This window comes from Bradyrhizobium rifense, from assembly GCF_008123425.1.
Classification (GTDB): domain Bacteria; phylum Pseudomonadota; class Alphaproteobacteria; order Rhizobiales; family Xanthobacteraceae; genus Bradyrhizobium; species Bradyrhizobium rifense.
The window spans coordinates 1-82,426 of record NZ_VSSS01000084.1 but is presented as its reverse complement, the minus strand read 5'-3'; the positions used below and the strand labels follow the sequence as shown (position 1 = coordinate 82,426).

Annotated in this window: 84 protein-coding genes and 10 pseudogenes; 43 read left to right on the top strand and 51 right to left on the bottom strand. The window is 61.0% G+C overall.

Annotated elements, in window-relative coordinates; all coding sequences use genetic code 11:
* The 3 genes from FXB40_RS48820 to FXB40_RS48500 form a co-directional block, all read left to right on the top strand.
* On the top strand, positions 1-182 hold a 182-nt coding region (locus FXB40_RS48820; RefSeq protein ID WP_210352239.1), incomplete at its 5' end, for a hypothetical protein.
* A 174-nt stretch (positions 183-356) separates the two neighbouring features.
* The gene (locus FXB40_RS43160) at positions 357-536 is read left to right on the top strand and encodes a hypothetical protein (RefSeq protein WP_148778309.1); all 180 of its coding nucleotides are present in this window, start codon (positions 357-359) and stop codon (positions 534-536) included.
* A 235-nt stretch (positions 537-771) separates the two neighbouring features.
* The gene (locus tag FXB40_RS48500; protein WP_187437524.1) at positions 772-924 is read left to right on the top strand and encodes a hypothetical protein; all 153 of its coding nucleotides are present in this window, start codon (positions 772-774) and stop codon (positions 922-924) included.
* A 333-nt stretch (positions 925-1,257) separates the two neighbouring features.
* On the opposite strand, the gene FXB40_RS43155 is transcribed toward FXB40_RS48500, so the two are convergent.
* The 3 genes from FXB40_RS43155 to ku (FXB40_RS43145) all read right to left on the bottom strand — a co-directional run bounded on the left by FXB40_RS43155 (position 1,258) and on the right by ku (FXB40_RS43145) (position 3,418).
* Complete coding sequence (locus FXB40_RS43155; RefSeq protein WP_148778308.1) at positions 1,258-1,452, bottom strand: DUF72 domain-containing protein; 195 nt, start codon at positions 1,450-1,452, stop codon at positions 1,258-1,260.
* Positions 1,453-1,589: 137 nt separating this feature from the next.
* Positions 1,590-2,543: an ATP-dependent DNA ligase gene (locus FXB40_RS43150; protein WP_148778321.1), complete on the bottom strand. Its 954-nt coding sequence runs from the start codon at positions 2,541-2,543 to the stop codon at positions 1,590-1,592.
* A gap of 26 nt (positions 2,544-2,569) precedes the next feature.
* Positions 2,570-3,418: a non-homologous end joining protein Ku gene (ku, locus tag FXB40_RS43145; RefSeq protein ID WP_148778307.1), complete on the bottom strand. Its 849-nt coding sequence runs from the start codon at positions 3,416-3,418 to the stop codon at positions 2,570-2,572.
* Between the two features lie 71 nt (positions 3,419-3,489).
* On the opposite strand from ku (FXB40_RS43145), the gene ligD (FXB40_RS43140) reads away from it, so the two are divergent.
* From ligD (FXB40_RS43140) to FXB40_RS49675, 5 genes are all read left to right on the top strand, one after another.
* Positions 3,490-6,198 (top strand): DNA ligase D, encoded by a 2,709-nt coding sequence (gene ligD, locus FXB40_RS43140; protein ID WP_148778306.1) that lies wholly within the window; start codon positions 3,490-3,492, stop codon positions 6,196-6,198.
* 437 nt (positions 6,199-6,635) lie between these two features.
* Positions 6,636-6,788 carry a twin-arginine translocation signal domain-containing protein gene (locus FXB40_RS49685; RefSeq protein ID WP_148778305.1) on the top strand — a complete coding sequence of 51 codons (153 nt, stop codon included), beginning with the start codon at positions 6,636-6,638 and terminating at the stop codon, positions 6,786-6,788.
* A 55-nt stretch (positions 6,789-6,843) separates the two neighbouring features.
* Complete coding sequence (locus FXB40_RS50035) at positions 6,844-7,116, top strand: Rossmann-fold NAD(P)-binding domain-containing protein (protein ID WP_283813018.1); 273 nt, start codon at positions 6,844-6,846, stop codon at positions 7,114-7,116.
* On the top strand, positions 7,110-7,547 hold the full coding sequence (locus tag FXB40_RS43130) for an SDR family NAD(P)-dependent oxidoreductase (protein ID WP_283813017.1): 438 nt from the start codon (positions 7,110-7,112) through the stop codon (positions 7,545-7,547). Before FXB40_RS50035 ends, FXB40_RS43130 begins: the two co-directional genes overlap by 7 nt.
* 675 nt (positions 7,548-8,222) lie before the next feature.
* The gene (locus FXB40_RS49675) at positions 8,223-8,426 is read left to right on the top strand and encodes a hypothetical protein (RefSeq protein ID WP_148778304.1); all 204 of its coding nucleotides are present in this window, start codon (positions 8,223-8,225) and stop codon (positions 8,424-8,426) included.
* 23 nt (positions 8,427-8,449) lie between these two features.
* Here FXB40_RS49675 and rnhB read toward each other — a convergent pair whose 3' ends face one another.
* Positions 8,450-9,316 (bottom strand): ribonuclease HII, encoded by an 867-nt coding sequence (gene rnhB, locus FXB40_RS43115; RefSeq protein WP_148778303.1) that lies wholly within the window; start codon positions 9,314-9,316, stop codon positions 8,450-8,452.
* 1,070 nt (positions 9,317-10,386) lie between these two features.
* Between rnhB and FXB40_RS43110 the strand changes: the two genes are divergently transcribed.
* The 6 genes from FXB40_RS43110 (at position 10,387) to FXB40_RS43085 (ending at position 15,796) form a co-directional block, all read left to right on the top strand.
* Positions 10,387-11,166: an IclR family transcriptional regulator gene (locus FXB40_RS43110; protein WP_148778302.1), complete on the top strand. Its 780-nt coding sequence runs from the start codon at positions 10,387-10,389 to the stop codon at positions 11,164-11,166.
* A gap of 92 nt (positions 11,167-11,258) precedes the next feature.
* The gene (locus tag FXB40_RS43105; RefSeq protein WP_430648185.1) at positions 11,259-11,894 is read left to right on the top strand and encodes a nuclear transport factor 2 family protein; all 636 of its coding nucleotides are present in this window, start codon (positions 11,259-11,261) and stop codon (positions 11,892-11,894) included.
* 60 nt (positions 11,895-11,954) lie between these two features.
* Entirely contained in the window at positions 11,955-12,680 is a 726-nt protein-coding gene (locus FXB40_RS43100; RefSeq protein ID WP_246208324.1) for a hypothetical protein, read from the top strand.
* Positions 12,680-13,516 carry a shikimate dehydrogenase family protein gene (locus FXB40_RS43095; protein WP_148778301.1) on the top strand — a complete coding sequence of 279 codons (837 nt, stop codon included), beginning with the start codon at positions 12,680-12,682 and terminating at the stop codon, positions 13,514-13,516. Before FXB40_RS43100 ends, FXB40_RS43095 begins: the two co-directional genes overlap by 1 nt.
* 78 nt (positions 13,517-13,594) lie before the next feature.
* On the top strand, positions 13,595-14,959 hold the full coding sequence (locus FXB40_RS43090) for an MFS transporter (protein WP_430648186.1): 1,365 nt from the start codon (positions 13,595-13,597) through the stop codon (positions 14,957-14,959).
* Between the two features lie 3 nt (positions 14,960-14,962).
* Positions 14,963-15,796: a sugar phosphate isomerase/epimerase family protein gene (locus FXB40_RS43085; RefSeq protein ID WP_148778299.1), complete on the top strand. Its 834-nt coding sequence runs from the start codon at positions 14,963-14,965 to the stop codon at positions 15,794-15,796.
* A gap of 477 nt (positions 15,797-16,273) precedes the next feature.
* Here the strand turns inward: FXB40_RS43085 and FXB40_RS43080 are convergent.
* Positions 16,274-16,790, bottom strand: a pseudogene (locus FXB40_RS43080) (NADPH-dependent FMN reductase); the annotation flags it as partial.
* A gap of 144 nt (positions 16,791-16,934) precedes the next feature.
* On the opposite strand from FXB40_RS43080, the gene FXB40_RS43075 reads away from it, so the two are divergent.
* Together FXB40_RS43075 and FXB40_RS43070 are read left to right on the top strand one after the other, a co-directional pair.
* Positions 16,935-17,858, top strand: coding sequence for an NADP-dependent oxidoreductase (locus FXB40_RS43075; protein ID WP_246208322.1), 924 nt, complete (start codon positions 16,935-16,937; stop codon positions 17,856-17,858).
* Between the two features lie 12 nt (positions 17,859-17,870).
* On the top strand, positions 17,871-19,070 hold the full coding sequence (locus FXB40_RS43070; RefSeq protein WP_148778297.1) for an oxalate decarboxylase family bicupin: 1,200 nt from the start codon (positions 17,871-17,873) through the stop codon (positions 19,068-19,070).
* Here the strand turns inward: FXB40_RS43070 and FXB40_RS43065 are convergent.
* A pseudogene (locus FXB40_RS43065) lies at positions 19,071-19,659 on the bottom strand (cysteine hydrolase family protein). It abuts the gene before it with no gap.
* 323 nt (positions 19,660-19,982) lie between these two features.
* Between FXB40_RS43065 and FXB40_RS43060 the strand changes: the two are divergent.
* Complete coding sequence (locus tag FXB40_RS43060; protein WP_148778296.1) at positions 19,983-20,630, top strand: thioredoxin domain-containing protein; 648 nt, start codon at positions 19,983-19,985, stop codon at positions 20,628-20,630.
* Here FXB40_RS43060 and FXB40_RS43055 read toward each other — a convergent pair.
* The 6 genes from FXB40_RS43055 to FXB40_RS43030 all read right to left on the bottom strand — a co-directional run bounded on the left by FXB40_RS43055 (position 20,572) and on the right by FXB40_RS43030 (position 27,633).
* Positions 20,572-21,528 (bottom strand): hypothetical protein, encoded by a 957-nt coding sequence (locus tag FXB40_RS43055; protein WP_148778295.1) that lies wholly within the window; start codon positions 21,526-21,528, stop codon positions 20,572-20,574. The two genes, FXB40_RS43060 and FXB40_RS43055, sit on opposite strands and share 59 nt — an antisense overlap.
* A 149-nt stretch (positions 21,529-21,677) precedes the next feature.
* Entirely contained in the window at positions 21,678-22,208 is a 531-nt protein-coding gene (locus FXB40_RS43050; protein ID WP_148778294.1) for a c-type cytochrome, read from the bottom strand.
* The gene (locus FXB40_RS43045) at positions 22,205-22,735 is read right to left on the bottom strand and encodes a DUF3341 domain-containing protein (RefSeq protein WP_148778293.1); all 531 of its coding nucleotides are present in this window, start codon (positions 22,733-22,735) and stop codon (positions 22,205-22,207) included. The genes FXB40_RS43050 and FXB40_RS43045 overlap by 4 nt, the downstream gene beginning before the upstream one ends.
* Positions 22,728-24,080: an NrfD/PsrC family molybdoenzyme membrane anchor subunit gene (nrfD, locus tag FXB40_RS43040; RefSeq protein WP_187437522.1), complete on the bottom strand. Its 1,353-nt coding sequence runs from the start codon at positions 24,078-24,080 to the stop codon at positions 22,728-22,730. Before nrfD ends, FXB40_RS43045 begins: the two co-directional genes overlap by 8 nt.
* Positions 24,077-26,980: a TAT-variant-translocated molybdopterin oxidoreductase gene (locus tag FXB40_RS43035; RefSeq protein WP_148778292.1), complete on the bottom strand. Its 2,904-nt coding sequence runs from the start codon at positions 26,978-26,980 to the stop codon at positions 24,077-24,079. The genes nrfD and FXB40_RS43035 overlap by 4 nt, the downstream gene beginning before the upstream one ends.
* Positions 26,977-27,633 (bottom strand): cytochrome c3 family protein, encoded by a 657-nt coding sequence (locus tag FXB40_RS43030; RefSeq protein WP_148778291.1) that lies wholly within the window; start codon positions 27,631-27,633, stop codon positions 26,977-26,979. The genes FXB40_RS43035 and FXB40_RS43030 overlap by 4 nt, the downstream gene beginning before the upstream one ends.
* 119 nt (positions 27,634-27,752) lie before the next feature.
* Between FXB40_RS43030 and FXB40_RS43025 the strand changes: the two genes are divergently transcribed.
* The 5 genes from FXB40_RS43025 to FXB40_RS43005 are packed head-to-tail and all read left to right on the top strand — an operon-like array spanning position 27,753 to position 31,596.
* The gene (locus FXB40_RS43025; protein WP_148778290.1) at positions 27,753-28,106 is read left to right on the top strand and encodes a hypothetical protein; all 354 of its coding nucleotides are present in this window, start codon (positions 27,753-27,755) and stop codon (positions 28,104-28,106) included.
* Between the two features lie 35 nt (positions 28,107-28,141).
* Positions 28,142-29,083: a cytochrome c oxidase subunit II gene (gene coxB, locus FXB40_RS43020; RefSeq protein ID WP_148778289.1), complete on the top strand. Its 942-nt coding sequence runs from the start codon at positions 28,142-28,144 to the stop codon at positions 29,081-29,083.
* A complete protein-coding gene (ctaD, locus tag FXB40_RS43015) occupies positions 29,080-30,687 on the top strand; it encodes a cytochrome c oxidase subunit I (RefSeq protein WP_148778288.1) in 1,608 nt (535 codons plus the stop codon). The genes coxB and ctaD overlap by 4 nt, the downstream gene beginning before the upstream one ends.
* On the top strand, positions 30,680-31,324 hold the full coding sequence (locus FXB40_RS43010; protein ID WP_148778287.1) for a cytochrome c oxidase subunit 3: 645 nt from the start codon (positions 30,680-30,682) through the stop codon (positions 31,322-31,324). The genes ctaD and FXB40_RS43010 overlap by 8 nt, the downstream gene beginning before the upstream one ends.
* Positions 31,321-31,596: a cytochrome C oxidase subunit IV family protein gene (locus FXB40_RS43005; protein WP_148778286.1), complete on the top strand. Its 276-nt coding sequence runs from the start codon at positions 31,321-31,323 to the stop codon at positions 31,594-31,596. The genes FXB40_RS43010 and FXB40_RS43005 overlap by 4 nt, the downstream gene beginning before the upstream one ends.
* On the opposite strand, the gene FXB40_RS43000 is transcribed toward FXB40_RS43005, so the two are convergent.
* The 6 genes from FXB40_RS43000 to FXB40_RS42970 form a co-directional block, all read right to left on the bottom strand.
* The gene (locus tag FXB40_RS43000) at positions 31,537-32,709 is read right to left on the bottom strand and encodes a c-type cytochrome (protein ID WP_210352238.1); all 1,173 of its coding nucleotides are present in this window, start codon (positions 32,707-32,709) and stop codon (positions 31,537-31,539) included. The two genes, FXB40_RS43005 and FXB40_RS43000, sit on opposite strands and share 60 nt — an antisense overlap.
* Before the next feature lie 68 nt (positions 32,710-32,777).
* Complete coding sequence (locus FXB40_RS42995) at positions 32,778-34,556, bottom strand: GMC family oxidoreductase (RefSeq protein WP_148778284.1); 1,779 nt, start codon at positions 34,554-34,556, stop codon at positions 32,778-32,780.
* A 128-nt stretch (positions 34,557-34,684) separates the two neighbouring features.
* Complete coding sequence (locus FXB40_RS42990; RefSeq protein ID WP_430648184.1) at positions 34,685-35,293, bottom strand: gluconate 2-dehydrogenase subunit 3 family protein; 609 nt, start codon at positions 35,291-35,293, stop codon at positions 34,685-34,687.
* A gap of 94 nt (positions 35,294-35,387) precedes the next feature.
* A complete protein-coding gene (locus FXB40_RS42985; protein ID WP_148778283.1) occupies positions 35,388-36,101 on the bottom strand; it encodes an MgtC/SapB family protein in 714 nt (237 codons plus the stop codon).
* Between the two features lie 247 nt (positions 36,102-36,348).
* Complete coding sequence (locus FXB40_RS42975; RefSeq protein ID WP_148778282.1) at positions 36,349-36,783, bottom strand: PPC domain-containing DNA-binding protein; 435 nt, start codon at positions 36,781-36,783, stop codon at positions 36,349-36,351.
* A 27-nt stretch (positions 36,784-36,810) separates the two neighbouring features.
* Entirely contained in the window at positions 36,811-39,132 is a 2,322-nt protein-coding gene (locus FXB40_RS42970) for an FdhF/YdeP family oxidoreductase (protein ID WP_148778281.1), read from the bottom strand.
* On the opposite strand from FXB40_RS42970, the gene fdhD reads away from it, so the two are divergent.
* The 4 genes and pseudogenes from fdhD to FXB40_RS42950 all read left to right on the top strand — a co-directional run bounded on the left by fdhD (position 39,117) and on the right by FXB40_RS42950 (position 44,015).
* A complete protein-coding gene (fdhD, locus tag FXB40_RS42965; RefSeq protein ID WP_246208318.1) occupies positions 39,117-40,070 on the top strand; it encodes a formate dehydrogenase accessory sulfurtransferase FdhD in 954 nt (317 codons plus the stop codon). The genes FXB40_RS42970 and fdhD overlap by 16 nt on opposite strands.
* A gap of 156 nt (positions 40,071-40,226) precedes the next feature.
* Positions 40,227-40,735: pseudogene (locus FXB40_RS42960) on the top strand ((2Fe-2S)-binding protein).
* Entirely contained in the window at positions 40,732-41,748 is a 1,017-nt protein-coding gene (locus tag FXB40_RS42955; RefSeq protein WP_148778280.1) for an FAD binding domain-containing protein, read from the top strand. Before FXB40_RS42960 ends, FXB40_RS42955 begins: the two are co-directional and overlap by 4 nt.
* An 11-nt stretch (positions 41,749-41,759) precedes the next feature.
* Positions 41,760-44,015, top strand: coding sequence for a xanthine dehydrogenase family protein molybdopterin-binding subunit (locus tag FXB40_RS42950; RefSeq protein ID WP_148778279.1), 2,256 nt, complete (start codon positions 41,760-41,762; stop codon positions 44,013-44,015).
* 55 nt (positions 44,016-44,070) lie between these two features.
* Here FXB40_RS42950 and FXB40_RS42945 read toward each other — a convergent pair.
* From FXB40_RS42945 to FXB40_RS50250, 4 genes and pseudogenes are all read right to left on the bottom strand, one after another.
* A pseudogene (locus tag FXB40_RS42945) lies at positions 44,071-44,819 on the bottom strand (MauE/DoxX family redox-associated membrane protein).
* A 9-nt stretch (positions 44,820-44,828) separates the two neighbouring features.
* Complete coding sequence (locus FXB40_RS48495) at positions 44,829-44,975, bottom strand: hypothetical protein (protein WP_187437521.1); 147 nt, start codon at positions 44,973-44,975, stop codon at positions 44,829-44,831.
* A 19-nt stretch (positions 44,976-44,994) separates the two neighbouring features.
* Positions 44,995-45,248: pseudogene (locus FXB40_RS49670) on the bottom strand (plasmid stabilization protein).
* Between the two features lie 58 nt (positions 45,249-45,306).
* Positions 45,307-45,708: a hypothetical protein gene (locus FXB40_RS50250; protein ID WP_347339811.1), complete on the bottom strand. Its 402-nt coding sequence runs from the start codon at positions 45,706-45,708 to the stop codon at positions 45,307-45,309.
* A 306-nt stretch (positions 45,709-46,014) separates the two neighbouring features.
* On the opposite strand from FXB40_RS50250, the gene FXB40_RS50030 reads away from it, so the two are divergent.
* Positions 46,015-46,143: a nucleotidyl cyclase domain-containing protein gene (locus FXB40_RS50030; protein WP_283813016.1), complete on the top strand. Its 129-nt coding sequence runs from the start codon at positions 46,015-46,017 to the stop codon at positions 46,141-46,143.
* Between the two features lie 24 nt (positions 46,144-46,167).
* Here the strand turns inward: FXB40_RS50030 and FXB40_RS42930 are convergent, their stop codons facing one another.
* Both FXB40_RS42930 and FXB40_RS49665 read right to left on the bottom strand, forming a co-directional pair.
* Positions 46,168-46,596, bottom strand: a complete 429-nt coding sequence (locus tag FXB40_RS42930) for a hypothetical protein (RefSeq protein WP_148778278.1) — start codon at positions 46,594-46,596, stop codon at positions 46,168-46,170.
* 19 nt (positions 46,597-46,615) lie between these two features.
* Complete coding sequence (locus FXB40_RS49665) at positions 46,616-46,819, bottom strand: hypothetical protein (RefSeq protein WP_148778315.1); 204 nt, start codon at positions 46,817-46,819, stop codon at positions 46,616-46,618.
* Positions 46,820-46,982: 163 nt separating this feature from the next.
* On the opposite strand from FXB40_RS49665, the gene FXB40_RS42920 reads away from it, so the two are divergent.
* Positions 46,983-47,339 carry a PRC-barrel domain-containing protein gene (locus FXB40_RS42920; RefSeq protein WP_148778277.1) on the top strand — a complete coding sequence of 119 codons (357 nt, stop codon included), beginning with the start codon at positions 46,983-46,985 and terminating at the stop codon, positions 47,337-47,339.
* 172 nt (positions 47,340-47,511) lie between these two features.
* Here FXB40_RS42920 and FXB40_RS49660 read toward each other — a convergent pair whose 3' ends face one another.
* The 3 genes and pseudogenes from FXB40_RS49660 to FXB40_RS42900 all read right to left on the bottom strand — a co-directional run.
* Positions 47,512-47,826 (bottom strand): arginase family protein, encoded by a 315-nt coding sequence (locus FXB40_RS49660; RefSeq protein WP_246208316.1) that lies wholly within the window; start codon positions 47,824-47,826, stop codon positions 47,512-47,514.
* Positions 47,827-48,257: 431 nt separating this feature from the next.
* Positions 48,258-48,677: a hypothetical protein gene (locus FXB40_RS50245; RefSeq protein WP_148778276.1), complete on the bottom strand. Its 420-nt coding sequence runs from the start codon at positions 48,675-48,677 to the stop codon at positions 48,258-48,260.
* 158 nt (positions 48,678-48,835) lie between these two features.
* Positions 48,836-49,167: pseudogene (locus tag FXB40_RS42900) on the bottom strand (DUF892 family protein); the annotation flags it as partial.
* On the opposite strand from FXB40_RS42900, the pseudogene FXB40_RS42895 reads away from it, so the two are divergent.
* A pseudogene (locus FXB40_RS42895) lies at positions 49,124-49,784 on the top strand (DUF72 domain-containing protein). The pseudogenes FXB40_RS42900 and FXB40_RS42895 overlap by 44 nt on opposite strands.
* Here FXB40_RS42895 and FXB40_RS48490 read toward each other — a convergent pair.
* Entirely contained in the window at positions 49,718-49,891 is a 174-nt protein-coding gene (locus FXB40_RS48490) for a hypothetical protein (protein WP_187437528.1), read from the bottom strand. The pseudogene FXB40_RS42895 and the gene FXB40_RS48490 overlap by 67 nt on opposite strands.
* 51 nt (positions 49,892-49,942) lie before the next feature.
* Here FXB40_RS48490 and FXB40_RS42890 point away from each other — a divergent pair, with 51 nt between their 5' ends.
* Positions 49,943-50,968 carry an ATP-dependent DNA ligase gene (locus tag FXB40_RS42890; RefSeq protein WP_246208325.1) on the top strand — a complete coding sequence of 342 codons (1,026 nt, stop codon included), beginning with the start codon at positions 49,943-49,945 and terminating at the stop codon, positions 50,966-50,968.
* 52 nt (positions 50,969-51,020) lie between these two features.
* On the opposite strand, the gene FXB40_RS42885 is transcribed toward FXB40_RS42890, so the two are convergent.
* The 3 genes from FXB40_RS42885 to FXB40_RS42875 all read right to left on the bottom strand — a co-directional run bounded on the left by FXB40_RS42885 (position 51,021) and on the right by FXB40_RS42875 (position 53,620).
* Positions 51,021-51,242, bottom strand: a complete 222-nt coding sequence (locus FXB40_RS42885) for a con-10 family general stress protein (protein WP_148778274.1) — start codon at positions 51,240-51,242, stop codon at positions 51,021-51,023.
* 84 nt (positions 51,243-51,326) lie between these two features.
* Complete coding sequence (locus FXB40_RS42880; RefSeq protein WP_148778273.1) at positions 51,327-52,445, bottom strand: DUF305 domain-containing protein; 1,119 nt, start codon at positions 52,443-52,445, stop codon at positions 51,327-51,329.
* Positions 52,445-53,620, bottom strand: coding sequence for a zinc-dependent alcohol dehydrogenase (locus FXB40_RS42875; RefSeq protein ID WP_148778272.1), 1,176 nt, complete (start codon positions 53,618-53,620; stop codon positions 52,445-52,447). Before FXB40_RS42875 ends, FXB40_RS42880 begins: the two co-directional genes overlap by 1 nt.
* A gap of 131 nt (positions 53,621-53,751) precedes the next feature.
* Between FXB40_RS42875 and FXB40_RS42870 the strand changes: the two genes are divergently transcribed.
* Entirely contained in the window at positions 53,752-54,537 is a 786-nt protein-coding gene (locus tag FXB40_RS42870; RefSeq protein WP_148778271.1) for an SDR family NAD(P)-dependent oxidoreductase, read from the top strand.
* Positions 54,538-54,554: 17 nt separating this feature from the next.
* Here FXB40_RS42870 and FXB40_RS42865 read toward each other — a convergent pair whose 3' ends face one another.
* Positions 54,555-55,670 (bottom strand): arginase family protein, encoded by a 1,116-nt coding sequence (locus FXB40_RS42865; protein ID WP_246208313.1) that lies wholly within the window; start codon positions 55,668-55,670, stop codon positions 54,555-54,557.
* Between the two features lie 176 nt (positions 55,671-55,846).
* Here FXB40_RS42865 and FXB40_RS48485 point away from each other — a divergent pair, with 176 nt between their 5' ends.
* Positions 55,847-56,056, top strand: a complete 210-nt coding sequence (locus FXB40_RS48485; RefSeq protein WP_187437527.1) for a hypothetical protein — start codon at positions 55,847-55,849, stop codon at positions 56,054-56,056.
* Here the strand turns inward: FXB40_RS48485 and FXB40_RS42860 are convergent.
* The 3 genes and pseudogenes from FXB40_RS42860 to FXB40_RS42850 form a co-directional block, all read right to left on the bottom strand.
* A pseudogene (locus FXB40_RS42860) lies at positions 55,952-57,227 on the bottom strand (DUF892 family protein). The gene FXB40_RS48485 and the pseudogene FXB40_RS42860 overlap by 105 nt on opposite strands.
* Positions 57,228-57,332: 105 nt before the next feature.
* Positions 57,333-57,815 carry a response regulator gene (locus tag FXB40_RS42855; protein ID WP_245344151.1) on the bottom strand — a complete coding sequence of 161 codons (483 nt, stop codon included), beginning with the start codon at positions 57,813-57,815 and terminating at the stop codon, positions 57,333-57,335.
* Positions 57,812-60,523, bottom strand: a complete 2,712-nt coding sequence (locus tag FXB40_RS42850) for a PAS domain S-box protein (RefSeq protein ID WP_148778270.1) — start codon at positions 60,521-60,523, stop codon at positions 57,812-57,814. The genes FXB40_RS42855 and FXB40_RS42850 overlap by 4 nt, the downstream gene beginning before the upstream one ends.
* Before the next feature lie 369 nt (positions 60,524-60,892).
* Between FXB40_RS42850 and FXB40_RS42845 the strand changes: the two genes are divergently transcribed.
* Positions 60,893-61,075 (top strand): hypothetical protein, encoded by a 183-nt coding sequence (locus FXB40_RS42845; protein ID WP_246208310.1) that lies wholly within the window; start codon positions 60,893-60,895, stop codon positions 61,073-61,075.
* Here the strand turns inward: FXB40_RS42845 and FXB40_RS42840 are convergent.
* Positions 61,072-62,187 (bottom strand): NAD(P)/FAD-dependent oxidoreductase, encoded by a 1,116-nt coding sequence (locus tag FXB40_RS42840; protein WP_187437525.1) that lies wholly within the window; start codon positions 62,185-62,187, stop codon positions 61,072-61,074. The genes FXB40_RS42845 and FXB40_RS42840 overlap by 4 nt on opposite strands.
* Positions 62,188-62,324: 137 nt before the next feature.
* The gene (locus tag FXB40_RS42835) at positions 62,325-63,830 is read right to left on the bottom strand and encodes an FAD-dependent oxidoreductase (protein WP_148778313.1); all 1,506 of its coding nucleotides are present in this window, start codon (positions 63,828-63,830) and stop codon (positions 62,325-62,327) included.
* A gap of 159 nt (positions 63,831-63,989) precedes the next feature.
* Here FXB40_RS42835 and FXB40_RS42830 point away from each other — a divergent pair, with 159 nt between their 5' ends.
* The 3 genes and pseudogenes from FXB40_RS42830 to FXB40_RS42820 form a co-directional block, all read left to right on the top strand.
* Positions 63,990-64,505: a YciE/YciF ferroxidase family protein gene (locus FXB40_RS42830; RefSeq protein WP_148778268.1), complete on the top strand. Its 516-nt coding sequence runs from the start codon at positions 63,990-63,992 to the stop codon at positions 64,503-64,505.
* Positions 64,506-64,575: 70 nt separating this feature from the next.
* On the top strand, positions 64,576-65,091 hold the full coding sequence (locus tag FXB40_RS42825) for an inorganic diphosphatase (protein ID WP_148778267.1): 516 nt from the start codon (positions 64,576-64,578) through the stop codon (positions 65,089-65,091).
* 415 nt (positions 65,092-65,506) lie between these two features.
* Positions 65,507-65,704, top strand: a pseudogene (locus FXB40_RS42820) (DUF6496 domain-containing protein); the annotation flags it as partial.
* A gap of 98 nt (positions 65,705-65,802) precedes the next feature.
* Here FXB40_RS42820 and FXB40_RS42815 read toward each other — a convergent pair.
* From FXB40_RS42815 to FXB40_RS42785, 7 genes are all read right to left on the bottom strand, one after another.
* On the bottom strand, positions 65,803-67,203 hold the full coding sequence (locus FXB40_RS42815) for a carbohydrate porin (RefSeq protein ID WP_148778265.1): 1,401 nt from the start codon (positions 67,201-67,203) through the stop codon (positions 65,803-65,805).
* Positions 67,204-67,349: 146 nt separating this feature from the next.
* Positions 67,350-67,958: a cysteine hydrolase family protein gene (locus FXB40_RS42810; RefSeq protein ID WP_148778264.1), complete on the bottom strand. Its 609-nt coding sequence runs from the start codon at positions 67,956-67,958 to the stop codon at positions 67,350-67,352.
* Between the two features lie 2 nt (positions 67,959-67,960).
* The gene (locus FXB40_RS49650; RefSeq protein WP_246208308.1) at positions 67,961-68,317 is read right to left on the bottom strand and encodes a phosphatase PAP2 family protein; all 357 of its coding nucleotides are present in this window, start codon (positions 68,315-68,317) and stop codon (positions 67,961-67,963) included.
* Between the two features lie 544 nt (positions 68,318-68,861).
* Positions 68,862-69,350, bottom strand: a complete 489-nt coding sequence (locus FXB40_RS42800) for a hypothetical protein (protein WP_187437519.1) — start codon at positions 69,348-69,350, stop codon at positions 68,862-68,864.
* Positions 69,347-69,694 carry a DUF3147 family protein gene (locus tag FXB40_RS42795; RefSeq protein ID WP_148778263.1) on the bottom strand — a complete coding sequence of 116 codons (348 nt, stop codon included), beginning with the start codon at positions 69,692-69,694 and terminating at the stop codon, positions 69,347-69,349. The genes FXB40_RS42800 and FXB40_RS42795 overlap by 4 nt, the downstream gene beginning before the upstream one ends.
* Complete coding sequence (locus tag FXB40_RS42790) at positions 69,691-70,296, bottom strand: cupin domain-containing protein (protein ID WP_148778262.1); 606 nt, start codon at positions 70,294-70,296, stop codon at positions 69,691-69,693. The genes FXB40_RS42795 and FXB40_RS42790 overlap by 4 nt, the downstream gene beginning before the upstream one ends.
* Positions 70,283-70,858: a phosphatase PAP2 family protein gene (locus FXB40_RS42785; RefSeq protein ID WP_148778311.1), complete on the bottom strand. Its 576-nt coding sequence runs from the start codon at positions 70,856-70,858 to the stop codon at positions 70,283-70,285. Before FXB40_RS42785 ends, FXB40_RS42790 begins: the two co-directional genes overlap by 14 nt.
* A gap of 423 nt (positions 70,859-71,281) precedes the next feature.
* On the opposite strand from FXB40_RS42785, the gene FXB40_RS49645 reads away from it, so the two are divergent.
* The 6 genes from FXB40_RS49645 to FXB40_RS42765 all read left to right on the top strand — a co-directional run bounded on the left by FXB40_RS49645 (position 71,282) and on the right by FXB40_RS42765 (position 73,285).
* Positions 71,282-71,461 (top strand): hypothetical protein, encoded by a 180-nt coding sequence (locus FXB40_RS49645; protein WP_246208307.1) that lies wholly within the window; start codon positions 71,282-71,284, stop codon positions 71,459-71,461.
* 165 nt (positions 71,462-71,626) lie between these two features.
* The gene (locus FXB40_RS50240; protein WP_347339810.1) at positions 71,627-71,773 is read left to right on the top strand and encodes a hypothetical protein; all 147 of its coding nucleotides are present in this window, start codon (positions 71,627-71,629) and stop codon (positions 71,771-71,773) included.
* On the top strand, positions 71,774-72,241 hold the full coding sequence (locus FXB40_RS50235) for a cysteine hydrolase family protein (RefSeq protein ID WP_347339809.1): 468 nt from the start codon (positions 71,774-71,776) through the stop codon (positions 72,239-72,241). It begins immediately after the preceding gene.
* Positions 72,214-72,456 (top strand): hypothetical protein, encoded by a 243-nt coding sequence (locus FXB40_RS42770; protein WP_246208306.1) that lies wholly within the window; start codon positions 72,214-72,216, stop codon positions 72,454-72,456. The genes FXB40_RS50235 and FXB40_RS42770 overlap by 28 nt, the downstream gene beginning before the upstream one ends.
* Before the next feature lie 154 nt (positions 72,457-72,610).
* The gene (locus tag FXB40_RS48480; protein ID WP_187437518.1) at positions 72,611-72,766 is read left to right on the top strand and encodes a hypothetical protein; all 156 of its coding nucleotides are present in this window, start codon (positions 72,611-72,613) and stop codon (positions 72,764-72,766) included.
* Positions 72,767-72,940: 174 nt separating this feature from the next.
* Complete coding sequence (locus FXB40_RS42765) at positions 72,941-73,285, top strand: response regulator (protein ID WP_148778261.1); 345 nt, start codon at positions 72,941-72,943, stop codon at positions 73,283-73,285.
* On the opposite strand, the gene FXB40_RS42760 is transcribed toward FXB40_RS42765, so the two are convergent.
* The 5 genes from FXB40_RS42760 to ku (FXB40_RS42740) form a co-directional block, all read right to left on the bottom strand.
* Positions 73,282-73,626 carry a response regulator gene (locus FXB40_RS42760; protein ID WP_148778260.1) on the bottom strand — a complete coding sequence of 115 codons (345 nt, stop codon included), beginning with the start codon at positions 73,624-73,626 and terminating at the stop codon, positions 73,282-73,284. The genes FXB40_RS42765 and FXB40_RS42760 overlap by 4 nt on opposite strands.
* Before the next feature lie 619 nt (positions 73,627-74,245).
* The gene (locus FXB40_RS42755; protein ID WP_148778259.1) at positions 74,246-74,491 is read right to left on the bottom strand and encodes a hypothetical protein; all 246 of its coding nucleotides are present in this window, start codon (positions 74,489-74,491) and stop codon (positions 74,246-74,248) included.
* A gap of 184 nt (positions 74,492-74,675) precedes the next feature.
* Positions 74,676-75,950 (bottom strand): hypothetical protein, encoded by a 1,275-nt coding sequence (locus FXB40_RS42750; protein ID WP_347339808.1) that lies wholly within the window; start codon positions 75,948-75,950, stop codon positions 74,676-74,678.
* Positions 75,951-76,002: 52 nt separating this feature from the next.
* Positions 76,003-77,016 (bottom strand): ATP-dependent DNA ligase, encoded by a 1,014-nt coding sequence (locus FXB40_RS42745; RefSeq protein ID WP_148778310.1) that lies wholly within the window; start codon positions 77,014-77,016, stop codon positions 76,003-76,005.
* 26 nt (positions 77,017-77,042) lie between these two features.
* Positions 77,043-77,888, bottom strand: coding sequence for a non-homologous end joining protein Ku (gene ku / locus FXB40_RS42740; RefSeq protein WP_148778257.1), 846 nt, complete (start codon positions 77,886-77,888; stop codon positions 77,043-77,045).
* A 71-nt stretch (positions 77,889-77,959) separates the two neighbouring features.
* Here ku (FXB40_RS42740) and ligD (FXB40_RS42735) point away from each other — a divergent pair.
* Positions 77,960-80,656, top strand: a pseudogene (gene ligD / locus FXB40_RS42735) (DNA ligase D).
* Positions 80,657-81,050: 394 nt separating this feature from the next.
* Here ligD (FXB40_RS42735) and FXB40_RS42730 read toward each other — a convergent pair.
* Together FXB40_RS42730 and FXB40_RS42725 are read right to left on the bottom strand one after the other, a co-directional pair.
* Positions 81,051-81,443 (bottom strand): ATP-dependent DNA ligase, encoded by a 393-nt coding sequence (locus FXB40_RS42730; RefSeq protein ID WP_246208305.1) that lies wholly within the window; start codon positions 81,441-81,443, stop codon positions 81,051-81,053.
* Positions 81,444-81,737: 294 nt separating this feature from the next.
* Positions 81,738-81,953: a hypothetical protein gene (locus FXB40_RS42725; protein WP_148778256.1), complete on the bottom strand. Its 216-nt coding sequence runs from the start codon at positions 81,951-81,953 to the stop codon at positions 81,738-81,740.
* Between the last annotated feature and the right edge of the window lie 473 nt (positions 81,954-82,426).

Here is an 82,426-nt window from a genome sequence, read left to right as displayed (position 1 = left end):
CCTGGCCAAAAGCCCATACATACATGATTGGTGGCGTCTGCGGCGATGTCCTCCAGCACAGCACCAAAATTTTAAATCCGATTCACATGTGTTGTGGCCGGAACCGAAAGCATCGGGATAATTCGGCAAACCGGGCTGGTGAAGGCATTTCATTCCGCAGTTATTTAAACCCGGAAGCGTGAGGGGCCGTTGTGTCAGGACAGCGGCCCTTTGCTTTGGCGCTGCTTGGCCACGCAAAACGGGACCCGTGGCCCAACTAGACAAAAGCCCAGCCTGAGCCTAGGAAAAACAGGCAACCGGACGGCTAGCTTCCGTGCATTGGTATAGATTTTTGCGGTGGGAACGGAGTATCTGCAATGAAGGACAGGCAGGTCCAGGTGGAAAAGCTACGCATGGACGCGGCAGAGTGCGCCTTGATCCGGGACCTGGCGACCGATCCGAAGAAGCAACTATTCATCCGGCTCGCAGATCGACTGAGCCTGCTCGCCGCCGAGGCGGAGCGTGCGGTTGCCGAGGTATCGAAGCGCAAGGAATGACCGGTTGCTGTGCGGACTTTCGAACCGCTCGTTTGAGTGCCGGTGCTGGCGGTAGCCTGATTTGAAAAATGGCCCCAGCCCCAGACAGTGGGGGACGATGGAGCTGGGGCCCAATAGGGGTCACCCTTGGGAAGGGCATCAGGAAAACTTGGTGTCCGTCAAAGTGTTCCTGTCATTTGGGGAACGGTACCCTGACTGCCTGAGTTTATAGGCGGGGCGGACATGGAGACCGCCCATGTGGACCCTCCTGATACTTGCCGGAACCGTGTTGATGATGGTCGTCATCACTCTCGGTCTCTTTAAAGCCGCCGGGCTCAAGCGAGTTGAAGATCTCGTCCCCGCACGTGAGAGCGCAGACGAATGGGATCGCATCCGCCGCGAGGAGTAAGGGCGCCTCAAATGATTGGAGGCGACGACATCGCGGAGCCAAAGAGGCGCGGTCAACTCTCGGACTGCCGCGGTCTGCGAGACCCATCCTGATCGCCCTTGGGATGGCCCGCGCGCCTGCAACTGTGGCGGCACCGGCGCGCCCTACCCGGCCTGCAACGTCCCGGCCGAGGGCGGGACGCCCCGGATGCCCGACGGCTACCGGGTCGAGGTGGACAGGACGGCTGGCGACACTGAGGGGTAGTCGCGATTCGCAATTCCGAGCCTCCACGACTATCTTCAAAGGTGTCAGTAAGCGTGGAGTTTTGACTGCCAAGAAACTGAGGAGATAGAACTATGCCCATTCTGCTTGTTTCGATCTTGGCACTTTTACCGAGAAAGGAAAGTCGTTCGGCGTGGCGCTCGCCCAGCGTTCGTAAGTCGTACTATGCGGCCGGTAGAACGAACTATTGATTTCGACAGCGTTTAATATCGAGGCATAGCTCGTCAACCGCCGATCCGCTCGCGGCAAGCTGACGGCACATTCCATCCTGCCGTTCCTAGCCAGAGCCTGTTGCTAGACATACTTCTTTGCTCATTCCGAGCGTCGATCAAGATTGCCGAGACGAGCGTCCGGCGATCCCCAACCGGGCCAGGAGATCGCGATCGATTTTTTGACTGACCTGTTCATTGGGCAGGCTTCTTGTCCGGGCGCCATCGCAAAATGGAAGTCCCGTGACGGAAGCGACCGCCGGTGAAATGATCGTACGACACTTCGACGACGTATTTGGGCTTCACCGCTTGCCATTCGGACGACCGCTTCGTGGACCAACGGCTCGGACCGCCGGGGGCGTTTCCCGTGAAGCTCCGGGCTTGCCTTTCGGTCTCGAGTTTGTCGGTCAGGGCCAACTTGTCCTTGGTTTTGATGCCAGACGAAAATCCGACGTGAAGAAGCAGACCATCATCGTCGTAGAGCCCAAGCAGGACAGATCCGACGACGTTGCGTCCCACCTGGCGCTTCTCTCCGTAACGGAAGCCACCGATGACGCAGTCCGCGCTGCGATATCGCTTGATCTTCTGCATGCCTTCGCGGTTATCGGCCTGATAAGGAAGATTGAGACGCTTTGCGATCACCCCGTCGCTTCCGCCGCCGGCGGATGCCAGCCAGCGCTCGGCGTCCTTTCGCTTCGCACTCGCCGGGGACAGTCGGAAGAGATTTCTCGCGGAAAAGCATCTCGCAGCAAACTTCTCGAGAAGCGGCCGCCGTTCGGCAAGCGGGCGGACTGCGAGGTCGGCCTTGCCCCGCTTCGGCAGGTCGAACGCCAGGAACACGGCGGGCGTCGATTCCGCCAATTTACTTACGCGGCTTGCCGCGGGATGGATGCGCTGCAATAGATCATCGAACGAAAATCGGCCGGCCACCGGAACGACGAGCTCGCCATCGAGGATGAAGTTCTTTTCGCCTAAGGCGAGGGCGCCCGCAACGACTTCCGGAAAATATCGATCCAGCTTGTGTCCGGACTTCGAATATAGGTCAACCGCATCGGCATCGCGGACTAACAGACATCGGAAACCATCCCATTTCGGCTCGTACTGCCATTGCTCGCCGATAGGGATGGTATCGACCGAGCGGGCTTCCATGGCTTCGATGCACTTACGGATCTTCGTCACGCGGCCCTTCGCTTGCGACGGGGATGGGCCGTAGCGCGCTTCCTGCCCTTTGTCGCTTTTCCGACACGCTTGCGACCCAGACTTTGCTTCAGAGCATCCATTAGGTCGATGACGTTGCTTTCCTCTTCCTTTTCTTCGGGCACCTCGATCGTCTTGCCGGCTGCCTTGCGCTTTACGAGCGCCTTCAGAGCGTTCTCGTATTTGTCCTTGAACTTGTGCGGATCGAATTTGGATGCCTTGGTGTCGAGAATGTGCGCTGCCAAGTCGACCATGTCCTTCGAGACCCGAGGGCTCGGTATGTCGTCGAAATAGTCGTCCTCATCGCGAAGTTCATAGGGATATCGCAAGGTCGTCCCAAGCAATCCCTTCCCCAGTGGCTTCAGCGCGATGACATGTTCCCTGTTGGAAAGCACGACGCGGGCCAGAGCGACTTTGTCTTTGCGCTTCATGGCATCGCGGATGACGACGAACGCGTCGGCACCCGCCTTGCCGTTCGGCACGACGTAGTACGGCTTGTCGAGATATCGCTCATCGATATCCTCGGCCGGGACGAAATCGTCGATCTCGATGGTGTGGGTGCTCTCGAGTTTTACGGCATCGAGTTCGTTCTCGTCGATTTCGACGTAGCGGCCTTTCGAGAGTTCGTAGCCCCTGCCCTTGCGCCCTTTGTCGACAACGCGACCCGACTGCTCATCGACCATCTGCTGTTTCAGGCGGTGGCCAGTCTTGGTGTTGATCTGATGGAAATGGGTTTTTTCGGCTTGGGTGGAAGCCGGATAGAGGGCGATTGGGCAGGTCACGAGCGATAGTTTGAGCGAGCCCTTCCAATAGGCGCGAGGCGCCATTCCGATCCTCCACGGTTTGAGGAACTTTAACCGGCGCGGGAACTTTCTGTTCCAACAATCGAGGTAAGGCGATGGCGAAGAAGCTGCTCGCGAGGTACCGCGCGAAACGCGATTTTTCCAAAACGGATGAGCCCAGCGGGCAGGCGAAAGTCGGTACGTCGAAGGCCCTGCGGTTCGTGATCCAGAAGCACGCGGCTTCACACCTACATTATGATTTGAGGCTTGAACTCGACGGTGTCTTCAAGTCCTGGGCCGTGACCAAGGGCCCTTCCCTAGACCCCCATGACAAGAGGTTGGCCGTCGAGGTCGAGGACCATCCTCTGGACTATGGCGACTTCGAGGGGACAATTCCCAAGGGGCAATATGGCGGGGGCACCGTCATGGTCTGGGACCGCGGTTTCTGGGACTGCGAAGACCCTGCGCATGCCTACTCCAAGGGAAAACTGGACTTCAATCTTGAGGGAGAAAAACTTCATGGTGGCTGGATTTTGACCCGTATGCGGCCGCGGGAGGGAGAGAAGCGGACGAACTGGCTTCTAATCAAGCACCGCGATGCATTCGCCCAAGAGGGAAAGAAAAACCGCATCCTGGAGGAGGACCTGTCGGTGGCCTCGGGCCGATCGATGGACGAGATCACGGCGGGCAAAGGCCGAAAGCCCAAGCTCTTCGTCACGGCGAAAAAGTCGCGCGCAAAGATCGACGCAGATCGGAAGTTGCGTCGGGCCGCCGCAAGCAAAGCCTCAGTGAAAAAACGATCTTTCGCTCCCGGGCAGCGAGCGAAGAAATCTCGAACGAGAAAGTCTCTTAGGCCGGAGAATGAAGAGAGCGAGCAGCATCGCGATCGAGGCCTGCCTGCGTTCATTGCGCCCCAGCTGTGCAACTCCGTCGAGCGCCCCCCCAGCAATGGTGAGTGGGTGCACGAAATTAAGTTTGATGGTTACCGCATTCAGATGCGGGTCGAGGACGGGCACGTCACATTGAAGACCCGAAAGGGTCTGGATTGGACGGGGAAGTTCGATGCAATCGCAAGGGCGGCCAAGGCGCTCCCAGATTGCATCTTGGATGGCGAAATCGTTGCCCTAGACCACCACGGGTCGCCTGACTTTGCCGGATTGCAGGCCGCACTGTCGGAGAAGAAGACCGAAGATCTGATCTTCTATGCGTTCGACCTTCTATTTCTCGGGACTCAAGATCTGCGCCGGCAGCCTCTCCTCGACCGCAAGCAGTCGTTGAAGCGGTTGATCGAAAAGGTCTACAGCAAAAGCCATGTCGAAATCCGCTTCGTCGAACATTTCGAAAGCGGGGGCGATGCTGTCCTCAAATCCGCTTGCCGGATGTCCCTCGAGGGTATTGTCTCGAAGCAAGCCGACGCGCCGTATGTTTCGGGACGCACCGAATCCTGGGCCAAAGCAAAGTGCCGCGCCGGGCACGAGGTCGTCATCGGCGGCTGGAACAGCAACGGCGGCCAATTCAGGTCGCTGATGGCCGGTGTGTATCGTGGAGACCATCTGGTCTATGTCGGCAACGTAGGAACGGGCTTTGCCGCCGACAAGGTTTCGCGGCTGATGCCAAGGCTCAAGGCCGCTGCGTCTGAGACAAATCCGTTCGGAGGCGCCAATGCGCCTCGCAAGAAGGCCGGAATGCATTGGCTCAAGCCGGAGCTGGTCGCTGAGATCGAGTTCGCGGGCTTCACGGGTGCTGGCATGATCCGGCAGGCCGCTTTCAAGGGACTGCGACAGGACAAGCCGGCCAAAGAGGTCGAGGCCGAAACGCCTGTGCGGGCGGACAAGGCTCAGATTGCGGATCCAGCTTCTTCACCCGGCGCCAAGCGGCCTGGCGGATCCGTTGGCGTTTCCGACGGGGTCGTGATGGGGGTACCTTTGAGCCGTCCCGACAAGGTTCTTTGGCCCGACGATGGCGAGGGAGCGATTAGCAAACTCGATCTCGCCAAGTATTTCGAGAGCGTGGGAGCCTGGATGATCGGGCACCTCAAGGGGCGACCTTGTTCGATTATAAGGGCACCGGACGGCATCGAGGGACAGCGCTTCTTCCAAAGACATTCGATGAAAGGTGGCTCCAATCTCCTTGAAGAAGTCTGGGTCTCGGGCGACCGCAAGCCATACGTCCAGATCGACCGCATCGAGGGATTGGCCGCCGTCGCGCAAAGCGCCGGCGTCGAGCTTCACCCGTGGAACAACCAGCCTGGCGAGCCCGCCCTGCCCGGCCGTCTGGTCTTCGACCTCGATCCGGCGCCGGATGTTGAATTTGACGCCGTGATCGAAGCAGCCAGGGAAATGCGGGATCGACTTGCCGCGCTCGGACTCGTGTCATTTTGCAAGACTACCGGCGGCAAGGGGCTGCATGTCGTGACCCCGCTCGCGCGCCCGAAAAAAGGCCAGAAGCTCGACTGGCCTACAGCAAAGCAGTTCGCACGCGACGTCTGCAGCCAGATGGCAAGCGACAGCCCCGATCGATACCTGATCAACATGAGTAAGGCGAAACGAACCGGCAAGATATTCCTCGACTATCTTCGAAACGATCAATTTTCGACGGCCGTAGCGCCACTCTCTCCGCGCGGTCGGCCACATGGGCCAGTCTCAATGCCGATCACTTGGTCGCAGGTCAAAAACGGTTTGGATCCGCTGCAGTTCACAATCCATGCGGTCCCCCGATTGCTCCGGAGGTCAAAAGCCTGGTCCGATTATTGTCAGGCCGAGCGTCCGCCATTGGAAGCGATTGCAAGGCTGCGGAAGCAACGGCAGCCCGTACGGGCGGCTTGACGCATATCCGAGTTATGGCGGCTCCCGAAGCCTTCGCGCCAGGGGAAGGGCTATTGCGCAAGAAGCCGCCATGGCCCAGAAGGCCTGCGCGTTGAAGATGCCGTACAAATATCCCGACGCTTGGTCATGATCGCCGACACGATGCCGAGCGCGCCGGTTCCATTAGAGCACACGCTAATCAAGGTAGCTTGGCATGCTTGTCATGACCTCCAATGCAAGGCGCCGACACCTGCAGAGAGCGTAGCAGGGCCCGCTAGAATGGATCGCGCAATTGGCCATGGGCCAAGCAGAAGGTTTTCGATGACCCGTTGTCGCCTCCCACCACCTCAAGCTGACAGAGAGCCTGCTAGAGCCGGCTTCTGGATACGCACCTAGCCCGACTCTAGGAACGGTCCTGCGGTCGGCCCGTTGCCAGCCTGTGGCAAAGGGAGCAACAAATGGCGGATCAGGCACGGCGTGGAGTGCTGAAAGGCGCAGCCGCGGTAGGCGCATTGGCCGCCGTCGGATCGGCGGCGGCACAGGTACGTTCGAACAGCGGACCAAAGGAGCTCGAGGGCAAACCGGTGCCCGAGGCGCCGGCGGGAGCGTAGCGCCGGCCCGATCCGGCCTGGTCGCGGCTCCATGCTCCGAGACAAGATCGTCGTCGTGACCGGCGCCGCGCGCGGCATAGGCCGAGCGATTGCTGTCGAAATGGCGGCCAATGGCGCCGACATCGTGGCCATCGATATTGCGGGCGAGGTTTCTCCTACATCAAATGCCGTGCCGGCCTCCCAAGAAGAGCTCGACGAGACGGTCCGCATGATCAAGTCGTTCGGCAGCAAGGGCGAGAGTATCAAGGCCGACATTCGCGACATCGCGGCCTGGCGTCACAAGCTGATCGCATGGAGCGAGATTACGGCAGGATCGACGTCGTGGTAGCCAACGCGGCCATTCAGCGCTGGATGCCGCTCCTCGATATGGAGGACACGGACTGGCGGGACGTCATCGACAACAATCTCAACGGCACCGCCAACACCGTCCGCGCGTTCGCGCCCAAGATGGTCGCACGTAAGAAGGGCCGTTTCATCCTCCTCTCTTCCATGCAGGGCAAGCACGGCACCAAGGACGCCTCGAGCTATTCCGCATCCAAATGGGGTATTCTCGGCCTGACGAAGTCCGCGGCGATGGAGCTCGGCGAATACAACATCACCGTGAACGCGCTCATCCCCGGCCTCGTCGACACCGCCCTCACCCGATACGAGAAGCGTGTCAGCGAGTCCTTCGGCGAACAAGGCAAGGTCGGCTGGCTCCAGCCGGACGACATCTCGCCGGCTGCGGTCTTCCTCGCATCCGACTCCGCCAAATGGTGACGGGCGCCGAGTACGAGGTCACAGGCGGCGACAGCGCCAAAGACATCTGACGAAAGGCAATGCAATGAGGAGGAAACACTCCAGCGCTGGGACGGCCAAACGTTTAGTTGGCGAGGTGGCCGGAGATGGCAGACTGGCCGACGAAGGATCGCGCCAGGCCGCCATGGGCACTTCGGCAAAGATCGACGAGCCGCCCCTACAGGATACGGTAATGGAGAGAGGTCGCTCTGCCCAAGGTGATGAACAAAGGTTCGGTGCGCTGCTCGGGAGAGCAGCATTGAAGACGTGGGCCGATCTCCCGCGCGACGCGCAAGGAGCGTCTGTTCGCCGCCGCCATAGACGACGGCGTCATTGCCAACGACCTCGCCGAGTTTCTGCACGATCGCCACCCCAAGACGGCCCACCCCCCGAGACCGACACGCTTCGCTTGAGCAAACGAAGAGCCGCGCGGCATACGGCGGGGCGCGACGCTCAGAAAGAAAGCAAAGCACGAGTGCTTTAAAACGTTGAGTTCAGCACCGGAGCGAAGCGGCGAGAGGATTTCTTGGGGGCCTGACGAGAGCGTTCGGCGACCCCAATTAAAGGCAAAACCGAGGGATTATAGAAGAGCTTTCCCCCATCCAAACAACACCAGCCTACCAAAACTGCCCACGACGCCAGCTAGGAAGACAAATCATGGGAATCGCGAAATATGAGATAATTGGAAGAGACGGCGCGTGGCGCATACGCCACGACGGCAAGGCGGAGAATGAATACGCCACGAAGGAAGCTGCGTTCGAGGCCGCAGTTGCGGCCGCTTCAATCGCGCTACGTGAGGGCCATGACGTCACGGTGACCGCTCCCTCTAGCGAGACAGCGACCGGAGCGCCCCCGAAGTAGGGATTCGTCGAGGTCCGAGCGGGTTAAGTGCTCGCAGCGCGCAACAGCGATGCCTCAGGCCCCGACGGGGCGTCGGCACGCTCCGTTGGCAAAGGCCAAGGTGGCAACGGCGGCAAGCCAAGGACTTCACGCACAGGGCCGAACGAACGTCTATGGGCAGCGCATGCGCCTAGCCTGGACAGAGCGGCATAGTGGGCGCGTACGGGATAGCCCTTGTGGTCGGCGAAGCCGTAGCCGGGATGACGCATGTCAAGCGTTCGCATCAGCGCATCGCGCGAAACCTTCGCCAAAATAGAGGCGGCAGCGATGCTTGCGGATTTGGTGTCGCCCTTGATTATCGCCTGCTGCGGGATCGCGATGTCTTTCAAGCGTTTCGCGTCGATCAAAAGATGCTGCGGAGTGACTTCCAGCCCTTCAACAGCCCGCCGCATGGCAAGGATGCCCGCCCAGTAGATGTTGATGGTGTCGATCTCCTCTACCTCAACAAACGCGACAGACCATGAGGCCGCCTTTTCCTTGATCTCTTTCGCGAGAGACTCGCGCGAATTTGCGTCCAGCTTTTTTGAATCGTCGATTCCAAATATGCGCGTGCCGGGCTTCAATATCACTGCGGCAGCCGCGACTGGCCCCGCGAGCGGACTCATGCCAGCCTCATCGACGCCCGCGATAGCTTCCTGGCCTTCTTGCCAGAGACGTGTTTCAAAGCGGAGCATCTTGCGAAGCCGCTGACCTTCGGACCGATTTTCAAAGCGCCGCTTTTCGATCATCGCCAAGATACCCCGTGCTCCCGCGCGGCTGTCAGCGCGCAGGATTTCTTCGAGGCTTGCCTCAAGGGGCCTGCCCTCTATGACATAGCGTTGACGTAGTTCTTCCAGTGAATATCGGGTCACGGCAGCCTCGATGCGGGGACTGGCGGATGTGTCGCCAAGCTTTGTGGCGAATGTCTGAACTCACTGTCAAAAAATGGAACCAGGCGCCCGCCTCTCGACGGAAATAAAAAACGCCCCGCACGCGGGGCGTTTTCTAACTCACACGAAAGGGTCAGGCTGCTTCAGCCTCCTGATTGATCGCCGTCTTTGCGATTTCGGTCAGAGCCTCGTCGGTCGCCTCTTCCTCTTCCTCTTCGAGGGTTCTACGAGCGATCTACCGTTTCGAAGAACCCTGCTCATGCTGGCTGTCGCGATATCTTTTTTGATCTCCCGGCGCGCACACGTTGTGCACTCGCCGCCTCCTAACCAATTGAAAGACTTGAAGTCTCGCTCCCATCCATGATGGGACTGACTCATACACCCGACATGCAGTCCTCCGAGCGGTCGGAGCTAGTCGTGTGAAACGGCTCCGCCCCAAGGTTCGCTAACCGCAACAGTTTCGCGCCAGAAACAATCTCGACAAAGCAGAACGAACGTAATCGACGGTATCAATAGATGATCATCTGAGCGGTAGAATCCGCGATATCAGCGTCCCGAGCCGCAGGTTACGCGGCGCGGCTCTTCGCGAGAAAGCTGTCGGCAGCGCTGCGCAGCGCGGCCGACTTGCCAGCTGGGCCCCTCTAGGGTGACCAGCACCTGACGCCGGTCTGGCTCGCTACCTGATCGACGCGACGATGCCTGCGCCCATTCGATCATGAGGCCTTCTTCCGGCTAGATTCGCTATGATCGAAGTCATGCCGCGCAATACGAACACGCAGACGCCAAAGCCCGACTTGACGGGCAAATTCATTACCTCGCGCCAATGGATCGTCCACCCGCGAGACTGAAGGCGCGCTCGCGTCGCTACACAATTGGACTTCACGAAGCCTAAGGTGCCAGAGGCCGCGCGCCGAGAGGTGAAAGTCCAACTCGGCCGGGTTGCTTGGTGTCGAGATCAGAGCGCAACACCAACATCAGCCGGCAGCGGACTACTTCCCTTGACCATCCAGCCAGCCCGCAGTATGCGTTCACACTTATGAACGAGATGATTGATGTCGGATAGCACACAAGGCGCGGTGAAGTCCGCCGACCGAGTCCTCGATCTTCTCGAACTGTTGGCTCGTGCCGGCCGAGAAATGGCGCACAACGAAATCGGGGAGGCCCTTCAGATTCCGAAGAGCAGCCTGACCCAGCTGCTGCGCAACCTGATTGCGCGGGGTTACGTCGAAGTCACGCCAAGCGGTCGGGGTTACAGGCTGGGCCCCACCTTGCTGAGCCTGTCTCAGAGCGCGGGTCAGGCGCGGGACCTCATGGCCCAAGCAGAGGCATTCCTGGCAGATATCACGCGGGAGGCCGGCGAGAGCAGCGCCCTCAATCAGCTGAAGGGCGACGAGGCCGAAGTCGTGGCGACGGTCCTCGGACCGGCCAGACTGGTCACCCATATGCGCCTTGGCGATCTCGCACCGCTTTATGCCACGTCCGGCGGAAAGGCGATCCTTGCCTATATGCCGTCCGATTTCCAAAAAGAGTATTTCGGGCGGGTGCGATTCAACGCTGCCACGCCGGCAACGCTCAGATCGGTATCGGCGCTGCGCAAGCAGCTCAGCGCTATCAGGGAAACCGGGTTCGCCTATTCGCACGAGGAATGGACGCCCGGAATCATTGGCATCGCCGTGCCGGTTCTGGATGCCGGCAACGCTCCGGTAGGCGCCATCAACGTCGCGGTTCCGGCAGCGCGGTTCAGCCCTGGCGTAAAGGCCAAGGCAGAAGCGGCTCTCAAACGCGTGACGGACGACCTGCGTCGTCATCTCCTGCCGAAGCGGACTGCCTAGACCGTTCGACCTCCCAAAGCAGTTGACGCAGGCCGCCCCAGCGTGCGTATTTGTGAACGCGTTTTTATATAGGAACACGCGGGAGCCAAACGATGGGCGGCATGCACGACAGAACAGACCTTTTGCCGGAAGAGAACGCTGTCAGGGATGAGCGGCTGATCCGCGAGCTGCTACAGAACTGGGTCGTCTGGCGCGATGCCGGTGACTGGGAACGGTTCCGCACGGTCTGGCACAAGGACGGTCGGATGATGGCCACCTGGACGCAAGGCACGGGGGACGAATTCATCGCGATCAGTAAGGAGGGCTGGGTCAAGGGTGTCAGCATCCTGCATTTCCTTGGCGGTATCGCGGTCGATCTCGCAGGCGAACGGGCCATATCCCAAACCAAGATGACGATCTCCCAGCGTGCCGAGGTCGAAGGCGTGCTGGCCGACGTTCTCTGCACCGGACGGTTCTATGACTTCCTCGAGAAGCGCGAAGGGAAGTGGGGCATCGTTCTGCGCCAGCCGATCTACGAGAAAGATCGCATGGACCCGGTCACCCCCGGTGCAGTGCCTCAGCTCGACCGTGCGCTGCTGGAGCAGTTCCCAGCAGGCTATCGGCACCTCGCCTATTTGCAGACGCGTATTGGCTACACGGTGAAGAAGGACATGCCTGGCCTCAAGGGGCCGGAGGTCGAAGCTCTGTACGCCAGGGGTGCGGCGTGGCTGCGCGGCGCAGCCGCGTAGCAGGTGATCGATCCATTGGCCCTCTGGCCAGTTGACTCCCGCTAGTTCATGTCTATAAACATGTTCATATCAGAGAACAAAATAAACGGGAGGGAGCTGATGGCTCTCAAAGGCAGAGCGTTCATGGCGGTGTGGCATGACATCGCCGAAGCGGGCGAAGCCGAATACAACAATTGGCATACGCGCCAGCACATGCCGGAGCGCCTCGGGGTGCCGGGGTTCCTGGCCGGGCGCCGTGCGGTGGATTGGAATCTCAAGCACCAGCGCTGGTTCACGCTTTATGAGACCAAGACGCTCGAGGTCCTAAGCTCCGACGACTACCGGGCACGCCTGAACAATCCGACCAAGTGGACGACCCGCAACCAGCCGAACTTCCTCAACTTTGCGCGTTCGGCCTGCATTACGTCGGCCAGCACAGGCCGCGGCATCGGCGGTGCGCTCGCGACGATCCGTCTTGATTTGGAGCCCGGAGGCTTGACCGATTTCGAGGCGCAGGCCGGGAAGCTCGCCCACCGCATTGCTGCGCTCGATGGCGTGGTTGGCGCGCACCTCGGCGTCGCTGCACCGGATACGACGCGGGTGAAGACACGAGAAACGGAGCTGCGTGCCGACACCGGCGAGGACATCTTCGATGCGGTCGTGCTCGTCGACGGCGTTGGCCGGCGCGAGTTGGAAGCCGCGATGCCGGCGATCAAGGCGGCGTTGCAGGACACGCTCAAGATTGCCTCGGAGCAGTCCGCCGTCTACGACCTCGCCTACCTCCTCGCTGCCGAGGACGTGACCTAATGGGCAAGATCATCGATGGATCGACCCAGCTGCTGGGCATCGTCGGCGATCCGATCCGCCAGGTTCGCGCGCCGGAAGTCTGGAGTGCACTGTTCAAGGCCAATGGTTTCAACGCGGCCTGCATCCCTCTGCACGTCAAGCCCGCTGACCTCCAGGCGTTCGTAGCCGGCTTGAAGACGATTCAGAATATCGTCGGCCTCATCGTGACGATTCCGCACAAGCCGGCCGCAGTTCACCTTTGCGACGCCCTGACCACCAGGGCGGAGCTGGTCCGATCAGTGAACGTGATGCGCCGCGAGCCCGATGGTCGCTGGACCGGCGACATCCTCGATGGTTTCGGATTCGTACAAGGCCTGGTCGGCTCCGGTCAGCGTGTCGCCGGTCGACGCGCCTTGGTCGTGGGCTCGGGCGGTGTCGGCACCGCGATCGCCTTTGCCATTGCCGAGGCCAAGGCTGCCTCTGTTCACGTGGCCGATATCGCCAAGGACCGGGCTGCGGATCTCGCATCGCGCCTCGAGGCCGCCGGCACGCCATCGGGCACGTCAGAAGCCGTGGCGCAGGGGTTTGATCTCGTGGTCAACGCCAGCCCGATTGGCATGAAGAACGAAGATCCGATCGCCATCGATCCCGCCGGACTCGAACGTGGGGCCTTGGCCGGCGACGTGGTGGTTCATCCGCCGCTGACGCCCTGGCTCTCCGCTGCCAAGCAGCGCGGCTGTCACGTGCAGCCGGGAACCGTGATGATGGACAATCAGCTGATGGCGATGCGGGATTTTTTCCGCTTTCCCGAAGGGGACTACACCCCCGCCAATGTCGCCCGCGTCACCGCGGGCTGAGCCCTGAAGGTCGCAAGCCGCACCAAGACGGCCAGCGACTGTGACCATTGATGAGCGGCCAATCCAGGCACGCCGATAATCGAAGAGGGAGCGAAAAATGGCAGCCATCGGAACACTCGCGTCGGTCCGGAAGGGGCCGACTATAGCCCGGTCGTTGAAAGCGCGATCCGCAAGGGGCGCAGGCGCCTGATACCATTTCTGCTGCTGATGTATGTGGCCGCGTTCCTCGACCGGGTGAATGTCGGCTTTGCCAAGCAGCATCTGCAAGATGCGACAGGCATGTCCGACGCGGCCTTCGCCTTCGGCGCCAGCCTCTTCTTCGTCACCTACCTGATCTTCGAAATCCCGAGCAATTTCGGGCTCGCCCGCTTCGGGGCCAAGATATGGATGTGCCGAATCATGGTGCTGTGGGGCCTGGTATCGGCGGCCATGATGTTCGTGCAGGGCAACACCATGTTTTATGTCATCCGCCTGCTCCTGGGCGCCGCCGAGGCTGGATTCTTTCCCGGTGTGATCCTGTTCCTGACCTACTGGTTCCCGGCCCGAAAGCGCGTGAGCATGCTTGGGCTGTTTTATTTCGGTGCGCCTCTCTCCTTCGTGCTTGGCGGTCCGGTATCGGGCTTGTTGTTGCAGATGGACGGCGTCGCCGGTCTCGCGGGCTGGCAATGGATGTTCCTGCTCGAAGGCCTGTTTGCATCCGCCATTGGCGTCTGGGCTTACTTCTATCTCGACAACGGTCCGGCCGACGCCGCGTGGCTGACGCCGGAGGAGAAAACGGAACTGTCAGCGGTCCTTGCGGCGGAGGACGCTGACAAGCTGGTCCATGGCTCGGGCAGCTTTCTCGCATCGCTGAAGGACAGCACCGTGCTGCGCTTCATCGTGATCTACGCGCTGATGCAGATGAGTATCGCGATCGTCGTGTTCTATCTGCCGTCCCAGCTGGGACGTTTGATTGGCCAGACCTCTGGACTCGGCTTCGGCCTCATGGTCGCGATTCCCTGGGCCTGTGCCCTTGTGGCCGTCGCCACGGTGCCCGCATGGTCCAGCAAATTGGGCGGCAGTCGCTTCTGGGGCGCGGCGAGCTTCGTTGTCGCAGCGATAGGCATGGCGGGCTCCGCGTCGGCAAATCCCATCATTGCGGTCGCGTCGCTTTGCATCGCGGTTGCCGGACTCTGGGCGGTGCAGCCGATTTTCTGGCAGACTCTGACGGGTTACCTGGGCGGGGTCGTCGCCGTGGCGGGCATCGCCCTCGTCAACTCGCTTGGAAACATCGGTGGATTTATCTCGCCAAACGTTCGTATCTGGGCGAACGATACTTTCGGCTCGACCAGCGCCGGACTTTACTTGTTGGCGGGAACCACGGTGCTGGCGGCGATTCTGATGCTCACCATCCGGCGGGAAGAGGCCCCCGTCGCTGATCCACTGCGGCGCTTGGCGGTTTGATCGATGCCGTTGCTTTCACTCGCTCACTTCACGATCATTGACGCCGGCCCTCTCGAACTGATCGAGGCGGGTGCGGCGGCGGGGTTTGATACCGTCGGGTTGCGGATTGTGCCGCCGCCCGGCGCTGCTCCCATCGTGCCGGTGGTCGGCGACGTCGCCATGCAGCGAGCCATCAAGGCGCGGCTGGCTGCGACGGGCATGCGAATTCTGGATATGGAAGCCGTCTGGCTGCTCCCGGAAACAGATGTTGCTTCGCTCGGGCCGATGCTTGACGTGTCCGCTGAACTCGGTGCCCAACACCTTCTCGCTTGCGGGAACGACCCGGATCACGCCCGCTCGGTCGATAATCTTGCGCGGCTGTGCGAGGCGGCGGACCTGCGGGGGCTGCGCGTCATGCTGGAGTTCCTTCCCTATACGCATCTGCGCAATCTCGTGGAAACCCACGCACTGCTTCAGGCGGCCGGGCCTGCGAATGCAGGCATCCTTGTTGACGCCGTACACCTCAGCCGCTCCGGAGGTCACCCTACCGATCTCGCATCCTACGATCCGGCATTGTTCAGCTTCATGCATCTCTGCGATGTCCCGGCCACGCCGCCCGCCTTCGAGAACCTTCGGGCCGAAGCGCGTGGCGGCAGGCTCTACCCGGGCGAGGGTGGACTATGGCTCGATGATTTCGTGCGGGCCTTCCCGGCCGAGACCGCGGTTGCCATAGAGGCCCCCTCAACGCGAAACGCGGCTTTGCCTGCGGTTCAACGCGCAAAGCTGGCAGCAGATGCCTGCCGCAAATTGCTGGCGCGCGTCGGCCGGCCGGTTCTGGCGAACCGATTCCTCAAGTGAGATCATCGAACAGAGAGAAAGGCCTCGCGGACCGACTGACAGGCTCACTAAATCCGGGACTCGCAACCATCCCAAATTGCTATTGAGGCGGCCGCCTGAGCGGGTGGATCGGTCCGCCGATTCGGGGGCCACGGCGATTGAGCTTCTCCATCAGCACTTCGCGCGAGCTGCCGACCGCGGCGGCGACATGTCTGAGATTCAACATTGAAACGATTGTGCCCCTGACGCCGCTGCGGAAGAGGACGAGACCAACCTTGAGGAACTGAAGAGACTCTTTCTCGGTTGCCCGTTACGGGCTGAAGTCCTAGGCCTTTCTGCAAAGGATCAGGTGGTTATCTCGAAAGCAGATTTCTATCCCGTCATTCGTAGCGGTGGCATTGATGACGAAGAGAGACGTCCTTCACTACGCTCAGCAGTGGCGGCAAGAAGACATTGTTCAAATGTTGCTTTGCAATAGCGCTTCATAGGCTCACGATATGGCCAGTGACAGAGCCGGCATGGCGGTGGAAACGCAGGATTTGCAGGGATGGATGTTCTTGCCGAACTCGGCGGTGAGGCGCGAGAGATCGAGGATGTCGACGGCAAAGCCCATCTCAGAGAAGACGGGCTCGGCGAGCTTGACCATACGCCAGGTTTTCGACATCTCGCCGGGACAAGTGTGCTCGCTGCGGGCCGAGCCGTCGATGATGAGGATGCGCGGATTTTCCCGGGCATCGTCGTGCCGCCGCTGAGCCTCAAGAATGGCGGCGCGTGCCGCCAGCCAGTCAACAGAGAGTTCATAGTCGGGGTCGGCAAACCCCGCGCCCGCCTTCCGTGTCACTGGCGATTTGCGCGAATGGCTGTAGGCATCCCAGGCAGCACTGACAATAGCATCGAGTTCGCACTGGAGGGGGACGAAAGCGGGATCCGCGAACTGGCTCCTGTAGCGGCGCTCGAACTCTTCACGCGCTATTTTGACGGGCGGCATGCCTCTGCGAACGTCCAGTTCCTTCATGGTATCTCCTCGACAAATCAGTCCAGTAACAGAGGTTTTCGTCGCCAGTTCCTGCTCTGGAGTGCCATTTGGCGAGACTGACGCTTTAATCGATCAGATAGGAACGGAAGCTGGGCTCAGACGTCAGCCGGCATGACACAGATTATGAAAGTCCGGTTTCACCAGTTCGGCGGCAATGACGTCCTGCGCGTCGAAAGGCTTGAGCAATCGGGTCCCGATGCACGCCAGATTTTGGTCCGCGTACGTGCGGCGAGCGTCAATCCGGTCGACTTCAAGATCAGGTCCGGCAAATATCCATCCGTAAAGGGCGATCGCCTTCCCTACACGCCTGGCCGTGACGTCTCAGGCATTGTGGAGACATGCGGCGCCCAGGCGACCCGCTTCAGACCGGGCGACGCCGTCTTCGGCATGGTTCCCGCCTTCGGTGGCGGTTACGCCGAGCGGGCTGTCCTGGACGAACGCGCGGTTGCGGACATGCCGGTGGGGCTCGATCATGTCCAAGCGGCAGCCATCCCGCTCGCGGGGCAGACGGCGTATCAAGGCCTGTTCCGCCGCGGCAAGCTCAAGGCGGGTGAGACGGTCCTGATCCACGGCGGCTCCGGAGGAGTCGGCCATTTCGCGATTCAACTGGCCAAGGCCATGGGTTGCCGCGTGCTGACCACAGTGTCGACCGAGCACGTCGATTTCGCGCGATCGCTCGGGGCAGACCTAGTGATCGACTACAAGTCCCAGCGATTTGAAGAGGTCGCCAAGGACCTCGACATGGTGTTCGATCTGATCGACGGAGAAACCCGTGAGCGCTCGTGGGAGCTGCTGAAGAAAGGCGGGCGTCTGATCTCGACACTGACGGAGCCGTCGCAAGACCGCGCAAAGGCACTCGGTGTCACCGCGATGCGTTACACTGTCGAGCCCGACGGCGAAGAGCTGGCTGAGATCGGAAGGCTCGCTAATGCGGGCAAGTTGAAGCCCCACGTTCAGGCAACCTTCCCGCTCGAGCAGGCAGCCGAAGCGCTTGCGAGCGTCGAGCGCGGCCATACGGCCGGCAAGGTTGTCCTGACTTGTGCCTAAACGGAGCAAGCGATGAATTTACCTGATCGACGCTCCGTGCTCGCCGCCGCAGCCGCGTTCGGTGCGACCGCGGGGGCCTCAGTCCAAGGCAGCGAGCCTATCATCGGCAACAAGGGCACGACCATTATCGGTCCCCGCAACGCGCAGCGCGAAGACCAGAACCCAAACATCCTGCGGCCGCCGTCCACCGACCACGGCTCGATGCCGAATCTGCGGTTCTCGTTCGCCGACGCCCATATGAAGGTCCGCGAGGGCGGCTGGTCGCGCGAGGTCACGCAGCGAGAGCTGGCGATTTCCACCACCATGGCTGGTGTCAACATGCGTCTGACGCCCGGTGGCGTCCGCGAGATGCACTGGCACAAGCAGGCCGAATGGTCGTTCATGCTGGCCGGCAAGGCACGCATCACGGCCGTCGACAACGACGGCCACAATTTCATTGCCGACGTGGGTGCCGGCGACCTCTGGTACTTCCCTTCCGGCATCCCCCATTCGATTCAGGGATTGCCGGATGAAGGCTGTGAGTTCCTGCTGGCCTTTCCGGACGGCAAGTTTTCCGAGGACAGCACGTTTGCGATCACCGATTTGTTCGCCCACAACGATCCCGGCGTGCTGGCGAAAACCTTGGGCGTTCAGCGGGACGCCCTCGACCGTATCCCCAAGGAAGAGCGCTTCATCTTTCAGGCAGAGCCACCTCCGGCGTTGCCGTCGGACGAGGTTCACGATCCCCTTGGCGCAGTTCCGCTCGACATGGTGTTCCGGCTGACCCAGCAGCCGCCGACCCAATCGGCGGGCGGCAATGTCCGGATTGCCGATATGCGCAACTTCCCGATTTCAAGCGACGTGGCCGCGGCGCTGGTCGAGGTCAATCCCGGTCACATGCGCGAGCTGCACTGGCATCCGAATGCCGATGAATGGCAATATTACATCTCTGGGCAGGCGCGGATGACGGTTTTCGCGGCCGAAGCCAGGGCACGGACATTCGACTACCGCGCCGGCGATGTCGGCTACGTCCCGATGTCGATGAGCCATTTCATCGAAAATACCGGCAATGAACCGCTCCGGTTCCTCGAGCTGTTCAAGGCGCCACGTTTCGTCGATGTATCGCTCACGCAATGGATGGCACTGACTCCGCCCGAACTCGTCGCCGCGCATCTTAACATCGATCGCGCGGTGATCGAGAAACTGCGAAAAGACAAGCAGCCGGTGGTGTAGCTATTCGCGCCAGTGGTCAGGGAGTTCCTCGGAAGTCACCAGATCCACCTGGCCGTGGAAGCGCGTGCGGTACATCGTCATCAGGGCGTCGTGCCCAACATCCGACGAACTGCACAATGCATCCTCGACGATCACCACCCTGAAGCCGAGATCGACGGCGCTCAAACGTCTGTTTCTGCGCCTGAGATGACCCCGTTCCCACGCCAAGCTCAAACAGCAAACTTGCGAGGCCAGGATTGCTGAACGCAGAGTAGGCGGGCTTGTCGACAATGCGCAACGGAGGCACGTAACGCGCAAGGGCCGGCACAAGCTGGAGCGCCGTCGGCGCAAGATGATTGCGGGTCGCTTGGTGCCAGTGGCGGAAGTAATTTTGCCACTGTCCTGGACGTTCTTCCGGATGTCGCGGTGTGATGAAACGCGTGAAGATCGTCCGCGACTGATGCCGCGAGACGATGTCGACGATCGTCGGTAGAACGCGCGCCATCCAGGGCGTCTCCCAGAGCCCGCCCGGAGCGAAGATATTCTGCATGTCGATGCAGAGATGGACCGCGTCCCGAATTTCGGCGACCTCGGATTTGGTGTCTCTCATCGTCCTCCACCGTGAGCGCGTACGGCATTTGAGGGTGTCTGCGTGCCCCGAATTAGGAACCTGCGCGACAAAGAGGCGTTCCAAAGCCGCGCGTTTGGAACCACCGTCACGCGGTAATCCGCAATCCAGGGGGAATTTTGCCGACCGAATGCCCAATCGAGGCTTCTGAAAGGCAGGGCCGCTCCCAGATCTTGACGTGGATCATGATGGTCTGCGGCTGCTTGGCCGTTTCTTTGCCAGCGCAAGCCGGCGTCACCAGCTCCGAGCTCGGCCAGATCGCTCTCGCTCCCCGCGCAAACGCGTTGCTTCCCTTGCTTGTCCCCATGAGCGACGTGAGCGGTCGCACCGCGCCATTGCGTAGCTGGCTCGGAGGCGTCCCGACCGTCTGGATACTGGCCGACTACACTTGCGAAACGCTTTGCGGACCGGCGATATCGATCGTCTCCAATGCGCTGGCCGATACCGGCTTGAGGGCCGGCGAGGACTATCGACTGATCGTCGTCGGCTTCGATCCCAAGGACGGGGTGGCTCAAGCACTGGCGATGAAGAACGAACGGGTGAGCCAAAGGGGTGGGTTGCCCGAGCAGAGCTATTTCCTGCGCCCGACCGGTACGGATATCAGGACGCTGAGCGATGCGTTTGGGGTTCGGACAATCTATGATCGCGAGCATGACCAATTCGCCCATCCCGCGGCGGCATTCGTCGTCACGCCGGAAGGGCGAATCTCTCGGGCCCTCTCCGCCCTGTCGGTCGATGCCGCGAACCTGCGCCTCGCACTGGTCGAGGCGAGCCAGGGGCGCATCGGGCGCTGGACCGATCAAGTCCACCTGCTCTGCTACGGATTCGACCCCGCAGCCGGCGTCTACACGCTGGCAGCGCGTCGGCTGCTGCTCGCCGCCTCCTCGATTAGCGTCATTGTCCTTGCCCTGTTGATCGGACTTCTGTTTCGCCGCGAGTTCGCGGCCAGATAGCCACGATCGGCCCATTCTCTTCCGGAGCTCTCGCAAGGACCGCATCGAACGCCAGCCAGAACACCAAGCCGAGGAAAACTCCTGCGGCGATCAGCATCACAGCGGTCACAGCAGGTAACAGTCCGTGAATGGCAGGAAGGATGAGGATCGCCGATTCAAGTTCCCGCATCGCCAACGTTAGCGTGCACAGAGCCAGCAGCCAGTGCGGATCGGATCGCACCTTGCTGCTGAGCATCGCGCAGAACGGAAAGACGAATTGACCGAGGGAGAGTACCGCCAGGGCGAACTGCCAACCATGCTCCGACCGCGCCAAATACCAAGTGACTTCCTTGGGAATGTTACCCGACCAGATGACAATGTATTGCATGGCATGGAGGTAGCACCACAGCAGCAGCACCGCGAGCAGCAGGCCGCTATAGCCGCGGCTCGGCCCGATGGGACGCGGCGACAACAAGCCGGCTGCTATGGCGAAAGCGGTTCCGTTCACCAGCGTGAAACTGAGATAGATCAGGCCATAGATCGACGAGTGAAACCCGGGCTCCAAAGATTCCATCCAATCGATGCCGGCGAACGATATGAGCAGAACCCCGACGATCGCGCCGGCCGATGCCGCGCGCACCATGGCTTCGTCGTTGCACCAGGATCGCCGGAGCCATTCGGCGAGCCCGATCCAGCCCGCGAAATAGAGCACGGTTCGCAGCACGAAGAACCATGGCGTGAACCAGTGCGCCTTAAACGGCGGCAAGGAAGCTCCATCGGCGATCGCGGGATAGATATCCTTCATGAAGAGCAAAACCGGAACGAAAGTCAGCGCAACGATCGGCAGAAGGCCGGCTGCCGCGACGAAGACGGGATGCAGCGCCCCGGTCCAGCGACGCCGCACCAGATAGCTGGTCATGAAGAGGATCAGTGCTCCGATCGGAATTGCGCCCCAGGCGATCCAGGCAACGAGATAGGCCGCAATTGTCGATCGGGCATCGACCGCAAAGCCGGCAATCAGGACGAGGCCAGCGACCACGGCTGCAATCGTTGCGACGCCGCGATATTTCACGGCGCGGCCTCCAGCTTGGACCGCTCGTCCGCCGGCACGTCATCGAGAGAGGCATGGCGGCTGAGCTGAAGTGCGCGGATGTAGGCGACGATCGCCCAGCGGTCGGCCGCCGGCACCCGCGCAGCGTAGGAATACATCGCGCCATAGCCGTTGGTGATGACGTCGAAGAAATGCTGGTCGTCAGCTGCAAGCAGCCGGTCGTCATGATAGCTGGTCGGACGCGGCATGCCTCGTTGCACGATGATGCCAGTTCCGTCGCCACCACCGCCGTGGCATGGCGAGCAGAAGATGCCAAAGCGCTCCTTTCCTCTCGCAAGCAGTTCAGGCGTGAGCGCCGGCTTGGTGTGAGCGGCCTTTTCCCGCTCGGGGTCATCGCGGGCGATCGTATTGGCCGGCGACGGACGTAGCACACTGCCGCGGAACAGGGGCGCGCGCGAATAATCACTATAGCGCGGCTGCTCGTCCATGTTCTGGTCACATCCAGCAACCAGTCCGGCCAGCACAACGACGAGCGCAAGCCTGGTCATTTCGGCACAAACTCCACCGAGAGCGCGCCAATCCTCCTAAGAAAGTTCGACGTTTCACCTGCGCTGAATTGGTCATCATCCGCATTCACGCAAAGGAAGAAGCGGTCCCTGCTGGCGCGGTGGAACCGTTGCGCGCCGAACACGGGGTAATTGAGCCTCGGCAGCCCGTTTTGCCAAAGCATCGCGATCAGCATGGACAGTGCCGACAACAGGATCGTGAGCTCGAACGTGACGACCGCAAAGGCCGAGATCGCATAGACGGGCCGACCGCCGACATTGAGCGGGTAATCGTAATTGACGTAGACCTGCATCAGCAGCGCAGTGCTCGCCCCGGCAATTGCCCCCGCCAGGCCTACGAAGGAAATGCCTGGTCGCGGGATGTGCAGAATGTGATCCAGTCCCTCGACCGGAAACGGCGTGAGGGCGTCGAGATGACGATAACCGGCCTCGCGCGCTTCCCGGGCTGCGGCCATCAGCGCTTCGGGCGTGCGAAACTCCGCAAGCAGGCCGTACGCTATATCAGCCATGTTGCTCCTCCTGTTCCTCGTGGAGAAGCTCTTTCGTCTCAAAGATCGAAATCATGGGAATGATCCTGATAGCGATCAGGAATGGCACCAGGAACAGGCCGATCGTGCCGAAATAAGTTGACCAGTCCCAAAACGTCGGCGTGAAATGGCTCCACGAAGAAACCAGAAAGTCGCGATAGAGACTGCTGACGAGAATCATATAGCGCTCGAGCCACATCCCGACCGCAACCGATACCGAGATCGGCAGCAGCACCCATCCCGTCCGCCGTACGGTTTGCCACCACAGGGCCTGGAGCGGAATGAAATTGAAGATGACTGCGCCCCAATAAGTCCAGGCGTAAGCGCCGGTGAAGCGGTCGGCCAAGGTCTGGAGCTCGTGCTCGTTACCGGAATAGAACACATCGAACACTTCGAAGACGTAGCCATAGGCCGTCATCAATCCGGTCGCCAACAGGACTTTTCCGAGCAGATCGAGATGATCGTCGGTCACGAGGTTTTCGAGACCGAACCAGGAGCGTAGCGTCACGGCAATGATGGAAACGACAGCGAATCCGGAAAACGCAGCTCCCAGCACGAAGTACGGCGGAAAGATCGTCGAATGCCAGCCCGGGATCTGCCCGGCCGCAAACAGCAACGAGACTTCGCTATGGACCGACACAACCAGTGGGACAGCGAGCCCCGCCATCAGCCGATACGTTTGCGACCAGCGCGACCAATGCTTGGCAGATCCGCGCCACCCGAGTGCCGTGATGCCGAAGAAGATCTGCCAGCCGCGCCGGGTAGCCCGATCGCGCGCGGCGGCGAGATCGGGGATCAGGCCGGTATACCAAAAGGCGAGCGAGACGATGAGATAGGTCATCACCGCCCAAATGTCCCATTCCAGCGGGCTGCGGAATTGTGGCCACACGCCCATCGTCGCGGGATAGGGAAACATCCAATAGACGTACCAGGGACGACCGAGATGCAGGAGCGGATAAATGCCAGCGCAGACCACGGCGAATAGCGTCATCGTTTCGGCGAAACGATTGAGCGAGTTGCGCCACTCGCTGCCAGTGAGAAGCAGCAGTGCAGAAATCAGCGTGCCGGCATGGCCGATGCCAAGCCACCAGACATAATTGTGGATCGCAAAGGCCCAGTTCACGGGGGTGTTGATGCCCCAGATGCCGACGCCGCGCGTGAACAGCTCGACCGCCGAAACAAGCAACAACAGCAGCAGAGCGCTTGCAAACAGCATGGCGATCAGCCAGCGCCGCTCGGCGGGGAAATGAAGGGGAATGCCGGTGAGCTGGTCAGCAATGCCACCCATGCTCTGACGCGTCGGCAGGATGTCCGATTGCTCGCTCATCTCCGCCTCGATTCCGTCTCGTCCTCGCGCCAGCGCGCCAAATAGGTCGTCCGCGGACGAGTCCCCTGCTCTTCCAACAGGACGTAATGTCGTCCATCGCGCTTCAAACGCGCGACCTCCGAGGTCGGATCGTTGACGTCACCAAACACGATCGCCTTCGTGGGACACGCCTGCTGGCAGGCAGTAACGACCTCGCCGTCACGGATCGGGCGATTCTCCTTGTCCGCGGCGACATGCGCTGCCTCGATGCGTTGGGTACAATAAGTGCATTTCTCCATGACGCCACGCGAGCGCACGGTGACATCGGGATTGTGCGCGGCATGCGTCGGCGAATCCGCCGGCGCGCGATAGTCGTAAAAATTGAAGCGGCGCACCTTGTAAGGGCAGTAGCTGGAGCAGGTCCGCGTCCCGATGCAACGGTTATAGACCATCTGATTCACGCCTTCTGGACTGTGCGTCGTGGCATGGACCGGGCAACCCATCTCGCAAGGCGCATCCTCGCAATGCATGCAGGGCACAGGCTCGAAAAAGCTGCGAGGCTCAGCGATGTCGCCGGTGTAGTAGCGCGCTATCCGCAGCCAGTGCATCTCGCGACCAGCTCTCACCTGGTCCGCCCCGACCACGGGCACGTTGTTCTCCGCAGTGCAGGCTGCCACGCAGGCATTGCAGCCGATGCAGCTGTCGAGGTCGATCACCATGCCCCAGGCGTTCTTCGCCGACGGCCATTTGGCATATAGACTGGCCTGATCGATCGACGGGTGCCCGGACGCTTCCTTTACTTGGGTGGGGCTGACCTCCCGGGCGAAATCAAAGCCCTCCATGCGATGATGCAGCTGCGTGACAGGGAGATCATCCCGCGTATCCAGCTTGCGCAGGCTCCCCTGCGTCAGCCACGGTTCGGCGTCGGGGCGCACTTGGTAGGCATCATAACCCAGGCCGTCACCCACGCGTCCCGCGCGGGTCCTGCCGTACCCCAGATAAAGTGCAACCGTATTGTCGGCCTGCCCTGGCATGACCCAGAGGGGCCCGTTGATGCGACGCTTTCCGATTGCCACCTCGGCATGATCGCCATTGGCCGCCGCAAGGCGCTTTGCGAGCGCCGGGCTCACCGCGATCACATTGCTCCATGTCACCGTCGTCAGCGTCTTGGGAAGCTCCTGAAGCCAACCGACGTTAGCGAACCGGCCGTCCCAGATCGTCGGATCCGGCTGAAATACGATGTCGAGGTCGCCAGCAGTACCGGGCGGGGCGGTCGCGTCAGCCGCAGGCGGTACCGTGACGAACGGTGCTGCGCCTTCCACGAAGCCATCATGCAACGCCTGTCTCCAGCGCACCTCGAATGCGTCGCCAAAGTTTTGCCGCCAGGTCTCGCGGACAGCGGCATCCGAAGACGGATCAGTCTCTCCGAGCAACATTGCGAAGATCTGATGCGCCGTCTTGACGTCGTAGAACGGCGAAATGACCGGCTGAAGGATCGTCGCGGTACCATCGACGGCCTTCGCATCGCTCCAGCTCTCCAACGCATGCGCCAGGGGAAGCTGCCACTCGCACTTTTCTCCGGTCTCGTCCCGCTGCAATCCGATGTGCAGAGACGAGCGGACGCGCGCGATCGCCGCGCCAAGCTCGAGCTCTCCCGGCCCGGTATAAGCCGGATTGCAGTCGAGCACGATGAGAGAGGTGACGTGTCCGGCATTGATGTCCGACACCAGCGCGGCCAAAGTTCCGGTTTCCGAGGGGCCTGCAAGCGACGCGGTCAGCTTCAGGGTTTCACCGCCATTGCCGAGCTGTTGATTGATCCGCGCGACCCAGAGAGCAGTTGCAATACCGCCGCTTAATCCCGAGACAAACAGCGACCGCCCGATCTTTTCCTTGCAGGCATCGGCGGCGCGCTCAATCCAGCCGGCCTCGGCTTCCGCCAATTCAGGCTTGGTTGCGCCGGCAACGCCGAGCGCGCTTGCAAGCGCCTCGACAAGGGCCGGCATTCGCCTCGCGTCGGCAATCAGGCGCTGATGTGCCAATGCACCCGTCGCCGACGGGACACTCTCGGCCATGAACAGCAGATTGCCGGGCCGATCGCCAAACCGTCGTCGCGCTTGCGACCAGCCAAAAGCGTTGCGCACCTGGTCGGGGCCTGGCCCAAGAAAGTCCTCATCAAAGCCAACCACGACATCGCAATTCGCAAGCTCATAATGCAGATCGACGGCTTGCCCATAGACCGCGGTCGTGATCTGCCGCCCGGCTTCAAGTCCTGTGGTCGTATGGAGATGAACGCGCGCCTTTGGAAACTGCTTCCGGAAGGCATCGATCTGCCGCAATAGCGTCGGCGACGTAGTGGGGCCGAGCAACAGGCGGACCCTATCGCCCTGATCAGCGCGCCAGTTCTCCCGCATGGTTCCCATCGCCGATTCCACATCAGACCAGTTCACGGGCTCGCCATGCCGGCTCGGCGCGGCTGCGCGATCGGGGTCATAGAGTTGCAGCACGGCGCTCTGCATGAAGACGTCGCTGCGGCCGCGAGTGACCGGATGATCCGGATTGCCGTCGAGCTTGGTCGGCCGTCCCGCATGGGTCGTTGAGATCACAGGCTGCGCATAGCCATCGAGCAAGACGGCGGTCGCGTAGTAGCGCGGCAGGCCAATGGTTTCGTTCGCAGGCTGATCGACATAAGGCAATGCCGCCACAAACGAGCTCTTCTCGCATCCGGTCAGTCCAGCCAATGCGAAAGAGGCCCCCATCAGTTTCAGGAACTGACGGCGCGCCGTCGTCGGCAACTCCAGAACGGCGGGATATTCCGCTTCAATGAGCGCGCGCAACCGGGGATCATCGGAGAGTTCTTCGATGCCTGCCCAGACCCGCGGTCCGGCCGTCGCCTGGGATTGATGGTCGATGCGGCGTTTCATCGGTGACACACATAGCAATGGGTCAGTTCACCGAACCGAATGCCTTCATGAGCCGCAATCGCTTCCCCTTCCTTGCGCGCGTTTGCGGTTGGGCGCCAGGCCATGTCGGTGATGTGGTCTGGTAGACGTAGACGCGGCGCCGGATCACGATGACAATCGATGCAGAACTCCATCGTGAACGCCTTCGCCCGATAGGTCAGCGCCATCTGGTCGATGCGACCATGACAGCTCTCGCATCCGACGCCCTTGGCGATGTGGATGTCGTGACGAAAGAATACGTAATCGGGGAGCTTAGCGACGCGTGTCCACTGGATCGGAGTGTTGCGAGCGAGGCTTTCCCGCACCGGCTCCAGCATGGCCGCATTGCTCCAGATTTCCGAGTGGCATGTCATGCAGGTCTCGGTCGGTGGGAGGCCGGCTCTTGGACCCATCTCGACATTGCTGTGGCAATAGCGACAATCGATGCCGAGTTCCCCCGCATGATGGCGATGGCTGAACGGCACGGGCTGCTGCGGACGGATGTCGGTCTCCGTCATGTAGGCCGAGCGCGCGAAGCCGACGACGGCAACAACGCTGCCGCCGACCAGCGACAGGCCGCCGATCAGAAAGAGGCGCATCCATGTGTCCGCCACAGGAGAGAATAACTGGACCATTCCCGCTGTGACCCGGTGGCGAGTTGTCGGGGCGGCAATGCTTGCCGCCGCCCATTGGTTCCTAACTAGGAACGCTATTCGACCCCCGGCATTGTCCTGCCGCGATCGAGGGCAGCAACATGGCGGACAGCAAGCGCTTCGACTACGAGCGGTCGGACGTGGGGATACGCCTTGTCGGATGGCTCGCAGGCGGCCTTGCGATCTTCATCGTCGTCATCCCGCTCACGCTGCCTTGGATGTTCCCCCTATCGATGACAACGACCACGCCGGCGGGCCGCCCCGCGCTGAGCTCGAACGCGCCGCCGCTCGAGGTCGATCCCCACGACACGTTCCAGCGATCACGGGACGATGATGCGCATTTCGCGCAGAGCTACGGATGGAGCGATCGCCCGCGCGGAACAGTCCGCATCCCTATCGATCGCGCAGTCGATATCCTGCTACGCAAGGGTTTGCCCGGATGGCCGTCGCCATGATGCAATCCCGGAAGCATCGCCGGAGCTCGCCCTAGATGTGGCGTGACTGGATTCCGTTCTGGCGCCCCGGGCTGTCGCCACAAAGCGGCGACGTCGACCTGCTGTTTGCCGGCCTTCTGATCGCAAGCGCGCTCGTCCTCGGCCTGCTGTTCTTCCTGCTCATATTGTTTTGCGTGCGATATCGCGCCGGCAATGAGATCGACCGTGGGCACCGCACCTCCAAGAGCTGGCACTGGGAAGTCAGCTGGACCGCAGCATCCTTTGTCTGCTTCCTTGGTCTGTTCGTGTGGGGCGCAAGCGTCTATTTCGAGATGTACAAAACACCAACAGACGAGTTGGTGGTCTTCGTTGTCGCCAAGCAGTGGATGTGGAAGACGCAACACGCCGGCGGCCAATCCGAGATCGATGCGCTGCATCTGCCCGTCAAGCGGCCGGTCCGTCTCGTCATGGCGTCGCAGGACGTCATCCACAGCTTCTTCATTCCGGCGCTGCGGCTCAAGCACGACGTCGTCCCTGGCCGCTATCAAGATATTGAGATCGAGATCGACAGACCGGGCCACTACCATCTCTTCTGCGCGGAATATTGCGGCACGGAGCACTCAGGCATGATCGGCGAGATTGTGGCGATGGACCCGGCCGATTATTCCCATTGGTTGACGCAGCAGGCCCCCGCGAGCCCACTCGCCGACGAAGGCGGCGCGCTGTTTCGTCAGCTCGGCTGCAGCGGCTGCCACGGCAATGGCAGTCAGGTGCGAGCCCCGCCACTGGAAGGACTGTACGGCAAGCCCGTTCCCCTTTCCGACGGCAGCACGGTGATCGCGGACGACAAGTACATTCGGGATTCCATCCTGCTGCCGCGCAGCCAGATCGTCGCCAGCTATCAGCCGCTGATGCCCTCATTCGAGGGCAAGGTCACCGAGGACCAGTTGCTGCGGCTTGTCGTCTACATCAAATCGCTCGCGGGGCGCCCATCATGAGCGAAAAGAACTATCTCACGACCGACTACACGCTGAGATCCTGGCTCCTGACCACCGACCACAAGCGCATTGCGATCCTCTATTTCGCGAGCCTGATCTTCTTCTTTTTCATCGGGGGCGCGGCCGCCACCGCCATCCGGATCGAGCTCGCCACTCCACAAGCCGATCTCGTCAGCTCCGACATCTACAATCGCCTTTTCACCATGCATGGCATCATCATGGTGTGGTTCTTCCTGATCCCGTCCATCCCCAACACGCTCGGCAATTTCATGGTCCCCTTGATGATCGGTGCGCGTGATCTCGCCTTCCCTCGCCTCAACCTGATGAGCTGGTACATCTTCATGCTCGGCGGCTGCACGGCCTTGTTCGCGATTCTCGCCGGCGGCATCGACACTGGCTGGACCTTTTACACGCCGTTTTCCAGCCTTTACTCCAACAGCTATGTCATCGTCGCGGCCGCTGGCGTGTTCATCGCCGGCTTTTCATCGATCCTGACCGGGCTTAACTTCATCGTGACCATCCACCGCCTGCGCGCCCCCGGATTGACTTGGTATCGGCTACCACTGTTCCTGTGGTCGCTCTATGCGACGTCCGTCATCCTCGTGCTGGCGACGCCGGTGCTGGCGATCACGCTTCTCCTGATGGCAACCGAACGCTTCTTCGGCGTCGGCATTTTCGACCCCCGGATCGGCGGCGATCCGCTGCTGTTCCAGCATCTCTTCTGGTTCTACTCTCACCCCGCCGTCTACATCATGATCCTGCCCGGCATGGGCGTGATCAACGAGCTGATTTCGTGCTTCTCGCGCAAGCCGGTGTTTGGCTACAAATTCGTGGCATGGGCGAGCCTCGCAATTGCCGGCGTCGGCTTCCTGGTGTGGGGCCACCACATGTTCGTCAGCGGCCAATCGCTGATCGCAAGCCTGGTGTTTTCCTTCACGAGCTTCATCGTCGCGGTGCCTTCGGCCATCAAAGTGTTCAACTGGACCGCAACGCTGCATAAGGGGTCACTGCGTTTCGATGCCCCCATGCTCTATGCACTGGCGTTCATCGGCCTGTTCACGATCGGCGGTCTCACCGGACTGTTCCTGGCTTGCCTTGCCTTCGACGTGCACGCGACCGACACCTATTTCGTCGTGGCGCATTTTCATTACATCATGGTCGGCGGCATGGTGACCGCCTATTTCGGCGGCCTGCATTATTGGTGGCCGAAGATCACGGGCCGCCTCTATTCGGAATATTGGGCGCGCACAGCCGCCATCCTGATCTTCTTCGGCTTCAACCTGACCTTCTTTCCACAGTTCATCCTGGGCGCGGAAGGAATGCCGCGGCGCTATCACGTCTATCCGCCAGAGTTTCAGGTCTGGAATGTGCTCTCATCCGGGGGGGCCGTGATACTCGCAGTGGCCTATCTGATGCCGCTGGTCTATCTTGGTTATTCCGCTTTCTTCGGGGCCCGCGCGCCGGCAAATCCCTGGAACGCACCCGGACTGGAATGGCAGACGTCCTCGCCACCGCCCGAGGAGAATTTCGCGACACAGCCCGTGGTCACGCGCGAACCGTACCAATACAACGAAGCGTTTGAGGCGGAGCCACAAAATGCCTGAACCGCCCGTCTTCGCCTCCCAATATGTCTCCATCCCTCATCGTGACCACAGTGCCGAGCTCGGTATGTGGGTGTTCATCGCGACCGAAATCCTGTTGTTCGGGGGCCTCATCCTTGCCTATTTCGTCTACCGGCACGCGTTTCCCCAAGCCTTCGCAGAGGGCAGCCAACATACGGACATCCTGATCGGAACGATCAACACGGCCGTTCTCCTGACATCCAGCTTCCTGGTGGCATGGGCCGTCGAGATCTTCTCGGCCGCCACCGCCAAGATCGTCACGTGGCTTCTCGTCGGCGCCGCGTGCCTTGGCCTTGCGTTCATCGCGCTCAAGGGGATCGAGTACCGCAAGGAATATCACGAGCATCTGATCCCCGGCATCGATTTCCAGTTGGCGCGCCCTCTCGCCAATGGCGTCCAGCTATTTTTCGTCTTCTACTTAATCGCCACGGCGATCCATGCAGTGCACATGTTGATCGGGATTTGCCTGCTGCTAACGCTTGCGATCATCAGCCGGAGGGCGCCAACGACACGCCATCACACGGCACTGCACAGCGCGGCGCTCTACTGGCACTTCGTCGACGTTGTCTGGATCTTCCTGTTCGCGCTGATCTACCTGCCAGGGCGAGCTGCGTCATGACACAATGGCGACCGCCTCTGGCGCTCGTCGGCGCCTGGCTCGGCCTGCTGGCCTTGTTGGCACTGACGGTCGCACTCGCCTATGTACCACTCGGGGCAGGCAATGCTGTCGTGGCCATGAGTATCGGCACCGTCAAAGCGGCGCTCGTCGCAGCAATTTTCATGGAATTGCGGCACCGGAATGGCCTGACGCTCGTCTTTGCAGGTGCCGGGCTATTTTGGCTTGGCATCCTGCTCTGGCTCGGACTGATGGACTTCGTGACGCGAACGTGAAGCTTCAGTTGGTTCGCGCTGCGCTTTGCCCCAATGATTGCGGACGTAGCTTGCCACGGCAGAAACCTGCTCATCGTTCAGTTGCCAGCCGAAGGCAGGCATGGCGGGGCCAGTCGGCTCCCGGTCGGTCGCGACGCTCTGCGCGCCCTGCAGGATCACGCGCAGCACCGTCGTGGGATCGCCGGTGTTGACCGTAGCGGCGTGGGTCAGATCTGGAATGAGATTGGGGACGCCAGTGCCATCCGACTTGTGGCACGCGGAGCAGAGATCCTGGTAAATCGCGCCGCCCGCAGTCAGCACCTTGGCGTCGGCCGAACTGTCAGCCGTGGGCTTTGGCCCGGACACATCCTTCAAGTACGTCGCCATCGCTTTGACGTCGTCGTCCGTCAGTCTGGACGTCGAGAGCTCGACCACCTCGCCCATAAGGCCCGCCGCGGCGGCAAATTGATTGTGACCGGTTTTGAGATATTGTGCGACAGCGTCACGGGACCATTGCGCGAGCGGTCCTTGTCCGCTGGTGATATCCGGGGCGACCCAGCCCTGAAGCGTATAACCTTGCAGGGGCTTCGAGCTCTCGTCCCCGCCCAGGAAGGTTTTCGGCGTGTGGCAGGCGCCGCAGTGGCCGGGACCCTGGACCAGATAGGCTCCGCGATTCCATTGCTTCGACTTTGACGGCTCGTCTTTGAAGATGCCAGGCGTGAAATAAAGTTCGTCCCAGACAGCCATGGCCATTCGCTGGTTCAGCGGAAACGGCAGGTGGTTCACGGTCACGGGATTGCGCACCGGATCGATCGTCGACAGATAAGCCCGAATGTCCTTCACATCCTCTGATGTCATGCGCGCGAAATAAGGGAAAGGCATCGCCGGGTAGAGCCGCTTGCCGTCACGCCGGCGGCCGCTGCGCACCGCCGCGTCGAACTCCTCGTCACTCCAGGCCCCAATCCCTGTCTCGCGATCCGGTGTGATGTTGGGTGCGACCAGCACGCCAAACGGCGTCTCGATCGGGCGACCGCCGCTGAAGGGATGATCACTGCCGGGAATGGTATGGCAACTTCCGCAGTCGGCCGCGCTGGTGAGATAGCGCCCACGTTCCACGGCGGCGAAGTCCTGCATGCCCGCTCCCATGGCCCCGCAAATGCCCGAAGCGAGCACGAGCGTGGCGAGGGGCGAACTGCGCGGCTCTACGCATTGATCAGTTGCCCGGGGTTCTTGAGGTATTTGGAGCGGATCGCATCGGCGGCCCAATAGGCAAGTGCAGCGACCGTTCCGGTCGGGTTGTAACCGGCGTTCTGCGGAAATGCGCTGGCACCGAGCACGAATAGATTCGGCACATCCCAATTCTGGAGATAGCGATTGAGCGCGCTCGTTCCGGGATCGCTTCCCATGATCGCGCCACCGCACAGATGGGTCGTCTGGTATTTCGTGACGTCATACGGCGCCTTGCGATATTCCTTGACCATCTGCCTTGCGCCCATCGCCTGGAATATCTCGGCGAATTTATCCGTCAGGAATTTGTTCTGCTTGATCTCATTGTCGTGGAAATCCATCGTGATCCGCGCCAGCGGCCGATTGAACCTATCCGTGTAAGTCGGGTCGAGATCCACATAGACGTCCCGGTAGCTGTACATGCTGCCATGGACGCCGGTGCCGGGCTTCATCGCGCTTTGATAGTTCTCCTTCACGGCCTTCTTCCATTGCGCGCCCCACAGCGGCGTTCCCGGCGGCACTGGGGTCGTTTCAATCGGCCTGCCGTTGGTTTGGATCTGTCCCATGTAGCCGCCGCCCACGAAGCCGTGCGGACCATGGTCGAAATTGTCGCCGTTGAACTCGTCGATGCACATCCCGATCGCGGCGGACGCGATGAAAGGGTTGAAGACGAACTTGGTGGGGTCGAAAAAGCTGACGACGTCGGAAATTGTCTGGTGGGTGAAATTGCGGCCGACCACCCCTGTGTTGGTCTCGGGATCATAAGCCTTTCCGATTCCGGACAGCAGAAGAAGCTGGACGTTGAAGATCGCAAATGCGGATAGCACGACGAGATCGGCCGGCTGCTCCCACTCTTCGCCCGCGGCATCCACAAACGTCACGCCGGTGGCGCGCTTGCCGGAGCTATCGAGATTGATCCGCGTCACCTCGCTATTGTCACGCGCGGTGAAGTTTGGCTTGCGGACCAGCGCCGGCAACACCGTCGTCTGCGGCGAGGCCTTCGAGTAGTTACCGCAGCCGAACCACTCGCAGAAGCCGCAATAGGTGCACGGTCCGAGACGGACACCCAATGGGTTCTGATAGGGACGGGACATGTTGCCTGAGGGCTGCGGGAACGGCTTGTAGCCGAGATCGCGGGCCGCCTTGCCGAACAGCGTGTGTCCGAACGGCTGCTCCTGCGGCGGATTTGGATAGGGTCGCGAGCGCGGCCCCTCAAAGGGATTGCCGCCCTCCATGAGGGTGCCCTTGACGTTACCAGCCTGGCCGGACGTGCCGCAGAGATATTCGAACCGGTCGTAGTGCGGTTCGAGCTCGTCATAAGTGACACCCCAATCCTGGATGGTCATGTCCTCAGGCAAGAAGGCCGCACCATAGCGCTCGGTCAGATGGGTCTTCAGGACGAAATCCGACGGCAGGAAGCGCCAGGTTTCCGCATTCCAGTGCACGCCGCCTCCGCCGACGCCGTTCGGCGGCATGAACGCACCCCAACTCCTGATCGGCAGCGCCGTCTGGTCCATCTTGTTGCGGAATGTAAACGTGGTCTGGCTTGGACTGAGGAACAGCTCGTGGCGAATGCGATAGCGCAATTCGTCAGCCGCATAGCCGGGCGGATAATCTGTGGCCGTATTACGCCAGGGCCCGCGCTCGATCGCGATCACATCGAGGCCAGCATCCGCGAGCTCGTAGGCCATGATCGAGCCCGTCCACCCCAGTCCGATGATGACAACGTCTTTGCGCGGAAGCTTGCGGCCCATATGGAGCACTCACGATTTGGCTGGGGTCCAATCGGCTCGCCCAGCGATGCTGACGGGCGGATGCGGGTAGCGCTCGTTGTGACGACCGACCCAGTCGCGATAATCGTAGCGGATGCCGGGAAAGCCGATCATCTTCCAGCCCACCATGTCGCGATTGCCGCCATGGATGGGGTCGGAAAAAAAACCTCCGGAATATCCTTCAGCAATGCGGAGAAGAAGCCCTGGGCGTCGACACCCTCGAACTTGATCTCGCCCGCCTCGATCTTCCGCAACATGTCGTCCTGCGCAGCGGAATCAAGCTCCGCAAAGGTCTTGCCGCTCTGCGTTGACTTGCAGTGCTTGTCGAGGGCCGCCAATCCCTTGCGATAGAGTTCGCCGGGCGTGAGCTCCGATTGCGAGCCTTGTTCTTTGGTGCCCTTCACAAAGGGTCCAAGCGTGTAGAGGCCCTGGCTTGCGCCATAGGGCCCCTTGAGCTGACGATCGATGAAGACGGCGCAGCCTGCATCCTTGCCGCCCGGCGTATCCGGATCGGATGGAATGATCCGATCGGCGATCGCCTCTATCGCGCGAGCCTCGTCCAGGCTAAAGAATTGCCACGGTCCTGGCCGGACCCATTCGGGCGTCGAACTGGGATAAGGCGACCATGGTACGTGACCATAGATCACGCCGGCACGCGTGAGGGATGTTGTGCCGACAAGCCACGCCGCCAGCGAAACCAGAAATGTCCGTCGCTGCATTGGGGGAATCCAGTGAGCTGTTCCGCCAACGAAACTGGGGTGCGACCGTTCCTATGCCATTCCCAGTCTTTAGTCGGACCTGATCAATTTCAGATCAGCGGCCGGTGTCCGTTGCGACCTCAAAGGCCTCGATCTCGAATTGCTTTTCAATTGCCTGCAACATATCCAGCGGCAGCTCTGCCTGTTCCGGCTGCCTCCAGGCAAGTTCAAACGCATATTCCGCGCTTTTGCCGTCGGCCGCCCGTGTCTGCTCCTGAAACCGCGCACGAACGTGCCTTTGTCCGACCAGTTCTCGTACATCGTCGACCACGTGCCACTGTGATGGGCCCTTCACGACCAGGCGGGCACGATGTTCTCGCGGCATCCAGATATCGACCATTTTGAGGGCCCAAAGCGTGAATACGGCCAATACGGTCGCCACAGTCCCAAGCGCGAGCTGTCCTCCGCCGAAACATAGCCCGATCACAGTAACCAGCCACAACGTCGCCGCCGTAGTGACGCCGGTGACGAGGTCCCCCCGTTTCAGGATCGTTCCGCCACCGATGAAGCCAACACCCGTCAGAATTCCGAGCTGGAGACGCATGAGATCCATGACCGAGAAGGACTCGGAAGTCTTGCCTCCGAGAGGCAACAGAATATTGGCCTGGATCATTGCAATCGAGGCCGCTAGACAGACGAGGATCGTCGTCCGAAAACCGGCGGCATGGCCACGGGCGCCGCGATTGAGACCGACAATCCCGCCTGCCAGCATGGTGAGTGCGAGCCGTATCGCAATATCGGTGGCAGTTGGATGGAGGGGCATATTCATCGAAGCTTCCCGATCGGATCTAGGAGCCTCTGTCAGGATTCCGGCTCGCCCCTGCGCCCTCGGGACGCGCCGTTTCACTCACCTGTTGGACGTGATAGCCGGCTGGAAGCAGACGACCACCTTCCTCATCTGCGACAGGAACATCCGTCACGAGGCCTTCGATCAACACCGCCTCCCAGACTTCCTTTTCGGTCGCGAACGGATTGCCGATCTCCTTCAAACAAGGCGTACATGATGCCTCCAATCGCTAGATGCTGATGAGCGCGATCCCGAGGTCGGGGCGCTTCTTGCGACGCAAGTGCACCACCGTCTCCGTGATCGTCACTTCGAGCGTCGGCTGCACCAGGCCGGAGAGCAGATGGCCACCGCGCACCGTGCCGTCCTGTAGCCCCAGCACGGCATGAAGATGCAGGCTGGCCTTGCCGTCATCTCCTTGGGCGACGTCACCAAGCACGCTCAACACCTCGCATTGCTCGCCGACCTCGATCGGCTTGTAGGTTTTTGCAGCAAAGTCAAACCAGCCCACTTTCGCTTGCGAAAAGGCTCCGATCGCGGACACCGACGCGCCCGTGATCTTCTCACGCTCGGCAAACTCCGTGATCGACTTGAAAGCTTCCTCACCTGGATCGAGCACGAGAACAAAGGTTCGCTCGGCGCCGTCATTGAACGAGTTTGATTTCATCGGACATCCAATTTTGGAGGCTGGGATTCAGTCGGTCGCGATAGGAATCTCTCCGCCTTCGATGATCTCCGGAGGAACATCCTTGAAAACCCGTACCGGAACCGATTTGGCCGCGGGCACCTTGCTGCCTTCCGCGTAGTGCCACAACGGGATCAGGCCGTTGCATTCGGGGTAATAGCCGGCAATCGTCCTGCGCGGAATGTCGTAAGGCACGACCTGAAGCTCGCTCAGGCTGCGCTCGACGCCGTCACCAGCCTCAGTCACAAGAGTGACGGTGTCGCCCGACTTCAGGCCATCCGCCTCCATGTCGGCGGAATTCATCAGGATGACGTAGCGGCTGCCCTGGATGCCGCGAAAGCGGTCGTCCTCGTTATAGATCGTCGTGTTGAACTGCCCATCGGCGCGCATGGTCATCAATTCATAGACGCCGTCGTTCTCTTGTGGCGGCGCAAAGGCGTTCTTCGGAACGGTGAAGTTCGCCTTGCCGTTTGGCGTCTTCCACTTGCGCTCTCGAGCTCCCAGCGGTCTCGGGAATCCGCCGGGCTCGAACATGCGTTGATTGAAGTTCCTGAACTGGTCGGGATAGGTCCGCTCTATGGCATCGCGGACTTTCGAATAATCGCCAGTCCAGGCGTCCCAGTCGACCTTGGGATTGGGCTTGAGCGTCGCCTTGGCGAGGCCCGCCACGATAGCCGGCTCGGACAGAGCCTCTTTGGCCACCCGCTCGCGCTGACCACGCGAGCCATGAATACACGCGGTAGAATCCTCCATCGAGACCGCTTGGGCGCCGCTTGCCTGCTCGTCGATCTCGATGCGGCCAAGGCACGGCAGGAGATAGGTGACTTCTCCCGGCACGATATGGCTGCGATTGAGCTTGGTCGCGATCTGCACCGACAGACGCAGGCCGGACCAGGCCGGCTCCATCAGCGACCGTTCCGGAATGGCGCGCACAAAATTACCGCCAAGGCTCAAGAAGCCGCGCACATCTCCCTTCAAAATGCCCTGACAGGCGTCCACAGTCGTCAGGCCATCCCATCGCGGCGGCTCGAAGCCATAGAGTTCGCCGAGCTCGTCGAGCGGCACGAGCTTCGTCTTTTCGGAGATCCCGACGGTGCGCTGACCCTGAACGTTGGAGTGACCGCGGATCGGCGAGATGCCGGCCCCGGGCTTGCCGATATTGCCGCGTAGCAGCAGCAGGTTCACGATCATCTTGGCGGTCTCGACGCCGTGCTTGTGCTGGGTCACCCCCATCGCGTAATTGGCGATCACCGCATTGGCGGCCATGTAGGTGTTCGCGGCATCGCGCATGGCCACCCGGGAGAGTCCCGATGCACGCTCGATCTCGTGCCAATCCTGGGCGCGACAGAAGGCGGCAAACTCCTCAAATCCGGCCGTGTGTTGCTGAATGAAATCGACGTCAACGACGCGCGCGCTTCCGTTCGCCAGAGCCAGATCGTCGGACTCGATCACCCATTTGCAGATGCCGACCATTGCCGCAGCGTCTCCGCCGATCCGAACCTGATGATATTGCGAGCTGATGCGCGTACCGCCCGCGATCATCTGTACGGGGCTTTGTGGATTGACGAAACGCTCCAGCCCACGTTCACGGAGCGGGTTGAAGGTCACGATCGGCACGCCGCGTTGGGCAGCTTCCTGCAACGGATGCAACATGCGGGGCGCGTTCGTGGTGGTGTTGTGGCCGAAGAAGAAGATGCAGTCGGTGTGTTCGAAGTCCTTCAGCAGCACCGTGCCGACCGGTGATCCGATCACCTGCGGAAGAGCCACCGACGTCGTCTCGTGGCACATGTTGGAGCTATCAGGAAAGTTGTTCGTGCCGTACATGCGGCCGAACAGCTGGTACATGTAGCTCGCTTCCAACGAGGCGCGGCCGGACGTGTACATGATGACCGTGCGGGGATCGAGCCTGTTGAGCTCGTTGCCGATCTCGCAAAATGCTTCGGACCAATCAACCGCCACATATCTGTCGCTGTCCGCATCGTAGCGCATCGGGTGGGTCAGCCGTCCCTGCTCCTCCAGTTGGTGATCGGACCAGTTCCTCAACTCGGTGAGCGTATGCTGTGCGAAGAACTCCGGCGTAACGGTTTTGCCTGTTATTTCCCACGCGGTCGCTTTGGCGCCGTTCTCGCAGAACTCGAACGGATGCGGGCTTGCAGGCTTGGCCCAGGAGCAACTCACGCACATGAACCCGCCGGGTTTGTTCTGCTTCAGCAGGATCTCGCTGCCGAGGATCGCGACCTCTTCCTGCGTGAGAATGTGCATTACGGCATTGAGCGAGCCCCAGCCACCAGCCGGCGCATCATAGGTTTCGACTTTTGCTTTTTGCCGCATGGCGAGCCCTCGATTGCCAGTCCCCAACGGGAAACCGGAGGTGGCGTCGCTGGTTCCTCCGCGACAGGAACATTGCATCAGCTTGCGCGTCGATACGTCGTCGCTGGACGGACATCATGCACGGCTCCCACTTCCCGCTGCGCGAGCGCGCGCACGAATCGACAGTCAAACTGCCGCGCCTGACCGCGAACGGGACGCAGGACGAACGGGTGGTGGCCGAGGAATCCCCCGTCGCGCTGGTCTACGACGGAACAACTGTCGCCATCTTGATGGCCACGCCATCCGATTTGACCGACCTCGCGCTCGGGTTCAGTCTGACGGAAGGAATTATCGAAGATGTTGGCGAGATCGAAGAACTGTCGGTCGTTCCCGGTCTGGACGGCATCGAGGTCCGAACCTGGTTGAGCCCGGGTGCGGGGCGTCTCCTGAAGGATCGGCGCCGGCGACTGATTGGCCCGACAGGCTGCGGCTTATGCGGCATCGAAAGCCTCGCTGAGGCCAACCGGACACGCCGCCCCGTTGAGCGACGGATCAGCCTCACGCCGGAACAGATCCGGATGTCGATCGAAAGCCTTGGCGAAGCTCAAGTTTTGAACCGCGCGACCCGCGCTACTCACGCCGCCGGCCTTTTTCGACCCGGCGATCATGACATGATCCTGCGCGAGGACGTCGGGCGCCACAACGCGCTCGACAAGCTAGCTGGCGCGCTGGCATCGGAGGGCATTTCAGGCCGCACCGGCGCCGTCATTCTCACGAGCCGCATATCGGTCGAGATGGTGCAAAAGGCCGCTGCGATCGATGCCGGAATCGTCATCGCAGTCTCCGCGCCAACTGCGCTCGCAATTCGCACCGCTCAAGCTGCCCAGGTGACGTTGATCGGAATCGCACGCGGAAGTGATTTCGAAATATTCAGCCATCCTGCGGGAGTTCTTCGTTGAGGTGCCGATAAGGACGGGCTCGGCGCAAGACACTTGCGCCAAGGCTTTCCCAGCCCGGTTCCCACTCACCTATTCCCCGAACTCCGCGCTCGCCGACGCTAGGAACGAGTGGATACCCAACGGGTTCATTTCAATCCTATTCCATGTGAGGGCGTTGTGCGGGATTCAGCTTCTACACCGACTTTCCGAGTCGCTCTGACGATTAACGGGACGCGCCACGAGCTGTCGTTGCCTCCTTGGGTCGCATTGCTCGATCTGTTACGGGAACAGCTTGGCCTCACCGGCTCGAAGAAGGGTGCGACCATGGTCAGTGCGGCGCATGCACAGTCCTGATCGACGGACAACGTGTCAACTCGTGTCTCATTCTGGCCGTTTCGCGCGACGGAGCCGAGATCACGACGGTTGAGGGATTGGCCGACGGCAACCAGTTGCATCCGTTACAAGCCGCTTTCATCGAACACGACGCCTTCCAGTGCGGCTATTGCACACCGGGCCAGATCTGCTCCGGGGTCGGCTTGATGCGGGAAGGACACATCCGCTCCAGAGCAGACATCCGCGAGCAGATGAGTGGTAATATCTGCCGCTGCGGTGCTTACACCAACATTGCCGATGCCATCGCTGACGTCCTCGGTGAACAATCGACATCCAGGAAAGCAGCAGAATGAACCGTTTCGAATATGTGCGCGCGGATACGATTGCTGACGCCATCGCTGCGCTCGCACAGTCCGCTGAAGCACGAGTTCTGGCAGGCGGCACCAATCTCGTCGACCTCATGAAGTACGATGTCGCGAAGCCGTCGCGCGTCGTCGACATTAACCGTCTTCCGCTCAAAGAGGTCGCGGACACAGAGAACGGCGGCTTGAAGATCGGGGCCTTGGTGTCGAACAGCGACCTCGCCTGGCACCCGCAGATCGTGAAGCGGTTCCCTCTGCTCGCGAGCGCGATTCTGGCGGGCGCCTCGCCACAACTTCGCAACGCTGCGACGACCGGAGGCAATCTGCTCCAGCGGACGCGCTGCTACTATTTCTACGACAGCTCCACCCCCTGCAACAAGCGGACGCCTGGCTCAGGTTGCGGTGCCATCGGTGGCGTCAATCGCATTCACGCCATTTTCGGCGCAAGCGAGAGCTGCATCGCAGTACATCCTTCAGACATGTGCATCGCGCTGGCTGCGCTCGATGCCGAAGTCGAGGTCGAGGGCGTGAAAGGGCGCCGGCTGATACCGTTCGAGCAATTTCATCGGCTGCCGGAGACGACCCCTGAACGCGACAACACGCTGGAACAGGGTGACCTCGTGACTGCGGTCATCCTGCCTGCAACCGATTTCGGCAGCCATCACACTTACCTCAAGATTCGCGATCGACTGTCCTACGCCTTCGCGCTGGTTTCCGTAGCCGTCGGAATGACGATGGAAGATGGCGTGATAGCGGATCTTCGCCTGGCGATGGGCGGAGTCGCGCACAAGCCGTGGCGTAATAAGGTCCTCGAAAAGACCTTGCACGGCGCGGAAGTCAACAAGGCCAGCTTCCGACACTTCGCCGAGGAGGCGCTCCGGGGTGCCAAGGGTCAGGGACAGAACGACTTCAAGATCGCGCTTGCGCGCCGCACGATCGTTCGCGCGTTGACGCAGGCCGCGCGTGGCACGCCGCAAGATCAATCCGATAAGACCTTTCGCTAGGGATCTCTTCAGTGGAATTGCACCGAACCAACTACGATCTGATCGGCAAACCCACACGCCGTGTCGATGGTGAGCTGAAAGTCACGGGGCGCGCGCGCTATGCCGCGGAATATCCAGCCCCGGATCTCCTGTACGGGGTGATCGTTTCGGCAACAGTCCCTGTCGGGCGCATCAAGACGCTGGATACCAAGCGTGCTGCAGCGCTTCCGGGCGTTGTCCGTATCTTCACCCATGAAAACGTGAGGAGCGCAGCATGGCTGGACCGGAAATGGCGCGACGAGGTCGCTCCGCCGGGTCATCCGTTCCGTCCCCTGCACTCCGATCGAATCCTGTTCGACGGGCAACCCATCGCACTCGTCGTTTCGGATAGTTTCGAAGTGGCGCGCGACGCCGCCTCGCTCGTCCGTGCCGAGTACGAACTCGGCGATCATTGTACAGAACTCGAGATGAAGCGTACAGATGCCTACGATCCGCCCGAGAAGCGCAGTGGCATTCCGCCTCCGCCATCGCCCCGCGGCGACGCCGAGGAAGCCTTCGAAAGGTCGCCCTGCCGCATCTCCAGCGAGTACCGGATCAATGCCGAACATCACAATCCGATGGAGCTGTTCGGCACGACCTGCGTGTTCGAAGCACCGGGAAAGCTGACTATCTATGAAAAGACCCAAGGATCTCACAACAGCCAAGGTTACGTCACTTCCGTGTTCGGCCTCAAGTCCAGGAACGTCAAGGTCATCAATCATTATGTCGGCGGTGCATTCGGCTCTGCGCTGCGTCCCCAGCAGCAATTATTCTTCGCCGTCATGGCGAGCCTCGAACTCGAGCGATCTGTGCGCGTCGTCCTCACTCGATCGCAAATGTTCTACATCGGACACCGGCCCGATACCTACCACGCGATTGCTCTGGCTGCCGACGAAACCGGTAGGCTGACGTCGATCATGCACGATGCCGTGGCCGCGACCTCCCATTATGAAGATTACCAAGAAGCGATCGTGAACTGGTCGGGCATGTTGTACCACTGCGACAACGTCAAGCTCAGCTACAGTCTTGCAAAACTCGACACCGCGACACCGTGCGACATGCGGGCACCGGGCGCGGCCGTCGGCGTCAATGCGATCGAGTGCGCCATCGACGAACTTTGTCATGAAGTTGGTATTGATCCCCTCCAATTCAGAGAGATCAATTTCGCGTCCAAGGACGAGAACACCGGGAAGCAGTTCACATCCAAGGCCCTAATGTCGTGCTATCGCGACGGGGCGAGCGCGATCGGCTGGCCAAAGCGCTCCCCCATGCCTCGATCCCAGAAGGACGGCCACGAGCTGATTGGGTTCGGGATGGCGACTGGAACGTGGGAAGCATCTCTGATGAAGGCCACCGCCCAGGCGAAACTGACTTCGGATGGGCGCCTCGAAGTCTCCACTGCGGCCTCCGATATCGGAACCGGCACCTGGACAATTCTGGCTCAGATCGGTGCCGATGCGCTCGGTCTGCCGCTGGAGTCCGTCACGCCAAGAATTGGCGATTCGACGCTGCCAGCCTCTCCCGTCGAAGGCGGCTCGTGGACGGCTGCATCCAACGGATCAGCAGTGCTTGCGGCCTGCGAGGCCGTCAAACAGACACTCTTCAAATACGCGAAGACGATGACCAACTCGCCGCTCGCGGACGCCGACTACGAGCGGACAGTCTTTGCTGGCGGCCGTATCGCGCACGATGGGGACCATGCGCGCAGCCTTTCCATCGATGAGGTCATGCACGCAGCCGACCTTTCGGAGATTGTCGAAAGCGGCAAGGCATCCCCGAGCCTCCTGCAAATGCGGAAATACACCAGCTACACGCACTCCGCCGTGTTCGCCGAGGTAAGGGTCGACGAAGATCTCGGTGTGGTTCGTATTCCGAAGATCGTCTGCGCGGCAGCGGCCGGCCGTATCATCAACCCAAAAACTGCGCGTAGCCAGATTCTCGGCGGCGTCGTCATGGGCATCGGCATGGCGCTGCACGAGGAAGCCATGACGGACCACCGCATGGGCAAGATCATGAACCATAACCTCGCGGAGTATCACGTGCCCGCGCACGCTGATATTTCCGACATTGAGGTCATCTTTGTAGATGAGGCGGATGACAAGGTAAGTCCGCTCGGCGTCAAGGGCTTGGGAGAAATCGGGATCGTGGGCACGGCGGCGGCCGTCGCCAACGCGATCTTTAATGCGACGGGACGCCGCGTCCGCGACTTTCCCATCACGTTGGACAAGCTGATCACCGAGACGGAGTAGACAACCAAGAGACGGCAACGAGGTCTTGATGGCCGTTGCTGGCCGCCTTTGGCGATTACCGAATCGCCATCCATAGGGCCATAGCCACCATCATGAGGTTCTCGGTCAGCGAAATGAAGCCGAGAGGGACCTTGCTGTCGCCACCGACGCAAGCGCATTTGAGCTCGCGCCGATCCACGTAGACCGCCTTGAAAACCGACACTGCCCCGATGCTGCCGATGACAAAGGCCATCGGAATGGCGATCCACTTCAGCGGGGCGCCTGCGATCATCAGGACGCCGGCGATCACCTCGCCAAACGGGTAGATGTACGCATATCGCAATACCGCTGAGCCAAGAGATCGTAACCCAGGAACATGTTCGAGAACGTCTCGAGGTCCCGCAGCTTCAGGATCGCCAGGATGCACATGCTGAAGGCAACGAACCATTCTGCGGTGCGCAGCGTAGCCAAGGTTCCGCTCGCGACCCAAGTCGCTGCCAGAGCCATCGCCAGCGCTGTCGCAAAAACCGCGATGACGGGTTGATAGCTGGTCGCAGCCGGATCTGCGACCGGTTCATGGAAGTAGCGGCGGAGATCGTCGTAGCCACCAACTCGGTTGCCCTCGATGAAGGTCTGGGGCGTTGTGTCGACGCCTTCGTGGGCCATGAATGCATCAGTCTCGGCTCGGCTCTTGAGCTGATGATCCTCAATTTCGAACCCTAGGCGCTCCAGGAGATCGAGCGACTTCAGGCCGAACGGACAGATGTGCTCCGGCGTTACCATTCGGTATAGCGCCGCGGATTTGGTACGCGTCTGGTCCAGCATGTCCGCTCACTACGTCTGATTTCTACGATACCGCTCGCGCGTGATCTCCTCCGCCACGCGGTCCAACGCGCGGTTTCGATAGCGATAGCTCAGGGAGCCGTAGATCAGTGCCGTCAACAGCACGAAGGCTCCGATGAAGTAGACGACTTCGCCCATCTAGATCTCCCTCAATGAATCAAGCGGCACGCGGCTTTCTGGTTTTCGCGGCCTTCTTCGCCGAACGGGAACGCTCCGCCGCCGGCCGTTTGGCCGACGCGGCGCCGCCGAGTCGCCCGCCCTTCCGCGAGGGAGAGTGATCCTCTTCGTCCCGCGGCCGGACCCGCTCTTCTTGCCCCCGTCGCGGTCCTTGCCTTCTGTTTTAGCGGCGTCTTCGATGACGGCCTCCCGCATCTCGCGCTCCCGATCCCTGCGGGGCTCGGAGGGTGGCATCTTCGGCTTTCCAAGTTTCAGCAGCATAGGATGCTCCAGTTTTTGCGAACGCCCCCGTCTAAACGAAGCGCGTCGGTTTGGGCGGGTGCGCGGTCCTGGGATGGCGGTCGTGCAGGAACTCGGCCAGGTCGTTCGCGATGACGCCGTCGTCCACGGCGGCGGCGAATAGCCGTTCCTGTGCATCCCGCGGCAGGTCGGGCCATACCTTCAGAGCGGCAAGGCCGAGTAGAGAAGCGAACCGGCTTTCGTTCATGTGTGCTGGCTCCGATTGAAATGAATTGCCCGGCGGTGGCTTAGACGCTACCTCATCAGGTGGAGAGCCACTTGAGGCGGAATCTATGTCCGGCTTGAGATTCCCCTCGCTGGCTTGGCGCGAACCTTCTTCGGCAAGCCGACCGTCTCCAACGATTTCTGCGACGACCTGCTTGGCCGTTCCGATGAAAGTGTCCTTCGCACTCAAGTCGCCGTCCTCTTTCGTTGTCGGGGAGCAACGGCTAGACCGAATGGCCGTTCCCGTTTGCTTCGGCTCGACTTTCAGGGGGATTGGTCGGCACGACGCGGGCGTCGGCGGCCGCGCGGGCCGCCGGGCCGGTTCTAGCCGGACGACGGAGTTGGCCGGGAGGGTGGGTGAGCGTGATCGCCACAGGCGCCAGTGGTCCGACCATCTCTGCGGCGGTCGTGCCTGACTTCACACAGCCGTTGCGGTCGCGACCGCGCCGCTTCCCGCCAGCGCGCATCGCGCGCCCTGGGCTCGGGAGCGCCACAAATGTTCCCGCCCATGGCGCGAGCGAGTGTGCCTGCGCTGCTCACGGCCGCCGACCGCGCGCTCTATGCGGCCAAGGATAACGGCCGTGATCGGCTGGTCATGGCCGGACAGGTGGTCGCATGGCCGTAGCTCGGAGCGCCTAGACGATCCGGATCAGACATCACGGCCAGCGACCTGGGAAGCGTTCGCCCGCACCCGCTCGCGAGCCTCGCGTCGGCGCTCGCGACGTTCCCGCCGCCGCTTCGCCCGCTCGGCGGGCTGCGGCAGAACGGGCACGGGCGTATCCACCACCTTCTCGGTCGGCCCCCTCTCCATCACCTGGGTAGCGCCAGATCGCGCTTCCATGAAATTCAGGGCGGCACGGCCCTTGGCGGTGATCTTCCAACCGCCGTTTTCGCGCTCGACGAGGTTTTGCGAAAAGATTTCGAGGTCCGGCACGCGCGCAGCCAAGCGCTTGGTGCGATCGCTCCAGTCGGGACCGCTGGTCGCCAGGATCGCCATGTCGCGCTTCAGGTCGGCCATTGCGGCAAATCCATCCGGGTAGCTGACTAGGATCTTCAGAACCGTGACCTGGAAATTCACCCCGTCCCTCCACGCCCGGTCAACGCCACATGGTTGGCGCTTGCGAGAGAGCTTGGCGGCCGACCTGCTTGAGATGGTCCTGAGATGTCTCGCCCCTGGTTGCGGCTTCCAGGATTTTAGAAGCCACGTGGGCACGGGCGCCGGTCTCGGCCCGGGAAACGCTTTCGCAGACCTCGTCGACCCCAGAAGAAAGAACAGTGAGGCAATCGCCGAAGCGTCGAATTCAAGAGTGCTATGAAATTTCGTGGATTCTACGTCCCGGCTTGGACTTGGCAATAGCCAGAAACGCGCGACGGGCCGAAAGCGGTCTCAGCACGCGCGAGCGGAGGAACGAGCACCTGCCGATCGCACTTGTCTTGCATCGATCTTTCAGGAGGAGGATGACGATGGAAACGGAAAGGCGTGAAACAGGAACGCTGATCGGCAGCGACAAGGTCGAAGGCACCGCCGTCTATGGCGCCGACGCTCAAAAGATCGGCTCGATCGAGCGCGTCATGATCGACAAGGTCAGCGGCCAAGTGTCGTACGCGGTTCTTGGCTTCGGCGGCTTCCTGGGCATCGGAGACGATCACTACCCGTTGCCATGGCAGTCGCTGAAGTACGACACGGGCCTCGGCGGGTATCGGACCAATCTCACCGCCGACAGGCTCCAGGGTGCACCGAAATATGGCAATGACAACGATTGGAACTGGAATGACCCGGGACGTGCGAGAGCTGTTAACGACTACTATTCCGGGTTCTGACACCTGCCGGTAAGCCCGACATTCGCTCTGGCTTGCCTGCAATCAGGTCGGCTAGTGGCGGCGAGCTTCGCCGGCGATAACTGGCCGCCGTCCAGTCACTTCGGCGGCGGTTTCGGCATCGCCGACAGCGTGCGGATTTTCCAATGCCCGCCCTCTGTCACGTAGGTCGCGTTCAGGCGCCTACGGCGCGCCGCTCGCCATGTTCCGGACAGAGGCGGCACAACGTCACGCCCCAGGCCCGGGCATCGGAAAGATCATTGGCGCGCGATCCGCCAATGCCCCGTTGCCCGACCTGGATGATGCGTTCAACCCAGGGCATTTCGCTGGCGCGGCGCATAGTGCTCGAGAAGGTATGCTTCAGACCGGCGCGCTCGTCACGCCAGTCAAGATGCGCATCGATCTGCAATAAGGTGATCGGATCAAACCCTTCGAAGCCCGCGAAGAAAGGAATGGGCACGGAATCATCGCCGCCGCGCAGCAAAGGCACGGCAACGCCTGTTCACAATGGAAGATGTCGTGGAGGTGATCAATGATCGGTTCGCCTCCGGCGTTTGCGGATCTGTCGCAAGGTAGCCGAGATCAATGATTTTCAGCTCGCGATCCAGGAGAGGACCGTCCTGAGCAAAATCCCAACACGAAGAATCTTCGGCCTCTTGTCTCGTGCTCTCCCGAAAAGCGGTGGGCGCGCCCCGCGGCATGACTGGCGCGCCCGGGCACATGCGGGGTTGCGTCCGGCGCGCCAAAGATCACGGCCTCCGCGCAGGCAAACGACCCGGGCTTCGCCGCTGACACACCAAGAAATGTAGCGGGAGCGCATTGCTCATCAGCTTCGGCGACCTGACTTCTCGCAGGCGCAACCACGTCACGACTTTCGCGGCGGCAGCTGCCGTCCCCGGCAACGGATCGTGCGGCCCTGTCCTAACGGGGCGATTGTTTGGTAGCGGGACCGCTCTTGCCACCTGGCAGGCCCTTGATGTTCGAGGGATCTTGCTCCTGCACCGAGAGATTTTGCTGGCTTGAGCCCACTGTGCCCTTTTGGCCAGGAGGCCCATTCTTGTTGCCGGCTGATCCGCTGATGCCGGCACCGGAGTTTTGAGCGCTGGGCGCCATTGCTGGACTTGTGCCAACGGTGGCGGCATTCGGCTCGCCAGGCGGATGAGCGGCAGCGCCTGGCTTCTCCTGATTTCCGACATAGCCAGAAGCGCCCGAATTCTGGGTTTTCGCACCCTTGTCGGCTTCGCTTTGAAGGTTCTGCCCGGGATTTTGCTGCTGGGCGGCTGCCGGAAGGCCAATCGCCGTGGCGGCGAAGACGAGCGTGAAGAGTGTGGCTATCCGCATGACTGCCTCCGTCGGTCTGTTGCTCCCCGAAATTGAGGATCAGCAACAACCGAATGGTGCGTGAGGCGTTCCTCCGATGATCGCCACGATTGTGAACCTGCATCATTAGACGAGATGCGGTTCACACACGTGTCGATGCTCTGTCCACGGCCGCCGTTTTATTCTGTCAGTTCGACCGCCGCTGGCATCTTTGCGACCGACATGAGGGAACGAGCAACCTGATTGAGCAACTGATAGGCATTTTCCTCTTCCGCCAGCGATTTCGACAACAAGGCGACGATCGCGCTGTGGCGTAGCTGGGGCGAGATTGCGCGCGGTCGTGTAGCCGGCAATTTCGTAATGCTCGACCCCGCTGCGCCGCACCGATCAAGGCGAGGTCCGCCGCCGCGTCTTCCTTCTCCTTGCCCTCCGTGGTGATTTCCTGACCTTCTTCAACTAGGCCCATCATGCCCTTGCAGGGTTTGCCCCGCGCCGCTTTGCCGAGCAGCTGCCGGGCGTTTGAGACCACCGAACTGAACGGCGTGTTCTACCGTACTCCTACGCTAGAGACAGTGAAGGCATGGCGCGACCAGACCGGGCGCGACTTCGTATTCATATGGAAGGCTACGAATTTGACCACGCACGGGAAGCGTCTGTCCGAACGCTCCGAGAACAGCCTCGACCTGCTTGAAAGTCGCATTTCCTTTTTACGCGGCAAGGTCGGCCCGATCCTGTTTCAGCTTCCGCCGCAGTTTGAAGCGGACCCAGATCGGCTGGGGTCCTTCTTCAAGCTTCTCTCCAGGGAACGCTGTTACAGTTTCGAATTTCGGCGTGCGAGCTGGTATCAGCCGCGCGTTCTCCGGATGCTGGCTAACAAGTGTATCTCACTCTACCTGTCCGACGCATCACGATGCGTCAGCTCGCTGGAAGCCCACGGGACTTCGTGTATGTCCGCGGACACGGTCCAGGCGGCGCTATCCCGGCCATTACTCGCAGACAGCGCTCACCCAGTGGGCAGGGCGCCTCAAATCGTGGAGGCGGCAAGGCTGCGACTCCTTTGTCTATTTCGACAACGACCAGAAGAGTGCGGCGCCGGCCGACGCGCAGGCGTTGAGAGAACTGCTGTAGCGACTGGAGCAGAAGGAGCCGACATCGAAATCAATCGCAGCATAACCGTGACGGAGGAACGTTTTCCAGACGGTTTCGCTTGATGCCGTGAAAAGCCAGGGCTTCACGATCAGTGTCCTGCGCCCCCTCCGGGAGGCTTGAACCGCACAATGCAGCTCATGGAAGCCCAGTCCGTCGCCCAACTGCCACGGGGGGCCCAGTGGCAATACGAGCCGAAATGGGATGGATTCCGTTGTCTTTTGATCCGCGAACGCAGCCGAGTCAGCATGCAATCCAAAAGCGGCCGCGATCTGGTTCGTTACTTCCCGGAAATTGCCGCAGCCGCGGCCGCCTTGTCGCCGAAGACGCTCACCCTGGATGGTGAGTTGATTATCGAGCTTGATGAGGGCTATTCGTTTGATGCGTTGCTTCAACGCATTCATCCGGCCGCCAGCCGGGTCAAGCACCTTGCCAAAGAAACTCCCGCAACCTTCATGGTTTTTGACCTGTTGCGATCGGGCGCGAGAGATCTTTCGGGTCTGCCGCTTTTGAAGCGCCGCGCCGCCCTTGAAACACTTGCGGGAAAGGCCTTCCAGGCGAGCGGGCTTTTCCGGCTGACACCGGCAAGCCGAAACTATGCGGATGCCGAGGCCTGGCTCAACAGCGTAAATGAAGATCATGACGGCGTGGTCGCCAAGCGCCTCGACCTGCCCTATCGAGGCGGCACCCGAGACGGCATGCAGAAGATCAAGCTGCTGCGATCGGCTGATTGCGTTGTCGGCGGATTTCGTTATGCCGAGAAGAAGCAGGGCAATCGAAAAGTCGTTGGCTCATTGTTGCTCGGCCTCTACGACAAGGGTGGACTTCTGCACCATGTCGGATTTACGTCCGGCATCCGATCGTCCGATCGACTGGCTCTCACCGATCGGCTGGAGAAAATCGTCAGGTTGCAGAGCTTCACCAGCAATTCACCGGGCGGTCCAAGCCGCTGGTCGACAAAGCGATCGGCCGAATGGAAAGCCGTGCGTCCAACTTTCGTGGTCGAAGTATCCTATGACCATGTGACGGGCGACCGCTTTCGGCACGGCACGGAAGTCATCCGGTGGCGTCCTGACAAGAAGCCCTCGCAATGTCGCATGGATCAGCTTCGGCAGAGGCGGCCACACAAACCTTCCGAGCAGCGACGTAGCTCGGCGCGCTTTTAACAAAGGCCAGGACATCTCATCGACGTCCTGGCCTTGCTGGGTCAGTGAAGCCTTAGGACTGGCCGCCTTTACGTCCGGCTTCGCTGGCCTTCTCGCGATCGTTGGCGAAATTGCCCGGATTGTCCGTCGAGCCCTGCTGGCCGGGCTTGCTTCCGCCCTGGGTCTGCTGTCCCTGCTGGCCGTGGCTTTGCTCGCCACCCTTCTTGCCGGCCTCAGACGCGCGCTGCGGATCGTTGGCGAAATTTCCGGAGCCACCACGTTGTTCGTCTGCCATCAATCTTCTCCTTGTTTGTTGCCCGGCCCATGAAGGCTAATGGCGAGATCAGAAGCTCGTTCCTGAGAGAAAGATTAAGGTTGGTCAGAGATTGTTGGCCAGCATGTTGCGCGTCGCCTGCCGCACGGCTTCGATGCCCGTGACGTTGTTCATCAAAGCAATCTCGCCTTGCTGCTCATGTCGTATGGCATGCGCCATCAGACGCAGGCGGGGATCGCCGGACGAATGCCATTGGTTATCCGCCATCTGGACGGCGCCGGCATGATGCAGGCTCATCAGACGGATAAACATCGCATCAAACTCACCATCGGCCGCGTTGCGCGCATCCGCCATTTGTGCCGACGTCAGATAGCCAGGCATGGCCACCCGCTCCTCGCTCAAGCAGAGCGCCATCGGCTCGCTGAACCACCCGCGCCACCAACGATCGAAGATGCGGTTCTCGCCCTGCTGGCTGGCGATCATCAAGGCCGCGAGCGCGCGCAGGTGCGGGTCCTGCGCACGCTGCTGGCCGAGCTTAGCAAGCTCAATTCCTTGCTCATGATGCGTGACCATATGGCGGATATAGCGCTGATCACCGGCAACATCGCGGCTGAGGATTGGCAGCGGCCAACCAAACCCATCAATCACGGAAACAAGGCCGAACGTTGCAAGCACGAGAAGTGCTCCCGCTGCCCACCGTTTGGCAAAGCGCACCGCGGATGTTGGCGGCGCGCGCCCCAGCGGCCAACGCAGCCAGGCGAACAGGGGATAGATCAAAGCGGACGAGAGATGAACGAGAAAGCCGATCCAGTAGGGTTGCTGCAAAGTGAAGATCGGCTGGAAGAACGGAAACAGCGGCACCAGTCCAAACCACTCGGTCGCCGAAGTAACCGCGGCCCAGGGTATCGCCAGCCAAAAGAGAGTGCCGGGCACAAGACGGCTCGTCCAGCGCCCAAACAGACCGAAGAAGACCAGCGCCCAGGAAAAGTCCGCCCATTGATGAAAGGCGATGCCAAGGGCAATCGCGTGAACCGAAGGCGACGCGCTCAGCATGGAGTCGCGACCTGGAATGGCAGCGACCGTCATCCAGTCGACCGCCGCGTCCCGTCCCAACTGTGACGCCGCAAGCTGGCTGATGAGCGTCGAAAACGTGCTGCTGACAAGCCCGAGTTGAGCGGCCGCCAGCCAATTCGACTTCGACTCTTTCGCGGCGCCCTCTCCCATCAGCCGAACGGCTTCATCACGACCTTGATGCAGCCATCCTGTTTGGCGCGGAACGTCTTGTAGAGATCGGGCCCTTCCTCAAGCGTCGCTCGATGGGTGATAACGAAGCTTGGATCGATCTCGCCCTTTTCGATGCGTTGCAAAAGCTTGGGCAGGTAATGCTGAACAGGGGTCTGGGCCATGCGGAAGGTTAGTCCGCGATTGATGGCACTGCCCATCGGGATGTTGTCGAGCACGCCGCCATAGACGCCGACAATCGAGACAGTACCGAAGTTGCGGCAGCATTGGATGGCCTGCCGCAAAACATGCGGGCGATCGGTTCCCATGAAGGTCGCGACCTTGATGCGATCGATCACAGAATCCTTGCTTGCCATGGTGTCAGGCTCGGTGCCGACCGCATCGATGCAGGCATCGGCGCCGCGCCCTTGCGTGAGTTGCTGGATGCGCTCGTAGACATCCTCTTTCATAAAATCGAGCGTGATGGCGCCCGATTGCATGGCGAGGGTCAATCGCTCGGGCACCGTGTCGATGGCGATCACCCGTTCGGCGCCCAGCAGAAATGCGCTCTTGATGGCAAACTGGCCGACTGGTCCGCAGCCCCAGACGGCGACTGTCTCGCCGCCTTTGAGGTTGCAAAATTCCGCGGCCATATAGCCGGTCGGGAAAATATCCGAGAGAAACAAGACCTGTTCGTCCGTGAGCCCCTCCGGGACCTTATAAGGCCCGACATCCGCGTACGGTACGCGCATATACTCGGCCTGGCCGCCGGCAAAGCCGCCCAACATGTGCGAATAGCCGAACAGGCCAGCGGGCGAATGCCCCCACATTTTCTCAGCCTCTTTGGCGTTGGGGTTGGAGCGCTCGCAACCGGAGTAGAAGCCGTTCTTGCAGAAAAAGCATTCGCCACAGGCAATGGTGAAGGGCACCACCACGCGGTCGCCGACCTTGAGCTTGCTATTGTCCTTGCCGACCTCGACAACCTCGCCCATTGTCTCGTGGCCGAGCACATCGCCTTTTTCCATGGTGGGCATGATGCCGTCGAACAGATGAAGGTCCGAGCCGCAGATCGCGCAGGCCGTCACCTTGATGATCGCGTCACGTCCGTCCTGGATCTTGGGATCGGGAACGGATTCACAGCGGATGTCGCTCTTGCCGTGCCAGGTGAGGGCTTTCATGCTCCGCTCCAAAGGTTGCGCGACCAGACCAAGCATCAATCTTGCGGCTGGTTCCTAACCGCTTAGGAACGCTCTCGCCTGTGCCCCATTAGGCTCAGAGCCACGTAAAAAAACCGAGAGGGAATGCGCCCATGGCCGGACAGTTTGCAATTGTGACGGGTGCCTCGACCGGCATCGGCTTTGAGCTTGCCCGGCTCTGCGCCTCCAAAGGATATGACCTTCTCGTCGCCGCGGATGAACCCGAGATCGAGGCGGCCGCGGAGGCGCTGCGCAAAGAAGTCAACAGCATCGCCGTTGTGGCGTTGCAAGCCGATCTAGCTACCATTGAAGGCGTCGACAAGCTCTACGAGGTTGCACAAGGTCGCAAGGTCGACGTGCTGATGGCCAATGCCGGCCGCGGCCTGGGCCATGCTTTCCTGGATCAGGAGTGGGCGCGTGTCCGTCAGGTGATCGACACCAACGTCATGGGGACGACCTACCTGCTCCATCGGGTTGGCCAGGACATGCGCCGGCGCAATGAGGGACAGATCCTTATTACTGGTTCGATCGCGGGCTTCACCCCGGGGAGCTTCCAGGCCGTCTACAACGCCTCGAAGTCGTACCTGAACTCCCTCTCTTTTGCGCTGCGCGAGGAACTGCGCGACACGAAAGTGACGGTCACCTGCCTGATGCCGGGCGCCACCGAGACCGAGTTCTTTGCACGCGCAGATATGCTCGACACCAAAGTGGGCTCTGAGGACAAGGACGATGCGGCGATGGTCGCCCGCAAGGGTTTCGAGGCGATGATGAATGGCGAAGGCGATGTCGTGACCGGCCTCAAGAACAAGATCCAGTCGGCGGTTGCCAATGTGACGCCGGCCGAAACACTCGCCAAGCAGCATCGCAAACAGGCGGAGCCCGGCACCGCAAAATCCTGATCAGGCCTCTCGTGCTGTCATTGATCCGCTAGCCTCATAGCGGATCGCTGTCGCGCCACGCATCCGAGGGCAACGCAGAGAATGCGCGAGGCGGCGAGCACGCCTAAGCCTCGTACATCCGCATCCGGCACCAGTTCCACGAGATCAAAACCAACGATCCGCGCCCGTTGCGTAACGCCATGCAACAGCTCGACGATATCGAGATAGCCGAGACCGCCCGGCTGTGGGACCAGCACCGCGGGAATAACAGTCGGGTCGAGGCCGTCGCAATCGAGCGTAACGACGCATTGGCTGCCCGGCGGGATGAGGTCGATGACCGGCTGCACGCCATGTCGGCGCACGGTCGCCGCACTGAACAGTGTCACGCCCCAAGCTTGGGCGTCGGCAAGATCCCGTTCCCGCGAACCACCGATGCTGCGCTGTCCAACCTGAATGATCCGCTCCACCCATGGCATTTCGCTGGCGCGGCGCATGGTGCTGGAGAATGTATGCTTGAGGCCATCCCGCTCGTCACGCCAGTCGAGATGCGCATCGATTTGCAGGATGGTGACGGGGCCAAACCGCTCGAACCCCGCGAAGAATGGAATGGGAACCGAGTCATCCCCGCCGAGCAGCAGAGGCACGACGCCCGCCTTCAGAATGCTCACGGTTGTGGATGTGATCAGCGAGCGGTTCTCCTGCGGTGTTGCCGGATCGGTTGGAAGGTCGCCAAGATCAACCGCCCGCAATCCTTCGGGGATCAACGGGCCGCCCTGATCGAAATCCCACCGCAAGGGATCACGCGCAATTTGCTGGGTACTTTCCCGTAGAGCCGAAGGAGCCCGTGCGGCATGGCTGGTGGCGCCCGGAACATGCGGCGTCGCGTCCGGCGCACCAAAGATCACGACATCCGCGCTTGAGACCATGTCGGGCGCGCCCGCAGGAAGGCTTAGAAAGGTGGCAGGGGTGACAGGTTGTGTCATGGCGTGTGTGGAAGGCCTAATGCCTATTGGTTTTGGCAACGGCAATTGCACGTCCGCGAAGCGTCCTTCATAGCGGTCGGTAAAGGCATGCAGGGCCTCCGGTATATCGCGGAGCTGGAGATCGCAGCGCCGCCGCAATTCGTGAACCACCTCGGCCGACGCATCGCGCACCCAACCTTGAGCGATAGACCGCGACCCGGCGCGGGCATTGATAGTTTCCCTCCAGCAGATCCATCACAACGGCTTCGAAGTCGTTGCCAAGGACGGGCGCCTCGCACCAGACAGGGCCCGAGGCGCCACCATCGTCTTCAACGAGATAGATGTCCTGCTCGTCACGCTGAGGGACGATGGACGACATCGGCAACGCCTCCGACTACAGCAAGGCACGGCGGCTGACGCAGACTCAAAGCTGCGCAGTTACCGTGGCATTGCTCGGGACCGCCCTCATCCGCCTACTGTTCGGTCTGTTCGACGGCGGCCGGCATCTTGGCGACGGACATCAGGGACCGCGCGACCTGGTTGAGCAATTGGTCCGCGTTTTCCTCTTCTGCCAGTGACTTCGATAGGAGGCTGACGACGGCGCTATGGCGTAGCTGCTGGGCAAGGTTGCGCGCTGTCGTCTAGCCGGCAATCTCATAATGCTCGACCCGCTGCGCCGCGCCGATCAGGGCGAGGTCGGCCGCGGCGTCTTCCTTCTCCTCGCCCTCGGTCATGACTTCCTGACCTTCTTCGACAAGACCCATCATGCCCTTGCAGGGCTTGGCGCGCGCGGACTTGCCGAGCAACTCAAAGCATTCATTGATGCGCTCGATCTGGGTTTCGGTCTCGCCGAGATGCAGCTCGAACAGCTCGCGCAACTGGTCGAATCGCGCCGCTTCCGCCATCTTGGGAAGCGCCTTCGTCAACTGCTTCTCGGCGTGAAGGATGTCGCGGAGCTCGTCGATCAGCAGGTCGCCAAGACCGGCCTCGTCGACCGGCGGTGAGCTTTCGGTGACGATAGCCGCCGCGGGTCCTGGTTCCCCGGCCTGAATGGCCGGCGATTCCGTGAAGACCCATTCGCCGCCCTCGTTCCAGGGCCCGCGGGTGTCGATCTCACCATGATCGCCGGTGCCCGTGGAGTCGTTGAAGAACTGGTCGACGAGACCCGGTGTGGGCGCGATGCGGCCAATGCTGAAGGCCGGCTTGCTCATGCTCTCGAGGGCGAGCGAGAATGCCTTCATATGGGTGATTTCGCGGGTCATGAGGAACCTGCAAGGCGTCCTTAGTGCCGGCGTCGTCAGTAAAGTTGATCAGGCGTTCGTAGACGATCTTCGCCCGCGCTTCGGCGGCAATATTGCTGCGCAGGTCCACGTCCAGTTCGCCCGTGATCTTCAGGTAATCGGCGGTCCAGGCATTGCCTTGCGAATTGAAGAGGTTCACGCCGCCCCCACCCGCGATCGCGATCAGCGGATCGGCCTCGGCCGCCTGGCGATCAAACTTCGCCGGCTTGAGATGCATGCGGGCCAGCGTACCGACGACTTCCAGATGGCTCAGCTCTTCGGTTCCGATATCCATCAGGAGGTCCTTGCGATCCGGGTCTTCGCAATTGAGTCCCTGGATCGAATATTGCATTGCTGCTGCAAGTTCGCCATTGGCGCCGCCGAACTGTTCAAGAAGCATGTTGCCAAAACGCGGGTCCGGCTCATCGACGCGGACGGTGAACATCAACTTCTTGACGTGGTGATACATGGAAGAGCCTCGGGCTTGAAGGGAGATGACTCCCGAACAGCCAGGCGCTGCGGTTGTTCCTATCGAGGCGGAAGTGTCGCGGCATCGACGCTGGACGCGGAGAAGCTAGGCTGGCCGCGCCAGCGATGCACGGACCACGCTCGTCAGGGAAGCCATAGTATAAGGCTTCGAGAGCCAGCCCAGCGGCGCGAACGGCTCGGCCCGCGTGCGGGTCAAGAAATCATCATGGGCCGTAGCAAAGACACAGCGCAAGCCAAGTTCGCGAAAGAGATCACCGGCTGCCTCGACGCCGTCGCGTCGGCCGGCCAAACGTATATCCATGATGGCAAGGGCCGGCTTCTGTTCCCTCGCCATCGTCAAGGCTTCCTCGGCGGTGGTTGCAATGCCGGTCACTCGAAAGCCGGCATCGAGCAACGCGGCTTCGGCCTGCATGGCAATCAGAAAATCGTCTTCGACGATCAGAACCGCGCGGGACTGATCAACACGATCGTTCGCTTCGTCGGCGGCGGGCGCCACTTTATCATCAGGCGGACGATCGGTCGGAGCAGCCAGCTCATGACTATCGGACATGCTCGGCTGCGTCATCATGCACCTCGCGATGCGCCGAAGCGAAGGGTAGCGCGCGAAGGCGACCGGCTCACGGTAAGCTCAGCATGGAGCTGGCGGGCAAGGCCAAGTACCAGACGCAGGCCCGACGAAGTTTGCCGCACCGCATTCAAGTCAAATCCGGGCCCGTCATCCTCGACATAAAGCTCGAACTGTCCATCATATTCAACAAGGCTGACGCGAATGCTGTCGGCGGCCGGATCGCTGATCCCGTGCTTGGCTGCGTTAGTCAGCAATTCATTGAGGATCAGGGCGAGCGGCATGGCAATATCATTGGATAGCGCACCGGTTGCCGACGTGCGCGTGATCTTGATTCCCGCTGGCAGCGTCTGCTGGATCGTTTCGACCACGGCGCCGAGAAACTCATCCGCGGCGAAGCTGGTCGCGTCGGTGGTGCCATAGAGAACACGCTGGGCAGCGGCCATAGCGGCGATCCGGCTACAGGCATCGTCGAGCACACGCCGGGCCTCCTCGCTCCGGGCGCTGCGGGCCGCCGTGTATAGGAGCCCCTGGAGCATCTGCATGTTGTTCTTGGTGCGGTGGTTGAGCTCATTGAGCAGCAGGCGCTGCTGCGTTTCGGCCTGCTTTCGCTCGCTCAAATCAACCAGCATATTGATGGCACCGGTGACTCGGCCGGATGCATCGAACAGGGGCGTCGGGAACGGGATGAAGGGAACGCGTGTGCCATCGGGCCGTTCGGCAACCGCTTCGACCCCGCGCACCGGACGGCCTTCTTTGAGGGCAATGGCCATCGGGCATTGATCATGCGGCAACGGCGTGCCGTCGGGAAGATAGAGGTTCCAGGTCACGCACCATTCGTCGCTGCCGAGCGACGGTGTCCGGCCGGCAAATTCGACGGCTGTCTGGTTGAAATAGGTGATCTTGCCGTCGGCATCGGTCGTATAGATGGCGGCCGGTATGGCGTCGAGCAATTCCTGCAACCGTTGTTCGCTCTCCTGCAATCTTCTTTCGGCGAGCTTGCGTTCGGTGATGTCGCGGGCGATCTTTGAGGCTCCAATCACGCGACCCATGCGATCGCGGATCGGCGAGATTGTCAGCGAAATGTCGACCAGACTGCCATCTTTGCGGCGACGCACGGTCTCGAAATGATCCACCCGCTCACCGGCCTTGATCTTGGCCAGAATTCGCGGCTCCTCATCCTCCCGGTCGGGCGGAATGAGCATCGTGATCGATCGGCCCACAACCTCATCCCGGCTGTAGCCAAACAGACGCCGGGCGCCATCATTCCAAGTCTGGATAATGCCGTCGAGATTCTTGCTGACGATGGCATCGACCGACGATTGAACGATGGCCGCGAGTTGCTGGGCATCGCGCTCGGCCAGGCGGCGGGCCTCTTCGCCAGCAAGACGCGCAAGGGCAAAACCGAGCAGCCGTGCCAGCGTGAGCGCCGTGTCGAGCTCGGACGGTGTGAAGTGGTGTGGCTCGCTATGGTAGGCCATGAACTTGCCGGCAAGCCGGCCATCCTGGACAATAGGCGTAAAGGCCGCGGCTTGAACGCCTTCATTGAGGATTGTCTGCTTCAGATCATCAGGCAGTTCGCTGCTGCCGACATCTTCGATGCAGACCGGCGTCGGCCTGATCTCACCGCGATCCCACGGGGAATGTCCTTCCACCCTCCTGCGGTAGGCTTCCGAGAGGTCGCGCCAGGCCACGAACCGCATGATGTCGGCCTGATCATACAGCAGGATCGAGGCGAGCGTGCAACCCAGCGCGCGCGTGATGGCATCAAGCGCGGCTTCGTGGACTTGCTCGGCCGTCTGGCAGTGCTGCAGCCTTTCCGAGAAGGCAAACAACGCGGCCTGCTCTTCCATGCTCCGGGCGAGCGACTGTTCGGCGCGCTTGCGGTCCGTAATGTCGTGCTGCACACGAACGGCGTAGAGAAAATTGCCGGCGACGTCGCGAATGCTCGATGACGTGACGGCCGCCCAGATATGTCCGCCATCCTTATGGTAGATGCGCTTCTCGATGCTGTAGCGATCGAATTCGCCCGCGATCTGGCGGCTGAATTGCGCGCGGTCCTCGGCAATATCTTCGGGCAGCGTCTCCTCGAAGATCGTTCGTCCCAAAAGCTCGGAAGCCGTATATCCGGTCAGCCGGCAAAGCTGCTGGTTGACCCGTAGCATGCGGCCGTCGCGATCGATTTCGACGATGCCGGCGCCGACATGCTCATAGGTGGCGGCAAGTCGTTCATCGCGGGCCTGCATCCAGTCGTCGGAACGGGCGTCGGACATTTCGAGTCGGCCGCCGATGCGCTCGTGAAAGCAGTTGATGGCCCCGGCCAGGACACCGTCCTCATCGAAGACCGGCGCAATATGGATGGTGACCCAGACGTGTGAGCCATCGGGCCTTTCCAGGCGACCTTCGAGGCCACGGACCGGAGCGCCGGTCCGCAGCACTTTGGCCATTGGCGTCTGCTCGCGCGAGATCGGCCGTCCATCAAGGAAGAGCTTGTAGGAGCCGCAGAAGAGTTCGCTATTGTCGCCAACCCGCGGCGCGCGGCCCCACAAATCCGCCGCGCGTGAATTGAACCACAGAATGCGCCCCTCCGCGTCACAGGCGTGGATCGCGATGGGAAGCTGCGCGAGGAAAGCGGGTGACGGGCTTTGTAAACCGAGCGCTGCGAGCGGCTCGAGACTGTCAAGATCGACCGCCGTCTGCTGAATATTCATAAGTCTCATCCCCCGCGCCAGGACCAAGAGGGGTGCGGCACCATTGTTTTTCCTGCCCCTGGGTCGCCTTGGCCGGTTGGTTCCCGACTCCGCGAAACATGGCTAAACGCCCGGCCGAGATCAGAAGTTCCTAAATCGGGTCTTCCGTACGGCACACGCGAGGACAGACCATTACGCCACGATAAGCGGAGTCGCTGGGGCTTGCTCTCCGTCTTTCGTCTTAGGCGCCGAGGCAAGCTTCCGCCGATGGTTCACTTCACAACAACGGCTTCATGGCGAAGGACAGAACGGTGGAGGAACGACTGGGCATCCATGAGCGTGGCTTGTTGGATATGCCGGAGGAGGATCAGATGGACAGCGAAGACGCCTATGGCAAAAGTGAAGGACGTTTCGGAAGGCGTGCGTGAGACCGCCCGCACTGTGCGGCAAAGCCCGGAAGAAGGGCAGCCGCCAGGCCAGGCGCTCGCCTTTCTGCGCGACGTGGTGCGAGAGGCGCCGCTGCCCTCGCTACTCGTCGCCTTCATGCTAGGCAGCCTGATCGCGCGCCGTTAGCCAGGAATATCGCGGTCAATCGCAAGATCATTGAGCAGGGGCGAAGAGCCCCCGGCAAGCAACGCAGCCAGAAGTTCCGCCGCGAGGAAACTAAAGGTAATTCCGTTGCCGCCATAGCCAAAGGCGGCGAAGATATTCTTGCAGCCGGGCACCGCGCCGATTAACGGCAGGCCGTCATGGGTGGTATCGAAAGCGCCCGACCAGGTGAAGTCGACCCGGTCCGAGGCCTGCGGCCAAAGTGCCTTCAGATAATGCTTGAGCGCAGCAATCTTTGCCGGCGTTGCGTCATTGCGAGCATCAGGCTCGATCAGCGCATGATCATCCTCGCCACCAAGGATGATGCGGCCATTAGCGGTAGTCCGCGCATAATGATAGTTCCGGCTCGCTTCCCAGATCAGCACCTGCTCTGGCCACAGATTGCCCGGCTGCCGCCGGGTCGCAATGGCCCAGCTGGAAGCCGGTTGGGCTGTGGGCTTCACGATGTCGGGTATTACATAGCCGGTCGCGAGCACGACACAGCGCGCCTCGATCGAAAGCCCGCTTTCGAGGCCGACGGTTACGCTCCGGCCCGCGCTATCAAAGGCAACCGCATCAGCCTTGAGAAGGCGGGCGCCGCGCCGAAGCGCGATATCAAGCAGGCCATGCGTGAGCAGCACCGGATCGGCGTCAGCCGCGTCCCCTGACAAAAGGGCGTCCGCCCGCGCGATGCCAAAGCGCTTCAGAAGCGCGGCATGATCGAGATAGCGGGATGGCAGATCGGCGCGGTTTCTCAGCGCGTATTCATCCTGAACAAGCTTCGGACTGTCATCGACAGCGAGATAGAGCGAGAGACGCGGACGCATCTGGCACGCAATTCCCTGATGCGCAACCAGGGACAGGAGGCCTTGCGCGGCATGGTGGCTGGCCCGATAGCAGCGCACGGCTTTCTCGAAGCCGTAGAGCTGCGCGAGTTCGAACAGTGGCCGGTCGATTTCCCAGAGCAGCATGGCGGTGCTGGCCACCGTGCTGCCGAGACTGGGAAGCTCGCGATCGATAATGACAACTTGGCGGCCTTGCCGTGTCAGACGCTCGGCCACCAGCGCGCCGGTGATGCCAGCGCCGATGATCAACACCTCGCATCGAAAGCTGTCAGCTATCGGTTCAATCGGCGGCGGCGGCAGGACGGCCCACGGTGCGCGCGGGCTGCGCAGATCGTCCTGCTCGATGTCATCATTTTTGAAGATGGAACGCTCCCAGGTGCCTTGACCCCCTAGACCTTCACCGGGCGCAAGGCCGACACGGCCGGTGCATTGATCGGCTGTCCGTTGGGGGCAAAGATCGAACCGTGGCACGGGCAGTCCCAGCAGCTCTCAAAGCTATTCCAGTGCAGATGACAGCCGATATGGGTGCAACTGGCCGAATGAAGATGCAGTTCGCCGGCCTTGTCCTTGTAGGCGGCGATCTTTTCGAGTCCCCGCCGCAGGATAGCGCCCTCACCCGGCTCAAGCTCTTCGAGGGAAGCGATTTCACCCGGTGCCACGTATTCCGCAAGATTTTGCAGGATCGTCATGTTCTCGCGTAGGAAGTTCCGCGCCGCTGCGAGCGGCTTGCGATCCGGCGCATAGACGGGCTTCCAGGGATGATCTTCGCCCAGAATGAGCGCCGTGTTCAGCATCGCGCCCATCACGCCATGGGTCAGACCCTGGCCTGAATCTCCCATCGCGAGGTAGATGCGCTCGCTGCCGGGCTCGCGGCCGATGAAGCCGGCATAGTCGATCGTATCGAGAACCTGACCCGACCAGCGATGGGTGATGCGGCCCAAAGCCGGGATCAGGTCGCGTGCCCAGCTTTCCAGCCGGGCAAAGCGTTTGTCGGCGTCGTTGGCCTCGCCGCTTTTATGGTCTTCGCCGCCGACAAGGACGAAATCATGATCGTCTGGGCCGGTTTGCAGCCGTACATAGTGGTAGGGATCTTCGGTGTCCCAATAGAGCGCATCGGGAAGTTCGCCCCGTTCAATGTCGAAAGCGACGACATACGTGCGATAGGGAGCCACCTTCGTGTGCAGTTGAAACCGATCGGCGATGGATGCGTTGGTCGCGATCACGGCGTGGCTGGCCGTGACCTGCCCTTGCGATGTTCGCAGCGTGACGGCGCCGTCCTGCTCGGCAACTTCTTCCACTGGACTGTTGGCAAAGAAACGAACGCCGCCGCTCTCGCAAACGGCCGCAAGTCCGGCGAGATATTTAAGGGGGTGGAATTTTCCTTGGCGTGGATATTGAAGGACATGCCGGTTCTCGCAGCCTTTGAGGGGCACGCCGACCAGCCGGTGAACGGGAGCGCCGACCTCGCGCACCGCTTCCAGCTCCTCATCGAATATATCGGCCGGCATGCCGTTGTCTTGAAAAAGATAGCCGTTAGTACGGAGGAAGTCGCAGGCAATATTCTCGCCGGCCTGGATGTCCTCGATCCGGTCGACGGCGGCAGCCTGACTTTCGTAGAACAGCTTGGCGGCATCGGCGCCGCGCAGCTTCTTGAATTCGCTCATCAGATCATCACAAAGCGGCGCAAGGTGCGCCGACGTGCGCGCCGTCATACCGCTTGCGATGCCTTTGCGATCAATGACGACGACTGACCGGCCGCGCTTCATGAGTTCGTACGCCGTCGAGAGCCCGGCGATGCCGGAGCCGACCACGGCGACATCGCAGCGCACATCGCCTTTAAGCGCTCCCGCTTCCGGCAGGATCTCCGTCTCCATCCAGAGCGAGGTGCTGACCATATTGAACTCCACCCAAAGAGGCAAAACGCGGGCTCTTTGCGCGGGTTCCTGCGGACGCGCGAGACACCACGTCATCATCCTCCCGGCCGGCTGCGGCGTTGTCGCATAGGAACCGGCACGCTGAGCGTGCGTTTCCCGCTTTAGAGCGAGGAGTAAGCCGTGGGACTATTCACCAAAGACATCAAGACGATGGACGACCTGCTGCTGCATGGCTTACAGGACATCTATTATGCCGAGCAGCAGATCACCAAGGCCTTGCCGAAAATGATCGACAAGGCCACCAACCGTGATCTGGAAACCGGCCTCAAGAATCATCTCGAGGAGACCAACAAGCAGATCGAACGGCTTGAGAAGGTCTTCGAGAAACTTGGCCAGTCGCCAAGCGGCACGCAATGTCCCGCCATCGACGGCATCATCAAGGAAGCCGACGAAACGGCCGGCGACATCGAAGACAAGACGGTGCTGGACGCGGCGATCGTCGCCAACGCGCAGGCGGTCGAGCACTATGAGATTTGCCGCTATGGCACACTGATCGCCTGGGCGCAGGAGCTTGGCCACGACGATATCGTTCGCTTCCTGACCACGAACCTCAACGAAGAAAAGGCGGCGAACACCAAGCTCAACACAGTCGCGTTGCGCAAGGGCGTCAACAAGAAGGCCTCCACCGCCACCTGATTCCCGGCAGGGCCCGACGGATCGATTTCCGTCGGGTCCGCTGCTCCTTTCGAGGCCCAAGTCATCCGCCATGACCAATCTGACGAAACTGCCGAGCTGGGCCGACAACGATAATATCTTTGCCGTGGTCGAGACGCCGCGCGGCAATTCCTGCAAGCTCGAATTCGATCCGAAGCTCGGTGCTTTTGCTCTGGCGAAGCCGTTGATGGCGGGCCTGACCTATCCCTACGATTGGGGTTTCATTCCCTCGACCAAGGCCGAGGATGGCGATCCACTGGATGTGCTGATCCTGCACGACGCGCAAACCTATCCCGGTGTTGTGCTACGCTGCCGGCCGATCGGCATTCTCGAAGTCGAGCAGAAGAAAAAGGGCAAGAGCGAGCGAAACGACCGCATTTTTGCGGTGCCGGACCGGTCACCGCTCGAAACGGATCTCAAGGACATCCGCAATCTTCCATCGCATGCGCGCGATGATCTCGAACAGTTCTTCCGGGCAACGAATGCGCTGGAGAACAAGGAGCTGAAGTTTCTCGGCTGGCATGGGCCAAACCGTGCGACCAAGACCATCAAGCGTCTGGCCCGCTGAGCTGCTCTCTCAGCCATCGCCTGCGCACGGTTCCGCCATCGCTAGTGATTACAGCGTGTATCTTGCTGGTCCGCCGCGCGGCTAAGCTGATCGCGTTGGTGTGGCGACAAATCTCGATGGCGCGGGCAAATTCCAAGGTACAGCTCCGCGCATCTGACATAGCACGCGCTGAATGGGATGACCGCATAGGAACGCCGCCGGACGCTTCATGGTTGATGGCGTGGAGAACCTTGATCGATGCGCCGCACCAGAACTCAGCTGAAGCAACAGATGTCCGACCGAGTCCGCCGACGCAGTTGGCGGCTCAGTACCGAGGAAGACGACGAAGGCATCGAGGATTGGATGGTCGGTGGGGGTGACAACCCGTCATCTTGACCACGTCTGTCGTTATCCGAATATGGAAAGGGAGAAACCTATGGCAAAGAAAGCAAAGAAGAAGCGTCGCACCTCGAAGAGCTCGGGCTCGGAGGTTAAGAGCGAGATGCGACGGTACAAGAAGGGGACGGCCAAAAGTGGCCGTGGCGGAAAGGGCGGCAAGGTCAAGAGCAAGAAACAGGCAGTCGCGATCGGCCTTTCCAAGGCCCGCAAAAAAGGCAAGAAAGTTCCCAAGAAGAAGTAACAGGGCACAGTCATTGCGCGGTCACGCGTCATTCGGGCCGTCTCGACGTTTCCTGTTCCTGCAACGCGTGGCGCCAGGTTTACAGGCACGGCCTAAAACTTCATGGTCGTTCGCAGGCCAAGAACCGTCGCATTGTGAAGAGCCTTGCCGGGCGTTGCGCTTGAAGGGTTGGTGGCACCTCCGCCCGGATGGATGATGTATTGAAGATTGGGCTGTAACGTCCACCCGTCCCTGATCTGATATTGATACACGGCTGTCAGTAGGCCCTCGAAACTCCGCGTCGGCCAGGCGGGATCGACGAATGTGCGATAGTCGGCATCCAGCCTCTGGGCGCGTTTCGACACATGCGCGTAGCCGGCGGCGATTCCGAACTTGTCGTCCGGACGGCGGTCGTCGAGTCCGATGAATTCGATGCCGGCGTCGGCGTAGCGATCAATAAGATTGCGGTCGGCAGGCGCACCCGAGATACGCGCAAAGATGCCGATGCCATGGTCGTCGCTTTTCGACACACGATAGAGCTTTTGCTCGAATACCATCCAGCCGCCGACATCACCGGACAGGAGCAGAGGTTCGCCGCTGCTAACAGGTGAAGCGAGTGAGACGCCATTGGACGCCAATCTCTGATCGGCGAAAGACCCAAAATGACGCCAGCCGCCAAACTTGATCTGGCCGGCCGGGTTCGGATCGCCCTTTGTGTTATTCCAGGCATACTGGATCTGGCCGAGCAGCAGGGGCGGATCGTTGACGCGGAAGTTGACGCCATACCGGTTACGCTCCTGCGGATCGCCGGGGCCGGGCCCAGCCTGATCGCCATCGAAGATGCCGCCAAGAACGGACAATTGCTCAGTGACATTCACCAGAAGTCGGGCTCCCATGGCAGCCAAGGGAGGCGACGGACCGCCGCTTGGCAAATCAAGCGAGGTGATAGCCGGCCAGCCCATCGAGGCGTTTGTCAGCACGTCGGTGTATTTGGTATTGAAGAACTCGCTGTCGGCCGCGAGTTGCCCCACTTTGATTGAGACTTTCTTGTTGCCCCACTGCTTTTCAAAGTACGCCTCGTAAAGACGCGTAGACGGCAACGCCTCGATTCCGCTGACCACAAAGTAATTCTGTAGACTGCCGCGCGACAACCCGCCGCCATGAATCTGGAACATGTTGGCATGGAATGTCAGCTGGTCGAGGCCGGCGAGCTTTTGCAGGTCTAGGTCCACGGCGAGGTTCAACCGACCTTCGTAGACAGAACCCTGTTTCAGTCCGCCGGAAGGGTTGCCCAGCACTTCGCCGATATAGGTGGCCGCGAATTTGACGCCGTATTTTTGGAAAGGGTTGGGAAGGAGACCCAGCGTCTTTTCCTCCACGGTACTTTCGCCCGTATCGGGATCGGCCGGCTTATCGTCGTCGGTCTTCTTGTCTTCCTGGGCAGCCGCTGCCCCCGCCGCCAGCAGCGCGGCTGCGAGAAGCAATTGGTAAAGGCGCCTTTTGGTACGGCTCACAGTTTCGATCCTGATTGGCGGGACGCCCGCCCATCGGGCCATGTGATCGGCTTCAATTCAAGCCCGTTGATCGAAGTGTTTGCTTTGCAATCGCAAGTCTAACCTATGTTAAGCGCGCCCAAAAGTTCCCTCGTACGCCTGCGCGCTCAGTCATCGACCGCCCAACTCGCTAGAATGCGGTCAACCGATGCCACCTCGATTTGCAGGCTGAAGCGCTTGGTATAGAGATCGAGCAGGGCGTCGTGGCTCTCATCGGACGAGCTGCATAGCGCGTCTTCGGCAAGGATCACGCGATAGCCGATATCGACCGCGGCCAGCACAGTGGCCAGCACACAAACATCAGTCTCACCGCCGGAAACGATCAGCGTATCCACCTGATGCCCGTCCAGAAAGCCTTGCAGCCGGCCATTGGCGAAAGCGCAGTAGGTTTGGCGGTCGATGACCGTGGCACGCGGTACGAAGCGCAGCAGGGCCGGCATCAGCTCCAGCAGCGCCGGATCGACCCTATCACGTGTCACGCATTCCCATTTCTCGTAATAGGCCTTCCAGACGCCGCGCGCCTCGGCCTTGTTGCGGACGGGTATGAATCGCGTGAAGACGGTACGCTGCGGCGCGTGTGCAATCAGCCTGACCGCCTCGGGTAGCGCACGCTCAAGCCAAGGCGTTGCCCATGGAGCACCGGGCGCGAACAATCCTTGCATGTCGATGCAGAGATGGACGGCATGCGGGCCAGGCGGTGAGAGCAACTGCCCCATGACTAGCGCGACCTTCCGAAGCCGGTCAGCCGCCGCATCAAGTGATCGAGAACAGCGCCGATCGCCAGACCCGCGATCACGTCGCTTGCCCAGTGCGCGAGCAAAACGATGCGCGTCGAGACGAGAACTGCACCGACGGCCCAGACGAGGTTTCTCCTGGCCGGCGGCAGTTCGTTCGCGGCGGAAGCAAGGGCTCCGACATGCACGGCATGGCCTGAGGGAAACGCATCAAGCGCCTTGCCCGAGAGCGGAATGCCATGAAGATGGCCGCGCACGGTGCGGCGATCGGGCCGGACCTGATCGAGCTGCGTTTTCAAAAGGTGAGGCAGCAGAACTGCCGCTAACGTCGTCAGCAGCACATGATCGCTTGCCCGTCGCTGCGCGGGTGGCTTGGAGCGCGACCAGAGCCACCATCCGACAGCTTGCGCCGTCAGAACATGTCCATCAGCTCCCCAGGTGATGATCGAAGATACGTCTTCGGGCACGGGCCCGGTGTTGCGCGCGATCGCACGCGCGAGCGCAGTGTCGGCGGGTAAAGGGTGCACGCGTATTGTCATCGATAGCCTTGAGCTCCTTTCCCCGATTGGCCTGCCCTCCCATAAAATAGCGATTGGCAAGCGGAGCAGGTCGTCTCGGTCTCTCAATCAACAGCCGCGAAAACCGTTCCCAGCGAGGAACTGTGCGGCGGACGGTGGCGTTGAAAGCGTGGGACAGATGATTGGAGGAAAGAGCCATGGGTTTTGGACGAGGCGCATTGTTGTGGTTGCTGGGCATCCCGCTGCCGATCATTCTGCTGCTGGCGATCTTCTGGCACCATTAGGCTGGCGAGCCGCGTCCCAATACGGTGGCTTTGCGAAAGGGCATCAACGCGAAGGCCTCCGACGCGGCCTGACGGCTGCCATCTCAGAAGGGCCGGCTTCGCTTTATCGCGGGCCGGCTTTTCGCGCGAGCAGGCGAACTCCTGGATAACCTTGCTTTGCGGCGCGCGAACCAGGCTGCGACCGAAACCGCGAGCCACGCCAGTGAGGCGCCCGCGAATGCGCCTGCGACGCTTTGTTGGACCAGCAGCGAGAAGAGCCCGGCGAACGCCAGCATACCCAGCGCTCCGAGCGCGGCGCCAGCGGCATCCAGTGCGGCGGCATGTCGTCCGCGACGCGTGCCATCGAGACCGGCCTCCCGCATGCGGCGGATCTCATGTTTTTCGATGAGCGTGGCGCTGGCGCAGAAGATTGCTGGCAAAGCCAGGAAGAGGCCGCCGATCGAAGCCCCGTACCAAGTGCTGACCAGGCCGGTGAAGACCGTCGCCGCCCCGCCCAGCACGAAGCGGACCACGTACTCGTACCACCGCCCCTCCCGCAGCGACGACGGCGAAATCTTGATCGGCGTGCTCATGCCTGACCTCCCGCGACCGCCCACAGGCCGAAGGCCGCGGTGAGCCACACGGCGATCGAGAGCAGCGTAGCCGGCAGAGCGCGCATGCGCGCCCGGATCAAGAGCTGGCACACCACGACGCTGTAGACCGCGAGCGCAACGGCGCCGGCCATCATGGAGTGGGTCTGGACGGCTGCGTAGGATTGGCCGTGCCGATAGATTGCGATGCCAAGAGTGGCGAGCGCGACCGAGGGCGCGGCTCCGAACAGGCCGGCGAAGCTCTTGGGCCTCAGCACGTCTCCGAGCATCGCGAAAGCCGACACCACGGCGCCTCCGACCAGAAATCGAACGACGTACTCGCTCATTTGGATTTCTTCCACAACCTTAAGAGCGGGCCGTCTGCGCCATACACCGGATCCTTGCGCGGGACCGGCACCTTTGGAATCCTCTGCAGAGCTTTCGGACGGTCCTCGACCTCCGTGCACTCGTCGTAGGTGCCGACGGGCGGATAGGCACCGACGACGAGGAAGTCGTCCTCCTCAGAGAGGCATTGATGTCCCGTGCCGGCGGGGAGAATCGCGACGTCACCGGCCTTCAGTGTGAAGATCCGTCCCTTGTTTCCGCCGAAGCGGACGCGCCCTTTGCCGCGCGCGATCCCGAGCACCTCGTGAATTCTCGAATGGTAGTGAACATAGTCGTAGATGCCGTTGCGCCAGCTATCCCCCCAGCCATTGGCTTCGAACAGGTCTTCGAGCACCGCCGCCGGGTCGTGCCGCTCGTCGATTCTAACGGCGCTTCTGTACAGTGTTAGCGGCCACCGCGGGTGGTTGGGTACAAGGCCGTCATCCCTAAATCGGACCACATGCGGCTTCCTTGGATGAGGCAGTTCGGCAGCCTGACGCTTGCCCGGACGATGAAGGCCGGTGGCGCGTTCCGCGTACTCCTTAAGGTCCTCAAGTATCGGCATGATCTGTCTCCTTGATAGGATAGCCGGTCCATAAGCGAAGCATCCGTTCGAGTGCCGCGCCAAGCGCGAAGCCGGCGACGACGTCGCTGGCCCAGTGCGCCAGCACGACGATGCGCGTCAGACAAAGGCCTACCGCCAGCACCCGTATCGCCCGGCGGGGCCCAGCCGGCAGCGGGCCCGCCGCCGATGCCAGCGCTCCCATGTGCAGTGCGTGTCCCGACGGAAAGGCATCTTTGCGCTTGCCGGAGAAGGAGATCCCGTGAACATGCCCCAACACCGTCTTCCGGTCTGGACGCGTTTGGTCGAAGACCGACTTCAACACGTGCGGAAGCACGGAAGCCGTCGCGGCCACCAGCACAGCATGATTGCCGGCGCGGCGCAGCGGCTCTCCTTGCGTGCGCGACACCACCCAACCTACGGCCGCCAAGGCCAAAAGGATTTTTTCGTCGGCGCCCCACGTCAACCCGCGGGCGACCGTTTCCGTACGATGGTTGGTCTTGCGCGACACCGCCCGCGCGATCGTCTTGTCGATCTTGGTCGGTTTCACGGTGAGAAGGGACATCGATCCTCTGATGTTCATTGGGGAATCCTATAACGCGCGGCAGTTCTCAAGGTGCCAAGCGTTCGCGCGGAGGAACGGCCACTAGTCGCCCCGTCGACGGTCATGTCCGGATCTCTCGCCACCTATATCGGCAGCATCGCCGCCCTTCTTGCCTCGCTTTCCTACATTCCGCAGGTGAGGAGACCTGGCCGCGCAATTCCAAGGACGATCTCTCGCTCGGCATGCTGACGGCCCTGATGCTGGGCCTCGGCCTTTGGGCCGTGTAGGGACTGATCCGGGAAGATTGGGTGGCGGGTTACGACATAGGTCCCGGACAGCTCGGCGAGAACATCACCACGGCTGGCCTGGACCTCGAGCGGATGCCGCTCGGCACGCGCATCGCACTCGGGCCTGAGGCGGTCGTCGGGCCTCCGGACGCCCTGCGTGCTCATCGACCGCCTCAAAGACGGCCTGAAAAGGCAGGTCGTGTCGTCGGCCAAAACCGGCCCTGCATTCAGATGCGGCGTCCTGGGCCTGATGCGAGCCGGCGGACAGATGGCGGCCGGCGACCGTGCGCGCGTCATCCTGCCCGACGGAGATCAGAAACGGCTTCCTTCGCTGTAGCCCTTCGGCAAACGGAGGAACGAAGCCTCTACACCACCGTTAGGGCTGGCTTGAGGATAAGCCCATGACGAAGGGGTGACGAACTCCGCTACGGCGCTCCCCCGGAACGCAGTCCATTTCTGCGTCGACATGTAGCGGATGTTCGCTTGAGGTACGGATTGGACGATGCCGTGGTTGCCGCGCGTCCTGCCGAACGTCGTCGCGATCACCTCCGCCCATCCCGAGCGGACAATCTTCACGCGTTTCATTCCGGCGCAAAGCCCAGGCCAGGGCGCCGGCATGTGGCGGCGGTATTACGAACGCTGGAGTTAGATGACCATCGACCGGCTCGGGCCGAATATGGTCGACCTGGTGCCGGAGCTCGCCCGCTTCGTCCCGCCCGCGCGCACTTTGGACAAGTACGTCTACTCGCCTTGGACGGGGAGCGGGCTTCATGCGCAGCTTCGCGAAGCCGGCATCGAAACGGTCGTCGTCACGGGCGGCGAAACCGACGTCTGCGTCCTCGCGACCGTACTGGGCGCGGTCGACTGGGGCTTCCTCGTGATTCTCGTCGCCGATGCGCTTTGCAGCTCGGCAGACGAGACGCATGATTCCATGATGAACATCTACATGAACCGGTTCGGACAGCAGGTGGAGTGCGTTACGAGCGAAACGCTTCTCGGGAACTGCCCGCCCGACGGCCGGGTCAGGCCCCTTCCGCTGCAGAACCTCGTGCCGAAGGAGACCGGAAAGGGCGAGCCGGTTTCCAAGGAATGGTTCGACAAATTCCTACAGAACTGACCGACAAGTTCGGCGGGGCGACGAGCTACATCCGCGCCCCGGCAGATGGCCTGTGGCGCAGCGGCGACACGACCGAGCGTGACGACATCGCGGTCGTCGAGGTCATCGTCGGTAAACTCGCACCCGAATTCCGGCGGTCCCTCCGCGAGAGGCTCGAACGGGAGCTCTTGCAGGAGGAGATCGTCATCCGCGCCCAGGAAATCATGGCTCTCTGAATCCTTCAGGCCCGTCTTCGCGCGCCAGGTTTGCGGATCGGATCCAATCAGGAGGAAAGCCATGCTTCACCACCCACGCGTGAGAGCCAATTCACACTCGACGGCGGCGAAAGCTGCAACGGCTGGCATAGTGGCTTTCAGAGGAGACCGAACCATGGAATGGACGGCTAAGGCGCTGGCGCGCGCGACCGGCACGGACACGGACCTCGATGAACTCAAAATTGGTCGCGATCTTCTGTGGAGCAGGATGCTTTTGTCCCTGGTGGCAGCCATGGCCTTCGGCCCGGACGTCTGGGGGCTCCTTTTCTGAGCGATTGCGCCATTCGGGGCGACGGATTGGGGTGCACGAGGACATTGGACGGCCTTGGCCAATTATGGTCACACGACTATTTCTACGCGCAAGGACGCGAGTCCGCTCTGAGCCATGTCAAATTGCATAGCTCGGGATGTTGTAGTTAGGTAGAATGCGCTTGGGGGCAGCGTTATGGCATCTGTGCTTCTGATCGAAGATGAATCGCTCATACTTATGATGATTGCGGACATGCTGGTCGAGCTAGGGCATAGCGTCGCTGGCGAAGCTAACGATTTGGAGAATGGGCTTTTGCTCGCTTCTGCGCCGGGCGTCGATGCCGCCATTCTCGACATACAGCTTGGCGCACATAGTTCTGACCGTATCGCAGAAGCGCTGCAACGCAAAGGCGTCCCCTTTGCCTTTGCGAGCGGATACGGGGCGGACGGTCTACCTGAAGGATTTAAAGGTTATCCGGTCCTTGAAAAGCCGTTCCAAATTGAGGAGCTTGAACGCTGCTTAGCCTCTCTGTTGCGCTAACAAACGCCAGTAGTCTGTTGCATCACGCGGGCGAGGTCCTCTTCAGTGAACGGTTTCCTGAGCATCGGGAAGCCATCTCGCCTTCGCTCGCGGCCCGATAGCTGAAGAACTTTGAGCGTCGGACGAATGCGCGTGGCACGCTCAGCTAGTTCATGGCCATCCATGCCGGGCATGTTGATGTCGGTGATCAAGATTGAAATGTTTTGGTGGCGCGTCAATGTTTCCAGAGCTTCATCGCCGCTGCGCGCGCATATGACCTCGCAGCCAAAGTCATCGAGCATGGATGCGACCACGACGAGAACGGCAGGGTCATCATCAACGACGAGAACTGTGTGACTCATTGAAGAACCTCTGAGTCTTAACGGGCGTGCGGTCCGCAGGTTCCGAGACCCCCGATCCGTCTATGTTGAGGGTCAGTTTATGGCCCATCTCTCGGAGCTCCCGGCTGGCGCCGGTAGTGTCCGCTCCCGGCCGGAAGTAAGTCAGCCGGATGCCGAAGGCCGCTCACGACCCCATTGCAGACATTGCAGGTCTAAGTCTCAGCCGGTCCACCACCAGAAATGCATACGCAGCCTTGCAGGCTTTGTTGCCGATCCGGGCCGGTATCGGTCCTAAGCGGGGCAGTCACGCTCCGCGCCTCCGTGCAGACATAGGAGATGAAGATGTCGCTGTTCACCGTCAGTGTGTGCTTCTGCGCTCCCGGAAAGAGCTGGCGTCAAGGTACGTCTCGAGACGTCGCCAGCATGACGAAGGCGACCCAATGGTGATGGCGGTTCTCGCAAACCTTGAGTTCGACGAACGCGCTGAACTTGTGCACTTTATCCATGTGGGAAGTGTGAACGACGAAGAACCCTAAAGCCTTCTGTGAGGACACGTTTCACCAAAGTTGCCTGGAGCTCGTCCATGCGCGCCAACCAATCCGATCGGGAGCCCGTCCCCGGCTTCGCACGCCAGCATCTCCTACCGGCTGATGACAACGACTGTTTGGATGAGCTGCCCTTGTTTTAGCCGAATCCAAGGATCGCCCTCACGGGATAGATCGCCCATGGCATTCAGAAGTTTCTGGCAGGACGGAGCGACAAAGACATGCGCGCGAATGCGCCTGCGAGGTTCGGCCAAAACATCCATGCGCTCTTCGGGCGCGACAAGCTGATTGCCTTCGGTTCGCCCAGCCCGAGAAGAGTTGCCGCCTTTAGGTTCGATCATTTGTCACGACAGGCATCCAACTCCATTGTCGTTAGGCACTTGGGCCAAAACAATCGCTTTCCACCCGCGCTACGGCAGCCACGTTTCTTCGCTCATCTGAGATTGAGCACCAGCATGCGCCTAAAGCAGATTCTCCGTTCTCTTTGGGCACTTTCCGGCAGACCCGCTCGTTCGACGGCGCGCGTTACCGCGGCCCCAACGCGCGGTCATGCTCAATCCACCACATAGCTATCGCGCTGCTCTGCGCGTCCCAAATCGCAGTTGGAAGGTCTGGGACAGCTATGCGGACCGCGAAGCCGCCGGTGTGGACATCGTGACACCACTCTATCGCGGCGAAGTCGAAACCAAAGCTTCCGGCATGACGCATCGGGAAGCCTGCGCGACCGATATCGTCGCTCATCTTCGATGCAGCCTGCCTTGCTCCACGTTCGTCCAACGGACGCCTACACGTCAGCGTGAAATACAGTCCGTGGACGAAATCCAACTCCGCCGTCAGGTTGCCGAGCACTTTGCGGAAATGCCGAGCCGTACGCCGGCCATTCCGAAGCATCGCAGCCACTCGCTTGGCCGAGAGGGATCGGTACGCTGTATTTCCGACATAGGGCGGGAAGTGCGCCGGAAGCGCGGCGCCGCCGAGCAGCCTGACGGCTTTCCGCATTTCCTCGGCCAGCTTTCCGAGACGAGAAGAGCACCAGGTGTCTTTCTTGCGACAACGAACGAACGTCGTCGAGCCGAGTCTTCCGTATTCCGCCCCCAGCGAATCCAGCTTGGTATGGCTTCGCACCATCACTACTGGCACCCCGTCTCTGCCGGCTTTCTGCAAGGCTCTCCGAACCCGGCTGGATCCTCCATAGAAGCAAGTGGTGTCGAAGATGCAGAGGTCGAACTGCGACCAGGAAGAGCGCAGGCATGCTTCGAAATCTTTGGCCAATGCACAAGACTCCAGAAGCAGGATACGGTGTGGCGCGTTCGGCGCTGGCTTGCCTAAAACTGCACCTCCCGGGGGAATGACGTTCAGGTAACGTGCATATCCTTGGATAAACTCCAAAGTCTCGCCATACGTCCCCGGCAGCACGACCATGTCGGCTCGCAGGAAGACGTGCGAAAGCGCCAACATCAGGCCCGAGATGGAAGCCATGCCCGATGACGTGTAGATGGTCTCGCAGCTTATGTCGTCACCAAGATCGTAGAACGACGGGCCAGCAACGTTGAGATCGGCCCGCTGGTAGTCGTATCGAAACTCGAACGGGCTATCGGAAGATTTCCTGCGATGCGACCATGCGGTTTCGGTCGTTGTCCAATCTTTCAGATCATGCTGAGCTCTGATGGCGGCCGTGAGCTTGAACTTGAGGGCGATAACTTCATCGATCGACTGCGGGGGCGGCGAAGCGAGAGGTCGATCTAGACAAGCGTCCAGCAGCCGAAGTTCTTCGTGCTTGCGACGTAGATAGGTATCCATGGTCTCCATGATATGCCAACGTCCGGCCTCGAGCTTGGCTCCTATTTCGGACCTATAGGGCCAGTGAATTGATCAGTTTGCGGGCTACTTTCTGCTTCACCTGCTCCATCGTGCACTGTGCGGGCTTCTTGTCGGATCGCCATCTCAGGATGGAGGTACCATGCCGAAATCGTCCTCCCGTGAAGTGATCGTAGGATACCTCGACGACGTATCTTGGCTTGACTGGCACCCACTCCGAAGAGCGTTTGGCCGACCAGCGGCTCGGACCACCTGGCGCATTGCCTGTGAAACTTCGCTCCTGTTGGACGGCTTCCAACTTAAAAGTAAGCGCGGCTTTGTCCCTAGCTTTGATGCCAGACGAAAATCCCACGTGATGCAGCAGGCCTTCGTCATCGTAAAGCCCGAGTAGCACCGAGCCGACGACCTTCCTACCGGATGTGAGCTTCTCGGCATAACGGAAACCGCCGATCACGCAGTCCGCGCTGCGGTACTTCTTTATCTTCTGCATGCCTTCGCGATTGCCCGCCTGATAGGGCAGATCCAGACGCTTTGCGATCACGCCGTCGCTACCGCCGCCCGCCGAAGCCAGCCAGCCCTGAGCGTCTTTCAGTTCGCGCGTGGCAGGCGAGAGCCGAAACAGCGTCGCATCCGAAAACCGGCGCTTCGCGAATTCTTCCAATAAGGGCCGACGCGCGGACAATGGTTCCGGCGCCACGTCTTCTCGACCCGCCTTCAGCAAGTCGAATGCCAAGTACATAGCTGGCGTCTCCGAAGCCAGTTTCCTCACGCGGCTGGCGGCCGGATGGATGCGCTGGAGTAGATCGTCGAACGAAAACTGGCCATCGATGGGTACGACGATTTCGCCGTCCAAGACGAAACGTTTCGCACGCAGAGAGCGCGCAGCCGAGACGATCTCAGGAAAGTATCGGGACAGCTCCTGACCAGACTTGGAGCGCAAGCAGACTTCCTCGTCGTCACGACTCAAGAGGCAGCGAAAGCCGTCCCATTTCGGTTCGTACTGCCACTCCGGGCCTTCCGGAATGGCGTCGACCGAACGCGCCTCCATGGCGGCGAGGGAGGCCGAGCGTTTCGTCATGCGGCCTTGCGCCCGCGGCCGCGCGATCCGGCGCGCTTTCTTCTGGCCGGCTTCATCTTTGATTTCTTGCGGCCGAGGCTTTGTTTCAACGCGTCCATCAGATCGATGACGTTGCTTTCCTGCTCTTCGGCCTCAGGTACCTCGATGGTCTTGCCGGCCGCCTTGCGCTTGACCAGCGCCTTCAGTGCGGTTTCGTACTTGTCCTTGAATTTGCTCGGATCGAATTTCGAAGCGTTGGTATCGAGGATATGCGCAGCCAAATCGACCATGTCCTTGGAGACCCGCGGACTGGGAATGTCGTCGAAATAGTCGTCCTCGTCTCTGAGTTCGTACGGATAACGGAGTGTGGTGCCGAGCAAGCCCTTGCCGAAAGGTTTCAGCGCGATGACGTGCTCCCGGTTCGAAAGTACCACGCGAGCGAGCGCCACCTTTTCCTTCCGCTTCATGGCGTCCCGGATCACGACGAAGGCATCCGCGCCCGCCTTTCCGTTGGGAACGATGTAGTAAGGCTTGTCCAGATAACGCTCGTCGATATCTTCGGAGGGCACGAAGTCGTCGATCTCTATGGTATGGGTGCTTTCGATCTTGACGGCGTCGAGCTCGTCCTCCTCGATCTGCACATAGCGCCCCTTGGAGAGTTCGTAACCCCGCGCCTTGTGTTCCTTGTCGACGACTCGGCCGGTCTCCTCGTCCACCATCTGCTGCTTAAGCCTATGGCCCGTCTTGGTGTTGATCTGGTGGAAGTGGGTTTTTTCCGCTTGCGTGGACGCTGGGTAGAGCGCGATTGGGCATGTCACCAGCGATAGCTTCAACGAACCCTTCCAGTATGCGCGCGGCGCCATGCCTTTGTCCTCCGGTTGAGGAACTTTAACGGACCGGGGAACTTTCTGTTCCGAGTGTCTGGAGGTGGAGTATGGTCAAGAAGCTGCTCGCGAAGTACCGCGCGAAACGCGATTTCACCAAGACGGCCGAGCCAAGCGGCCAAGCTATAGTCAAGCAGTCGCCGGAGCTGCGTTTCGTCATCCAGAAGCATGCGGCTTCGCATCTGCACTTCGACCTGAGGCTCGAACTGAACGGGGTGTTCAAATCCTGGGCCGTCGCCAAGGGTCCCTCCCTCGACCCGCATGACAAGCGGCTCGCGGTCGAGGTCGAAGACCATCCTCTGGACTACGGGGACTTCGAAGGCACCATCCCGAAGGGTCAATATGGCGGCGGCACCGTCATGGTTTGGGACCGCGGCTATTGGCGATGCGAAGATGCGGAACGCGCGTACAAGAAAGGCAAACTCGACTTCGTCCTTGAAGGCGAGAAGCTGAGGGCGGCTGGATTCTGACGCGCATGCGCAACCGCGAGGGCGATAAGCGCATCAACTGGCTTCTGATCAAGCATCGGGACGCGTCCGCCCTCGAAGGGAAAAAGAATAAACTCTTGGAGGAGCAGGATGCGTCGGTCGCATCGGGCCGCTCGATGGACGCGATTACGGCCGGCAAAGGCCGCGGACCGAAGCCGTTCGTGACCGCGAAAAGAGCAAGGGCATCGGCCAAGGCCGAATGGACGTCGCACCGTGCGGCTGCGACATCTTCCCCTAAGAAGCGATCCCGGTTGGCCGCCCGATCGAAGCGGTCGACCACGAAGAAAGCGGCCAAGAAGAAGCGACTTTCGTCCGACGCGCACATGCCGCCCTTCGTTGCGCCGCAACTGTGCACTTCGGTGGAGCGTCCGCCGGCGGGCGGAGGTTGGGTCCACGAAATTAAGTTCGACGGCTATCGCATCCAGATGCGGGTCGAGAATGGGACGGTCGCTCTGAGGACCCGCAAGGGGCTGGATTGGACCGCAAAGTTCGGCGGCGCCATTTCTTCGGCTGCGGAAGCTTTGCCAAATTGCATCATCGACGGCGAGATCGTCGCCCTCGATCATCGCGGCTCCCCGGACTTCGCCGGGCTTCAAGCCGCGTTGTCCGAGGGGAAGACCGCCGATCTGATCTTCTTCGCCTTCGATCTCCTTTTCCACGATGGGAAGGATCTGCGGAGAGAAGGTCTTTCGGATCGAAAGAGCGCCCTCGAGCGGATGATCGAAAAGGCCTACGGAAAAGATCAGACCGCAATCCGATACGTCGAGCACTTCGAGAGCGGGGGCGACGCCGTTCTCAAATCGGCCTGCCGGATGTCTCTGGAGGGCATCGTCTCGAAGCGAGCAGACGCCCCGTACGTTTCGAGCCGTAGCGACAGCTGGACCAAAGCAAAGTGCCGCGGCGGGCATGAAGTGGTCATAGGCGGTTGGAACAGCAACGGCAGCCAGTTCAGGTCGCTGATGGCTGGCGTCTACCGCGGCGACCATCTGGTCTACGTCGGCAACATCGGCTCCGGCTTCGGGGCCGACAAGGTCCTGCCCCTGATGTCCGCGCTCAAGGCCGCAGCCTCGGAGAAGAATCCTTTCGGCGGCAAGGATGCTCCCCGCAACAAGGCCGGAGTGCACTGGCTCAAGCCTCGGTTGGTGGCCGAGATAGAATTCGCAGGCTTCACAGGCAGCGGCATGATCCGGCAGGCGGCGTTCAAGGGGCTGCGCCAGGACAAGCCCGCCGAGGAGGTCGAGGCCGAACGGCCTGCGCCATCGGACCACACCCAGATTGCGATGCCTGCGGTCACCCGGCCGCGCAGGGGAGCGCGAAAGTCCGTCGCTCCCGCCAACGGAACGGTCATGGGAGTGCCGCTCAGTCGTCCCGATAAGATACTCTGGCCGGATGAAGGCGAAGGAGCTGTCACCAAGCTGGATCTCGCACTCTATTACGAAAGCGTGGGCGCCTGGATGATGGAACACCTGAAAGGTCGTCCTTGCTCCATCATTCGGGCCCCCGACGGCATCGGGGGCCAGCGGTTCTTTCAGCGCCATGCGATGAAGGGCGGCTCGACTCTCCTTGAAGAGGTCTCCGTCTCGGGCGATCGCAAGCCCTACGTCCAGATCGACCGCATCGAAGGGCCTTGCCGCCGTGGCGCAAAGCGCCGGCGTCGAACTGCACCCATGGAACAACCAGCCCGGCGACCTCGCCCTTCCCGGCCGTCTCGTCTTCGATCTCGATCCCGCACCGGACGTCCCCTTCGACGCCGTGGTCGACGCCGCGAAGGAGATGCGCGATCGCCTGGCCGACCTGGGCTTGGTCTCATTCTGCAAGACGACCGGCGGCAAAGGGCTGCACGTGGTCACGCCCTTTTCGCGACCTCGAAAAGGGCAGAAGCTCACCTGGGCGGAAGCCAAGCAATTCGCGCGCGAGATCTGCGATCGAATGGCCGTCGACAGCCCCGACCGCTTCCTGATCAACATGAGCAAGGCCAAGCGCACCGGCAAGATCTTCCTCGACTATCTGCGGAACGATCAGTTCTCCACCGCCGTGGCGCCGCTTTCCCCTAGGGCAAGACCGATTGCTCCGGTTTCGATGCCAGTGCGTTGGTTGCAGGTGAAATCAGGTCTGGATCCGGCGCGATACACGACAAGCACGGTGCCCGAGATGCTGGTGCGATCGAAGGCTTGGCAGGACTATTGCGATGGCGAGCGATCGCCGTGGGAAGCAATCGAGAGACTTAGCAGACATGGGCATTCGCGACGGGCAGCCTGAAACTGCGATCCAAAGCGTATTCGGAGAAAAGGGCTTCCACGTTTTGGCCGTCATGCTGCAATTCGGCCCTGCATCCCAATGCCCTACAACCAGAGCAGATCATCGAGGCGGTCAAAGCGGGCACTAACCGCCGTTTGCGCCGCTCACGCGACTGCGGCCTCACCGCGCGAAGAGGATGGTGAAGAGCAAAGAGGAATCTTCGATGCTTTTCACGAATGCCTTTCGTTCCCCGGGAGATAGGTCCATTTTTGGCTTCCAATCAGGCACTGTGTGCTGTGTTTCGGCGCGGGGTCTCGACCATGATCGGCGTGGGGGTCACATCATCCCATTTAGCGAAATCAATGGATTGAAGGGGTCCCGACGGTGCCGATGGGGGTCACTATTCGATCAGCATTCACAGTCTCGAACGGCGCGACGAACATGCCGTCCGGCCGGCGCGCAACAGCCGCGCCAGATTGGATTTGCGCATCGACAGCGGCAGCTGGCGCAGATCCTCGCCGAGCGCGAGCACATCAAAGGCGTAGAGCTGCACCTCGGAATCGTGTTTGCGCGAGTGCAGCGCGTTGAAGTCGGAGACGCCGTCGACGCCGAGTACTACGGCTTCGCCATCGATGACGAAATGCTGCTCGCGGTTCTTCAGCGCGGCCTGGACGATCCAGGGGAAGCGCTTAGTCCAGTCGTGGCCGTTGCGGGTGAACAGCCGCACGGTCTTGCCCTGGCGCTCAACGCGCAGGCGGTAGCCGTCATACTTGATTTCGTGGATCCAGTCGGGCCCAACAGACGCCACCTTGGGCGGGGCTCGGCAGGCTGAATTCGAACGCGGTACGCATGGTGCGGAAATAGGGACCCGCGGCCCATAAGAAAGGGCCGCCCTGCGGCGGCCCTGTTCGAAGTCTGAATGCTTCGGTCAATAACTCGGTGAACTAAAGACCAGCCTCGAATGAAAATAGCTAGGGATCTAAAAACTCCCGCCGGGATGACGGCATCAAACCATCGCTTTGTTTCAGGAGTATTTCGTGGCTGATGTTCCGCCGCAGGAACTATCCTAAGCTGCATCGCGCACGGTAGCGACAGTTGAAGCTCAATCGCAAAGTGAATTAAGCGCAGCGTTCAGTGGTGTTGTGGCTTCTTCGATGATCTGCACGTTTGCACGAATGCCCGCCCGATGGAGCTTCAGCAAACCCTGCGCAAGTTGCCGAAGGTCATTTCGGGCCGGTCCGGGGGGAAGCTCGCGCGCCCGGCAAAGTATGTCCGCAACCTGCACCATGATCGGCATTTTAGGAGTTCGAACTTTCATTGCTCGCTCTTGGGCGTAAAGGTCGCCACCTGACGCGTCTCTTGCCATAGCTCTATCGCGTGCCCGTCGACCAATCGCTTAGTGCATCGAATGGCCTCGTCGTCGTCGCCGCAATTAATCTCGATACGATTGGCAACGTGGCCATTATCGTCAATGACGTAGGCGTAATATCCCCAAGGCATGGTGGACCTATTTCGGGCTTTGCGCGCCGGACGACTTTAGCCAATCGTTCATGTGAGAGGCGGTTTCTGCCTGTCGTGCACGGCGCAAAAGCAGTTCCCGCGCCATACTGCCGACCGGCTGCTCTTCGGCCGCGTACCTATATCGTGCAGCCTCTTGCGCTAATCGCTCTTCAAATGTCTCTTTGTGTTTGATCCGGCGGCGTACCTGGCCCATAGCGAACCCCTCTCATAAGCTGCTCACGGACCGTTTTTATCCTTCCAGAATTGATTGTGTCTGTACGCCGGATGACT

Coding starts and splice junctions, on each gene's coding strand:
- FXB40_RS43160 (WP_148778309.1), top strand. CDS start 357: ATGAAGGACAGGCAGGTCCAGGTGGAAAAGCTACGCATGGACGCGGCA.
- FXB40_RS48500 (WP_187437524.1), top strand. CDS start 772: ATGTGGACCCTCCTGATACTTGCCGGAACCGTGTTGATGATGGTCGTC.
- FXB40_RS43155 (WP_148778308.1), bottom strand. CDS start 1,452: ATGGAATGTGCCGTCAGCTTGCCGCGAGCGGATCGGCGGTTGACGAGC.
- FXB40_RS43150 (WP_148778321.1), bottom strand. CDS start 2,543: ATGGAAGCCCGCTCGGTCGATACCATCCCTATCGGCGAGCAATGGCAG.
- ku (WP_148778307.1), bottom strand. CDS start 3,418: ATGGCGCCTCGCGCCTATTGGAAGGGCTCGCTCAAACTATCGCTCGTG.
- ligD (WP_148778306.1), top strand. CDS start 3,490: ATGGCGAAGAAGCTGCTCGCGAGGTACCGCGCGAAACGCGATTTTTCC.
- FXB40_RS49685 (WP_148778305.1), top strand. CDS start 6,636: ATGGCGGATCAGGCACGGCGTGGAGTGCTGAAAGGCGCAGCCGCGGTA.
- FXB40_RS49675 (WP_148778304.1), top strand. CDS start 8,223: ATGGGAATCGCGAAATATGAGATAATTGGAAGAGACGGCGCGTGGCGC.
- FXB40_RS43110 (WP_148778302.1), top strand. CDS start 10,387: ATGTCGGATAGCACACAAGGCGCGGTGAAGTCCGCCGACCGAGTCCTC.
- FXB40_RS43105 (WP_430648185.1), top strand. CDS start 11,259: ATGGGCGGCATGCACGACAGAACAGACCTTTTGCCGGAAGAGAACGCT.
- FXB40_RS43100 (WP_246208324.1), top strand. CDS start 11,955: ATGTTCATATCAGAGAACAAAATAAACGGGAGGGAGCTGATGGCTCTC.
- FXB40_RS43095 (WP_148778301.1), top strand. CDS start 12,680: ATGGGCAAGATCATCGATGGATCGACCCAGCTGCTGGGCATCGTCGGC.
- FXB40_RS43085 (WP_148778299.1), top strand. CDS start 14,963: ATGCCGTTGCTTTCACTCGCTCACTTCACGATCATTGACGCCGGCCCT.
- FXB40_RS43075 (WP_246208322.1), top strand. CDS start 16,935: ATGAAAGTCCGGTTTCACCAGTTCGGCGGCAATGACGTCCTGCGCGTC.
- FXB40_RS43070 (WP_148778297.1), top strand. CDS start 17,871: ATGAATTTACCTGATCGACGCTCCGTGCTCGCCGCCGCAGCCGCGTTC.
- FXB40_RS43060 (WP_148778296.1), top strand. CDS start 19,983: ATGAGCGACGTGAGCGGTCGCACCGCGCCATTGCGTAGCTGGCTCGGA.
- FXB40_RS43055 (WP_148778295.1), bottom strand. CDS start 21,528: ATGACCAGCTATCTGGTGCGGCGTCGCTGGACCGGGGCGCTGCATCCC.
- FXB40_RS43050 (WP_148778294.1), bottom strand. CDS start 22,208: ATGACCAGGCTTGCGCTCGTCGTTGTGCTGGCCGGACTGGTTGCTGGA.
- FXB40_RS43045 (WP_148778293.1), bottom strand. CDS start 22,735: ATGGCTGATATAGCGTACGGCCTGCTTGCGGAGTTTCGCACGCCCGAA.
- nrfD (WP_187437522.1), bottom strand. CDS start 24,080: ATGAGCGAGCAATCGGACATCCTGCCGACGCGTCAGAGCATGGGTGGC.
- FXB40_RS43035 (WP_148778292.1), bottom strand. CDS start 26,980: ATGAAACGCCGCATCGACCATCAATCCCAGGCGACGGCCGGACCGCGG.
- FXB40_RS43030 (WP_148778291.1), bottom strand. CDS start 27,633: ATGGTCCAGTTATTCTCTCCTGTGGCGGACACATGGATGCGCCTCTTT.
- FXB40_RS43025 (WP_148778290.1), top strand. CDS start 27,753: ATGGCGGACAGCAAGCGCTTCGACTACGAGCGGTCGGACGTGGGGATA.
- coxB (WP_148778289.1), top strand. CDS start 28,142: ATGTGGCGTGACTGGATTCCGTTCTGGCGCCCCGGGCTGTCGCCACAA.
- ctaD (WP_148778288.1), top strand. CDS start 29,080: ATGAGCGAAAAGAACTATCTCACGACCGACTACACGCTGAGATCCTGG.
- FXB40_RS43010 (WP_148778287.1), top strand. CDS start 30,680: ATGCCTGAACCGCCCGTCTTCGCCTCCCAATATGTCTCCATCCCTCAT.
- FXB40_RS43005 (WP_148778286.1), top strand. CDS start 31,321: ATGACACAATGGCGACCGCCTCTGGCGCTCGTCGGCGCCTGGCTCGGC.
- FXB40_RS43000 (WP_210352238.1), bottom strand. CDS start 32,709: ATGCAGGACTTCGCCGCCGTGGAACGTGGGCGCTATCTCACCAGCGCG.
- FXB40_RS42995 (WP_148778284.1), bottom strand. CDS start 34,556: ATGGGCCGCAAGCTTCCGCGCAAAGACGTTGTCATCATCGGACTGGGG.
- FXB40_RS42990 (WP_430648184.1), bottom strand. CDS start 35,293: ATGCAGCGACGGACATTTCTGGTTTCGCTGGCGGCGTGGCTTGTCGGC.
- FXB40_RS42985 (WP_148778283.1), bottom strand. CDS start 36,101: ATGAATATGCCCCTCCATCCAACTGCCACCGATATTGCGATACGGCTC.
- FXB40_RS42975 (WP_148778282.1), bottom strand. CDS start 36,783: ATGAAATCAAACTCGTTCAATGACGGCGCCGAGCGAACCTTTGTTCTC.
- FXB40_RS42970 (WP_148778281.1), bottom strand. CDS start 39,132: ATGCGGCAAAAAGCAAAAGTCGAAACCTATGATGCGCCGGCTGGTGGC.
- FXB40_RS42955 (WP_148778280.1), top strand. CDS start 40,732: ATGAACCGTTTCGAATATGTGCGCGCGGATACGATTGCTGACGCCATC.
- FXB40_RS48495 (WP_187437521.1), bottom strand. CDS start 44,975: ATGGGCGAAGTCGTCTACTTCATCGGAGCCTTCGTGCTGTTGACGGCA.
- FXB40_RS50030 (WP_283813016.1), top strand. CDS start 46,015: ATGTTCCCGCCCATGGCGCGAGCGAGTGTGCCTGCGCTGCTCACGGCC.
- FXB40_RS42920 (WP_148778277.1), top strand. CDS start 46,983: ATGGAAACGGAAAGGCGTGAAACAGGAACGCTGATCGGCAGCGACAAG.
- FXB40_RS50245 (WP_148778276.1), bottom strand. CDS start 48,677: ATGCGGATAGCCACACTCTTCACGCTCGTCTTCGCCGCCACGGCGATT.
- FXB40_RS42890 (WP_246208325.1), top strand. CDS start 49,943: ATGGAAGCCCAGTCCGTCGCCCAACTGCCACGGGGGGCCCAGTGGCAA.
- FXB40_RS42885 (WP_148778274.1), bottom strand. CDS start 51,242: ATGGCAGACGAACAACGTGGTGGCTCCGGAAATTTCGCCAACGATCCG.
- FXB40_RS42880 (WP_148778273.1), bottom strand. CDS start 52,445: ATGGGAGAGGGCGCCGCGAAAGAGTCGAAGTCGAATTGGCTGGCGGCC.
- FXB40_RS42875 (WP_148778272.1), bottom strand. CDS start 53,620: ATGAAAGCCCTCACCTGGCACGGCAAGAGCGACATCCGCTGTGAATCC.
- FXB40_RS42870 (WP_148778271.1), top strand. CDS start 53,752: ATGGCCGGACAGTTTGCAATTGTGACGGGTGCCTCGACCGGCATCGGC.
- FXB40_RS48485 (WP_187437527.1), top strand. CDS start 55,847: ATGGACGACATCGGCAACGCCTCCGACTACAGCAAGGCACGGCGGCTG.
- FXB40_RS42855 (WP_245344151.1), bottom strand. CDS start 57,815: ATGATGACGCAGCCGAGCATGTCCGATAGTCATGAGCTGGCTGCTCCG.
- FXB40_RS42850 (WP_148778270.1), bottom strand. CDS start 60,523: ATGAATATTCAGCAGACGGCGGTCGATCTTGACAGTCTCGAGCCGCTC.
- FXB40_RS42845 (WP_246208310.1), top strand. CDS start 60,893: ATGGCAAAAGTGAAGGACGTTTCGGAAGGCGTGCGTGAGACCGCCCGC.
- FXB40_RS42835 (WP_148778313.1), bottom strand. CDS start 63,830: ATGGTCAGCACCTCGCTCTGGATGGAGACGGAGATCCTGCCGGAAGCG.
- FXB40_RS42825 (WP_148778267.1), top strand. CDS start 64,576: ATGACCAATCTGACGAAACTGCCGAGCTGGGCCGACAACGATAATATC.
- FXB40_RS42810 (WP_148778264.1), bottom strand. CDS start 67,958: ATGGGGCAGTTGCTCTCACCGCCTGGCCCGCATGCCGTCCATCTCTGC.
- FXB40_RS42800 (WP_187437519.1), bottom strand. CDS start 69,350: ATGAGCACGCCGATCAAGATTTCGCCGTCGTCGCTGCGGGAGGGGCGG.
- FXB40_RS42795 (WP_148778263.1), bottom strand. CDS start 69,694: ATGAGCGAGTACGTCGTTCGATTTCTGGTCGGAGGCGCCGTGGTGTCG.
- FXB40_RS42790 (WP_148778262.1), bottom strand. CDS start 70,296: ATGCCGATACTTGAGGACCTTAAGGAGTACGCGGAACGCGCCACCGGC.
- FXB40_RS42785 (WP_148778311.1), bottom strand. CDS start 70,858: ATGTCCCTTCTCACCGTGAAACCGACCAAGATCGACAAGACGATCGCG.
- FXB40_RS50240 (WP_347339810.1), top strand. CDS start 71,627: ATGCCGTGGTTGCCGCGCGTCCTGCCGAACGTCGTCGCGATCACCTCC.
- FXB40_RS50235 (WP_347339809.1), top strand. CDS start 71,774: ATGACCATCGACCGGCTCGGGCCGAATATGGTCGACCTGGTGCCGGAG.
- FXB40_RS42770 (WP_246208306.1), top strand. CDS start 72,214: ATGGTTCGACAAATTCCTACAGAACTGACCGACAAGTTCGGCGGGGCG.
- FXB40_RS48480 (WP_187437518.1), top strand. CDS start 72,611: ATGGAATGGACGGCTAAGGCGCTGGCGCGCGCGACCGGCACGGACACG.
- FXB40_RS42765 (WP_148778261.1), top strand. CDS start 72,941: ATGGCATCTGTGCTTCTGATCGAAGATGAATCGCTCATACTTATGATG.
- FXB40_RS42760 (WP_148778260.1), bottom strand. CDS start 73,626: ATGAGTCACACAGTTCTCGTCGTTGATGATGACCCTGCCGTTCTCGTC.
- FXB40_RS42755 (WP_148778259.1), bottom strand. CDS start 74,491: ATGATCGAACCTAAAGGCGGCAACTCTTCTCGGGCTGGGCGAACCGAA.
- FXB40_RS42750 (WP_347339808.1), bottom strand. CDS start 75,950: ATGGATACCTATCTACGTCGCAAGCACGAAGAACTTCGGCTGCTGGAC.
- FXB40_RS42745 (WP_148778310.1), bottom strand. CDS start 77,016: ATGGAGGCGCGTTCGGTCGACGCCATTCCGGAAGGCCCGGAGTGGCAG.
- ku (WP_148778257.1), bottom strand. CDS start 77,888: ATGGCGCCGCGCGCATACTGGAAGGGTTCGTTGAAGCTATCGCTGGTG.
- FXB40_RS42725 (WP_148778256.1), bottom strand. CDS start 81,953: ATGAAAGTTCGAACTCCTAAAATGCCGATCATGGTGCAGGTTGCGGAC.